Source organism: Clostridium formicaceticum, from assembly GCF_001854185.1.
In the GTDB taxonomy this organism is placed as follows: domain Bacteria; phylum Bacillota; class Clostridia; order Peptostreptococcales; family Natronincolaceae; genus Andreesenella; species Andreesenella formicacetica.
Genome location: NZ_CP017603.1, coordinates 4,494,973 through 4,586,755 on the forward strand (window position 1 = coordinate 4,494,973; position 91,783 = coordinate 4,586,755).

Sequence of the window (91,783 nt, forward strand, 5' to 3'; positions counted from 1 at the left end):
TAATACTAAGAGCCCGCACATAGCAACCAATGCTGGTATTACCTTTTTAAAAGCATTTTTAGCATGCCCGGCAAATTCAGGAATTTTGACTCCTAAAACCAATGCGCCTAAAAAGGCAGAGATAAAGATAACAGTCCCTACCCAAACAGTGTAACCGTATCGTGCTAACACACTTAAATCAAAGGAATAACGGACGGCTGGTAACAAAATCATTAAAATCAAGTAAGGTGCAAAGGCTTTATGGGCCGGCATATTGCTTTTATTGGTCTTCTCTGGTTTGTACAAAAACTCAGAAGGTGTTTTTATCTTAAATATTTTTAGATAGACTAACGTTGCAATAATCGCTAATAATCCAGTACACATGCTGGTAACTTCAGGTCCTATTATATTTGAAAAAACAAAAAGGGTCGCTGCCATAAAGCTACCGGCAAAAACTAGAAAACCTCCTAGGTTTTTCATTCCCTTTTTTCCAAATATCGTTAGCGTAACTAAAAAAGGCATAATAAAAGCCCCTAGCATATGTATTCTTCCTGTCATGGAAGAGGCTTCCATGATACTCATATATTCCCTCACTGCTTGGGATCCCATGATGGTTGTCACACCTGCTCCTCCCCAACTTCCAGGAATACCATTGGCAATCAATGCTGCTGTAGCAGCTGATATAGGATTAAAACCTAGTCCTACCAAAAAAGGCGCAGCAACTGCTGCTGGTGCCCCTGCCCCTGCAACACCTTCTAAAAAAATACCAAACATAACAGCAATAATTAAAACTTGAATTCTTCGATCATCGGTAATATCTGCGATAACCTCCTTCATTTTGTCCATAGCACCTGTCTCAATTGTCATAACCAGCATGGAAAAAGCAGCGAAGATCAAATAAACAATTCTTATACCATCTCCAACCCCCTTATGAAAAGATTGCAGCATCCCACTAGCACTTCCATTAAAAAACAACCAACCTAAAATAACCGTATAAATCATAACGATAGGAGCTACCTTCATTGCAGATTTCTTTAATCCAATAACGCCTATCAATACAGCCACAATTGGACTAACAGCCAATGCAACATTTAACATGCAAAACCCTCCTTTTTATCCAGTCTTTAAATTTTAAAATAAAAAACACTCATTCCTCTAAAATGGAATGAATGTATCATTCATGAGGTACTATCTTCTTCTATTCTATATAAAATAACAAACCAGAAAATTTCCTTGTCGAAATCACAGATCTTGACTAGCAAAGTTTAAACTTAAGAGCATATCTATATACATCCTCTAGTTTGTGAAAAAGCCTTCATAGGCTTGTTAGCTAGTTTATATTGATGTTTAGCTTTTTTTATTCTGTCACAATCATTTATCCTTATTATAGACTTTAACTTTTTAAATTTTTCAAATTTATACATAATTATATAGATGATTTCAAGTTTATACAATGACTAAAAAACGTTTTTTTCTACATGAATTAACATTTTTCTTCAATTTTTTTATTATTTCTTTATTTTCCATAAAATTCAATATTTTTTTAAAAAATTAATTTTAAATTAAATATGAAATCTTTTTTATTTCTCATAAAAGATATTGACAGACTTCTCCCAAACAACTAACATATATTGTATACTAAATATAAATATTCTGTATTTTTTTATAATAAAGGGAGGAGTAATTATGCAGACTTTTAGCATGAAGTATGGTAAGAGCATGGTAGACTTTTCTTTGCCAGAAAAAAACCTACTTGATATCATAAAAAATAATGAAAAAGATTTTTCAAAAAGTGAAGAAGAGGTTATTTTAGATGCTTTAAACAACCCTATAGGCACAGGTACTTTAAAAGAGATTGTAAAACCTGGAGAGAAAATATGTATCGTTATTTCTGACATCACTCGAGCTTGGCAAAAAATGAGCACCTATCTTCCTTATGTGGTAGATACATTAACAGAGATTGGTATTGAGGATAAAGATATTCTTTTTATTGCTTCCACAGGTTCCCATAGAAAACATACAAAAGAAGAACATAGAACCTTGTTGGGGGAAAAATTAGCAGATCGATTTGAAGTAATCGATCATGACTGTTGGGACAAAGAAAATTTGACTTATGTAGGAACTACTAGTTTTGGTACACCCGTTCATATCAATAAGATGGCATTTGACTGTGATCATATCCTTTTAACAGGAGCTATTGTATTTCACCTTTTAGCTGGGTGGGGAGGAGGAAAAAAATCTGTTCTTCCTGGTATCTGCAGTTATGAAACCATTATGAAAAACCATGCTTTATCCTTGAACCCAACTTTAGGGGAAGGTAGTAATCCCTCTGTTCGAAGTGGAAATATTATCAATAATCCTCTTTACGAAGATATGTTAGAAGCAGCAAAACTTGTTAAACCTTCTTTTCTATTCAATGTGATTATGAATGCAGATGGTAAAATTGCTGCTGCCGTGGCTGGAGATTTTATTGAAGCCCACGAAGCTGGTTGTAAAATCGTACAAGAATTGGATGGCGTTTCTATTAAAGAAAAAGCAGATGTAGTTATAGCAACTGCTGGTGGATTCCCAAAGGATATTAACTTATATCAGACCGTCAAAACCCTTATTAATGCTAGAGAAGCTGTAAAAGAAGGCGGTACGATTATTATTTTAAGTGAGTGCTCAGAGGGATTTGGTAATGCTGATGTACAGGAAATTATTCAAGATTACGATACAATGTTAGAGAGGGAAAAAGCCTTAAGAGAAAACTTCTCTATTGCCAAATATATCGGATATTTTGTCAGTGAAGCAGCAGTAAACTTTACCCTTATCTTGGTTTCCAATATCGATGGGGAGCTGGTAGAAAGAGCTAACATTAAAGTTGTTAAAACGATACAAGAGGCATTGGCCATTGCTTATCAGAAACAAGGGGAGGATCTTAAAGCCTACTTGATGCCCTACGGAGCAAACACCCTGCCCCAATTGGTCTAGAAGTATGTAGGGACAAAGGATAAAAACAGCGAAAACCAGCTGCTTTCTATCCTTTGTCCCTTAATTTTTTGCTTATTTATCATGAAGATCACTTAATATCCTTTGTTGATATCTACCTGATTAATCAAAGGCTGCTGTTCTTTGAATTTTTTCATATTCTCATAAATAATCCTAAACCTTCTCTCATTTCTCATTTCAGAAATCCAGCAATTGTGGGGGGTTACAAGGACATTATCCATTTCCCATAAAGGGCTCTCCTGAGGTAAAGGCTCCTTCTCAAAGACATCCAGGGCTACGCCTAAAAAATTCCCCTTTTGCAAGTGCTCAATAAGTGCTTCTTCATCAACAATGTTTCCTCTGGAGATATTGATAAAAACAGCCTCTTTCTTCATCATTGCTAATCTTGTTTTGTTGATTAAATGATGGCTTTCTTTTGTATGAGGTACAGTAAGAACGATGACATCACAGCTCCTTAATACTTCCTCTAATTGATCGATAGGATAGCAGCTATCAAAATATTTTACTTTTGTTCCCTTGGTATTTACCCCTATTGTATGAACCTCAAAGCCTTGAAGGCGTTTAGCAGCCTCTGCAGCTATACTGCCGGTTCCAATAAAGCCAATACGTTTTCTGTAGAGTTCTAAAAGACTAGTATCCATTTCCCATCGTCTTTGCTGCTGTTGTTGATATAACTTAGAAGATTTTTTATAGACTTCTAATATCTTTAATACGATCCACTCTCCTATAGGAATACTGTATCCGCCTTTGTTGTTGGTAATAAGAATTTTGTTTTTTCTAGCAATCTCCTTAGGTACTTGATCTATACCAATGCTGGAAAGTTGTATCCATCTTAACTTCTTCATTTTAGCAATATCCAAAGTAGCAAAAGGATGATAGCATATCAATGCCTCTACATCCTGTATTTCTTCCGTATATACAATCCCTTTTTCACTTCGTAAAATTATATCATAACCTAACTTTTTTATAGATTCCATTTTTTCTTTTCCATAATCGTAAGTAAATAACACCTTCATCTTATCATCACTCCCTTCGAACTTTTCTACCTTCTACTATACTACAAAAATAATACAAATCCAGCGGAAGTTTTTATGGATAAACTTCTCTATTTATTAAGTCTATACGATAACACTAAAATTTATTATTTTAATTTCTCGACTTTTATCGTAAACTATTGTATAGACATACCCTTCTAAATTTCCATATACTAAGGGCTATATAGACAAAAACCTCTAGATTTGAATTTCAATAGACTAAGGAGAAAAATAAGATGCTCTATAGAATAAAACAGTTTTTTCAAGGTGTAACCGCTAAAATTTATGATGAAGATATCGTCTTTATAAAAAGTCACTTAAGTGAAAAAGAACAAAACTTATTTTTTCAATTAAGAAAAAGTGAGCAAAGACATTGTTTGAATGTCGCCTATGGATGTCATCAAGAAGCACCCCAGAACCCAGACCTTGTGAAAGCTGCTCTTTTACACGACATTGGTAAAATCGGTAGCAATTTAACGCTAGTAAATAAATCCTTTGTTGTAATCATACAAAAACTCAAGCTCAAGGGAAAGATGTTACCTCCCTTCCTTCAAAAAGCTTTGCATTATAAAAATAATCATGCTGAGTTAGGCTATCAACTGCTTCTTAAACTGCAACTAAATGATAGAATCTTGTTTTTAGTGAGGAATCATCATACAGATCATATAAAAGACTCAAAAGAAAGAGAAATGGAAATCCTACAGCGCTTTGATAATTTATATTAATCTTAAGATAAGAAATACAGAAAAAAAGTCCAGCATACTTACGTCTATTTATACACGCAAGTATGCTGAACTTATAAGTACACAAACCCTTCTGCCACAATCTTCACTGAACCTTTAAGCAGAATATTCGTAACCTTGTTTTCCGAAGATGTTACCATGACTTGTAGACTGCCTCCAGGCTGATGAATCTCCATGTCTACTGACTGCTGTTTTTGATGTGAGAGGGCTACCCCAACAGCCGCTGTGCCAGAACCACATCCTCTTTCCCAAAACAGACTATCCGTAGCCTTTACATAAACCAATGGTTCCATATAGGAAGCAGCTTCATCGTAAAACATCACCCCAAGAGCCTCCCATTCCATAGGATGTAACTTCCTTTTCACCTCCTGAAAAAAGGCTTCTTTATCGCTTATTCCTTGATCCTTGATGACCAGGTGCAAAATTCCTGGAAACTCCACTAAAGTTCCCTCCAAGATTTTTTTTTCAAATTCAATAGAAAAGCTATGTAATCCTTTATGCAATGGAATAGATGCAGTAGAAATAAATCTATTTATTTCCCCGGTAATTTCTACTTCACAATGGATTAAATCCTCACTGCCTGAAACTTCTAAAGGTACAATAAAATTTTCTCCCGACTGTTTCATTTCAGGATGCTGCCTATATACCAAAAGAGCCGCCAGTGCTCTTGTAGCATTGGCACAAAACTCGTCTCCCATCATATGCAGTCTCATACAGGCTGCTTGATTTTCTGAAGAAGGCTTTTCTATAAAACCCACCTGTTCTGCACAAAGGTTATTATACTTCATTATGTTTTTTGCTATATCTTTATATAGATGTCGCGGAAGCGTATCTGTAATAAAAATTGTCATATTTTCTGTAGGATTTACCTTGATAAAATTTAATTTAATTCTTCTCTCCCCCTTGCCCTCTCTCCTATAGACTTATGCATTTTCATATACTAAGGACCGCATTTGCAGTCCTTAGTTAGTTTTTTCAATCGAGGGTAAATCCTCGACAATAGCCGATGAAATTCAAGCATAAAAACATATACCTACAAAATCAATGCACCAATAATACCAAATAGAACAAGTGGTATGTTATAGTGAATAAAGGTAGGCACACAAGTATCCCATATGTGGTCATGCTGCCCGTCTATATTTAACCCTGCTGTTGGTCCTAATGTACTGTCAGAAGCTGGAGAGCCTGCATCTCCTAAGGCAGCAGCAGTACCGATTAATAGTACAGTAGCCATCGGACTAAAGCCCATAGCAGCCGCTAGCGGTACGTAAATTGCTGCAATAATTGGAATCGTTCCAAAGGAAGTACCTATACCCATGGTGATAATAAGACCAAGCAGAGTCATGGCTGTAGCTGCAATAAACTTACTACCCCCCATGATGCCAGAAATAGCTGCCACCAGTGTTTCTACCCCGCCAGTTTCTCGGATAACAGCACCATAACCTGCCGCCACCAGCATAACAAAGGCGATAAAGCCCATCATGCCTATACCGCTATGAATAATTTCATCTATATCCTTCCATCCAATAGCACCGCTTACCACCATAATAGCAAGTCCAACAATAGCCCCAAGGTGTAATGATCCTAGAGGACTTAGCTGTACCACCAAAGCTGAAACAGCCCCTATTAAAGCTGCCCAGTGCTTTCCTGTCATTTTAACTTTTTCTTCAACTGCTGCAGCAGCCTCCGCATGAGCTTCATCTGAGCTTTCATATTCTCTAGTCTTTCTGTAGGTAATGAAAATAGCAATGAAAAGTCCTATAACCATAGCCACCCCTGGTATCCACATTACCTTCCAAACATCTCCTTGTGCTATCGCCATGCCATTATCCGTCATTTGATCACTGATAATACCATGAAAAACCCACCCATAGCCCACTGGTAGAGCTACATAAGGTGCCTTCAAACCAAAGGTTAAGGCAGAGGCAACAGCTCTTCGATCAATTTTCAATTGATTCATTACAGCTACCAATGGAGGAATCATTATTGGAATAAATGCAATATGGACAGGAAACAAATTTTGAGAAAGACTACTTACAATAGCAATAATTACAATCAAAATAATTCCTTTTCCTTTAACCCACTGTACAATCTTTTTCGCAAGTATTTCTGCAACACCTGTTTTATGCACAGCAGCAGCTAAAGCTCCTAACAAAATATAGCTTAAAGCGGTACTGGAGTTGCCACCCATACCTCCAATTAATATCCCCATTACGTCTCCAATAGGAATACCTGCCAGCGCACCACCAACCAATGCTGCAATGATTAAAGATAAAATAACATTTAATTTAAAAAGACATAATACAATCATTACTAAAACCGATAATACCACTGGATTTCCCAACATAAATTGTCCCTCCTATTAAAATCATTATAGTTTTTCATTCATAATTTCCTATTTTTCTCCTCCCTTCTGCTAGGTTCCATAGATATAAGCCTATGCAAAGGCACATATCTATTAATCCCGTAATAAAAATTACTGTTTTTTTTGAATTTTCATTTACTAACAAATTCATTATATCATAGGATAATAGAATTTGGTATTTCTATTAAATTTTTTTAAATATTCTAAATTATTCAAAACAAAACACCCCTGTCTTTAACAAGGTCAATGAAAAAGTGTTCTTGTTTTCAACAGAGATGTTTCTTATAAGTTTTCTATTTAATTTTTCGTAGAAATACTCTTTAACACAACACCTTTATTTCGTTCTTCTACCTTTTGAATAGACCACTCATTCTCAAATAAAACCACCGGCTTTTCTTCCTTATCTTCTGCAAGCAAACTGTCCATAGTAAGACTGAATCTATCATAATCAAAGTTTTCCTGCTGAATCCAACGGATATATTTATAAGGCAAGGATTGCATTTTTATTTCTACACCATATTCTTTTTCTAATCTATACTCCAGCACTTCAAATTGCAGTATCCCTACTACACCAATAATCAATTCCTCAACACCTACATGAGGTCTTTTAAAAACCTGAATAGCTCCTTCCTCTGATATCTGCTCTACCCCTTTAATAAATTGTTTTCTTTTCATAGAATCTTTGGCATATACCCTGGCAAAATGTTCAGGAGCAAATACAGGAATTCCTTCGTACTCTATTTTAGCGTTGTTTCCACATAGGGTATCCCCTATATTAAATATTCCTGGGTCATGTACGCCAATAATATCTCCCGGATAAGCCTCCTCTACCACTGCACGATCTTGTGCTAAAAACTGTTGAGGTTGTGCTAACTTGATAGACTTTTTGGCACGAACATGATTCACCGACATTCCTTTTTGAAACTTTCCAGAACAAATGCGGATAAAAGCAATTCGATCTCTATGTGCTGGATTCATGTTGGCTTGAATTTTAAAAATAAATCCAGTAAAATTATCACTTTCTGGGTCTATTTCTCCTTCATTGCTCATCCTAGCTACAGGTGGGGTAGTCATTTCTAAAAATCCCTCTAAAAAAGGCCGAACCCCAAAATTTGTCATGGCACTTCCAAAAAATACTGGTGTTAATTGACCCTTTAAGACTTTGTTTAAATCAAAATTATCTCCAGCAACATCTAATAATTCTATTTCTTCCATAAGTTGCTGATGAAGCCCCTCCCCTAGCAAATCTTTAAAAACATCGTCTCCAACATCCCCAACAACAGATTCAACGACAGTTTGGCCGTGTTTACCATCATTAAAGACCTCTATTTGAGACTTTCTTCGATTGTAGACCCCTTTAAAGTTTCCATCGGTACCAATAGGCCAGTTCATAGGATAGGACTGTATTCCTAAGACATTTTCTATTTCTTCCATGAGTTCAAAGGGATCTTTCCCAGCTCTATCTAATTTATTTACAAAAGTAAAAATCGGAATACCTCTCATCTTACAAACTTCAAATAGCTTCTTCGTTTGTGCCTCTACACCCTTAGCACAGTCAATTACCATGACAGCGCTGTCTGCCGCCATAAGGGTTCTATAGGTATCCTCACTAAAGTCTTGGTGACCTGGCGTATCTAATATATTAATACAGTATCCATCATAGTCAAACTGTAACACACTGGAGGTAACCGAAATTCCTCTTTGTTTTTCAATTTCCATCCAATCTGATACAGCATGTTTTTGTGCTCTTCTAGATTTTACAGAACCGGCTAGACGAATAGCACCTCCATAGAGCAATAACTTTTCTGTCAAAGTTGTTTTACCAGCATCGGGGTGAGATATAATGGCAAAAGTTCTTCTTCTTCTTACTTGCTGCAAAAACTGATCCTGCATTTTTCTTCCTCTTTCCATATATTTTTAGTTAAATAGTACACTTGATTTTAACTTTTTTGTCTTCCTACTGTCAATTGTTTAAAAAAACAACTTATACTGACGCAACTCCTGTATCTCTAGCAGCCTTAATTACTGCAGCGGCTACTCTGTCTACTACCTTCTTATCAAAAACTGGTGGGATAACATAATCAGGTTTTAGTTGATCCTCTTCTATAATACTGGCGATAGCATAGGCTGCAGCTAACTTCATTTCCTCATTGATTTCTTTTGCTCTCACATCTAATGCCCCTCTAAAAATCCCAGGAAAAGCAAGAAGATTATTTACTTGATTAGGAAAGTCTGAACGGCCAGAACCCACTACCTTTGCCCCTGCTTTAAGCGCTAAATCCGGCATAATTTCTGGTATAGGATTTGCCATGGCAAAAATAATAGCATCCTTCTTCATACTCTTTACCATATCCTCTGTTACAACTTCAGGTGCAGATACCCCAATAAATATATCTGCCTCCACCATAGCATCTTTAAGCGTACCTTTTTTCTTATCTTTATTGGTAATTTCAGCAGCTTCTTCTTTATATTCATTATTAGTAGGATTTCCAGCATATACAATTCCCTTACTGTCGCATAATAAAATATCCTTTGGCGCCATACGTTTCAACATTTTTGCAATAGCTACCCCAGCTGCCCCAGCACCATTGATAACGATAGAAACATCTTCTATTTTTTTATTTACTACTTTTAAAGCATTGATGATACCTGCAACTGTAACAATTGCTGTACCGTGTTGGTCATCATGAAATACTGGAATATCTAATTCCTTTTTCAATCTTTCTTCAATTTCAAAACATCGGGGAGCACTAATATCCTCTAAATTTATTCCCCCAAAGGTTGGAGAAATCATTTTTACAGTTTTTACAATTTCATCTACATCCTTTGTATCTAAACAGATAGGAAAAGCATCTACATTTGCAAATTCCTTAAACAGGATGGCTTTTCCCTCCATAACAGGCATTGCGGCTTCAGGCCCTATATCTCCTAAACCTAAAACAGCCGTTCCATCACTAACCACTGCAACTAAATTTCCTTTGGCGGTGTATTTATACACATCCTCTTTATTTTGATTAATCTTCCTGCAGGGCTCTGCTACACCAGGGGTATAGGCTAAACTCAAGTCCTCTCTATTCTCAACTGCCACCTTAGAAGCTACTTGAATTTTTCCAACCTTTTCTTCGTGTAAAATTAAGCTTTTTTCATTAAGATCCATTTTATTACCACCTTTTCTATCGTAAATGTATTTTAAAACATAGCCACTGTCTATAGATGCGCGCTTCTAAAGTTAAATTTTAATACACACGGTCTACGGCTTCGCCCTAAAACCGTGGACTGCAAATGTAGCCCTTAGTATATTAAAATTTAAGGGCACACATCTATATAGCTATACCTCTATAAAGTTTAAAGACGTATAGCTATATTATACCATACTTGCCTTCTTTTCATTTTATCCAAGCTTTTTCCTGTAAAAAAACATATACTTAATATATACTTATCTGTAATTTTTGACAAGTATTTCATCAAAATATCTTCTAAATCAGCGATAAATTTCAAACTTAGCAATACCCCGAAGGATAAAAATGCAACTGTTGCGAAGGGCAACAGTTGCATTTTTATTCATATCTTTTATTTTCAGACAACAATTTTTCAAAGTCTTCAGGGTTGATGGGTTTGCTAAAGAGATAACCTTGTGCCTTATGACAGCTTTCGCCTTTAATAAAAGCCAACTGCTCTTTTGTTTCAACCCCCTCTGCAATATTCTCTATGCCTAAGGCCCTTCCCATGGAAATAATAGTGGCTACGATTGTTTGGGATTGTCGAGAGTTTGTAATATTTTGTATAAAGGAACGATCAATCTTAAGACTATCTATTGGAAATCTAGCAAAATAACTCAAGGATGAAAATCCCGTACCAAAATCATCAATAGAAATTTTCACGCCCAATTCCTTTAATTGACGAAGCTTCACAATATTCTCTTCTATATTTTCCATAGCAATTCCTTCTGTTATTTCCAATGCTACATATTGAGGTGCCAACCCCACTTCTTTTAAGGTGGCCTTTACTACTTCTATAAAATCTTCTCTGGCAAACTGCAGCGCAGATATGTTTATTGACATTGTGATAGGTTTATAACCTTTATCCTGCCAAACTTTATTTTGTCTGCAGGCTTCCCATAAAACCCAATTTCCAATAGGAATAATTAGTCCTGTTTTTTCAGCTAAAGGAATAAATTGAGAAGGAGGAATAAAACCTTTCTCAGGGTGGTACCATCTTATCAGTGCCTCTGTTTCTACGATTTCCCCTGTTTTCATATCTACGAAAGGTTGGTATTCTAAGGCAAAGGCTTCATTTGCCGTAGCATCATAAAGGTATTTCTCTATGACCATTTCTTCTGATAATTGCCTGCTTATGCTTTTATTATATACTTGATAATAACCGCTTCCCTTTGCCTTTGCTCGTAGCTTAGCTGCGCTTACATTTTTCAACAGCATATCCACATCTCTACCATCTTCAGGATAAAACACGATACCAGCGCTAGCATAAATATGTAAGCTATGGGCTTTTATCATAAAAGGTTTACTGATATCCTCCAATAAATCCTCTGTTTTCTTTACAATCTTACTTTTGGTCCCCATCTCATAAAACAGTACAATAAAATCATCTCCTGTCATACGGACCACTTTATTATTAGCGCCTACCTTTTTCTTAATTCTATTGGCTACTTTTCTTAATACTTCATCTCCTATTTCAAAACCGTACATATCATTGATTGTTTTAAATTTACTTAGTGTAAATAATACCATACTAAGTTTTTTCTTCCTGGACTTCTTGTGTCTAAGCTTCATAGTCAATTCTTCTACCAAGTAATTTCTATTGGGAAGGCCAGTAACGGCATCATAGTAGGTGAGAGAACTAATTTTTTCCATCATCTGGTTAAAACTTTTACCTGCTTCCCCTAATTCGTCAAGATATTTCGTTTCAGCGCGAACGGTTAAATCTCCTTTAGCTGCCCTGTCAAAAGCCTCTTTTAAGTCAATAATGGGCTTTGTGTTTTTATTCGTAAAAAGCAAGCTTCCAATCACCCCCAAAATCACTACCATAATGCCTGTAATGATTAGCAAGGTATGTAATGTCACCATAGGATGCATTGTACTATAGGCTGGGATCTTTGAAACAATCTTCCAACCATTTGTATTAGGGATTCTATGAAAATACGCATGGCTTTTAATCTGGTTGTAAGTATAGATAACTTGACCTTTTTCTTGTGTCAAAATTTTTTCAGCAGCCTCTACAATTTCTTCAGTACCCCAAGCAGATGGCATGCTTATATTTCCTTGCAAAATATATTCCTTATTTGGGTGGGTAATAATCTGTCCTGTTTTATCAACAATATAAGAATAGCTTTCTACCTTTCCCCTATTTTCTATTTTTAAAACCTCTATAAGCTCATATAATTTTGTTAAGTCTAGGGCGCCTCCCATCAGTCCTATGATCTCCCCTTCATAGTTTTTAATAGGTATTGCGATAACTGATACATATTTACCAGTAGCAAGGGAAACCAACGCATCTGAAAAAACTTTTTTACCCTCCATGACTTCTGAAAAATAATACCGATCTGCTAAATTTCCTGCATGAATAAGGTCATTGGTATGATAAGTCCCGTTTGTCTCTGCTATAAATAACACATCATATATATGAGACTTTTTTTCCATTTCCCTTTGCAAATAGGGTTGAATTTTTTCTAGATCCATTGTTTTAATCACTGTATTTTCAGCGTATAATTCTATTTCATTAATACGTTCTTGTAACCAGTACCCAACAATATTTGCATAGGCCTCAGTACAACTTAAGTTATTTTCGTATAGCATGTTAACCACTACGTTTTTTGTAAACATGCTATAAAAGGTGATAAAAATAAAAGTTAACGTAATAACACCTATAATGATCATCATAGAAAATTTTTGTTTAATACCCCTAAATTTCAAAATATTCACAGTAGTCACCAGCTTTTAGTTAGTAAATGGTAATAATATTACATTTTACTACATTTTACTACATATTTCTACAAATATTATACTTATCCCTTCTAATCTTTCCCAACATTAAAAATATTTTTATTATTATAAATATATGCAGACAAAGAGATTTCATTTAACATACTACCTCTTTATTGTATCAAATCTAATTTCGTAGGGAATTTTTTGCTTTTCGAAATAATTCGTTCCCCATACCCCTAACAAAATCATAAAAGCTCCAACCCCATGAAACCAATAGAAGGGTTCACCTCTAAAAACTACGCCTGCGATAATAGAAATGACTGTAATTAGATTGGTGAAAACTGCTGCCTTAGAAGCCTCCACTTTGGATAACATAAAATTTAGCATAAAGAAAGCTCCAACAGAAGACAGCCCCCCTAAGTATATAATAGATAGCAATATTTTTGCATTTTTTAATGGTTCAAGATAACTTATTAAATTTCCTTGACGAATATGTTGAAGGATAGCTATACTGTTAAAAACGATTACCCCTACCCACATCATTACATAAGTAATTTCTACTGGTTTAAAATGCAAAGAAGATTTGCGAGATAGTACATTAAATATCCCAGCTGCCAAAACAGCCCCTAATAAAATAAACATGCCAGCAAAGCTGCTACCTACACGGAGGTTTCCTGTCATCACAACAATAAAAATCACACCAATTACTGATAAACAAATAAAAATCAACTGCATTTTAGTAGGTTTTTCCTCTAAAAAGATAGCTGCTAATACTGTAACAACAATAGGTATCAATGCAATCATCATCCCTGCTTCCGAAGCCGAGGTCATGCCCACACCTAATGTTTCACATACAAAATATAATATAGGTTGAAACAAAGCCAGAAATAATAGTATCTGCACTCTTTTTCCTATAAGATTGATCTTAATCACCTGCATAATCTGTAATAATAATAACGTGATTGTAGCGAAGGCAAATCTAAAACCTAAGAGGTGAAAAGGATTAAGTGTATCTAAAGCTTCCTTTGTAAATAAAAAAGAAAAACCAAATATTATTGCTACAAATATACCTGCAATGATAGGTAAATACCGATTTTCTTGATCCAAGTCCTTACACATCCTTTGATAGAATTTATATAGCCTGCATAATACCCTTTGTCCAGTCTACTACCTTTCTAATATTTTCCTCTCTGTTATTTTTTAAAGGATCAAAAAATTCTATTTGACCTACGACGTCATTTTTATATAGCTCTTTTTTCATATTTTCAAAGGTTTTTCCATTTTGTCCACGATTACAACTAAATAAAGCGACTTTTTTATTAGCAATTTCCGTGGTTTGAAAAAATGTATATAGGGGAGGTGCAAAACTCCATGCCCAAACCGGTGTCCCTATAAATAACACATCATAATCCTGTGGGTTTTTATCTAAAGGATATAATTCAGGCTTTTTTTTCATCATAACCTGTCTTCCACCCCAAAAGTATTTCATAAACCCCTTAGACTGTATTTCTTTTTTCGGTACTAATTGTAATAAATCCCCCTGCACCGTATCTGCTATTGTTTGTGCAATCAATTTTGTATTGCCTTCAAAAGAATAATAAATCACCAGTTTTTTTAAATCTAATGTTCCATGGTTCATTTTCATTGCTCCTTTAATTTTATTTTATATCTTAAATATTCGATAGGAATTATTCTAAACCTGCTAAAAAAGTAGGAAATAAAAATTTTTTATCCGCCCACCATATATATAGTTATTTTCGCATAAAAAAATTCCCTTGTATATAAATAACAAGGGTTAGAAAGGATTTAATAAATAGCTGGTGCAATATTCGTCAATCCTTTAACTGTTTGGTTTGTTGGATTATAAAACCTGTGTCCTATATTTTCTTTGATGTATATACTATCCCCGGCCTGTAGATGGTATCTCTTTTCTTCTAAATAGATTTCTAACTCTCCATCAATGACAAAGATACATTCATCTGCTTCATGGGTAATATTTTCTTCGCTTGTCCAAGATTTAGGCGCCAATTGAAAATGGATAATTTCCATCTTCGGTTGTACCTTTTGATCAGCCACCATTGGTGTAACAAATTCATAAATAATGCTGCTTTCCGGTAATGCAAGTTTTCGTCTTTCTGAAGCTCTTACCACAATAGGATCTACTGTATCGTCATGTAAGAAAGTAAATAACGGTACCCCTAGGGCAACAGCGATTTTTCTCAAAGATGATAAAGATGGCTCTATAATATCTCTTTCAACCTGCGAGATATAACTGGCAGTAACATCTATCTCAGAAGCTAACTCATTTAGCGTCATACCTTTTTTATGCCGTATCTCTCTAATTCGATAACCTAACAAAACAATTGCTCCCTCCTCTAACGATAAGTTTTTAATAAAATTTTTTAAGTTATACTTTAATTATTATCATATTATCATGTATATATTAAAATCACAAGTTACACTTTAAAAAATTTTTAAATTCAACTACATTCAAAGGCCGGTGCCCGTAAAACCTAAAAATCACCCTGCATAACCATCGTATTTTATGTAAGGTGATTTTTTTTCACATCCGCTACTTTCAGTTGTAAAAAGATCTATTTTATGCCAATTTATCTGGCTCTGGATAGTCTTCACCGAAGGTTTCAACGGTAACTTCCTTCATCCGCTGATCCTCAAGAGGTTTATCACTATGATTTCTTTTTACTGATACAATTTTATCAGCAGTTTCTATGCCTTCTATTACCTTGCCAAATGCAGCATATTGTCCATCTAAATGGGGAGCATCTTCCACCATCACGAAAAACTGAGAACCAGCTGAATTAGGGTCCATCGCTCTAGCCATAGAAAGTACGCCCTTGGTATGTTTCAAGTCATTTTTAAAGCCATTTCCAGAAAACTCTCCTTGAATAGAATATCCTGGTCCACCAATACCCATGCCTTGAGGATCTCCTCCTTGAATCATGAAGCCCGGAATAACGCGGTGAAAAATTACACCATTATAAAATCCTTTTTTAACTAAAGAAATAAAATTATTTACAGTATTAGGAGCAATTTCGGGGTAAAGCTCCGCCTTCATTTGACTACCGTCTTCCATAGTAAAAGTAACGATTGGATTCTTCATATGTATTTTCCTCTCCCTTATAGATTATTTTATGGTGATATTTACCTTCTTATCCATATTACTATAGTATTGCCAGTATTGCTAGTTTTTCATTCCAATATCAAAAAAGTATTCTATTTCAGTCTGTTTCCGGTGCTTTTAGCAGACCTTGCTTCCTTTTTTAGATATTTTATCAGCGATTCCAGTAGATGTATAGGAATCCGGCTTCACACAGCATTTAAACCCTGAACCTATGACCCACCCTACAATCTCCTTAATAAGATATTTTGTATCCCCATGGGTACCAATGTCTACATGTACTTCTAATGAAGCCTTGATATGATTTTGATTAATAAAATCCATGATATTCGACGCTAATTCAATGCTGTACTGTGTTTCTTTTAAAATTTTTTGTCTTAAATTCTTAATTTTTTTTACCTTTTTTATATCATAGAAAAAAATGCCACCTTTTCTTTTACGAACTAACGCAATAACAGAAACCATCTTTGTATAGCCATCTACATTTTGAGAATCCGTACCTACAGAAATAACATACTCTAGCGCCAAGTCCTCACTTGTATATTCCTTAATCTTTTCACAAACTTTGTCAAAGCTGATCTCTCCATAAGTAATACTCTTCATAGGAACACCTCCAGGTTATTTCCGTCTTTCTACTGTTATTTTATTCTATACTTTTATTTTATGTTATTCTTTTGTATTTATTTTAAATCCCCTATAAATCTCCGTTAAATTCTTGTAATCATCACCAATTTTTTTCTTTACAAAATCTTTATATTTTCTTTAACTTTCTTAGGAGTTTATTTATTGTTTCCTTAAATCAAGATGTTATAATAAATTAAATCTTGTTACTAAAACTTGTGAACAATCTGCTCTAGATTAACAGCGACATACTTCTTAATATATATGGTAAGCATTGTATTTCCATACAATACTTTTAAATTTCTGTGAATGTTATGTTAACCTTAAAAATACCAACTTTTTCACAGCCTCTGCCATATACAAGAAGTTATCTAATCTAAGGGCAGTTTTTTTTCACTTATGTACTTAAAACATAAGCTTGTATGCTTCCAATTCTCTCAACGCATCGAGTTCTTCATCATTTTTCATATATTCTACTAAATCAGCATCTAACTCCGTTGCTCGAATAAGATCTCGCATAGCCTTTTCTAGTTGATTCATGAGGGCATACAGACATGCTCTATTATAATATAATACTGCCACCTCTTTGTTGGTATAAATTGCTTTATTTAATATCTCTATCCCTTCATGATATTTCTTCTGTTCTTTATAAATAATTGCTAGATTGAAATAACTGTAAGGGAATTTGGAATTTTGTTGAATAGACAACTTATAATATGCAATAGCTTCTTCAATCCTTCCCAATTTTTTTAAAATTACTCCCATATTGAATAATGCTTTATAGTTTTCCCCTTCAATCTCTAAGGCTTTCTTCATCATCTCTAAAGCCAATTGATTCTCATGGATTTCTTCATAAATAGAACCTAAATTAACATATGCCCAAAAATCCTCTTCATCCAGTTCAATCACCTTTTTATAATACTGAATCGCCTTATCTTTTTGTCCAATTTCATCATAAGCATTTGCTAGAAAAAAGTAGGCTCTATCATAATAAGGATCTAACTCTATGGCCAACTTATAAAATTTAATTGCCTTCATATAATTTTTTTCATTATCATATGCGATGGCTAAGCTATAGTAACCTCTGGCTTCTTTAGGGTTTATGTTAAGAACTTCTTTATACTTTTTCTTTGCCTCTTCATAGTCCTGCATTTCATCATAAATAAGGCCCATTTGTAGTAGTAACTCGATATCTTCATTACCACCTCTACATTCATAGGCCTTATTATAAAAATGCAGCGCTTTTTCTAATTGATTTTCATCCTTAAACTTATTTCCTATAATTCTATAGTTATCCAACATATATTGATTATCCTTCATGATATTTTTCCCTTCCCTCTCAAATAACTACATTTATCTTTTGTATTTTTTTAACTACTTATTAGTTTATTTTATTCTTGCATCCTATTTCAAGTAGGACAGGTAAAAAGACCTATATATAGTTAAAAAGCACCTACAAACCCCATTGCTTAGTAGATGCTTTTTTTTTTAACTTGTTGCAGAACTTATGCTGACTCTTTTATTTTCATCACATGAAATTGTTTTTGGGGTTTTGCTAATCGTGGTCATCAATTGAACTTTGCCACCCCAAAGACTTGTAATATACTTTAAAGTTTCATAGGCATAAGATAGTTCTAGTTCTCTACCATCATAATCATGCTTTAGTATAAGTATATGATCTTTTTGAGATACTTCTACCACTTTGATGCAGGGGATTGCCTCCATACCTACTGTGTTAGCAATGGTATTTCTAATCTTTTTCCATCCTGTTTCATCTGCAACTTCTTCAATGATATAATCTTTTTCTTTTTTATTGTACTGAAAGAGGTGCATTTCTTTGCACAGCCCTTCTGTCAAATACCTTCGAATAAAGGATTGATCTCTTTCAATCTTCCGCACTTCAAATATCTTTTCCTTACCATAACTTTTTTCGATTTCGGTAAAAATTTTGAATCCCATATAGTATGGATTGATACTTCCTAAAAATGGTCTGACTACTTGATTATGCCTACTCAAAAACTCCATATGCAGGTTTTGGGGAAGCTCCAATTGATTCAATATCTTATAATGCCAATAGCTAGCCCATCCTTCGTTCATAATTTTTGTTTCAATTTGAGGTATAAAATATTTTGTCTCTTCTAAAACAATTCGCATGATATCCCTTTCCCACTCTTCCAACTTACCATAGGTTATAATAAACTCCATAATCTCTTCAGTAGGTTCTAGCGGGATTTTATTTAAATTAGGATAAGGCACCTCTTTTTTTCCTTCTAATACACTAGTGATCTTTGTTTCCTCGTAATACTTCGTAAGAAGTTTTTCTTTCTTCTCTTTATCGGATATTTTTTTATCTCCGGTTACTCTCGAAGTCTGAAATTTAATACCATGGGCTGCATCTAAAATACGTTCAACCTTTTCATAGCCAATACTGGGATCATGAATGTAGCTTCTGACCCTATCGGCATGCTTTTTAAACATCTGTACTACATCCTCAGCCCTCGTTCCCTCCACAAACAAACGATTATTTTTAAAGAAGTCATTATGGCCATATACATGTGCAATGGTAAGAATTTGCAAAAGCAAAGTGTTATCCCGCATAAGGTAAGCAATACAAGGATTTGAGTTGATAACCATTTCATAGGGCAGACCTTTTAAGTTATAGGAATAAAGCGTCTTACTCTTTTCATAAGCCTTTCCATAACTCCAATGGGGATAATGGGCTGGCATCCCAACATAAGCCTCATAACAAAGCATATCATCATAGCTACAAACTTCAAATTCCTGAGGATAATAATCTAAACCTTCCTTTATTGCAATTTCTTCTATTTTTTTATTCCACTTTTCTAATTCTTTTATTGTATACTCTCTCATAGGCAAAATAATCACTCCACAGCGTCTCTTTCCTTATCTAGCAGGTCTTTAAGGGCTGGAATGATATCCTCCTTTCTAGAGATTGTTACCGCTGAAAAATTTTTGTGCTTCAATTTTGAAAACTCATTGAAAATTTTACTGTTTCTATTATAATATCCCTGTAATATCTCTCCATAACCAAAAAGATTACATACTTCGCATAATTTTCCTGCTAACTGTATTGCTTTTTCGTTGTCATTGGACCAGTTGTCTCCATCACTGCAATGAAAAGCATATACATTCCATACAGCAGGATTGTATCTTTTTTCAATAATCTCTAGAGCCTTTTCATAGCCACTGCTGATATAAGTTCCTCCAGTTTCTACTTTGTGGAAAAACTCATCTTCATTAACTTCCTTAGCAGTAGTGGAGTGTGCTATAAACACAATATCAATATTAATATACTTCAATTTAACAAATTGATATAAAAGAAAATAAAAGCTTCTAGCTAAATACTTTTTTGCTATATACATAGACCCTGAGGTGTCCATAATACATATAACAACCGCATTGCTTTCTCGCTTTATATCTTCCCTCAGTCGAAAGTATCTTAGATCGTCTTCTTTAAAAGGAAACCTTTCTTTTTCCTGTTGCTGAAAAATTTCTGGATTTTCTCTTTTTCCTCGCTGATAAGCTTTCTCCCTTTTAATCCTTTCTATCATAGACCTTTTCTTAGCAAGACGTGGTGGAATACCTTTTCTTTGATAGCCCAAACGTTTAAAATTCTTTTTACTTTCTAATTCATTGAACTTTTTTTTATCAAGAAAGGGCAAATTTAAGTCTTCAAATAAGTAGTTCATTAATTCTTCGATTGTCACCTCAGTTTCATAAATATCTTCACCTTCTTGATTTCCAGCTTCACCCTCTTGCCCCTTACCCTTCTCCATCTCATCGCTGCCTATTTTATCCCCTCTTTTTTCACTTCCATCACCAGAACCAGTTCCTGGTTTGTTTTTTCCATAGATAAATTGATATTCTTTAATACCTCTTATTGGAATCTTTATTTTTTTATCTTTGCTTTTTCCAATAATACTTTCCTCGGCAATAATATCTCCTATATTTTTCTTAATAGATTCCTCTACCAATTGTCGATGTCTTCTTCGGTCTTCTGCTGAACGATCTCTCCCTCTACTGTCAAACTCTCTAAATATCGTCATAGCTTCACCCCCATTATCCTCTAGTCCTTCCAAAGATTGTTGGCAGCATATTTGAGAATGACATTGCAGCAGTGATCACAATAACCATTACGTTTCATTTCTTCTACCATAGCATTATACTTTTCCTTTTGCTCTTTATCTCTTACCTTAGTGCGGGTGACTACTCTGCTTAGTTCCCTTACAGAGGAAGTTAACTTTTTCTCAATAGCCTCTCTTAATGGCTCATAACTGGTATAATCAATTTTTCCTCCTTTTCTTATCACATAAAACATATAGGCTGTAACATCTTGGCGGAAACCCTTGGCTGCACTTTGTGTAATATCAATCTGTTCTTCAATAGATCGCAAAAACTTTTCATCTGCCTCCAACTCTTCTCCCGTATTCCTATCTTTGATTTTTGTATTATTGACATAGGCTTCAGCATGATCTAAATAGTTGTTAAATAAATCCTCCGCCTGCTCCTTATACCCATGAATAAAGGCTTTCGTCACTTCTTTCTCTAAAATCTTATGATATTCCTTTTTTATCGTATCCTGTAAAAAGTTTAGATATCTCTTTTTTTCATCCTCCCCTAGCGTTAATTCCTTCACCGCTTTAATAAGGGTTTCTAAAATCGTAATAGGATTGATACAATCATACTCCGATTGCGCAATAGCTGTATCAAGGGCCTTGATAATAAATCTGGTAGATATTCCTGTCATACCTTCTCGCTGCGCTTCTTCTCTAAGCTCTAAAATATCCAATTTCTTAGCACTACCCTTTTCTATAATCTCTTCTCCATTGTATATTTTCAATTTTGTGATAGGATCTACCTTTGAAGAAGGTGCTAATCTTGTCAATATGGCAAACATTGATGCCAATTCCATGGTGTGGGGCGCAATATGACTACTGAATTTGCTATTTTTTAATATTTTTTTATATATTTTTATCTCTTCTCTTAACTCCAGACAATAAGGTACCTCTATTTTTACAATCCTATCTAATATAGCTTCATTTGTATGATCTGCCTTAAACTTATTCCATTCTGCCTCGTTGGAATGGGCTAAAATTATGCCATCAAAGTAAATCATAGAGCCCTTGCCCGGGGATGGAATACTTTTTTCCTGCGTGGCAGTAATCATCGTATGCAAATATTCTACTTCATTTTTAAATACTTCTATAAATTCAACAATCCCTCGATTCCCTACATTAAAGGCACCGTTTAAAGACAAAACTCTTGGATCATCCTCAGAATATAAGTCAAGCTTTGAAATATCTACTGAACCTATTAATACAGAGGTATCTTGATTGTTTGGATCAACTGGTGGTACCACACCAACACCTTTTCTAGATCGAATACTAAAATTTACAGTTTCTACAGGAAACTTTTCAAACTCTCCATTATATTCCTCTACTAATTTATAGCGGCAAACTGGACATAAATCCCCTTCAATTTTTACACCCAATAATTCTTCAAATGCTCCTCTTAAATGCTTGGGAATAAGATGTAGGGGTTCCTCCCGCATAGGACAATCTTTAATAGCATAGATAGGAGGACTCATCTCCAGGGCTTTTTTTAAGGTCTCCATAATAGAGGACTTACCTGCCCCTACTGGCCCCACTAAATAGAGAACTTGACGAGATTCTTCTCCCCTCATAGCTGCAGCCCTTAAATAATTGACAATTTTCATCAGTGTTTTATCAATGCCAAAAAAATCGTCTTTAAAGAAATTGTATTGTTTGATGATATCATTGCCATATATTCTCCTCAGCCTTGGGTGTTCTTCCGTATTAATTACTTCTACGCCCTTTTCTACAATCAGTTGATACATTCTATGGTGAGCTAATTCGCATAGAGATGGATTTTCTTTTAATATACTGAGATAATCTAAAAGTGTACCTTGAAAATGATGTTTCTTATTTTCATTTCTATCCTTCTTTATTAAATCCTCAAATTGTGTCATGATTTTTTGAAACCTCCTCTTTTTTTCGAACTTTCATGATTATATTTTGACGCTTTCTTCCTATATCCTATAAATCTATAGATTGTATATAATTAATATGTATGTTGCTTCTTTTATTTTTAAAACTTCTTTATTCTCTAAAAAATTCAAGCGCTAAGCAGCCACTTCTTCCAGCTAAAGCTTTAAATCAAGGAATCAGATAGGGGCGTTGATAAAGCATTTATTAAAATTATCACGGAGTAATTTCTATAGATGCGCACTTCTAAAGTTAAATTTTAAAGGAGTTTTAAGATTTTCATAGAATATTACATGAATCGACATTTTCTATAGCCGTTACAATTTTTTTATAGTACTACCATTTGTAGAAGTTTATGATAACTTTTATTGGCCATAGTGGCTGTTATCATTTTCCATGATGACATCAGCTTTAAATTTAAAAATTTAATGATTCTTTATTAAAAGGGGGCTAATTTATGAAAAGCAGTATAGTGAGGGAAAACATCGATCTAGAAAGTATCGACTTGAGGGACATTATTGACATTGATTTTCTCCAAAAATTTCAGGATGATTTCGCAACAGCCATAGGATTAGCTAGTGTCACTGTTGATGAAAAAGGAAATCCAATTACAAATCCTAGTAGGTATACAAGATTTTGTATGGACTTTACCCATTCAACAGAAGCTGGGGACCGTAGGTGTGCAGAGTCTCATAAAAAAGGAGGAGAAGAAGCTGCCAGAACGGGTAAGCCTGTGGTCTATGAATGTCATGCAGGTCTAATAGATTTTGCAGCCCCTATTATGTTGGAGGGAAGACTCATTGGAACCATTTTAGGTGGACAAGTTCTAACAGCTTCTCCTGAAGAAGAAAAATACAAAAAAATAGCTGGAGAAATTGGTGTAGATGCTGAAGGCTATGTAAACGCTGTCAGAGAAGTTACTACTTTATCTAAAGAAGAGATTCAAGCAGCAGCAAATGTATTGTATATCGTAGCCAATAACATGTCGAAAACTTGGTACCATCAATATAAATTAAAAAGTGCAGCAACCATTCTTAACGACAGTCTTACACAGATATCTGCTACTATGGAGGAAATGGCAGCCTCTGCTATAGATGTCAGTAGCAATCAAGCGCAACTAAATCAAGAAATCAGAAATGTGGATAAGATGTCAGAACAGATTAGTGAAGTACTAGACTTTATCAAGGAAATTGCTGATGAGACAAGACTATTAGGTTTAAATGCTGCTATCGAAGCAGCTAGAGCTGGGGAAGCTGGACTAGGCTTTGGCGTAGTAGCACAGGAAATACGAAAATTATCCAGTGATTCTAAGCAAACTGTATTTAAAATTAAAGACTTTATTGATCGTATACAGGAGTCTGTAAGAAACACAGTTAGAATGGGGAACGACACTACAACCGTAACAGAACAACAAGCGGCAGCTGTACAGGAGGTTACCGCTAGTATTGAAGAAATTACTAGTTTAGCTGAACAGCTAAATGATTTAGCTTTAGAGAAGTAGTAAAATATTATCGGAACCAGGAAATTTGCAAATAGGAGTGAAAAATATGCCCAATATGCAACTCGTTGTGTTTCAAATTGGAAACCAGTATTATGCTGTAGAAATTGACTATGTTAATGGCATTAATAAAGTAAAGGATTTTAACATCATGAAGGTCCCTAATTCTCCAAATTTTGTTGAATGCTTAATCAATTTAAGGGGAAAGGTACTTCCTTTATATAATTTAAGAAAAAGATTTTTTGATGAAGACTTCTTATCTAAGGATAACGAGATCCTTGTAGTGCATATCAACAACATTATGGTAGGTCTTATTGTGGATGAGGTTTTTGATATTATAAACTTGGAAGAAAAAGATGTTGAACCCTCCACAAATTTATTTTTAGGCTTAGATAGTAGGTTCATAAGCTATATTGGAAAAACTGAAGATAATATGATTATTATCTTAGATGTTTCAAATATTTTGTCAGTTTCAGAACAACAGGAAATCACCCCCATGTTTTCTAATGGAAACCCCCTGTAACTTACTGACGAACTAAATCCCATATCTTTTCTTATACATTATAAAAAGAGGAATTCACATTAGTGAATTCCTCTTAGTTTTTTAATATTTAAATTTAGAAATACTTTTGTGCATTTCTTCAGCCATTTTTGCCAATGTCTCACTAACACTGGCAATTTCCTCCATAGAGGCTGTTTGCTCTTCTGTTGATGCCGCAATTTGTTGGGCCCCAGCTGCATTTTCTTCTGCATTTGCCGATAAACTCTGTACAATATCAATAATCTCATCTTTTTTCCTGCTCATAGCATGCTGAGACTCGTTTACAGTTTCTAAAAATCTTTTTGATTTATTTGCAGTCAAAGAAATATTGTCAAATTTTTTATTGGTAGTATCTACACTAACTGTTTGTTCCTTTACTATATTGGATATTTCTTGTATTGTGATTACCGCCTCTGCTGTTTCAGTGATAAGCTCCTGTATAACGGTTTTTATCTCTAGTGTAAACGCATCTGTTTGCTCCGCCAACTTACGAACTTCTTCAGCTACTACAGCAAATCCTTTGCCAGCTTCCCCTGCTCTTGCTGCCTCAATCGCTGCATTTAATGCTAGTAGATTTACTTGCTCTGCAATTTTAGAAATCATAGAGCTTGCGCCTTCTATTTTTTTAGCACTTTGATTTGCATGTACAATCACTGTACCTATTTTTTCTGTTACTTCGTTTACTTCCTCGGTTTTTTCATTAAGTTCCTTCAAGGTTTCAAGGCCTTCATCCTTTAGTTTTATAACAGCATTGGTGGTTGAATTTAATGTCTTTAAACATTTCTCATTGTTTTCAATTAACTCCCCCAGTTCACTTACTTTAATGGCTCCCAGTTCCGTATCCTTTGCCTGGTCCGCTGCGCCTTTTGCCATCTCTTCAATGGTGTTTGCTACCTCTTCTGCTGCAGTAGCAGATTGCTGCGTAGTAGCAGTTAACTGCTGTGAAGAAAAAGTCACCTGTTCAGAGGTTCCATCAATATTCTTTATGAAGTCTCTAAGATTATCTATAATACTTTGAAAAGATTCTGCTAATTCCCCAACCTCATCTTGACGCTGAAGAAATTCTTCAGGAATATCTTCACGAATATCTAAATCTGCAATTTTTTTCACATGACGCATTGCTAGCATAGTTGGTTTTATAATACGAGCCGTTAAAAGATTAACCACAAATACCGTAGCCAGCAAAGCAATCATTATTACAAAAAATATAATGCTTTTACCCATGATTATCTCTTTTGCAAAAGCATAGGAAAGTGCCGATGTAATTACCATTAAAAATAAAATAAAAGATAATAGCATCCCCATCATTTTCATTTTTAGACTTTTCATTTTTTTCCCCCCAACATCTAAAATTTTTGGTGTAGCTACCTTCTTTTTACTTGCATAATATGAATCCTTTATTCAGTTCCTATTATGCTTGTCCTTATCCCCCTTTGTATATGTTTTTGCTGCCGTACTCAAAGTTAGCATTGTTTTTATAAAAATATTTCTCCTAAAGAGAATTATTTTCAGAATACTATAATTATTTTCATTATACTAACAAAGTTCTGTAAAATCAACCAAATCGGTAAATATTCCATAATACGATAAAAGACGACAATTATTTATCTATCGATTATTTTAATACCTTTTTCATCCTGATGAATACTTCCTTCTTTTAGTAGTCTCCCAATAGCTCTTTTGAAGGCACGCTTACTCATATTTAACTCTTTTTTGATTTTGTTTGGGTCACTATTATCATTAAGTAGCAAAAAGCCGTCCTTAAGCTTTAGCTTATCAAGAATAACTTTTACATCTTCATCCATCTGTTTATGTGCCTTTTCCCTTAGACTTAAATCTAACTTACCGTCTTCTTTCACCTTAGCGACTCTTGCCTCTACTTCATCACCATATTCATACTCTCCATACAATTCGTTTTTAGGTATCAAAGCTTGATACTTATTATCAACAGCTACAAAAGCACCTATATCCTTGTTGATACCATAAATCCTACCCCGTACTCTATCATCTTTTTTATAAGGGGATTCACTGCTGAGGAGTTTGTGAATATCCATCGTTGCACATAGCCTATCGCTTTTATCTATATATAGACCTACTAAATATTCCCTACCTTTTTGCATTTTGCCTTTTTGTTCTTTAAAAGGTAAAAACAAATCCTTTTCCAAACCCCAATCCAAAAAAGCACCTATCTTGGTTACTTCAACTACACTTAAAAAGGCTAATTCCCCCAGCTTTATTTTAGGCTTTTTTGTTGTAGCTATCAAACGATCTTCAGAATCTCTATAGATAAATACTTCTATCTCATCTCCTATTTTTAATCCTTCAGGAACTTGCTTTTTGGGCAATAAAACACTGTTATGCTTATCCTTTTTAGCGCTTAAATATGTACCAACTTCATTGAATTTAACGACTTCTAGTTTTTGAACTTCACCTAATTCTATCATGCTTCACCTTCCTCATTTGTTCTATCTACTTTCATTATAACTTGTCTTTTAGTGTACCACTATTTTCCCACTGAAACAACCTCTATATACCCTCTATATGTAGCTGTATCGTCTTGACAAAGTTCGTTATCTATTATAGAATGTCTTAATTTACATGACAAAAAAATTTCTCTTTCAACAAAGAAGTACACCAATATTCTTCTAAAGTATATTGGTGTACTTCTTTTTAATGCTCAATAACCTTTTTCTTTTCTCCTTTTAGTTTATTTTTAATACCCGCTGAGAAGTCGTCTACTAGGGTATACACCGTTGGTATTAATACCAAGGTTAAAACTGTAGATAATAGTAATCCTGCAATAACTACGATTCCCATAGGTGCTTGCATCTCGGAGCCTTCTCCGATCCCTATTGCCAGAGGCAATAAACCTAAGACAGTTGTTAAAGTTGTCATTAAAATAGGTCTCAACCTTACAGGACCAGCTGTAATAATCGCTTCATTTCGGTCTTTACCAGATTCTCTTAGGGTGTTGATATAATCGATCAGCACAATACCATTATTAACAACAATCCCTGATAACATAATGACACCAATCAAGGCTGTTATACCTAGTGCCTTTCCTGTAATGAATAGTCCTAATAGTGCTCCTGCCAATGCTACGGGCACGGATAACATAATCGTAAAAGGATGTAGTAATGACTCAAATTGCGCTGCCATTACCATGTAAATCAATACAATTGCCAGTACTAACGCCAAAAGTAAATCAGCAAAGGCATCATTCATTTGTTGATTTTGTCCTCCCATGTCATAGCTATAACCTTCCGGTAAATCATAGTTTTTTAACGCTGCATCAATATCCTGCGTAACACTCCTTAAGTCTCTATTACCAATCTGCCCACTAATTGTTACTACTCTTTGCTGATCTTCTCGATTGATTTGCACAGGACCCTGCTCAACAGATACATTGGCCACTTGACTTAAAGGAATACTCCCGCCAGCAGCAGTTTGGATGCCCATTTGTTCTAGATTAGCCAAGCTCTCTGTTACATGCTCTTCCCCTTTAAGAATGACATCAATCTCATCTCCATCTAGTTTATACCTTGTAGCCGTTAACCCAGAGGTAGTACTTCTTATGCTATTGGCAATTTGTGCAGTTGTCAGCCCATAAGTTGCAGCACGATATTTATCGACAGCAATTTGAACCTCCGGTATGCCTTCACTAAAACTAGTGGTGATTTCCCTTGTATCTTCTACAGATGCAATCATCCCCTTAAAATCCTCTGAAATTTCTTCTAAAACCTCTAAGTCATCTCCCTTTAAGCTGATACTAATAGGATCGCCTGCCATCCCACCCATAGCGTTAGCAGATTCCGAAATACTGATTTCTGCTCCAGGGATATCCTTAAGAAGTCCTCTTATTGCATCAGCTACCTCCTTAGAACTTCTATCTCTTTCTTTCATTTTAGAGAGCCTAACAGTAACGCTACCTCGACTTGTACCTCCTCCGCCAAAGCCCATTTGGCCTCCACCGCCGACAGAAGAAAAGACAGTATCTATTTCTTCTATAGAAGCAAGGCTCTCTTCAATTTCAAAAAGCACTTGATTTACCTCATGTAGTTCAGAACCTACAGGTAAAGATATATTTATGTTTATCTGTCCTTCATCTGAAGCGGGGAAAAGTTCTACTCCTATAAAAAACACAGAGGATAAACTTCCTAAAAAGATGATTATTGCCATGAAAATCGTAGTTTTTCTGTGGCTTAAACTCCAGCTTAATAACTTTTTATAGCGATTTTCTATACCGCTAAAAATTTTATCAAAGGCATCATAAAGAAACTTGAATCTTTTCCTTGCTCCTTTTGCTTTGTTGTTATTCTCAGTAGTTACCCTCAATAGCTTAGAAGATAACATAGGTATCAAGGTCAAAGATACTAGTAAGGAAGCTACCAAGGAGAAAGTAACTGCCAACGCTAGTTCTGTGAAAAGACTAGAAATCATTCCTTCAACAAAAACAATCGGTAAAAATACTGCTATTGTTGTAAGTGTAGAAGCGGTAACCGACATAGCTACCTCGGAGGCGCCTAAACTAGCTGCCTCTTTCTTAGAATATCCTTCTGTTCTGAATCGATAGATATTTTCTAATACAACAATGGCGTTATCCACCAACATACCTACCCCTAGAGCCAAACCTCCTAGCGTCATTAGGTTTAAAGTAATATTTCCAAAGTATAATAGAGCAAAAGTTCCAATAACAGCAATAGGAATAGAACTTCCAATAATTAAGGTAGATCCAATGTTTCTTAAAAATAGATAAAGGATCATGATGGCAAAAATTGCCCCCATTATAACACTCTGAAGTACATTATTAATTGCATCTGTAATATACGTAGATTCATCGGATACAAGAGTGAGTTCCACATGACCATATTCTCTTTGTAATCTTTCTATTTCTGCATGGACCAAGGATGCTACCTGTACGGTATTGCTGTCCGACTGTTTCTGTACAGAGATGTTAATACTACTCTTACCATTGGTTCGAGATATAGTTGCTATATCTCGATGGGTTAACTCCACCTCCGCAATATCCTTTAGTAAAATGATACTTCCACTAGGTAATATTATGGGAATTTCTTCAATTTCGTCTATGCTTTTAAATTCTCCCATCGTTCTAATGGCAAGTTCCCTTTCACCATTTTTTACTGTTCCTCCTGGTAAATTCATATTGGAGGCTCCTATTGTTTGAGATAGCTGACCTAAAGTGATACCATAACTATCCAAAAGCTGTTGGTTTGTCCTAATTTGTATCTCATTGGTATAACCACCTGTTACATCTACAGAAGCTACGCCTTCAATTCTCTCCAGTCTAGGTTTTATTGTCTCTTCCGCCAATGTTTGTAGTGAAACTAAGTCTTCACCACCCACTAAAGATATTTGAATAATAGGGAAGGCATTTGGATCTATGGTTAGAACCATTGGATCAGATGCCCCCTCCGGCAAAAGGCCTTTGATCAAGTCAACCTTCTCCCGCATATCCAAGGTAGCAAAGTTCATATCTGTACCAAAGTTAAATTGAGCAATAACGATGGAACTACCTTGTGAAGACCTAGAGGTAACACTTTCTATATTGCTTGCAGTAGCTATAGCTTCTTCTATAGGTCTTGTAATTAAATTTTCTATTTCATGAGGCCCTACCCCTGAATAAGAGGTACTGACAATAGCAACAGGTATTTCCATGGCTGGATAAAGATCTATCGGTAATCTAGTAAAGGAGATGGTACCCAATAGGATGATAATGAGCATAATCATCGCAATCATGACAGGTCTTTTTACTGCTAATTTCGATAAACCCATATCTACTCACCCCTTACTACTTTCACCCTCTGGCCATCTACTACATAATGCTGACCTTTGATAATAACGATATCTCCTTCTTCAAGTCCCTCTGTCACTTCAATATATAAACCTGTATCTAAGCCCAAAGTTATCTTTTGTTCCACCGCTTCCTCATCCTTTACCAAGTAAACCACTGTTTCTTCCTCTTTATCCATGATAGCACCACTTCTTACCACCAGTACATTTTGCCGCTCTTCAAGACTTAAACCTACAGAGCCACTCATGCCAGGTCTGATCTTACGATCCTTGTTATTGATATATACCTTTACCGTATAAAGCTGCGTTCTATCATCAGCAGTAGGGCTAATATAATCAATTTTTCCTGTTATTTCCTCATCTAATGCAGAGGCTATTGTCACAGCTACTTCTTGTTCTTTGCGCAATCTGTTTACCATGTTTTCTGCTACATCTATCTGTAGGTAAACCGTATCCATATCTACAATTGTTGCTGCCGCCTGAGCATTACTAGCTAATTGGCCTTCCACAACCGTTAGATTTGTAATCATACCATTAATTGGTGCTTTTACCAATGTGTTATCAAGATTACTTCTTGCTTGTTCATAACCACTTTCTGCCTGACTTAATTGATTTAAAGCCTGTTGGTACCCTATTTCTGCTTGATATACTTGTGCTTCTGCTGTCTCTAAAGGTTTTGTAGAAGCTGCTAGCTCTGCCTGTTCCAGCTGAGTTTTAGGAACAGCTCCTGCTTCATAAAGAGCTTTTATCCGTTCTAGGTTCACCAGGGCATCTTCCAATCTTTCCTTGGTTGATTCGTATTGAATTTTAGCTGACCGTATACCATTCTCAGCTTGCTCTACTCCTCGTTTTGCCAGTTCTACGCTATGTTCTGCCTGTTCAATACTTCTTTGTATATCTTTTTGATCCATAACCATTAAAACCTGGTCTTTCGCAACATAATCGCCAAGTTTCATGTTCACCCTCGTTACCGTTCCAGGCATTTGAGGCATCACCATAACTTCCTCATTGGCTCTTACTCTGCCGTTTAGCAAGACTTTACTTGCTATTGTTTCTTTTTTTACTGTTTCAATTTCTACCGGCACGTAACTCTCCTCAACAATAGCTACCTCTTCTACTGCCCTTCTACTGCATCCTGTGACTAAAATAATAACAATCAATAGTATAAGTAATAGCATAGATATTGACTTTTTTTTCATTTTGTTTCCTCCTGTATTTTAAATTGTGTGAGGTTTTTAAAAATCCGTCTGACCAGTCAGTCAGAAACAAAAACAAACTATCTCTTAACCTATTTATCTATTATAACAACCAATTCTAAATTGTTGGTAAAGAAATTATTAAATATTTCTTAAGCTTCTTCCGTAGATCTACCGGTTGCCCATCATAAGAACCAGTGTCTGACACATCTGGTTGCACTGGTTCTATCTCCTTTGCTATTATAACACTACGATAAAATTTACGCTTCATTACCATGACTACTAGTAAACTGGCTGTTATAAAGTTCTGCATAAAATCCTTTCTTCTCTAATAGCTGCTGATGGGTGCCTTGCTCGATGATATCTCCATGATTCATCACAAGGATTAAATCTGCTCCTCGTATCGTTGATAGTCTATGGGCAATCACAAAATTTGTTCTACCCTCCATCAATCTAGTCATCGCTTTTTGTATAAGCACCTCTGTCCTTGTATCAACGCTGCTGGTGGCTTCATCAAGAATCAATATCACAGGGTTAGCAAGTATTGCTCTAGCAATTGTTAAAAGTTGCTTTTGCCCTTGAGATAGATTAGAAGCTTCTTCGTCCAGCACAGTATCATATCCTTCTGGTAACCTTCTTATGAAATAGTCTGCATGAGCTGCTTTAGAAGCCGCTATGATTTCTTCTTCACTGGCATCCTGTCTTCCGTAAGCTATATTCTCCCTAATGGTACCATGAAATAACCATGTATCTTGCAATACCATACCAAACATACTTCGGAGATTCCCACGCTTTAAATCTCTGATATCAATACCATCTATCGTAATGCTGCCACCCTTTATTTCATAAAATCGCATCAGTAAATTAACAAGTGTAGTTTTTCCAGCCCCCGTCGGTCCGACGATTGCTATTGTTTCCCCCTTCTTTACTTCTATGTTCATATCCTTTATTAAAAGATCATCTTCTTTGTAACCAAACTGAACATGTTTAAAACCCACTTCCCCTTTTGGCATTTTGATGACTTTTGCATCCTTTTGATCCTGAACTTCTTCCGTCTCGTCTAATAGTTTAAAGACCCGCTCTGCTGATGCAACGGTGGACTGTATAATGTTGGTTATATTTGCCGTCTGCACAATTGGATGTGTAAACTGCCTTGCATATTGAATAAAAGCCTGGATATCACCAATTTGAATTCTCTGCATTACAACAAAAACACCACCAACCACACAAATCAACACATAGCCTATATTATTTACAAAATTCAATAAAGGCATAATAATACCAGAAATAAATTCTGCCCGCCATCCTGCATCATAAAGTCTTTCATTGATCTCATCAAAAACGCTAATAGACTTTTTCTCATGTCCAAAAACCTTGACTTCTTTATGTCCAGCATACATTTCTTCTGCATGTCCATTCAACTCTCCTAAAACCGCCTGTCTTGCCACAAATAATCTTTGTGACTTCTTAGCTATTGTTATTGTTACCACACCTGAAAGTGGTAAAGTTATGATGGCAATCAATGTGAGTACTGGACTGATGGTTAACATCATAATAGCAACACCAGCTAAAGTGACAATAGCAGTAATCAACTGGGTTAGACTCTGCTGTAGTGTATTCCCTACATTATCTAAGTCATTGGTAATACGACTTAATATCTCTCCATGGGTATGGGCATCAAAATACCTCAAAGGTAACCGAGCTAATTTATCATTAGCCTCCCTCCTCATTTTATAAACAGTTTTTTGTGCTATCCCTGCCATAATGTATCCAGTAGCAAAGCTGAAAAGTGCACTTAAAATATATAGGCCAATGAGTATTAAAATAATTTGCCAAATATAATTAAAATCTATGCTGGGGACAGGCTGTGCCCTCAACTGGCTTATAAATTCAATATCTGCTCCTCTTTCAATGGCAGCTTCTATATTGTTAAAATAATTCATTCTCTTCATTAAATCTTCAGCTATTTTGTTGGTAGCAGCTCCCATTAACTTAGGACTAAGAATATTAAACACGGTGCTTAAGATTGCTAGAAAAAATACCATAACTAGCTTTACTCTATGGGGCTTTAAATAGCCTATGAGTCTTTTCAATGAATTTTTAAAGTTCGTAGCCTTTTCAACTGGCCTTGCCATAGCAAAACCTCCACCAGGCCCACGTCCTCCTCCAAAACCCCGGCCCTCTCCAGTACCGTGGTTACTAGGTTTTCCTTCTTTCTTCATGCTAATTCCTCCTCAGTAAACTGGGAAGCTACAATTTCTCTATAGACGCTGCAGGTCTTTAATAAATTCTTATGTTTGCCTATTCCTGCAATCTCACCTTGATCCAGTACAATAATTCTGTCCGCCTCCATAATCGTGCTTACCCTTTGTGCAACCATGATTACTGTGGCATCTCCTGTTTCTTTTTTAAGCGCTGATCTTAACCTAGCATCTGTTTTAAAATCTAGTGCTGAAAAACTATCATCAAAAATATATATCTCCGCTCTTCTAATCAGCGCTCTAGCTATGGAAAGCCTTTGTTTTTGGCCTCCCGAAACATTGGCGCCTCCCTGTGCAATTTCTGAATCAAATCCCTTTTCCATGCTGGAAATAAATTCAGATGCCTGTGCTATCTCAGCTGCATGTTGTACCTCTTCCTCTATCGCATCTTCTTTTCCAAACTTTATATTTTCCGCAACACTACCGCTAAAAAGCAATACTCTTTGTGGAACAAATCCAATTTTTCCCCTCAAAGTTTCTTGGGGTATTTCCCTTACATCAACACCATCTATAAGCACCGCTCCCCTATCAACATCATAAAAACGTGGTATAAGATTAATTAGTGTGGATTTACCTGAACCAGTGCCCCCAATAATCGCTGTTACTTCTCCTGGGTTTGCTTTAAAGCTGATATTTTTAATGGCTGGTTTCTCTGCACCGGGATAGCTAAAACAAACATTCTTAAACTCTAAATATCCTTTTTCTTTTCCCAATTTTTTAGGCTTTACAGGATCATTAATCTCCGGTTCCATGTGAAGCACCTCATTAATTCTAACAGCAGAGGCCTCTCCCCTCGGAATTAGTACAAACATCATTGAAAACATCAGCAAAGCCATCATGATTTGCGTTGCATACTGAAGAAATGCCATCATATCTCCTATCTGCAAATCTCCTAGATCGATCCTCCTACTTCCAAACCAAATAATTGCTACACTGGTGAGATTCATAATTAGTGTAATAATAGGCATCATACCTGCCATAATTTTGTTGGCTTTTATTGTGGTATTGGTTAAATCAAGATTTGCTTTATCAAAACGTCTCCTTTCATCATCAATGCGGTTAAAAGCACGTATTACCCGTATACCTGTAAGGTTTTCACGAGAAACCAAATTCAACTTGTCCAACTTATTTTGTATGACTTTAAATAAAGGAATCACTGTTTTTCCGACGATCCCGATAAAAACTATTAGAATCGGTAGAGCAATGGCAAGTAGGGTAGTTAGCCTCCGATTCATAGATATCGCCATGATCACGCCACCAATCCCCATCATAGGAGCACTAACCATCATTCTAAGCATCATGATGAGTACTGTTTGGACTTGCGTAATATCATTGGTGGTTCTAGTAATAAGAGATGCTGTTCCTATCTTATCAAATTCGTTTAAGGAATAACTTTGCACCCTAGAAAAAACCCTACTGCGAAGGTTTCTGCTAAAACCCATGGCAACTTTGGAAGATAGAAAACTGCTTACGATAGCAGCGATAGCTCCCCCTCCAGCTACCACCAGCATAACTCCTCCTACCCTCCAAATATAACTTATATCTCCAGGAATCATCCCTTTGTTTACGATATCAGCCATTAATGTTGGTAAATATAAATCAGCAATAGACTGAATAAAAACAAGGGCAAAAATTCCAAAAATCGAAATTCCAAATGGCTTTAAATGCCTAAATAACTTAATCATTCCTCATCCTATCTCCTATCACTTTAAGTTATGATCTTTACAACTTTTATAAAATGAGGCTTAATCCAGTGGGCATTTTTATGCCCACTGAATTATAACCGAATTTACTTCAAGGCAGGCGTGTTTGATCCTACACTTCAAACCTATACCCTACTCCCCAGATTGTTTCAATGTATTGAGGATTTGAAGGATCTACTTCTATTTTTTCTCTTATTTTTCTGATATGAACCGTAACAGTTGAAATATCTCCTTGCGAATCCAATCCCCATAGTTTCTCAAATAGTTCTTCTTTTTTAAATACGCGATTCGGGTTCGATGCTAAAAACATCAATAAGTCAAATTCCTTGGTTGTTAAAGTAACCTCTTTACCATTTATATACACTCTTCTAGATTTTTTATCAATCGTAAGTCCTCTTATCTCAATCTCATCCTTTGTTACCTTGCTATCTCCTGTCAATCTTTCATACCTCGAAATATGTGCTTTCACCCTTGCCACTAATTCACCTGGACTAAAGGGCTTTGTCATATAGTCATCTGCCCCTAGGCCCAATCCCCTTATTTTATCAATATCTTCTTTTTTAGCTGAAACCATAAGGATCGGTGTGTTTTTCTCATTTCTAATCTGCCGACATATCTCAAAACCATCTACTTTTGGTAGCATTAGGTCTAATATAATTAGATCATAATTCTGATTGACTGCCCTAAACATACCTTGATCGCCACTATTTTCAATTTCTACTTGAAAACCATTTATCTCAAGATAATCCCTTTCAAGTTCAGCAATACTGATATCATCTTCTATAATTAAAATTTTTTTCATTCTATATCACCACTTCTATGTTTTTTTAGGGTAAAAAATATGCTGGTTCCTATACCTTCAGCACTTTCAGCCCACATTGTTCCCCCATGTTCTTCAATGATTTTTTTCGCTATAGAAAGGCCTAAACCACTGCCACCCGTTAAAGCATTTCTAGAAGGATCAGCTCTATAAAACCTATCAAATATGAAGGGTAAAGCTTCCTTTGAAATACCTTGTCCAGTATCTTTAATTTCTATCTGTACTTGATCTTTATTTTCTTCAAGCATAATATCGATTATGCCCTCTGGCTTGTCTGTATACTTTACTGCATTTTCAATAATATTTACAATAACCCTCTTAATCTGCATTACATCTACTATGACAAATACAGGTGCATCAATTTTATAATGATATTTTATCGTCATCTTTTCTTTTTCTAGGTCAAACTGCAATTCCTCAACTAAGTCTAAAAAATATTTTGTCACATCAATACTACTTAAATGCAGGGGAAACTTATTTAAATCCAGTTTAGAGAATAAAAACAAATCATCGATTAATCGATCTATATCCACCGCCTTCGTATAGATTCTATGAATATACTTTTCCATTTTTTCTGGTGTATCTGCAACACCATCCCTAATGCCTTCAACATATCCCTTAATGGTTGTAATCGGGGTTTTTAAATCATGGGATATGTTTGAAAAAAGTTCTTTTCGATTTTCTTCGTATTGCAGCTGTTTATCCAGTGAATACTTTAACCTTTTTCTCATTTCTTCAAAGGCTCGAGACAGTTCCCCTATTTCGTCTCTTGTGTTGCTAATCACTTCAAAATCTAAGTCTCCTTCTTTAATCCTATTGGCAGAATCCTTTAGCTTATTTAAAGGTTTAACAATACTCCCCGCTACGAGATAGGTTAAAGTACCGTTGGTGATTATAAGAATAACAACAATAGTTATCGTAAGGATACTGACTATCTCTTGAAAGGCTTTTTTCATGGGTTCAATATTCGTTATTAAAAACACACTACCTTCAGTTTTATCTGAAAAATAAAAATCCTGCTGACTCAACCTTAATTCATCAGATGAGCCCTTCTCCAAGAAAATAGCTCTATCATAAGCATATTCACCAAACTGTGGAAGAACTACTTTTTTCACCTCTTGTTGCAATATCTTGCTACTATAAATAATTTCATGATTTTTTCTTACTATAAGTCCAGTGTTAAAGCCAATCAGTTGTTGCTCTATTTTCTTTAAAAATCTCTCATCTTCCAAATCATCAGGAGAACGCAAAGAAATTTTTTTAATATGTGAGAAAAATCTTTCTCTCTCTATCATTCCCTGTCTAAGGGTGTGTATCTTACCAACACCAGGATAGTCTTTATAAAAGTCCTCCATATAATAAAATCCCGCAAATATACCTACGATAACTGTTAAAAGCGTTGGTACTAAAAGCAGAGCTATATAAGATAATAACAGTCTAAATTTTATGGACATAAATCTCCTCCAGAAGTCTTCTTCTATCTATATACATAATTCCTTTACTAATTTAATTATATACAATCATTATAAACTGTCCATAAAGTATTTCTTAAATTTTTCTAAAGAGAAGAGAGATGCCGCTATTTTATAAATATTTAAGATGTTGGAAATGTAGACAAAAGTATATTGATGGTGAAAAATAACATATTTTTAGCTCTTTTCTGACTTGGACCTTTTTAAATCTTTGTCAGAAAAGAGCTTTTATCTTTATTACTTTGCAGATAATCAATCCATACATGTCTTTTTATACACAAGGATATGATAATCTCCGTTTTCTTTTTTATCAATATTTGCCTTTAAATTAAGCTTCTGAAATTCTCCTTCAAACCATTTAGGTATATGGGCGCAAATAACCTTTAATTCATAAAAGCTTTGGTTTCTAAGAAAAAAAAGCAATGCCTGTTTAGAGGTAATTCCTGTACTACTTTGTTGTAGTGTTTTAAGGTCTATAAAATAATATCCTTTTTTGTCTGTCTCTACAGGTCCTAAAATTTCCTCTTCTCCGCTGCCTTCTGCAACATCTTCTTCTTTTTCCAATATAGTATCTAGGAACATCTCTGGTTCGCCATCTAGCTCCCACAAGCTAAATCCTTCTGTATCCAATACAGTATATATCAAACCAGTAATTTCTTTTGCAACAAAAATTTTACAGCTGTCTCCTAAAGTTCTTACCAGTTCTGCAAGGCTTCTTCTTACACCTGCCATGCCTTTTGTACTATCAAGACTGAAAGAAAACGTCTTGACGACGCGCCATTCTCCCCCAACCTTTTTATAAACGTTGACCCATCCTGATTCGAAAAGAACAGAAGTATGCTTACTATCATCTAAAAAAACTGCAATTTCCCTACTCATATTCCTCTCCTCCTTTTTTAAAAGTTAAAATTTAGTGAATAAAAAAAAACACAGTGGAAGGATTTCCACTGCACACCTTTATGCATATTTAAATATGATTTTATTATGATAAACAAAATATAGGATAAATCATTATAACATGTTTGTGTTGTTTTTTCAATTCTGAATTTTCGTACTAATCCACGTAACAATTATAGAAGCCATTGAATTTCTATTCTAACGCAGGATTTTTTGTAAAAGCTTTCTCTATCACTTCTCTTGCTATGTAGTATAATCTTGCAATCTCATGTACACCTAACTTACTTTCTTCTACAATGTTTTTTTTCAACAATATATCTAATTCATGTGCCTTATCATAAACACCTTTAACAAATAAATTGATTGATATTCCCTTTATATTATGTACCACACTTTGAAGGGCTTGATAGTTTTCAACTTCTACAAGCTCTTTCATAAGGAGAATATTCTCCTCCATCTCTTTAAAATACTCTTCATACAAAATCACTAAATCTTCAGCTCCTATGCCCATTTCCTCTATTACTGTTTTCATGTGAAAGTCATTCATTTTTTAACCTCCCCAGTACTGAAAGCTCAGATGATTTATCCTACATGTTATAAATTATTATAATATCATTCATATGCCTTCTTAATTCTTATGATTTGCGGCAATATTTTCATAAATATCTCCAATAGTTTAGGTTCAAAATGACTACCCTTCAATTTCAACATTTCATTAACGGCAACATCAATACTCCAAGCATCTTTATAAGGCCTTGGGGTAGTTACAGCATCAAAGAAATCACATATCGCTACAATTCTACCCTCAATAGGAATTTCTTCTCCTTTTAGGCCCTTAGGATAACCACTGCCATCATATTTCTCATGGTGGGTATAAGCGATTGTTTCTGCCATTCTAATAAGCTGAGATCTGCCTCCTGAAAGTATCCTGCCACCTATATCAGCGTGGCTTTTCATGATCTCCCACTCCTCTTCTGTTAGTTTTCCTGGTTTTAAAAGTATACTATCAGGTATTGCTACCTTACCTATATCATGGAGGGGGGCTGCATGAAGCAGTATCTGCGTACAGGCCCCATCCATCCCTAAAATTCTTGCCACTATTTCTGAATATTTGCCCACCCTTATAATATGATTCCCTGTATCATTGTCTCTAAACTCACCAACGATAGCAAGACGCCTGGCTATTTCTAGTTCAGACTTTTTAAGTTCTTTCGTTCTTTGTGCTATTTTTCTCTCTAAATCTTCATTTTGTACTTCTATTTTCTTTTGCAACAATTTGACTTCTAAAATATTATGTATTCTATTTAGTACTTCCCTTTTATTGAAGGGCTTGCCCAAAAAATCTCTAGCTCCCTCCTGCAAAGCTTTATTCCTACTCCCCATATCATCCTTGGCAGTAAGAACTAATATCGGTAAATAACTTTTTCTTTCTATTGACTTTAGTTCTTTTATCACTTCAAAACCGTCCATATGGGGCATGTTTAAATCTAACAACACAATATCTGGATGAATAACAGAATACATTTCAACTGCTTCCTTAGGATCTGTAGTGGTATAAATATTTCTATAGCCTTCCTTCTGTAAAATCTTTTCCATGAGCATTACATTGGTACGCATGTCATCTATAATTAGTATTTTTGCACTTAAAATATTATGTTTTTCTATCATACAAAGACACTCTGGATTGTATATCCTTTTATTGCATAAGACCTCTTCACTTATGCAGCTTGAGCCAAAGCCATGTCTCACTCCTTCATTAAATCAGATAACTAATTTTCTACGATGAAAATGGAGAGTAGCTATCTAATTTTTTTCTATTTCTATAGATTTATTTACTCAATATATTTTTCTACGATTTCCTGCAGTTCTTTCTTCCTTATAGGTTTGGACATATAATCATCCATACCTGCCGCTATACACTTTTTTCCATCCCCCTCCATTGCGTTGGCAGTAATAGCTATAATGTATATATGTTCTCCTGTATTTTTTTCTATACTTCTAATATGCTCTGTGGTTTCATAGCCATTCATCTCTGGCATTTGTACATCCATCAAAATCAAACCTATCTTTTGTTTTTTACTTTTTAATATTTGTAAAGCTTCTTTCCCATTATACGCATGGATTACTTTGTAACCTAAATTTTTTAAAATCAAACTAGCAAGTTTTTTATTGATTTCATTATCTTCTACTAAAAGTATTGTAGCTTTTATTTTAGAAGCATTCACCGCTGGAATTTTGTCCTCTTGAGAAGTCACCTTCAATGTTTTGTCATAATTTTCCGAACCTTCCCAGCTATATCTTCTACAATGAGTAATTTTGCTTAATAATTGGAAAGGTTTAATAGGTTTAACGATACAATCAATCTTTTTATCCTTAAAAACTTTTCTTATTTTTTTTTCTTCTGCTATCGTATTAATCAGGATAATGTCAGAAGTTCTTCCTAGATAGCCTTCCTTTAATAAAGCTTTATACAAATGAACGCCCTCTATTGTTATTATGACTGCATCAAACATATGATTTAAGAGAATATTTTCCCTGTGTTTTATACTACTTCTTTTATCGATAACCTTAATCTGCAACTGCCAACTGCTTAGTATAGCACCCAAACATTCATAATCCTTATTACCTTCACAAATGACTAGTACATGCATGCCTTGTATGTATGAAAATTGATTGTCTCTCAATTTTATGGCATTTTCCTGAAGCTGCAGGTTTACAGTAAAGAAAAATTCACTTCCCCTTCCCATACAACTTCTAACATCTATCCTTCCCCCCATCAACTCTACTAATTGTTTTGATATAGCCAGCCCTAGGCCTGTCCCTTCATATTTTCTGTTTGCTGAAGCATCAATTTGACTAAAACTTTTGAAAAGTTTCCCCTTTTTTTCCTTAGGTATGCCTATACCAGTATCGATAATAGAAAACTTTATAAGTGCTGTGTCTCCCTTCAAGTTTTCTAATTTTATATCAACACAAACTTTTCCTTTTTCTGTAAACTTAATGGCATTTGATATAAGATTGATGAGTACTTGCCTTAACCTTACAGGGTCACCAATAACAGCATAGGGTATCTTTTTATCTATACTTAATATAAAACCTAAACCTTTTCCATAGGCTTTAATAGATAAAAAGTCCACTACTTTTTCCACCGTATCAATAAGATCAAAATTCATTTCACTTAATTCTAACCTTCCGGCTTCGATCTTAGAAAAGTCTAAAACATCGTTTATCATGGTAAGAAGAGCCTCAGAAGAAGTTTTTATAATCTCCACATACTTCTTTTGCTCTTTATCGAGATTTGAAGTCAATAACATCTCCGTCATACCTATAATACCATTCATAGGCGTTCTTATTTCATGACTCATGTTGGCTAGAAACTGACTTTTCGTTTCATTGGCACTTTCGGCTATCTCTTTAGCCTTTTTTAAATCTTTTTCTGTCTTTTTTCTAGCGTCCACTTCTTTTAAAAGTTTCTTATGTACCATACATGCCTTTAAGGAAGTAGCAAACTTTTTCACTACGTCTCTTAGTTGATTTAACTCTTTTGTATTAAAGGCTTCTTTTCTCTTGCTGCAGTACAGTTTTAATACGCCTATATCGTCTAACCTGTAGATAATGTAAACACCTTCAGTAACATCCTTTTCCAGTATAAGCTGAGGGAATATTTCACTCGTATATGCCACCGAATAGTAATCTTCTGAACCAAACAATGCAAAAAGCATATTATTATTCTGCATGCGATCTATGTCTATTCTAAATTTAGGCTTACCATAAACAAGTCTATATTCCTCTTCCTTTTCTTCTTCAACCTTTAACCATACTGAAGCAAAATCTAGATTTTTTCTACTTAAAAGTACTTGTATAAAAGACTGGCATTCTTCTTCTATATCCAAAGATTTCCCTATATTCAAAGAAAGTTCATATAGCAATGCTATCTCTTTCATAATATCACAAAAATTATTCATATAGCACACCTGCAACAATTGTTTTATTAAAAAACTCAAGAATCCCCTGTCCATGGGAAGATATCTCTCCTAAAGTCAGTATACCTTCTAAGATAAGGTTACTGTCGATAGACACTAAACTGCTTTTTATACTATGCAGCTCCTTTTCGAAGTTATCTTCTAAAAATAATGCTCGTGAAGTACAATCAACGACTAAAGACTCTACATTTTGATAACTATGGTTTAGCTTGCAATCATCTACAGCCTGACTGGCAGCCTTTATAAGGCCTTCTGGCACTCCTTTTAAAATATATAATAATGAATGATCTGGTATTTCTCCAACACATATTAAGTCCCCTTGATGATTTGTTAAAATAGGATCCCTAACGATGTCTTCACTATCTTCTTTATGTATGCCAAAGGGATAGTTTTTTGCGACGTCAAAGAAATTTTTCATAGATATTTTCACATTGGTATCGCCTTCTACAACTGCTCGATAAACATGGAAGGCTTTATCCCAGTTTAGTTCATGGATGATGCTGTTGTTAACCTTTGAAGCTACTATAGGGCCCATAATCCTTTTCCAACCATGCCTTACCCCTAAATTGCTCTTTTTATCTATAAAAGCTATAACAGCTGCATTTTGATGATACCCCTTATTTGTAAAAACGCATCTCTTTGGTTGGAAAGTAAGAGAGCCTGCTCCACCACCTATATAATTGACGGAATTCCCTAATGTGCAGAAAAGTTCTGACAAAAACACTGAAATATTCGGCATCAGGCCATCCACCAATAGGATAGCAGTGGACTTATAAGGATGGTTTCTCAATCTTTCAAGAATTTTTTCATTAAGCAAAACATCTTTTAGATCCTTAATGAGCACTGGGCTTACTAATACAGGAAGAATTTTAATAATGATTCCATCTTCATACTTTTTTTCTCCATAAATTACTGCAGGAAAAATTCCACCACAAAATTTTGTATTATATTTATTGAGTGCTTTAATGAATTGAGGAATATCAATCAAATACTTTTCCCCAATAAGTATGAGAAGCATTTCATTTCTTTTCACTTTTAAGTTAGCTATTTCCTGGACAATTTGCTTAAGCTCTAATCCTTTAATGAACAAGATCGTCCCCCCTTTTTAGTTAACTCAAAATCTATGAAACTTTGCCTATGTATTTTGGCATGCCGGAATCACCCTTACTAAACCAGTTTAATCTTCCATATATATTATTTTGACATCACAGCATAAAACTCCTTTTTATTTAATTAAATAAAACTTGATTTCCTTCGCAAGTACTACTTTTATATTTTTTGACCGCTTTTACACCTTCTATATCCAAAAATTGTACCATTTCTATACTAGAACAACCATGCTACAGATAACTTCTTGCCTAATGCAAAAAACCAGCTTCTCATGATAGAAACTGGTTTTTAACACCTCATAAACTTCTTGATAAAGGGATTTTAAATTTTACGCAGAGGTTATTACATTTAACCTTTTATGATCATTCACTACTTTAATAAAATTAACTTCAGGGTCATCTGTCCCTTGAACATACAATCCAGCATCTTTAAGGGCCTTTACATATTCTACAATTTCATCGGTGATAATCTCACCGGGGCAAAGCACCGGAATTCCTGGAGGATAAGTTAATAGAAATTCTGCACTAATCTCTCCAACACTGTCCTCTAATTCAATAGAAATCGTATTGCCATTAAAGGCATCCCTGGGTGAGAGCATCCGTAAAGGAATCTTTGGAATACTCATGATATCTATTTTATTTTTTCCACTGTTGCTACAGTTTTTACTTATTTCTCTTAAAGCTACTAGCAAGGCATCTACTTTTTCTTGTGTATCCCCTATTGAAAATACACAAAGTATATTATATAAATCAGACATTTCAGGCTGGATAAAGTACTTTTCAGCAAGGATTCTTTCAAGCTCATGACCTGAGATACCAAGATTTTTACAAGTAATGGTTATTTTTGTTGGGTCAAAATCATAAGCACCCTCCATGCCTACTACCTCTTCACCAAAACAAAATAAACCTTCTATGTTATTAATTTCAGCTCTAACATATTTGGCTAGTTCAATCGTTTTATCTAAAAGCGCTTTTCCTTCTGTTACCATCTGCATTCTTGCAACATCTAAAGAGGCCAGAAGAATATAAGATGGACTTGTGGTTTGAAGAAGGCTCATGACAGTCTTTACTCTATTTACGTCTATTAGCCCTCTTCTTACCTGAAGCATCGAGCTTTGTGTAAGTGAGCCAATAATCTTATGCGTACTTTGGGCACACATATCGGCACCAGCATCCATAGCGGATATAGGCAGTTTGTCGCTAAAATGTAAGTGTGGTCCATGGGCTTCATCAACAATCAAAGGAATATCGTAGCTATGAACAATATCAGCAATCTCTTCAATATCTGTTGAAACACCATAATAAGTTGGATTGATAATTAAAACTGCCTTGGCATCTCTGTTTTGTTCTAGTGTTGTTTTAACAGTTTCAGGCGTGACATTCAATGCAACACCTACATTACTGTCAATCTCTGGTTGCATATACACTGGCATAGCACCACTCAATATAATACCAGCAGTAACTGACTTATGAACATTTCTAGGAACAAGAATTTTATCTCCCTCTCCTACAACACTCATAATCATGGCCTGAATTGCTCCAGAGGTACCATGAACACAAAAAAACGTATCATCTGCATTATTTGCATCAGCAGCAAGCTCTTGAGCTTCTTTTATAGCTCCAGTTGGTTTATGAAGGCTATCTACCTGTTTAAATACAGTAACATCAATAGCCATTACATTTGTTCCGATAAAGTCCTTAAATTTGTTTACCATTCCTTGCCCCTTTTTGTGACCTGGCACATGGAAGGGTATAGTGTCATTATTTACATAATCCAATAGGGCATCAAATAATGGAGTTTTTGTTTGGTCATATTTGTACATTTATCAACACCAGCCTTTCCTTGTTTTGTTTCAAGAAAAAAAAGCCCCTACTTCGTTGCATTAGTTTTGGGCTTTTGCAGAGCGCGCTATAGGCTTTTTATATTTAAATTTCTTAGACAATTATAAAATAAATTGATTAAAAATACAATATTTTTTAGATAATTTTACTTTATAACTTTGATTTTTTTTATTTGTTTATGCTATAGATATGCAGCTCTGCATTCTAATATGCTAGAAATTCTATTTAAAGCATGATTTCTACCCTATTCTTCCCGCCTTCCTTTGCCTTATATAATGCTTTGTCCGCCATCATATATATTTCCTCTATTGATTCGGTAGTTTTAGCAGCTTGAGCAACACCTGAACTAATAGTAAAGTATATTTCTTTGTTTTCTTCAATTTTCACTGGTTTTTTACTTATATTTACTCTTATCTTCTCAGCTACCTTTACTGCATTGTGTAAAGCTGTATTAGGCAGTATTAAGGAAAATTCTTCTCCACCATATCGTCCAAAGATATCTGTTGATCTTAATACCTCTTTACACCTGGAAACCAGTTCAATAATCACATGATCTCCTACAGCGTGCCCATACTTATCATTGATTTTTTTAAAATTATCAATATCCAGCATAACAATAGAAAAGACTTTGTTTTCTTCTCGATACTGATTGAAAATCAATTCAGCCAGCTCAGACATACGTCTTCTATTGAAAATACCTGTTAGTGGGTCTATCGCTGATTGTTTTATTGCATTTTTCATCGTGATTAGTGTTTTTATCCTTGCTAAAAGCTCCTGTTTTTCGAAGGGCTTTACGATATAATCATTGGCACCGCATTCAAAACCCATGCATATCTTACTTAGCTGACTGTTGGCAGTCAACATTAAAACAGGCAGTTCTATAAGGGAGTACTTTTCTCTAATTTTTTCACATACTTGATAACCTGACATTCCTGGCATCATCACATCAAGAATCACTAAGTCTAAATCTATCTCATCAATAAGCTTTAGTGCCTCTTCTCCACTTAGCGCTGTTACTATATAGTAGTTATTTAAAGTCAATTGATTCACCAGTACCTGTATATTGATTGTTTCATCATCTACAACAAGAATTTTGGCTTTATCTTTATCCTCCTGCTTTTCTAAACTCACCGCCGTTTGTTCCAATAGGAACTGTCGTTTCAACACTGACTTTGTTTCTTTATCCTTTTCTAAAATATGAGAACTTATCGGTAAGGTAAAAATAAATTTTGATCCCTTGCCTTCAATAGACTCACATGTAATCTCACCACCATGAAGCTCAACAAGCTTTTTGGTGATACTTAAGCCTAAACCTGTTCCACTATGCTGTCTTGATGTGGAGGTGTCTATTTGTTCAAAGGATTCAAAGATTTTTTCTGTTTTATCGTGAGGAATGCCAATACCCGTATCCTTTACGATTACTTGTACGAAATTTCTTTTCACCTCTGCGTCTACAGAGATTTCTCCTTGTTTCGTAAACTTCACAGCATTACCTAATAAGTTATACATAATCTGTTGCAGGCGATCTTCATCTGCATAAACATTAGGTATATCTTTTGAAATTTGGTTTTTTATTAAAACACAGTCTCTTTTCTGCGTCATTTTAAAGACCGTCAGTATTGTCTCTATAAGCTCATACAAATTGATTGTCCCAAGGGATAGCTTAATGTCACTATGCTTTAGCTTTGAGTAATCCAGTATATCATTTACAAGATTACTCAATCTCCTGGCACTTGCAGAAATAATAAAAAGATTTTTCTTCACTGCATCCGTTACCTCTCCTGCTGCCCCTTCAACAAGGGATTCTGTAATGCCTATAATCCCGTTTAGAGGTGTTCTCAGTTCATGGGAGGTATTGGCCAAAAACTCATCCTTTAATTCATTGAGAGATAAAAGCTTCTTAGAAAGGCCCTCTACCGACACAAAGGCATTAGCAAATATTTTTGATAGTATTAGTGCTAAGATAAAGGCTAAGGATACGATAGAAAATGTACTCAAACCATAAAATGTCATCAAGGAAGGCATTTTATTTACATACAATATATCGTTAATTAATGCGATAGTGGCAAAAAACATCCCTATCAGCATAATCTTCGCGCCTTCTCTTCTTTTTATCGCAGCTCGTATTAATACAAATGTACAGTAAAGTGAACTCATTAGGATTAAAGCGTTGGTTAAATTTTTTAAATAATTAAATTGATAATAAGGAATAGCTATGAATATCATAAGTTTTAGCAAACTGTAACCTTTAATGGATTTCAACACTTTGTTTGAAAATTCATTTGGAAAAAGAGAATGTATAAAGTTGCACAAATAAATTACACCGAAAATTCCTCCTACATAGTTAACATAATGAAATAAACAAAAGCCTATATCTATGAAGTTAGTTATTACAACAGAGTAGCTTGTAACAAATGTTCTTACTGCCATAACAATACATAGCATACCAAAAAACATTGCATATTTTTTTTTGGGTAAAAATAGATATAGCACGGTATGATATAAACCTAAAACAATCATTGCACTAAAAAGAAACATATCGCGCAAAAGATTATTCGTATGCTTTGCTAGTATACGAGAATATTCTCCTAAATAAATAGGATCATTTACTACATGATCTCCTTCATTCAGAACATTTAAAATAATTTCAAATTCTTCAGGCATAGAACCGATGTGAAAAATCTTATTTTTAATTCCTTCAGCTCTTTCATTTTTTGAATTAAAACCTGCTGTTTCACTGATGACTTTTTTATTGATAATGAGCCTATAGGAGGTTAAGCTATAGGGAAGAAAAATACCTAAGTCAAGATGCTGCATATTTTGTGACTTAATTCTTAATCGATAAGTACTATAACCTGCTCCTCTAATAGTTTCTCCTGGAAGGTTGATATAATCAGATATTTCAAGCTCGTCCCTTCTTTTTGCAAAATCTGCATCATCTAGCAATTGGTTATGATACAGCTCCCACTCACCCTTTAGCTCAATAAAACCCTGCTGTTCATAATCCAAATTACTTATATCAAGCATCCCTTTTTGGGCAGGCGGTATATTTGCATCAGCACTGATATATTGCATTTTGGTAAACATCATAAAAAGGCCAGCAAAACAACTAATCAATACCAAATAAGCTATGTACTTATCATACAAGTCATAAAATTGATCCCACCTATCCTGTATTTTCAACATCCTCACCTTCTAAGTTAAAGTATCAAAGCTGTAATCTCCCTAATTTTTCTAGATCAGGAGATTTTTCAATATCCTTTGGCGTTACACAGGCTGAAACTGGATCTAAAGGGAGTGCGTGCATCGTATTTTCTTCCTGCTTTACTTTACGCCATACTTCCATAAATTTTTGCTTTGCCTGTATCAGTTCTTTATCTAGTTCCTCTACCACTTCATTGGTGCTTTCTATCTTCAAAGCTTCTTTATCTAATATTCCCTTGAAATCCTCTAGGGTTAAGGCTTCAATAGTTAGCTGGTATTTTTTTTCTGAATCAGCTTCATCAAAGCATCTGTATACCAATTCAGAGCACACCATAGGTGTAGTACCCTTGTCCAATAGCTTAAAAAGGTAGGCTGTAGCATTATCTAAGATACTTCTCATGATTTTTTTGCTGGTGATGTCCAATGGGATTTCTCTAGTAATTCCTAAAATAGCTAAAAAAATAAGATGATCAAAAGCATACTTTGTTTTTTCATCTACATAGTGCTGACCTACACTAATTATCGGTTGATAGGGGTATTCTTTTTCCCCTAACTTATGATTCTTTTTATTAAATCTAAAAACGTCTATAAAAATTTCACAACTTAGTATATCTGGTGCTGTTTTTAATATTCCTTTTTGTGTTGCTTGAATAACATAATGATTATCGCCTTCCTTTCCTGCATATAACGCTGCATGACTATAGGTTCCTCCATCAAAAAGAAGAATCAGGTCAGATAACCATCCTTCACCTCTGCACAAAAGCACATCTCCAGGATATAAGTCATCAAACTTTATATTTTTCATAAGTTTTCCCCCTTTATCAAATTCATAAGCTATTTACCCTTATAGCATCACCTATGGTTGTATTTTAGAAAAAGCTTAATCCTACATAATAATATTAGTATCATGATATCATTTTTTGAGATAAAAGTACATAATCTTCCAATTTTTTATAATGTTCCCACAAGAATATACTTATAATAAAAAATTCAAAAAAATCATCAACGTCCACGGGAAAATTTTATTCCTACAGACGTTGATATGGCTTGATTATACACCATCTATCCTTTTTGCTTTGAAGTTAAAGTGGTTGAATACTTATCCCTTCCTTTAATTTTTCATCTGGAGAGATGATGATTTCCTCTCCTTCCTGCAATCCACTAATCACTTCTACCAACCTTTGACTCTCCATCCCTTTTTGGATCTCCCTTAAAACAGCTGTATTGTTTTCATTCACAAAGACATAGGTTTTTCTATCCTTTTGAAACACTGCATTTTCAGGTATCAATAAAACATTTTCTTTGCTATCGGTGATGACTTTTATATCTAAGTCATAGCCAGGTCTAAGATTCTCTATGCTATCCTCCACCTGAATCTCTATCTTTACTCTTTTTTGTTCAATCCCTAAGTCAGATATTTTGCTAAAGGCTTGGGGATGGATTTTTCTTACACTGCCTTTTATTCCTTCTATTCCTAAATCTTTATTGGTGATCTCTACAGGTGTTTCTATCTCTATCTTCCCTATCTCCCCCACTAGTATATCACTTTCTAGATATAACTGACCTTTATCCCCTAGTTCCATGATATGTGCTCCTGGCTGTAGATAGCTCCCCACATCTACTTCCTTCATCATCACAGTACCACGCATGGGGGCATAAACAACAAAATCTTTGGCCTGTCTTGCAAGCTCTTGTATTTGAAGATCAAATTGTCGTAATTGTGCCTCATACCGAGGGGCGATATTGGGTGATATGGGTTCTTTTATGAGTTCTAAGTCCAATTTTATTTTTTCAAGACTGTTCATTTCTGTATCTAGAAGCAATACAGCGCTTTGATACTCTTCATTGCTGATGGCACCTGCTTCATAAAGTTTTTTGCTATTCTCTAGCTTTCTTTGCGCCTCTGCTACATTTCTTTCCTGCGCTGTCAGAAGCAGTTCTAGCTTTTCTATTTCTTTCTCATTGACAGGCTTTATGGCCTCATGATATTGTGCCATTATCGCAGCTTTTTGAGCCTCCAATAACATTTTTTGCTCTGAAAGCTGTTGTGCATCTATTCGTACCAATACATCTCCTTTTTCCACTTGGTCTCCTAGCTTTACCTGTACTGCTGTCACTTTGCCAGCCGTAGGGGCATAAACACTTTCCTGATTTTCCATCATCAAAGTTGCTAGCTCCTCCACATATTCACTGATGTTCCCCTTTTCTACTGTTGCTACCGTCACCTCGATTGCTTTATTTCTATTCATCATAAAAAATCCAATTACAACCATCACACTCAAGACACCTATTATTCCTATCATCTTCTTTTTCACTTTACTCACATCCCTTACGTAAAATATAGGCTAAGAAACTCTATTTTTTAAAGCATCCATGAAGTTTAAACGATAAATTTTTCGCATCGTAGCCAGTTGTGCAATAATAACAAAAAGAATCGTAGCTATGGTTGTAAAGATATAACTGCTTGGAGCAATAACCAAGGGAATACTAAATAAATCCGTTGAAAGAGCAGAAACAATGCCAGCACACATGCCATAACCTAAAGGTATTCCTAAAAGAATCCCTAAAAAAGTCATCAAACCATTTTCCCTCGTGATCATTTTATAGATTTCCTTTTTATCGAAACCCATCACTCTTAAGGAAGAAAACTCCATAAGCCTTTCACTAATACTGATAATGGTGATATTATAGACAATGGCAAATCCCAAAATTCCTCCAAATAGCATCAATACTCCAACAGAATAAATCATCATATCCATAAATTCTAAAAAGCTGTTTTTCATATCCTCCACTGATTGTATTTGTTGGATATTTTTTACGTTTTGTAGCTTCAACACTACCTCATCTCTTGAATCCATCAACGCTCCAGTAATCGCACCTTTTTCACCTAGCAAACGATTGATTGCTTCAATATCCATATAGGCATTGGTTCCTAAATATTGTTCAACAATCCCTTTTACTTCAACAAACTTATCCTCTTGATCCGGCATAAAGTTTTTGATTAAAATTTCATCCCCTATGCCAACACCTAAAATGTCAGCTAATCTCTCCGCCAAAATAATACCATTGCTAGGCAAGGTTACTGGATACCCCTCAGGACTTTCAAAATGATAAAATTCCGTATCCCTTGGAAGACCAATGACACTGACTGCTTTTTTTCTCCACCCATTTCTTAATTCAAAAGGAATCTCCGTCTTAGGTTCTATACGATCTATCTCAATCACTTGAGATAATTCCCTCAACACACTGTTGTTCATAGGCTGGGCAAAGTCGATGTTATAGTCCATCGTTTGAAATTCCCCATATTGCAACATAAATATATTTGTCCATACAGAGGACATAAAAATCGGCACCATGGTAATTGCATAGGTTAAAGCAATCCCTACCACTAGAAATACAGCCCTTTTTTTATTTCTTAATAGATTTCTAATCACCATTTTCCAACTAAAAGAGATATTATTCCAAATAAATTTTACTTTTTCTAACCAAATTCTCCCGCCTGTTTTAGGGGCCTCCGGTCGCATAGAATCTGCCGGTAAAATTTTCAAAACACTTCTAGCTCCCATCAATCCGGATAACACACAAAATCCACTGGTTAAGAGAATACCATAGACAAAATAAATAAAATAAACCTCCATCTGAAACATAGGGATGTTCATATACAATATATATAAGTTAGTAAAGGCCTGAGAAAGGGGTAAACTTAAGAGTATGCCAATAACAGATCCTACGAAACCCATGATTAAGGAAAATTTCGTATAATGTCCCAGTATACTAAAATTGCTATAGCCTAAGGCCTTCATTACCCCGATAGACATCCTATCGTTTTTTACAATTCTAGAGAGGATAATGTTAATGATCACTGCTGCCACGATTAAAAATAATAGCGTAATAGCAGTAGCCATGGTTTCTAGCTGTTCTACCTCCTCCATCATCATGCGGTGACTTAGCTGATCCTCTCTTTTTATGGTGCGCTTCACCCCATAGCGATCTAATTGATCCTCTATCTCATCAAGGATACGATCTATACGATGGCTATGCTGTTGATCTATTTTAATCATGATCTCATTATAGCTGCCTTGATAGCCTAAAACCGATTGCGCAAAGTCCTCTGTTACATAAATCACCCCGAACTTTTCCGGTGCTGGCAACAAGGTTTGTTCATTTTCCATCAAATAAATATATTCAGGACTTCCTACGATGCCTATTACATCCAGTGGATACTCTTTTCCTGCAATATAAGGTACAATCTTATCTCCCAGCATAATTTCTCTAGCATCAGAGAATTGTTGTAACACCACTGTGGCCTTGGACGCCTCCTGCAGATCTTTTCCCTCTATGATATATAGGTCATTCATCGGCTGAGGTTCTTGTGGAAGAGAGACAATTCTTACCCTTACTTTTTCTTTTGGATCCTCTACCCTTAAAGGAACATCACTACTGACCCTCCCCTGTGCCACCTCTACCCCTTCTATGGTGTGGAGTTGATCTATTGCAGACTTTGGCACTCTTACTACTTCTATGAAAACATCGCCAAAGTTTGTAACTTCATAATAGTGAAATATAGTGTTATATAAGTTATCTGCCACCATACTAAAAGACACATAGATGGTTAATGCTAAAACAATCATGACTGCAGTAGAAATAAACTGCCCTTTAGCATTCTTGATTAATCTAAGTAGCCTTATATCTAATTTTTTCATCACCACTCAATCCCTTCAGGGTGAATTGGATGCTCATTTACCTTTGTCTCAATAATTTCTCCACTCCGCATCTTAATCACACGATCTGCCATTGCCCCAATAGGTACGTTGTGGGTAATAATGACAATGGTTTTATTATATTTTTGATTGATTTCTCTTAATAGTGTTAAAATCTTTATTCCCGTCTGGAAGTCAAGGGCACCTGTAGGTTCATCGCATAATAACAAAGCAGGATTTTTTGCTACTGCCCTGGCAATAGCCACCCGTTGTTGTTCACCACCACTCATTTGGGCTGGAAAATGCTCTCTTCGATCCCCTAGACCCACCGCCTCCAGCACCTCATCAACATTTAAAGCATTTTTGCAGATTTCTGTAGCCAATTCTACATTTTCCCTGGCAGTTAAATTCGCCATGAGATTATAAAATTGAAAGACAAAACCTATTTTTTCTCTACGATAAGCGGTCAATTTTTTGTCATTATATTTAGTAATTTCCTCTCCCTCCATAAAAACCTTACCTTCAGTAGGTACATCCATGCCTCCTAGGATATTTAAGAGGGTACTTTTACCGGAACCGCTGGCCCCCAATATAACAACAAATTCTCCTTCATATAATTCAAGAGATACCCCCTTCGTAGCAGCTACCGTCACCTCTCCCATTTGATAAAGCTTGCTTATATTCTCCACCTTCATTAAAACACTATTTTTCATACTGTTTTCCATAGCGTTTTCACCTCTTCCCCCCTAAAAGTCCGTACTTTAGAAAGTCATAAAAAGCTGATGTGATTCCTTCGATTTCCTCCTTCGTGTTTATTTTGTTAAAATATTTTTCTCCAAAAGTTTCCACCATCATAATCAGCATATCTACTATAAAAGATACATTGACCTCTCTGATTTCTCCCTTTTCTACACCCTCCTTGATAATTCTTTCAAACATGATTCTACTGATTCGATACTTTTCTTCCAGCAGTTTTTCTGTAACATAAGGAATTGACATCACATCCTTATAAAAAGCCAGGGAATAGTTCTTAGAGGCTTCCATATTATAGCTCATTAAAAAATCTATTTTCTCTAAAGTTCCTGGTATTTTTCCCATTTCTTCTTCTATCAGTGCCGTACCTTTTTGCATCATGCTTAGCACAACCTCCATAAAAAGTGCTTCCTTTGAAGAAAAGTGTTTATAAATGGTCATCTTGCTGATTCCTGCAGCTTCAGCAATCTCATCCATGGAAACCGCCTTATAGCCCAACTTTGCAAACAATTCTTCTGCCTTTTCCATAAGTCGATTGTATTTTATTTCACTTTGGGTTGTCATTTTTTCCCTCCTGTATCAATGAATAATAACAAATTGTACTTTTATACCTTTGTAGTATAGTTTTATTATAATCTTTTGTCTCGTAAGTAGCAATAGAAATTTAGTGTTTTAAAAATTTTTAAAATTTTCTATTGACAATAAGATAAAATCATATTATTCTATTAATTAATAAATTCTTATAATTGATGATGACGAAGATAGAGACATATATTTATGTGAAGCAGTCTCAGAGAGTCGGTGGTTGCTGCAAACCGATACTGTTTATAAATATAAATCACTCTTGAGTTATATCCTTGAAAGCACCCTTTGAAGTGAGTAAAGGATATCGACTAGCCCCGTTAAAGGCTTAGGTTTGTTAGAACTGAAGGAGAGGTATCTATTTTTATAAATAGATACAATTAAGGTGGTACCGCGGATAATATCCGTCCTTAAAAGAAAAGAAATTTCTTTTAAGGACGGATTTTTTAATTTCTCATAATTTATGTATTTATTGTCTATTTCCACACAAAAGCTTGTTGGAAAGTTTTCTATATGTATTGCAATACTTAACAGCTTAAGACCTAAAGGAGGATGTATACCCATGAATCAAGAATCTTACTTAAATCACTTATCCTTTGAAAACGCCAGAGACCGTCTAAAAAATATTTTACAAAAAACTGACTTAATCCATAGCGTCATTTTTAGTAAAGAATCAGAAAACCAAGTTTATATCAAACCAGAAAACCTACAAACCACTGGTTCTTTTAAAATCCGTGGTGCTTACAATAAAATTGCTAAATTGTCCTTAGAGGAAAGAAAAAAAGGTCTTATTGCCTCCTCCGCAGGGAATCATGCGCAAGGCGTTGCTTATGCCGCTGAAATGCTTGGGGTAAAAGCCACCATCGTTATGCCCAAAACAACTCCTCTGATTAAGGTGGAAGCAACCAAAAGCTACGGGGCTGATGTAAGACTTTTTGGAAATTGCTATGATGAAGCCTATAAAGAAGCCCTGAGACTACAAAAGGAACTTGGTGCTATTTTTATTCACCCTTTTGATGATTTAGATGTCATTGAAGGTCAGGGAACCATTAGCTTAGAAATTATCGAAGAATTACAGGATGTAGACTGCCTATTGGTACCCATAGGTGGTGGAGGTATTGCCAGTGGTATTGCCCTGGCTGCAAAAATGTTAAAACCCAGTATCAAAATCATTGGGGTAGAACCAGAGGGTGCTAATGCCATGAAAATCTCTGTTGAAAGCAACAAAATCACCCATCTTGATACCGTCAGTACCATTGCCGATGGTGCAGCAGTGAAAAAACCAGGAGAACTTACCTTTTCTATCATCAAGGATTATGTGGATGAAATTGTTACAGTTTCTGACTTTGAAATCATGGAGGCCTTTTTGTTGCTTTTAGAAAAACATAAATTAACTGGAGAAAATGCAGGGGTTTTATCTCTGGCTGGACTGAAAAAAATCAAAGAAAAAAATAAAAAAGTAGTGTGTATAGTAAGTGGGGGTAATATTGATGTGGTATCTATTTCCTCTATGATTAATCGCGGACTTCTTTCACGGGGTCGGATCTTTTGCTTTTCAGTAAATCTACCTGATGTGCCTGGCGAACTTTTAAGGGTTTCCAGTATCTTAACGGAGTTAAACGCAAATGTCGTGAAGCTGGACCATAATCAATTTCAAACCTTTGATCGTCTGATGGATGTACAGCTTCAAGTAACGGTTGAAACCAATGGTCATAAGCATATTGAGGAAATTATTACAAAATTCAAAAGCTTAGGTTATAATATTACAAAGGTATATTAAATATCATAGGCGTTAACTTAATCTAATTATTTTCAAAAACTCTCCCAATTTATCATCCTGAGCATAGCAAAGGATGATAAATTATGGATTAAGTTAACGCTACACTTTTTCAGTGGCCTCTTTAATATGTTTCCTTGACCTTTTTATCCATGTAGGTTTTTGATCTGCTGTTGTATATCCTTTAAATCATAAGAAGTGAAATCCCTTTTTCCATTAACAATAACCGCTTGATCATCCACCCTATTCTTGATCAACATGTATTTTTTCTCTTCCTCTTCATTTACATCATTGCTGCAGCTATCATACCTTATATATTTCCACTGTCTTCCCTCTTGGTAAATAATAAAGTTTACTATACCAGCTTCTAGATCAGCCTGTAATTCCTTCGCTAATTCCTGTAATCGCATTAAAAGTCCTCCTTATAATTAAAATAGAATGCTTTTTTATATGAATGCACGCTTGAATTTTAACATACTAAGAACTATATTTGCAATCCATAGCTATATTTTTTAGCCAAGGATTCATCTTAAGCTTTGGCTAACTCCTTCTACCTTATTTTCTATGAAGAAAACTATCTAAAATTCGTTATATCTGTACTTCCTTCCACTTGAACCGTCACGTCTAATTCTAAGTCAGTGATTTCAACAACATTGGGTATATCAACTGTTGGATACTTGGCGTTAAAGACGTCTTGAACATCGAATAGATCAATACCTTTTTCTTTATAGGCATCAAACAAATCTCTACATTGATTTTTCAATAATAAAGCTGCTTCTTCTTCGAGTTTTTCAGCGGTAGCCTGGTCTAAAATAATGCTTTCCTGAGTTTCCCCAAAGGTAGTTTTTATATTGATGGATTTTCTTAAAATGACTTTATTATTTTTCAGTTCAATAGCAGTACTTGTATTCCCCCTCAATACTTCCAGTACTACTTTTTTATCCTGGTAAACGGGATGCGGTAAAAGCAGCAAACCTATGTGTGATATATCCATTAGTAAGTGATAGTTTCTTACTTCTTCAGCACTTAGGGTGCTTACTAATTTATCATCCTGCATAACAGCCGCACCGGATAATTTGATCTTGTCCTCGTCCATATTTATAGCATGGCTACAGGTGCTTAATACGTCTACCCTTTTTCCTTTTAAACGATTGTTAAGATATGTATTCAATAGTTCCTTAGCTCTTTTTCCTGATACAGCAGGATTTTCCTGAGTTTCATATAGATATAGCCCTAGGTACTCATTCTCCTTTAGCTTTACCTGCATCAAGGTTTTTGGATCATCTCCCATAAAAACTAAAACTAAAGTTCTTATTAAGAGTTCCTGATCTCGATGCAAAAAATCAAGAAATTCCTTCAAACCATGTCTTGCCGCCCTTTCAGTAAAGATGATGGCCCTGTTTTGTGTGTAATTAATTTTGTAGCTGGAGAAAAGATTCAGTTTGCGTACCGCTTCAAAAATAGTTTCTCCTTTACTTTCATAAAAAACTCTATTTCCTCTTTCTGTATTGCTTTCATTACTGCGGAAGGAATGAAAGGCTTCCACCATAAGAATGGGATTTCCCTCTTCATCCACATCAATTATTATAGCAGTAACAAAAATTACACGATTAATATCTATATAGTTAAAACAACTGGTTAAAAAAATACTGCATAATAGCATTACAATGATCACTTTTGCCTTCATTATTTTTCATCCTTATAAAAAATGTTTTTAGAAATATCATTAAGATCATCTCTCAAAATTAAATCCTGGAAATTAAAGGACCTAAAGGTCCCTAAAGGATATAAGTAAGGATAACCACAGGTAGTTAAATCAGATATATGGGAGCAAAACAAAATAAATCCTATATAAAAACCTGGTAATCCTAGAACAGCTGCCATCAACAAGATCGTATTGGACCACAAAAGAATACCCGCATACATTTTCGGTACCAAAAACAATGAAATAGAAGACAAAGCAATAATAAGCACGGTAATCTCAGAAGCTAATCCGGCACCAATAGCAGCATCACCTAGAATTAATGCCCCTACAATACTAAGGGCAGAGCCTATTGGTTGAGGTAACCGAATTCCAGCTTCCCGCAGTATCTGAAAAAATAACATCATAATCATAATTTCTACAATGGCAGGAAAAGGAACCCCTGACCTGGTGATTGCCATACGAAAAGCAAAAATATAGGGTACTAATTTAAAATGATAAGCAATCAAAGACAAATAGAGCCCCGGCAACAGCAGAGCAATAAAGAAGGCAATCCAACGAACCAGCCTAAAATAACTTTGTCCATAGCTATTTAAATAATAATCTTCACCCACACTAAAGTATTCCACAAAAAAGTGAGGAGCAGTCACAACAAAGGGGGTATTCTCCTGGAGGATAGCCACTCTTCCTTCTATTAGGCTTCCAACGACCTTATCTGGTTTTTCGGTATAACCTAAGGTATCAAAGATACTTTTCTTGGTTTGAAGAGCTTCATCCAGCGCCTTTGATTCCAGCAAAAATTTTATTTTTGCATTTTGCAGTCGATCTCTAACAAACGCCACCAGCTCTGTGGGGGCCTGGTCCTCTATATACACCAGCATCACAGGTGTATCACTTTGTTTGCCTATTAACATTTTTTCAAATTTTAATTTTGGGTTACGAATACGTCGCCTAATTAAAGAAATATTCGTGGATAGGTCTTCAGTAAAACCTTCTCGAGGACCTTTGATGACAGTCTCCGTAGGGGGCTCTTGAATATCTCTAAAACTATACTCCTCTGCATCACAATAAATAAATTGATCTGCAAAACTAAAAAGCAGTACTACATTCGCAAATAAAATCTGTTTTACTGCTTCATCCAAGTCTGTTCCTAAGGCTGTATCATCTGCAAAAATATGGTCGTTTTTAATTTTTTCTATATCCTCTGGAAAATCTTTGCATGCTACTAAGGGCTTTATAATAGCATGGCTAATGAAATTTTGGCTACAAATGTTGCTGATATAGATGGCAGTAATGGGACCTTTTTCTGTATCAATCCTTCGGTATATCACATCATCATTGTTTTTTAATTGTTCTTTTATTGCCTTAAGGTTATCTTCATACTTCTTAAAATAAATTTTCTTTTTACTCACCTATATCATCCTTCATCTTCTTTTACTGTATAAGCTTATCTTAATTGGAAATAATGATTGAATATTACCTTCATTTTACAAAAGAAAGGTTGTCTTTATGGATAAATTTAATGCGAAACATTTTGCTTTTCTTATACTTGCAGTCACTGTCGTATCTCAGAAAACCTATCCTAAAGTATTTATTTTAAATGGGGGTTATGACAGCTGGGTTGCAGTCATTATCTCCTCCGTCATCATATTGCTGTATTTGATTTTTTTCTTGAAGGTCTGCGAAAAAAACAATAACTATGACTTTATTGCTATCTACAGAACGGCTGCTGGACAAAAACTTGGAAAACTGCTGCTATGTTTATTTGCTATGACACTTTTTTTAACATTAGTGGAATCTGCCGCTGTAGAAGCCAATTCTATGCATACAAATATGTTATTGGAAACACCTGTATGGTTTTTTATTTTATTTTTTGTCATTCCTGCTGCCTATTCAGCGGGAAGAGATTTAGTATCTATTGTCACCATAACACTGATAGGTATTACCTTAATTAACCTTGCAGGTATGAATCTAGGGATGTTAACAGCTCCTTATAAGGATACCAAACTGCTTTTTCCTATTTTTGCTGATGGTATTACTAAGGGTTTCATCTTATCCATTTTACAGATCTTAGGACTTTATGGAAGCTTAACCATAGTATTTCCCTACTTAACAGAAATTAAAGATAAAAGAAAATTATTTTTATATTCAATACTTGGTATGGTGTTTGTGATACAGATGTTGATTGTATCTATCACAGGAGCTTTTATGACTTTTGAAATCACCAGACTTAAGTCTATCCCCTACCCTAAGCTGCTGCAAACCCAAATGGTCAGCCATTTTAGGTTTATCGAAGCGGGAGAGCTTTATGTTATGCTTCAAATTGTTGGCGGTTGGTATATTCGCTATGTTGTCACCTTTTATACCTTAATGAAAATCCTTTCAGCCCTTAATTTACGACATAAATATACGATTGTCATCATCAGTTTTGCTACAGGCATTGCTGCTTGGTTTGTAGGAAATAACTTATTTGTATTATTTAGGTTCTTAAGCTACTACACTTATATTTCTTTAGTAAATTTTTTCCTTATCCCCTTCATTCTCTTTGCTATCTATGCCTATAAAAAATAAATCAAAGCCAAGACTGAGGAAAATCTTCTCCTTAGCTCTTGGCAATTACTTAGCTTTTTTACTTGAGCTGCCTGTTCTTAATGATAGCTGTCGTAGCCGTCTTTTCTGTTCTTTTACAATATGTTGATCTAATTCTTTGCTTAGTTTAATTACTTCATCTTTTATAAAATCATTTGCTTTTAATAAATCATTTAAAGATTCCTTTAATGCACTTATTTTATCCATCTTTTTTTCCTCCTGTACCGATGATCGCTTTTAAAAAAACAATACTAGTTTAATTATAGTCCCAATAAGAAACATTGTCGATACTTTTTTGATAAAATATTTGCTTTTCGGGACACTAATTCCCAAATGATTTATTTCAAAAGCATTATCAAGTAAAATATATCAAGTAGGGGGTGCTTTTATGAACTTTTCCCATAGATTAAAACAACTTAGAAAAGAAAAAAAATTAACACAAGAAGACTTAGCAATTCAACTCAATAAAACTCGCTCTACTGTTGCTGGATATGAAACGGAAAGAAAAGAACCAGATTATGATACACTAAAAAAAATAGCAGAATTTTTTGATGTATCTATAGATTACCTTCTTGGACATTCTGACACACCTCATTCCTATTCTTCTAAAAATTGCATTACTGAAACGAAGGCTCGCTACGGTTTAGATAATAAAGACCTTCCTGATGAAGCGATTAAGCAGATTGAGGACTATATCGAGTTTATCAAGCAAAAATATCATAGCAGCGAAAATAACAAAAAAAAATCTTAGACTTCTAGTGGGTTTTAAAAGGGTACTATAGCGCTTATTGCTATAATACCCTTTTATCTATCTTCTAGTAGTTTTTTCATTGCACATCGGTTAAATGCTATTTAGCCCTTTAGATAAGCAACGACTGTCTTGCTCCTTCTGTGTTTCATCAAATATTCTCTCTCAAAAACATCTGCAGCTACAGGCCGGCCGTATATATAGCCTTGAATCTCATCACAACAAAGCTCTTTTAATATGCTTAATTGTTCTTTTTCCTCCACACCTTCAGCGATCGTCTTTAGACCTAGTCCATTGGCCATCATGATGATGGCTTTAACAATAAGCAAAGTGTTTTTATCGTTTGCTATATTATCTATAAGTTCCTTTGCTATCTTAAGCCTATCTATGTCAAATCTTTTTATGTAGCTTAGGGATGAATAACCTGTCCCAAAGTCGTCTATAGAGATATTAATGTCAATTTCTGCAAGAGCTGTAAACAGTTCCTCCATAGAAGTTTCTGAATTCATGGTACTGTTTTCAGTTATTTCCAAATCAATCCACGCTGGCTTAACACTACTTGCAGTAATTTTTTGCTTCAACCAATTAACAAAATCCTCCTGATCAATTTGTTTCGGAGATATATTAATGCCCATTTTAAGATCCAAACCATATTCTTCATTCCACACTTTAATTTGTTTCAATGCCTCATCAATAACCCATTCGCCTATTTTTATAATCATAGAAGTTTCTTCCGCTATGGGAATAAATTCCCCCGGCAGTATCCATCCTTTATTAGGGTTATTCCATCGAATCAATGCCTCCATCCCTACTAAAGCATTATCCACTATTCTATATTGCGGTTGATAGTAGAGCTGAAACTCTTGTCTAAAGTCAATATGTCGAAGCAAAAGTTCAATCTCATGTTTTCGTTGAATTTCTTCACTAAGCCAACTATCAAAAAAAACAAAACGTTTAGCAAGATAATTCTTTTTTGCCTGATACATGGCCATATCAGCATATTTTATCAATGTATTCCTTTCATCAGCATCTCTTGGAAATAGAGCTATACCAATACTCACCCCCAACTGAAAACTATAGGGAGGTATAGATATCGTTGTTTCACATAGTTTTATGATCTCTTTGGCATACTGACAAAGCGTCTCTTCTGAAATATTTTCATTCACCACCATAGCAAATTCATCCCCACCGACCCTTGAAAGAATACCATTGGAAGGACACCAAATTTCCAGCCTTTGGGCAATTTTTTTTAAAATTTCATCACCCATTTCATGTCCGTGGGCATCGTTAATCGCTTTAAATCTATCAAGGTCCATATAGAAAACAGAAAAAATTTTTTCTTCAGAGGAATCTATTAGAGAATCAATATACTGAATAAAGTACCTACGGTTAAAAAGACCTGTTAAAGCATCCCTTTTAGATAAACTCTCCAAAGTTTTATTTACTTGAACAAGCTCCTTCGTACGTTCTTGAACAGTTTGGTCTAATATATCATTGAGCTGTTTTTCTCTTCTTAAAAGATATTCGTTTTTTATGGCTGTTTGCACATATCCTCTAATTAATTGGTAAATTATGATTACACCTATCATATGGATAAAGACAAGATTACTCATGATACCAGCAAAATAAAAAACCAACGGCACAAGGAATAACCATGTTACAATATTAGGCCTACCATAGTTTTCAGGAAGCTCCATCTTGCATACTTCAGTTTCTCTACTAGGATTCTCTGCTTCCTCCATAGCGGCAAAAGCCAATAATACTATAGTAAACATATAAAAACCGTCAATGAGTGTATTAGCATTATATTTATCCATAAAAGTAAGGTAAATATAATAAAGATCGCAAAGGGTAAAAATAATTATGCTTGTCACAATCAGATGCATAGTTTTGCTAACATTTTTTACTTTTGAAGAATTATACATGATAAGAATAATACTTATGGATAAGAAATCAAAAAATAAATACAGAAAAGTACTTAAAAAATCGCCATTCAAAAAAGAACTTATATCCATTTTAGAAAACATAATCGCCCATATGGATACAATGATGGTGGTTCCAACAGCAATTACATCTAAAAGCAGTTGTACTGTATGCCATTTTTTTATATTATAGTAAAAATATAACCCACAGGAAATAAACAGCATTATATTGCATATTAAATAGAGATACATAAATATAGTGAGGGTTCGAGGATCTGTTAAAAATACATTTTCCGTGATAAACCATAAAATATCTACAATTCCCCAGCTTAAAGCAACGAAAAATAACGCCCTCCAACTCCATTTGTATGTACAAATTTTTTTTTGATTCTAGCCATATAATGGTGGCTGATGTAAACGCTACCACTGGAGATAAAATATTGCCCCACTTATCATTATTAAATAACAGAGCAATCATATAGATAAAAAATACGGTTATTAAGCTATATATCTTTATATGCTTTTTAAGATCAAACAACAAGCCCACCCCCCAATGAAGTCACATCCTATCAAAGCCCCTGCTTTCTACCCTGTTTTAATTTTATTATAATAAGCATTAATTTAGGGAAATTGCTTTCAAAAATCTTATTTGTCCTTAGGTCAGACTGAGAAAGATTGCTAAGTGACAAATTATGGTTAAAATTTATATTGATGATTTTATTATAGTATATAGTAGATTAAAGGACAACGGTATACAGTGATTATAATTATTAAAAACGAAAATTTTTTAATAAGAAAAACTTTAGGCATTTAGGTGGACTTGCTTCGAATATGATGAATTCCATACAAGAAAACATGAAAACAGGCAAATACTCAGTTTCATAGAAACTAAATATCTGCCTGTTAACAATTTAAATCTATGCTTGAAAATATCTTTTTCTTTTAAACTATGAAATCTTTTTGCGTAGGTAATAACTCAGAGTATCTATTGCTATAATCATTATAGCAATACCCAAAATAAGCAGGCCAACCCTCTCCCAATTTCTCCAAGTGATATTCATCGTTAAAATCGTTCCTATGCCCCCTGCTCCTATGATTCCCAGTATTGTTGATGTTCTGATGTTTGATTCTAATCTATATAGAATTAAACTGATAAAGGTAGGCAGGGTCTGTGGTAAAATCCCATGTCTAAAACTACTGAAGCTGGTGCAGCCAGTAACTAATACACTATTTTTAATATTTTCATGGAGGTTTTCAATTACTTCACTATATAACTTTGTAAGCACCCCTGTTGTATAAATGCTAAGTGCCATACCTCCCGCTAAAGGACCAGGTCCTACCCCACGAAAAAGTATAATCGCAGTTATGATAGGTGGAAATGTTCTTAAAATATTTGTTATACCTTTGGAGACTAAAGCCATGGCTCTAAAAGGCGATGTATTATTTGCAGCAAAAAAGGATAAAAACAGAGCACCTATAGCACCTGTTATTGTTGCAAAGATAGCAATAAAAAAACTTTCACGAATTCCTTCAAGAAGTTTAGGTAAATAGGATAATTCTATTCTCATCATACTGCTGATCATAAAATGGCCTTGTTCCAATCCAACTTTTAATCTCCCATGCTGGATATCTATCGTGTTTACTATCCAAAGCAGGATAAATAGTCCTATAAATATTGTCATAACAATCCTTACTTTGCAAAACTTTTTATGGGCTTCAAGAGACGAAAAAACGATAAAGGATTTTTTTATAGAACTTCTGACGACGAAACTTAGAGCATCTATTGAAATAACTGTAAAAAATAAGATTAAAATCAGTGTAGCTAAATTATCATATCTTAAATGGTTTAAATCCCTCCACATAATCTGACCTATGCCACCTGCTCCAACAAGGCCGAGGACAGTAGCACTTCTTATATTGATCTCCAGCACTATAAAAAAAATTGAAACAGAAAGCTCTAAAATAGTAGGTAATACACAATACCTAAGCACCTGAATCTGATTTGCACCTACTGATTTTGTTGCGTTTAGGAGGTTTTCATTAATGGTCTCTATATTTTCTCTAAAAAGTTTTAAAGCGATTAAAAAGGCTGTCATTGTTAGTGCTAAAATGCCTGAAAATTGTCCTATACTAAAAACACTTACTAAAAGGGCAGCCCAAATAAGATTTGGAATGGTTCGTAAAAAAGAAAAAAAGATATTGAATAGAATGGACAAATATTTATTTGGGGCAATATTCCTAGCAGTTAATAGTGCAAAGGGAATCGCTAATACAACTCCTGTCAAGGAAGAAACAATTGCAATTTCTATTGTTTCCAGAAGCTTAGAAAACACTTCCTGTACATAGGAGAAGTTGGGAGATATCATTCTTTCCAATAAATTATACATACCAGGTAGGCCTTGATAAATTCTAATAAAACTAAAATCTATCATAAAACCTAAAAAAATCAGCTGTACAGCCACAATACCTAAAAAAAGATAGGTTTTTTTATTGTTTTTATTGATATAGCTCTTGTAACTGGTCATCATCTATATCACCTACTTTTTTATCAAAAAAAATCTTACCATGTTTTAGAGCAATAATTCTTGAGCAGTATTTTTTTGCTAAACTTACGTCATGAAGATTGATCATAATGGTTATCTGGCTTTTTTCATTAATTTTTTTAAAATAATCCATAACCGTTTGCGCTGATGATACATCTAGGCTAGATACCGGTTCGTCTGCCAAAATGATTTTAGGTTTTTGGCATAGCGTTTTAGCAATAGCAACTCTTTGTTTCTGTCCGCCACTTAATTCATCGGCCCTAGAAAACACCTTTTCCTTCAGCCCAACCTGTTCCAGTGCATTTACTGCTACTTTATAGTCTTCATCATCAAATAATCCGAAGAAGGATTTTAAGGAAGACTTGTAACCAAGTCTTCCTACCAAAACATTTTCTAATACAGATGATCGATCTACAAGATTATAATCTTGAAAGATAAAGCCTATTTTTCTTCTTATATTTCTAAGTTTCTTATCCTTTAATAGACCTATATTTGTACCTTCGACATAGATCCTTCCATTAGATGGCTTCACCAGTAGATTCACTGTTTTCAGTAAGCTTGACTTTCCGCTTCCACTTAAGCCTATGATACCAACAAACTCTCCCTTGTCAATATTTAAGCTGATATTATCCACCGCTAAAACTTTTTTATTATATAAAACAGAGACATCCTCCAGCTTAATCATTTTTTTCAACTCCTAATTGCTCTCTTTTAAGTCAACATTCATTGATTTTGCTGTTTCTCTAATAATATCATAATCTTCATCTGTTGCTTCAGAAAAGCCATAGATATTAAATAGTTCTTTTAGTAGCTTAGCACCTTCCTCGGTTTCTGCTATGTTTAATAAAGCACTTTTAATTTTTTCTTGTGTAGCAGCATCCATATCACCTCTTAAGGTAACACTTATGTTAGGAATATCCTTGGTATATCCTAGTATCTCTGTTTCATTCATAGCATTAGGAAAGTCTTTTTCATATCTCTGTCTTGCATCAACAAAAGTAGTAGCAACATCAACATCACCATTTAGAAGGAGTTGTAAAGCTTTATCGTGTCCGCCACTATAAAAGTACGCAATGTCTTTTTCTATATCAATTCCTTCTCCTATGAGGTGAGCACCTGGGAATAAATAGCCTGATGTAGACGAAGGATCTACAAAGGCCACCTTTTTATTCTTGATATCTTGAAAACTATTGATGTTCGCATCCTTTCTCACTAAAAATTGTGAGCGATAACTACTTTCCCCACTGCTATTTAAAGCTGTCAATATAACCTCGGCATTACTTTCACTATTGGCCAAAACATAAGCAAATGGAGGCATAAATCCAAAATCTACCTGACCTGAACCCAATCCTTCTACTACGCCAACATAATTTGTAGCTGTAAAAGCTTCAACCTTTATACCAATCTCCTCTGACAACATTTCAGCTAATGGCTCAACAGATTCAATTAACTTATCCCCATCCCGCATGGGCACAAAACCCATTCTTATCATTTCTTCTTTTTCTTCCCTGCATCCACCCAAAATACTCGCTAAAAGGATGATTAAAATAACGATAAATTGTTTTTTCATTGATCAAAGTCCCCCCCATAAATTCATGTCTTTAATAAAGATTACACCAATTTCGATATTTTTGCAATACACTTAAGACACAATATTCATTATTGTATCGCAATAAACTTGCTTTTTTAAAAAATGTATCTATAAACCATGATAAATTAGCTAATCTGCAGTATACCTACAAAAGAAAACATCTGTAAAGTAATATCTAAACCACAAATGAGACAAGTCTAAGAAAAACAAGACTTGTCTCATTTGTATATATAATCAAATTAAATGCTATTGTTTTTTTTATAAAGATTTCTTTCTTCTTGTATAGAATAATATAATGACACATTTTCTTTTTTAGGCACCATAAGATAACTAGGTTATTGACAAAACACAATGGAAGAATTCAATATATTTTTGCGCATTTTATCTCATCTATCGAAAAGTATAATTATTAATATTTTTCTAATACTATGGAAATATTTCTCAGTATCATGTTATAATAAATTATACTTAAATTTTAAATTCGATTATATTTTAAATAAGATCATTATGATTTTGTAATAAGTCTTTATAGCACAATAATTGCTCATATCTTTTATATTTCCTTTTTAAAGTATTAATTTTCATGTTAGGGGGCTAGATATGTTAACTAATTATAGTTCTTCCAATAACAAGGTCAAGTTATGGACAAGACAACATAAACAAGTATTAAAGGAATTAGAGGAAAATGGTATCTATCATGCAAAAAAGGAATACATCACTGAAAAGATGGATGATATTTCTGAGTACTATTTAAAGCTATATGATTGGTATGTGAAGGAAGCTGAAAAAATTGTTCCAAGACCTGATGAGATAATAAAGTATCCAATCTGGCTATCAACCTCATCAGAAACTATGCTTCAACCTACAGAGGATACTATCGTGCTAGAACTGGAGGTCCCTAGAGAGTATGTTGTTATTACAGATTTTGAGAGATGGGGCTATGTAGTTAATTATTGGTATGTTCCTTTAGATAAGGAGGATGAAAAAAAGCATAACGAAGAACTAAAAAGGTATGGTATTAGAGATGAATCGGCTCTATACATGAGTCATAAAGGAAACTTCTATCCACTATTAAGAAATAAAATTATAAAAAGCTGGAATAGGATTTTTGATAGCAATCTACCTACCAGTGGCATTACACAGGCTACCCTGTGGGAAATCAAAAAGGAATGGATTGTGAATATCCTCTAGCAATAGTTCAAGTAAAAATTTTATCTGAGAGGCGTGTATATTATGTCAGAGAATATAGAAGTTTGTGATGAAAAAATTACTCTGTGGACTTCTCAAAACAGCATTGTTATTGATACGATCAATACAACTGGAGTATACCATGTTAAAAAGGAATTCATTACAAAAAAATATGGTGAAGTCTCTAATGTTTTTTTAGAACCCTATAACTGGTTTATAAAAAAGGCAGAAAAAATAGTGCCTAAACCTCCAGGGGCTGAGTATCCTATCTGGTTATTCACAGATCTAAAGTATGTAGATCATCATCCTGGCTGTTATATTCTAGAAATAAAAGTAAGTAAAAAAGAATCTATTCTATTTGATCGTGAAAAGTGGAATCGCATTCTTAATCTTTCTTACATACCTGAAAATGAACGGGATAGAAAAAACCATGAGAATCTCTTGGAGAAGCAAGGAATTCATGATGAAACAAATATATATATGACTAACTATTATCCCCATTTGAAAAGTAAAGTAAAAAAAAGCTGGGATAGATTATTTGAAAATAGAATTGGTTCTTCACCATATAAGCAAGCTGCCCTTTGGGAGATTCGTAAAGAATCTATTGTTAGTCTTATATAGAGCTAAGTGAACTACCACCACCTATAGAGGTGGATGGCTTCCTGCTTCCACGACTTCGTAACCTCAGTCTCCACAGGCGTAACTTCGGGCAGTACCTGCCCTAGATGCCGATAATATCGGTTTCTCCATGCAACCCTATATATCCAGTTATCAAAGAACTATCATATTTATAGTGCAGCACAAAATCAAAATCTTGCCAATTCATCTCACCACTTACAAAAGTGGGAGATCAAGCACTACATCCTCGAAGTAGATTCGGCTACAATTCAGTGGGAGTAAAAACTCCCACTAGATAAACAAACTAAGTGACTGCCAAAAAATTAAAGTGCAAACTTTTGGCCATCTACTTATGAATGAAGTTTCATTTTATCTTCAAGTTTCTGAAACGGTTTAATGCACCAGCAATTTCATATCTTCGTGGAAGGGCCATGTTCCCTGGATGACCTCTAAAGGGGGATACCTCGTCTAATCCCTTCGTCATTATATCTTTATATACCTTTTCCACCACTTCTGGAAGGGCTGTTTGATCCTTTACAGGTTTTTCCATAATATATTGTAGTATAAAGCAGATGCTATTGGTTTGATTGAAGTCAACTAGCTGTTCTAGATCTCGAAGGTCAATCTCTGTTTTATTGTAGGTAATGTAATGGATCCCTCTTGGTTTTATTTTGATACCTCTTTTCTCCATGGGAAATGTAGCCTTTAGCAGAGTTCTAGGGGGACTTTCCTGCAAACAAGAGGTTTCCTCTATCTTTCTAGGGTTTTGAAGTCCCTTTATAATCTCTTTTGCCTTTAGGGTTACCTCTTTGGGTCTATATTCGTCCATCATAATCACATGGTCGGCGACTTCAAAATAATCTCCTGATCCTCCGATTACCAGTATGGTAGAAATCCCTTTTTCTTCATAAAAGCTCCGTACCCTATCAATAAACGGCGTAATGGGTTCCTTTTCTTTTTGAACCAGCTGCTGCATTCTTCCATCTCGGATCATAAAGTTGGTAGCGCTGGTATCTTCATCGATCAATAGCAGGTCTGTTCCTATTTCCAATGCCTCCATAATATTTGCTGCTTGTGAAGTACTGCCGCTGGCATTTTCCGTGGAAAATCTTACGGTGTCCTGCCCCATAGGAAGATTGTTAATAAAAGGTGAGATGTTGACCTTTTCTACCCTCCTTCCATTTTCTGCCTTTATTTTTACAGCATTTTCCCTAGCCACAAGATATTCTCTGCCGTCCCCCTCAATATGATCATAGATACCAAGCTCCAGCGCTTGAAGCAAAGTAGATTTGCCATGAAAACCCCCTCCTACGATGAGGGTGACGCCCTCAGGAATCCCCATGCCCTTGATATATCCATAATTTGGAAGATGTAACTCTATTTCATATTCCTTTGGACTTTGAAAAGCTACTGCTCCCCTTGCCATAGGTTTTTGGGATACGCCACTTTCTCGAGGAAGTATACTTCCATTAGCAACAAAAGCCACTAGCTTGTATCTTTCCATCTCCTGACGTAAAAAGTACTGATCTTCCACCAAGTTTACCTGCCTAAAAAGACCCTCCTTTGAAATGGCTTTAAAAAATAGAGAGGCTTCTACAATTTTAGGAATAGCTTCAAGGAAAATTTCCTTTGCCTCTCTCCCCAGAATTTTTCTCCCTGCTGCAGGTAAGCCTACCTCAAGTCGTGCTTCAACTCGGTTTTGGTCAATCACAATATAGTTTCTCTCTAAAATCTCCTGCCCGCAATGGCCAATGGAAAGAAGTCCACTTTTTCCAGATCCTCCTACATGGTCATAAATCCTGTATATATTCTTAGCAACGACTCTACTCAAAAAATCTATCACTGCCCTTCGCTTGTGGGGAGTATCATATAATTCTGTGGGAAACCCTCCTTTTTCTCCAGGTACAGTTACTCGGATTCTAGATGGGGAAGCAAAAGGGTCCCCCTGTACATAGTCAATGGATAGGGTAAAATCTCGCCATTGATATTGACCCTGCAAATCCTTATATGCCTTGTACCCTCTCCCATCAAGTTGCGTTAGTATTTTTTCAAGTTCTTGAAATGATTTCAACAGATTCCCTCCTTTAAATATTTCTCCTTTTATTGTATCCATTATTACCGAATTTTTCAAAGATCATAAGCAAATAGCTACAGGATTATACTTCTGTAAGTGTGCTTACTACCTTTTTTACTTTCTCCATGGATCCTTTGAATCATTATAAAAAACAATCGTGTATTTAACTACTAGTGTCAAATTAAATACTCGTTTAATATACTACAGTATAAAAGGATTAATTTAATAAGAAGGGAGGAAAACATATGGCTACAACATTATTTAAGCTTGTTATGGATGCTGTTACAGAAACAGAAACTTCTACCAATCCTGAAGTAGAAAAGTATTTTTACAATTTTGATGATAATGATCTAACTGGCGACACCTTGACAATCCCATCTACCTCATTTTTTGATGATGCTGGTGATGCAGTAACTTCAAACCTTGTGACTACAGCAGATGACAATGGTTATTATTTATTATTTGTCAATGGTGCATTACAACAATCTAGTCTATTTACAGTTGCTGCAACTGGTTCTTCTGTTGCTATCACACAAGCATCTACTATTCCAGTTAGTGCACCTATCACCTTAGTTGTAAACAACTTTGCACCAACTTCTACTTCTACAACTACAGTAACAACCTAGTTGTCCAATGAAAGGATGTGCAAAGCTACAGCACATCCTTTTTTTATAATATAAAATCAACGCTGGGTTTTAACATAGCTTATATCTGTGAATAAATTTCGATAACTATATAAGTTGTAGTAAATATGTTACATCCGCTACGCCACGGGAACAGTTCCTCAGGCACATAAAAACCATACGTGCCAGATGAACCGTCCCCATGACTCCGCTATCTCACACTAAGTTGTAAAAGTTTTATTGCAACTTATATAGTTACTATTATCTAGTCTTTGCTTTTCCAACAGAATTAGCTGACTATAGGGATATTGCTGATGTCCCTCATTTAATGTATCTAAAGCATAACTTTTACAAATATGAGAAAAGAGTGAAAGCACTCCAACGCTTTTACTTACTTTCTTTAACCAGCCTTCTGCTTCTGTTTCTTTTCCCATAAGCCATAGACTACTGATGATATAAGCAAGGGCTATAGGATAACTTGTTTCCTTTTTCTCTATCTTAAGAAATGAGGTCACTGTCTCTTCAAACTGGCGATTTTTAAAATGAATGAGCCCTTGCATATAACAAATAAACGTCTTTTTATGTTGAAACCAATCACCTTCCAAAAACCAGGCTTCTCTCTTTAAAAAAACATCAAATTCATTAGGATTGTGGTGAAATATACGCATTACTTTTTCCTGTACCAAATCATCTATGGGGTTCCATTGCAATGCTCTAAGATATGCCGAAAGCGCCTCCTGCTTTCTCTCTATTTTTTCATAAAAGCACCCTATTTCTCTATGGACTTTAGCACATGTTACCTCTGTAAGAGGATCTTCACTTCTCTTCCCATTGCTTTTTATGAGATGATGATAGAAGGCTATTAAAGCTTTGCTTGGTTTCGTAGGTACTTGAAATAATGAGGTTTCCGTCGTAACAAGGCTCATATTCCATTGATGTATCTGCGCCTCTAGCTTTTTTGTAAAGCTTTTTGACCACATCACGTATTCTAACAGCCCTAATGGTTGCAGTTCCCCTAGTTTCATAAATTTCTCAGCTGCTTCTATTTCTTCGCTGCGCAGCAGCTGTTCAATAATTTTTTGTTTTAACACCAGCTGTTTTTGCTTATTTTTCATGCTTAAAAAAATTTTTTCAATAGCCTCCTGCTGACTTCCTTCTATCCAAGCTTCGGCTAATTTCATATATTGATCCTCTTTACCTTCCAGCTCTCCTGTTATATTTCGTAAGTTTTCTAACACTTCAGTAGCACCTAATTTTTTCGCCAGTTCCCCTATTTTATGTAAAAGTTTTTGATTGGCCTTATTTAATTGATAGGCCTGCTGATAACAAGTCAATGCTTCCTGATCATTCAATACCTCCTCATGGGCCTCTCCTAGCATTTGTAAAATCGTAGAAGCGTTGATTTCAGGTCTGGGCACTATAGCATTAGATTTTTCTTTTAGTTTTAAACTTCTCTCCAGGTCCTGGATTGCTTCTGTATACTGTTGGAACTTTCTTCTTAATTCTCCACGTAACACGAGAAGGTCTGTATAAAAAGGAAAAGTCTTTATTCCCTCCTCCAATACTTCTAATGCCTCCTTATCTCTTTTTAGAAGGATTAGCCCCCAACTTAAACATTTATAAAGATGAGGGGCAAATAGGTAATCAAGATTTACATTTTTACGTGCTTTTTGCAAATACCCTATACTCTCTTGATACCTTTGTTGGTTTAAAAGTTCTATGCCATAGATATATTGCAGGTAGCTATCCTCTGGATGGTTTTCAAGTTCTTCCTCCAGTAAAAAAAGTATAGTGTCAGAAGAAATGGTATTGGCTTGTTGAAAAATTCGGATACCTGCATCTTTTATATTGCTTAAGACTTCGTCTGGAATTCGTTCAAATATTTGATGTTGATACCGATATTCTTTACGATTTCGAAGAAGACGCAAAGACGCCACGGGGGAAGAAATCCGATGTTTTTGTAAAGGGTGATCCACATACAATAAATATCCCTCTACATTAGGATTATCTAGAAGTAAACGCATCTTTTTTCCTTGTTCTACAGGAATTACTTCATTTGCCTGAAGAAATAATATCCACCTTCCTTTGGCTCGATCTAAGCAGAAATTTTTAGCCTCACGATAACTGCTTTTTTCTTGCATTTTATAAACAGTAACATCTGTTTTAAGTTCTACCTTCATCATTAAATCCCTTGAACCTATGTTAATAATCATTATTTCATCTGCAACCGCTTCCATATTCTCTAGGCAACGGGTAAGGTGCTTTTCATCATCCTTCGTTATTATACATAAACTTAAACCCTTTGCTTTCGTCATGAATCATAGATTCTCCTCTCTATACTTTTGCAGCGCTTCATACATCTTTCCTGCTGATTCATATTCCCCTAGATGATAATAACAGTCCCCTAATTTCTGTATCATTTCTATATCATTTTCATTAAGGGCTAAATAGGCTTTATAAATAGGAATAGCTTGTTGAAATTCTCCCTGTTGGTATAAAAGGGAAGCATAATTATATAGGACATCTTCATTTAGTGGATTTAATTGATATGCTCTTTGAAAATACATTGCTGCAGCCTGTAAGTCTTTCATTTGATAAAGTAGAACACCAATATGGTTAAAGGTTTGAGGGTGATCCGGCTCCTTCATCAGTTGATCTAGTTTTCTTTCTAAAGCTTCTACAAAACTCAAAGCTTTACCCCCTTTCTTCTATAGTTTCCACAGCTTCTAATAATTCTTCTAATGGTCCTATAGCCTCTTCTAAATAGATAGATACGCTTTGACAAATAATATTCAAATGATGAAAAAAACTATGCTGTATTTCAAAAACCTCAGTAATCTTTTCTGGCGTATCAATTACCCCTAAACGATTTATCAGATAAAAGTATACGAAGATCACTTGTTGTGAAAAACAACGGTGCAAGTCATCTGCTATAAAAAGTTGATAGGTATTCATATGCTTATGATAAGCTTTTTCTAAAATATTTTGATGGCCTTTACTATCTTTATCCTGAGATAAACGAATCATTTCTCTACAGGTCAACTTCCCTCTAGCAGCTTCTCGACTTAAGTCTCGAAAGGAGGCAATATATTCTTCTACGCTTTTTATGAATTTCCGCAATCCTTCTTTTCTTTCTTGCATAGAAATTTTTGTTTTCTCATCATTAATCAATTTATAAACAGGATAAGCTATAGATTTCCTGCAATACCCTTGAATCACATCAGCTAACTGCTGACATTTTGTCCCTTTGATCTTTGCTCCCCCTTCTGTGGCATTGATGAAGGTTTTATGAGCATGGGTAGCAATTTTTTTTTCTAGACCTTCCTTGAAATCCACCCATAGCTGATTGGAAGGGATCATCCTTCCTTCGTTGCTCTCAACATAGACAATTGGTTTTGACTTTAAAAGGTCTCTGGCACGTTTCCCCTTCTCTTGCAAATAAACAGCATCTTTACTATGGGTGACCCCCTCCGGTCCATAAGCATAATCCTGTCCTACAAAAACGATGGGATTCGCCCCTAGATATACAGCTAATTCTAGAGCAAGATGTGAAACGTTGGCCCCTGCATCAAGGGCGCTTCCATCACCAACATGTTTATTTATCCATTGATTAATTGCCTCTTGATTACGAAATATAGGAATTTTTGCTCCAGGAAAAGAAGGGTATACTTGTTGATCTATTAATCCTAAAGAAAGGAGAGCCATATCTTTAGGGTAGAGGATATTTTCAAAGTGGTAGGTATAGGTATATTTTGTACGTTCAATAATGGTTAAGATATCTGGCGGAATATGGTTTTTCATTAAGGGGATAATGGCTGACTCTGTGGACAAAATCAATCCTTTGTCCTGAATTTTCCTTAATTGTTGAATATTTTTATCCAGTGAGGGGCCATTGGCTATGATAAAAGCTGGAACATTCTTATATTTGTCTTTCAAACAAGAAATATAGGGGTTTAACACAATTTCCTTCATATTGGCCAACAAATTATGTAGTCCGATTAGATTGTCTAAGTGGTCATTTCCAATATAGAAAACAAATAATCCTAATTGAGAAAAGATATATTGATGTATTTTCATGTATTGAACCTTAAAATTTCGCTGTGCCATAAGGGTAAAAGCCAGGACAGGAGAAGTACAGTTGGCAAAAGCGATACTAAAAAACAAACGATCAAATGCTTTAGCAAAGTGCTGAATATCCCCTATAAGAAAAACAATTTTTTGCGTTCTGATGATAGGTTCTAAATCAAAATAATGAAGCATGGCTGTAAACAAATAAATATTTTCTTCGAAAACAATCACTAAGGTATGCGTTTGTTTCTGCGCAAATATTTCAAATAAAGCATAACCAAAACCACAGCCATACATAAAAATAGCCCCTGCCCCCTGAGTAGCAATCCCCCCACACCACTTCTTTGCTTCTTGGAGGGGATCTATGCTAGTAACTTGAAGACTTCTCTCTCCTTCATCATATCTACAGATGGGGTAACCTTCATTATTATAGCTGACTTTTACCCTCTTCCATAGTGCTCTTTCATCTACTTGTAGTACAGATTCCCTTAGCCAAGGGTTTAAAAACTGTAGGTTCCTATGGAACATTTCTTTTGTTTCGTTTTCCTTAGCTACAATCATTTCTCATCACACTCCTTCTCCCACCCTTCTATTAGAGGATAAAGTGTAAACGCCAATATATCTGTCATCGCAATGACATCTTGACTTTTTACAGCCTCGTATAAGGTTTGCAGCACTGGCAAAAGTTTCTCCATTTTTTTGTTTAGCGTCTCAATACATTGGTGATTCTCTAGTAGCTTCTCTAAATCATCCATACTATCTAAAAAGCTATCTAAAGCCACATGATCATCGCCTTTTCTAAAGCTCTCAATCCCAAATAACAAAGCATTTTTAAGCCTATCACTTCTTTGTTTAGTACTACTTAACGCCATCATTTTTCTTTTCTCCTTCATCAACCAATTCCTTCCAACGATATTGCTGATAGCCTTCTAGGTTTTTTAAGGTGTAATATACAGTGGCCTGCATTCTTGCATCAAAAAAGTTGATGATCTGCCTTCTGTCCTTCACCTCTTCTTCTCTCCAAAAAAGCCCTCTTAAAGCAAGAGATTCCTTTTTAATTTTCTCCAGCAATGCTTTTATTTCTGTGACTTCAAAAGCATACTGAAATACTTTTCTTACCTCCTCCTGTAATATAAGAGAGTAGCATGTACAGTCATGCTGAGGATTTTCTTTGATTCGCATAGACTTCCTCCTTACCCTTACCAAGCGCTTAGTCCTCCATCTACAACAATGTTTTGGCCTGTAACATAACTTGAGGCTTCCGAGGCTAAGAAAATCAAGGCTGCTACCATTTCTTCCGGCTGACCCATTCTGCCTAAGGGGACCCTTGCAGCATATTTTTTCTGAAAAGTATTATTTTGGCCACTTTCATTGCCCCCTAGGGTTAAAGTATTTACACGAATTTTCTTCTCTGCCCAATAGGTTGCTAAATATTTACTTAATCCCATCACTGCTGCTTTAGAAGCAGTATAAACTGCGGGGGTATTAATTTTTCTATCTAAGTAAAGGGAACCCTCATATATTCCATGATTTGGCGCTAACATCCCATAGATGGAGGAGGTTTGAATAATACTTCCACCCTTACCCTGTCGAACCATTTGAGCACCAACAGCCTGAGCCACTAAAAACATACCATCTAGGTTTACAGACATGATATTACGCCATTCATCTAGGGAGTATTCTTCGAAAGGAGCAAAAAAAGCCTTTAAATCCTTTGATTTGCTGGCAGCATTATTATGCAGGATATGAATTTCTCCAAAGCAGGCTATTACTTTAGCAACCATGGCTTTTACATCCTTGGGAGAAGAAACATCGCAGACAATGCCCAAAGCTTTTCTTTGGTAATTTTTCATTAATGCCTCAGCAAAAGTTGTTGTTTCTTTTTCATCTAAATCCACAACCACCACATTGGCTCCAAATTCTGCTAATCCTGCACAAAAACGCCTTCCCAATATCCCTAAGCCACCTGTAACCACAGCGGTTTTATTCTCTAAGTTAAATAAGCCTTTATAGGAGATCTTCATTACGCTTTTCCCTCCTCTTATCCATTAGAAATTCTACAAATTGAAAATCTAATTCTGAGTCAATATCAATTGAACGTTCCTCTGGCATGATATATAAGCGTGTATCTTGATTAAAAATTGTTGGATGTTTTAACAAAGCTTCCCTCTGCCAAGCATAAATAGAGGCATTCAGATCATAGGATTTTGGCGCATCTTGTCTGCAAAAAACTGGTTTTGGCAAAGGTTTCGATAGCTGAACAATTCCTTCATGGTTCACTTCTACGAGGTTAAAATAAGGAGAACGTCGAGCAGGCGTGCCTGTAATTACATTGGATACTTGCTTTGTTTCAAGCAGACTCACCACATCCTTTATATCAGATGCATAACGCAAGGGGGAGGTCACATCTAAATCTACAATCACATCAAAATGTTGTTGGAATGAAGTTTCTACTGTATGTAGTACGTGCTGTATCACTGGGATTTTAGGAGCATGATCTGTGGCAAGATGAGGGGGGCGCTGAATCAAATAATCTGCCCCCCACGCATTTGCTATATTTAAAATTTCTGCACTATCACTACTTACTGCGATGGTTTGGAACAGCTTAGATATCTTGGCTTGTAGGATACTGTAAGCCAAAAGCGGCTTCCCTGCAAGTTGGCGAAGGTTTTTATTCATAACACCTTTTGAACCAGACCGTGCACAAATCGTACATAACCTTTTCATTTATTTATCCATTTCCTTTCTTTTGCTGATGTTTCAGCAGCATTAATCATCTCTAATACCTTCAAGCCCTCTGTAAATCTACATAAATTAGGACTTCCTCCACTGATGATAGCCTTATGCTGCATAAAATAGGTAGTATCTCGGTCAAGATTATATTTTATTAATTCTTCGTTAATCTGTAGGGTTTGCTGTACTAAGTCTGCTTTGATGGTATAATTATCGGTAATAACCATCATCTCCCTTCTATGCATACGATCAAGATAATTTACATGAACTTGTACTATCGGACACCTTTTCATCACAAGCATGAGATTATACAAATCTTCGCTATCTATTTGTAAAGAACTATATTTTCCTCCCATCGCCACCATACTATGCCAGTCATCAAAAAACCATCGAAGATAGTCTAGTTCATGACTGAGATCAAGCAAGACCCCTCCTCCTTCATTTTTTTTAGCTGAATAACTTCTTCGATAATCTCGCTTTGGTCTCCAATTAGGTAAATACTGTCCTACATAAATTTGTGCATATAATGGTGCTTCTTCTTTGATGACTTTAAATAACTTCTGGAGTATTGGATGAAATCTTAGGTTATAGCCTACATATCCTTGTTGAAAGTTATTCCTGGGAATTTCTTGGGGAATGTGGAAAAGCGGCTTTTCTACTAGAACAATACCTTTAAAATCATAGGTAGCTATTTCAGTTAAGGTAGCATAATGTTTACTGGTTTCATTGGCAACAACAATATATGCTGGTTTTTCTTGTACAAGGGCCTTGGATAAACTGGAATAGTTGGGAGAAAAATCAATCTCTCTTTGACTCAAAACCGCTACGCGGCAACCTAATTCCTTTAAAATTTTTGTATGTCTTTGCCCAATTGAACCATAACCTATCACAAGACAATTCATTGAAACACCTCGTAAAAATCCAGCTTGGCTCGATGAAAATCCTCCATTGCTCCAATGTCCATCCAATATTCTCGGATAGGAAAAACCACTATTTGTTTGCCATTCTTCAGCATCCTTTCCAATAGTTGATTCATATCAAAGTAGGCGTTTTTTGGAATCTCATCTAATACCCGCGGATTTAATACATAAATACCTGCATTAATAAAGCTTGAGTAAATAGGTTTTTCTTCAAAGCCTATTAATCTATCTTTGTTTACCTTCACCACCCCGTAGGGAATTTGAAAATCGTAGTTTCGTACAGCCACAGTAGCTTCACACCAATGCTCCAGATGAAAATCGATTAATTGTTTAAAATTAACTTTTGTCAAAATATCCCCATTCATGACAATGATCGGCTTTTCTGTTTTCATAGAGAATAAACTCAGTGAACCAGCCGTTCCCATTTTTTTTTCTTCATGAAGATAGTGGATTTCTACCCCCCATTTACTGCCATCTCCAAAATAGCTCTTAATCTGCTCTCCCCTATAGTTAATAGAAAAACAAAATTGGTAAAATCCCTGTTCTATAAAATGATTTAATATAATCTCTAAAAGTGGCTTTCCTCCAATGGAAAGCATTGGTTTGGGACAATCATCCGTCAAAGGCTTCAGTCTGATGCCTAAGCCCCCTGCCATTAAAATAACCCAATTTTCATTTTTAGCAGAATCAAGTAAATCCTCTAGTCTTTCAATCCCTATGACGCAGCCTTCATTATCTACTACAGGAAGGTGCCGAATTTTATTATCCTTTAGAATTTTTAATGTACTCTTTTTATCTTTCATTTCAGTGATGGTAATGGGATGTTTATTCATAATTCTCTCAACAGGATCATCTAAAGATAAGCCATTTAGCAGTCCCCGCCGGATATCCCCATCAGTAACAGTACCTAATAATTTATTATTCTGGCTGATCACCATGGCAATTTGTAAGGAAGATAAATCAATCATCCTAATGGCTTCTTGGATCTTGGTGTTAGGTGATATTAATGCCTTCTCCCATTTCTTCATGCTGCATCTATTCCTTCCCATACAAGCTCTCTTTTACTTAGCCGGAATCCCTTTTACTATTGTATGATCTGGAACATTTTTTGTGACAACAGCTCCTGCACCAACGGTTGCGTTTTTACCAACGATTATTTTTTCAGTGATTGATTTTCCTTGGAGGATGCAAGCATTGGCCCCAATATAGACGCCCATAGACAGTCTTACATTTCCCGAAATATTGGCACCTGAAGAAATGGTGACAAAATCCTCAATGATGCAATCATGAGCAACAGTACAATTAAGATAGTAGATACCAAAATTACCTACCTCGATATTATTGGTCATTCTGGCACCAGCACAAATAATATTTCCCACCTTCTTTTCTAGTTTTATGAATTGCTCATAACCGAAGGTTGCAGTAGGATGAATAAGATTAATATACGGAAGACTAGCATACCTATCCCTTATTTCCTTACGGATTTTCGTATCACCAATACCGATCGTAAATTGATAGCCAGCCTCAGCGAGGGCACACACCTCCTTTTCCGTCACGATAGAAAAATCTCCTAAATTTCCTGCTTTGCTCTTATCGATAAAGATGATTTCTTTATAGCCTAAAACAAAGGCAATATCCCTGACTTCCCTAGCAAATCCAGAGGCACCAAAAATGGCAATTTTCATGGAATCACCTCATTTTTTTGATAAGACTTCGGTGCGGTTTTCCCTAATATATCCCAAAACCCTAAAGGGGATAATCCTTCTGCTGGTCGCTTTATTGTCAAATTTTCTTCTGTAAAAAGTTCCCCCTTCTGAATATTGCCAGCTGTAACAATACTTTTACGAACGACTTTTTGATTTTCTAATTCAGAAGAAGTAGGCTTTTTTTGTGAACTCCCAAGAGCTTTTTCTATCTGGCGTATCCCCTGCACCATCTGATAAAAGACTTTAGGCTCTAGAGAAGCTTTATGATCTGGACCTGGCAAATTTCGATTTAAAGTAATATGTTTTTCTATAACTACAGCTCCTAAAGCCACTGCTGCTAGAGCCACAGCGATACCTAATGTATGATCAGAGTAACCAACAGGTAGCCGGAAACACTGATACAAAGTCTTTAGTGCCCGTAAGTTGCTTTCTTCAAATGCGGCAGGATACGCTGTAGTACAGTGAAGCAAGCTCACATTTTTATATAAAAGTTTTTGCCCTGCTTCAGAATAATAAGCTTTTTTAAAAGCCTCTCTTGAAGGAACAGCATGATTTACACCTATTTCAGCAATAACATAAACCCTCCGATTCATATTTCACCTACTTTATAGAAACTTTTCTTTAATAAGCCTTTATAATCTTTAATGGATTTAATGATATGCAGAATTTTTATAGAAGCATTTCCATCTCCATAGGGGTTAACAGTGTTGGAGCAATCTTTCATGAAGGCTTCTCTTATGGCCTTTTTAATTTCTGTTTTTTCAGCAGCACAGGAGATTACCGATGAAGCTAATCGTCTTCCTTTTTGCCGACCTCCAATATTCACCGTAGGCTTCTTAAAAGAAGGAACTTCGTAAATACCGCTAGAGGAGTTACCCACCACTGCATCCACTTGAGCAATAAGACTAAAGTAGTGTAATTGCCCTAGAGAAGTTTGGACAATAGCATTAGAATGTCTTGCAACAAAATCATCGATTCGACGAATCATCTCTCTTCCTTCTGGATCTGCATTGGGTTTCGTAAAAATTAGACCAACTTCAGAGCCAAGATCGTGTAATGCTTCTAACAATTCCTGAAATTGTTGGCTGGAGGCCTGGTGCTCTAATGTAACAGGATGAAAAGTTATCAGTAAATTTTTCTTTAAAAGGCTAAATCCAAGTAAGGCTTCCAGTTCAATACGATTCAGTAATTTTAAACCCGTAATACGCTCTATTGCAGTGCTTCCTACAAGATAGATATTGCTAGGATTTTCCCCTAATTGTCTCACGATTTTGAAAGCATCTTCATTGGTTACAAAATGAAGATGAGACATTTTTGTTATGCTATGCCTTATGGCTTCATCAAAGGCACCTTCTGTTATATCTCCTCCAGCAATATGGGCGATAGGGACCTTAGCTATCAAGGCGGCAACTGCTGCAGCTAAGATTTCATAGCGATCCCCTAGCAGCACCAAAAAATCTGGTTGTAATTGCCCTAAAACCTCTCCAAAGCTAATCATCCCTAAGCCAATAGACTTAGTAGCACCTGTAGGCGTATCACTGGACAAAAGCATTTCTATCTTACTGTCAATGATGAACCCATCCGCTTCTATTTCCTGATAGGTTAGCCCAAATTCAGGAGATAAGTGCATACCTGTGACAATCACTTGCAATTGCAAGTCCTGATCCTTTTCTATTTCTTTCATCAGTGTATAAAGCAATCCATACTCCGCCCGGGTACCAGTAACCACACAAATTTTACGTTTCATCATTATTTTTCTCCCAGCCCCACACTGCTGGGAATGTTTATTATCCGCTGTTCGAGGTCTTGTGCTGCTGATAAATCCATTCGAGGACATTCTTTAAACATTGCTAGTTTATGCATTAAGCTCCATGAGGGACGTGTCAATATTCCTTCTTCATGGGTTGCTAAAAGAAGAGGGTCTCTTAGCCCTACATATTCTTCATCAAGAAGCAATAGATTTAGCCAGTAATTACTTCGTGCATAGGCTGCCTCTGTGAAAAAGGTAATTCCCTGCACTTCCTTAAAAACTTGACGATACTTCTGGGCTAAGGTTCGTTTTTCCTGAATAAATTCATCAATTACCTCTATTTGACCGCAGCCTAAGGCTGCATTAATATTAGGCAGACGATAATTATACCCTACCTCATCATGCACAAAAGCCCAAGGGTGGGGAACTTTAGCTGTTGTGGTTAGATGTTTCGCTGTTTTTGCTAGGATTAAATCATTTGTAAGAATTGCTCCACCTCCACCAGTAGTAATGATTTTATTGCCATTAAAACTAAAGGCAGAAAGTTTTCCCCAGTTTCCCGTATGTTTATCTTTGTAATAAGACCCCAATGCTTCTGCTGCATCTTCAATTAACACCAATTTGTATTTTTCGCATATTGCCAAAATTGGATCAAGATCCACAGGATGGCCAAAGGTGTGTACTGCAACAACAGCCTTGATAGGCCGCATTGTCTGTTTATTATAACAACAACCCTGTCTTATAAGTGTTATATCCTTCAGATAATCTTGAAGCTTCTTAGGGTCAATACCAAGACTTTTCCAATCGCTATCAACAAAATGTGGTATACCGCCACAATAACGTACTGCATTGGCTGTAGCAACAAATGTGAGTGCAGGAAGAAGCACCTCATCTCCTTCTTCAACACCAGCCAGCTTTAGACAAATATGCATAGCAGCAGTACCATTCACTACCGCAATAGCATGTTCTACACCTGTATACTCAGCTAGTTTCTTTTCAAATGCACCTACATATTTCCCTACTGAGGACACCCAGCCGGTATCTAAACAATCCTTTACATATGCCCATTCCTTTCCTCTAAATGTAGGCTGGTGCAAAGGAATCAAACCATCTTTTTTCTTCAAAACATTTTTTAATAGAGAAACAATGTGGCCAACATCTAAATTCCTGTTCATAGATTATACCGATCTCCTTTATACATTTTGAGGTGCTGAGGGTGTCTGAACCACGACACTGTTTCTTGCAATCCTTGTTTAAATCCATTTCTACCACCATAAATAGGCTTCCAGTCGAATAATCTCCTAGCCTTAGAGATATCTGCCCAAAGCCGATTTACTTCACTTTTTTCAGGCCGAATCCGCTTAGTATCAGTTTCAATCTCAACTTCTACCTCCATCACTTCCGCAATAGTTTTCACCGTTTCTTCTATAGAAACTTCAAAATCACTTCCTATATTTATCACTTCGCCAATGGTTGCATCGGATTTAGCAACCTCAATGAAGCCCCGCACTGTATCTCGAATATAATTGAAGTCTCTCGTAGGTTTTAGAGAACCTAGTTGAATTTTCCGTTTCCCTTCAGCAATTTGTGTAATAATCGTTGGAATAACTGCTCTGGCTGACTGTCTTGGACCATAGGTATTAAAGGGACGGATGATGGAAACAGGTGTAGAGAAGGTGTTGTAAAAAGAAAGTGCCAACTGATCTGCACCAATCTTAGATGCAGCATAAGGAGATTGCCCCTGTAAAGGATGCTCCTCTGAAATGGGAACATACTGCGCTGTTCCGTAAACCTCACTGGTGGATGTATGTATTACCTTTTTTACACTTAACGCTTCTGCTGCCTGCAGAATGTTTAGCGTCCCTGTTATATTGGTATCAATATAACTATTGGGAGAATGATAGGAATAGGGAATGGAAATTAAGGCAGCTAAATGAAAGACAACATCACACCCTTTCATCGCCTCCTTTACGCCATAGGAGTCTCTAATGTCTCCTGAAAATATTTCTATATCTTTTTTTATTTCTTTAGGAGCATGCTCCAGCCATCCCCATGAATTAAATGAGTTATAATAGATAAAGGCACGAACATCATACCCTTTTTCAATCAGTTCCTCCGTTAAATGGGATCCAATAAAACCATCTGCACCAGTAACAAGCAACTTTTTTCCTTTCAAATTCATCTCATCCCTCCAAACCCTATATAGATCTGCAACTGCAGAACTAAGTAAAAATCCATGTTCATGTGATTTCCCAAATGTATTCTCTTGGTCTTTTTATCTAAGTTTATGAGAATATCTCTACATGAAGTACTTTCTAGTATAATTTATTTGTTATTTTTACAAATAGAACACGAAAGTTTAGCTATCTACCTTTCGAAGAAGGTATTTTTTTCTTTAGCGAACATATCCTTTACTACACACATAAAATAGTGACAGGAGCAGTGATGTATAATTTTTTCGGAGTGATTCGTTATGTGTAAAGGTAAGCCTTCTACAGTTGTTTCCCCTTTAACAAATAAAATGAGACCTCTTAAAGCAGAGGTTTATCAATATAATGCTTTGGCCGGCTGTGGACAAAGAATTTATACTAATCAGGATGAATTAACACAGTATGGCAATAAGGGTATTCTTCATCCACATAAGGTTTCCTATTATAACCTCTTCATTAATGGGGTATTGCAACCAAAAACCAACTATATTCTTAAAGAAGGATTACTTTTGCTCATCACCAAGGATCTTCCTCTAAAAGGATCTCCGATTACTATTGTTTTTGTTACTTTTAAAGAAGAAGAAGTAACTAAGCTTAATACAGCCATTGTAGAGGGCAGTGTACCCTCTGGACCTATCTTTGCTGGGCCAGTAGTGGATAGAGACATCTCCCTTCATGGAATTACACAGCCAATTGTCTCCCAATTAAAACTGGAAAAAGTTATGATCTCTGGCCCTACATTTATTCCCACAGGTCATATTGCTACTTGGAAATTTACCTTGATCGTAACCAATACAGCACCTACACCTATTCGTAATATTGTTGTAGCAGATACAATTCTTCTAGACACTATTTTAAGCGTCACAGATTTCCCTTTATCCAAAGGTACTATCATGATAAGTAATCCTATCATTACCTGGAATGTAGGTATGTTGGATGTAGGAGAGTCCGCCGCTGCAAGCTTTGAAGTAAAGGGATATTTCAAAGCTGACGGTACTCGCTTCATCAATTATGCTCTAGCAACCGGCGATCGTACCTCTGGACCTGTAAAATCTGCTATTGTTTCTAGTGAGACGCTACAGGTTGTTAAAGGCTTAGATATTACAAAAACCATTACATCAGGGCCGTTGGAAGTACATGTTGGAAAACCTAATACCTGGCGAGTAGAGATAAAGGTAGCTAATTTCAATGATGCTACTGTCTCGAGCCTTCTCATGACAGATACCCTATTTATTGAAAATATTGAGCATGTTAAAATTGTAAGTATTTCTCAAGGCAGTACTGCTTTGGCAGGCAACAAAATTCTTTGGAACATTACTGCCTTAGAGATGTTAGAAACCGCTGTTCTCGTAGTGGATATCGTTGGTGCCTTCACGATGGATGGTTATAGAAACTTAGATAGCGCTACAGTGGTGGGCAATATAGCAAGTGACGAAGTTTTCGCGGGGCCTTCCAAGGATATGGAAATCGTCGTTTCCCCAATTGAAAAATTACTAGAAACGCAATTGTTATTAGAAAAATTTGTTGCAGATGAGCCGCTTGTTGCCTTTTTAGGCAAGCCTAGAAGGTGGTATTTTGTTCTGAAAATTTCCAATTTAACAAAGGATGTTTTAGAAAATATCCTTATTACAGATTATATTTTACTGGATAAATTTGATGAGATCCGTACCTTATTTGTATCCTCAGGGGACACTGTGGTATCCCATAACGCTATTTTGTGGAATATTGAAGAGCTTTCTTCTGGCGAAACCTTAACAGCTGTTTTTGAAACCAAAGGGCTTTTCAATGCTACAGGTTTACGTTCTCTTAATCGAGCCATTGCCTCTGCTTTTAACAGGAATTCAGCTACTTGTACAATGTCTCCTATCGTTTCCGGTCCATCTATTCAGGTCCTAGATTTTATCCATGATTTAAAAAGCACCTGTATCCTTGCCGATAAGGTATACGCTCAATGTCAGCAGAGGAACTGTTTTGAAAATATTACCATGGATATAGGTGACAATAGCTTTAAAAACATTGTATTTCACTCAGGATTTATTGTAGAAAACACCTTAAACATCACCAACCTAAAGGATAGACCAAACTTTAAACGCATTCAGTTCCTTATAAGAATTCCTTTTGAAATCACTACTAGGAATGGAAATAGTATTGAAGGTCATTTACCAGATACCTCTAAGGATATTATCCTCTTTATGCCAGAGGCAAGAGATGAATTTTCTTTTAATATTACCATAGAAACCAATACGCAGCTTTTAACAGAGGCTTTGGTGGTAAACAATCAATTAACCTTTACAGCAGGGACATTTATGCTTATTAAAGCAGTAGGACGGGTACAATTGTTTATACCCACTTTTGAATACTGTCCAGAACCTCTCCCCTGCGAAGAATTTAATAAAAACCTGATTTGTGATATTTTCCAGATGAAGGATTTTCCTGATTTTTTCCCACAGCAAAACAAGTCAGACCTTTATAAAAAAGCAACAAAAACTTATATAAACAAACAATGTCCTCCTATATTTGGTAATTTAGTTATTAACAAGTACATTGTATCAGGGCCCCTACAGGTCAATGCCAATCTCCCCAGTACATGGTGCGTAGAAATTCGAGTGAGCAATGATGGATATGGGCCAGTTAGTCATGTTATTATGATAGATACTTTACTTTTAGATCATATCGTTGCTATAAACATTCTCAGTCTTACTGGAGGTAGTTTGTCCCAGGAAAAAAATCGTATTGTTTGGGATATAGGTACCTTAAACTCCGATGCTACAGCTGTGCTTGTAGCAGAAATCACCGGTTTCTTTGATGACAAAAACCAGAAGATGGTCAATGTAAAAAATTATCAATATAATACGCTTTCCAATGGCGTAAAAAGAGGCTTTACAAACAATGATGCCTTGAAAGCGTATGGTGGTAAAGGTATCCCTGACCCGAAAGAAGTCTCTTATTTAAATCTTTTTATTAATGGCGTATTACAGCCACCAACCAATTATATTGTGAAAAAAGGTCTTTTACTATTGACCACTGTAGACATTCCTTTGAAAGGGGTCCCAATTATTCTCCAGACCTTCATCATTAAAAACATGGCACATCAGCTTTTAAAAGCAAAAACTTATCAATATAACGCACTTGCCAGCGGAAAAAAAGTCTATACCAATCAAGACGAGCTGACCATGTATGGTAATCAAGGAATTTTCGCTCCCCAATGGGCTTCCTATCAAAATCTTTTTATTAATGGAGTCATTCAACCAAAGAACAACTATATCGTGGAAAAGGATCTGCTTACATTAACAACAAAAGATTTACCTTTAGATAGATCTCCGATTTCCCTGCAGTCTATCACACTGTTTTTGTAAAAAATTTATATTACTAAAAAAACCTTCAGGATCTCCGCTTTTATCAATAGCGTTCCTGAAGGTTTTTTTAGTATATCTAAACGGCAACAGAAGATAGCTGCCCTGTAACCAACTGATGATAATAACCTCTTTTCTGAAGTAAAGAAACATGATTTCCAATCTCTACGATCTTACCCTGCTGAAGTACTACTAAACCGTCTGCTTTCCGGAAAGTAGAAAGACGGTGGGCTACAATCAATGTCGTTCTACCCTTCATTAAATTATTCAGGGACTGCTGTACCAGTCGTTCATTTTCCGTATCTAAGCTGGATAGGGCTTCGTCTAAAATAAGAATAGGAGAATTTTTTAAGAAGGCTCTGGCGATGGCCAAACGCTGTCTTTGCCCTCCCGACATCTTCAAGCCTCTTTCCCCAGCATTGGTATCGTAGCCCTCTGGAAGACTCATAATAAAGTCATGAATATAAGCCGCTTTAGCAGCTTCCTCTACCTCTCCGTCAGTAGCAGTGGGATTGCTTAAGCGAATATTATCTTTGATGGACATATTAAATAGATAAATTTCCTGAGGTACAACAGTGATCAGAGAGCGTAGGGCATCCATGGATAAGTCTCGCACATCCACACCATTGATGGTAATCTGCCCTTCATTAACATCCCAAAATCGCTGCAAAAGATTAATAGAGGTAGTTTTTCCAACTCCCGACTCTCCTACCAAAGCGATGGTTTCCCCAGGACTAACTTGGAAGGAAGCCTTCTTCAAAACAGGAGGAATATCCTTTTCATAGGAGAAAGAGACATTATGAAAAGCAATTTTCAGTTCCTCAGTCTTATCAATTTCTTTCTTGCCCAGATCCTCCACGATTGCCTTTTCTTCCAATATACTGCCTACTCTTTGGCCTGCAGCCAGTATGATGCTAAAGTTTCTTCCCATAGTAGCTACTTCTAAAATAGGGCTAAATATACTGGCTGCCATAATGATCACCACAGGAAACCATTGATGATCCATTTGTCCTTGTAGAATTAAATTTGCAGAAACACCTAAAATACAAACCATTCCTAAGGAACTGACGGCGTTAAGATAAGCTCCCTCTACCCCCATCCTTTTTCCGTAGGATAACTGACTTTGATAGAGGTCATCAGAAAATTTTCTAAGCCGATTGCGATAACCCGCTTTAAAGTTAAAAGAGATAATTTCACGCAAGCCCTGTATCCCATCAATAGCTTCGCCATGAACCGCTGCTAGCCGGCTTCGTGTTTCAGACCCCTGCTGATCTGCCTCCTTCTTAAACCAAAAAGGAATACTAAAGAGAAGAAAGATAAAAGGCAGAAGCACTAGAGGCAACATCCAGTGGATTTGAGAGAGCATCCCTAGAATGATCACCGGTACTGCAACAGCCACTAAAAAAGCCCCTGCGGTATGGGCAAAAAACCACTCCAATACCTCCACATCTGCCATCAAGGTAGCTGCCAGTTCTCCTGAACGCTGCTTTAACAAATAAGCAGGTGCGATTCTTTCAATGGCGTGATAAAGCTTTACACGAAAATCCACTAAAATTCGGAAAGCTACCTCATGGGCAAACCACATATCTGAATAGTACATCAGTACCCTACCCAAAACTAAAAGCCCCAGGACAGGTAAATAAGGACGAATTTCAGATCTCGTTCCTCCAGTCACAGCTATCCCCACTAAATAAGCACCTAGAGCAGGTCCCAAAATGCCTAGAAGATGATGAAGAATACCACTAACAATGGAAAAAGTCATCCCCCTCCAATAGGGTGTCAAGCACTTCAAAAGCTCATGAAAACCGTCTAATTTGAGTTTTTTAAAAATTCCACTTCCTTTTTCTTGCATTCCCTTTCCTCCTCTACTCATGTTGTGCCTCAATCAACTGGGCATAAAAACCTTTTTTGAAGAGCAACTCACGATGGTTTCCTTCTTCCTTTAGTTCTTGATCATCCATGACAAAAATTCTATCTGCATTTTGGATGGTTGATAGACGGTGGGCAATCAGTATCGTGGTTTTATTTTTCATTAGATGCTCTAGTGCGTGCTGGATTTTTTCTTCACTAAGGGCATCCACATTGGAGGTAGCTTCATCCAAAATCAATAGAGGCGCATCTTTTAAGAAGGCTCTTGCAATAGAAAGTCTCTGTTTTTGTCCCCCTGAAAGACGTATCCCCCTTTCCCCAATGACTGTATCATAACCCTGAGGTAAATCTACAATAAACTCATGGGCTCCAGCAAGCTTTGCCGCTCTTTCCAGTTCTTCTAATGTGGCATTAGGTTTGGCAACGCTTAGGTTCTCTGAAACAGTACCATAAAAAAGATAAGTATCCTGAAAAACAACAGCAATTTGATTTCGCAAATCCTCAAGGGAATATTCACGAATATCCAGTCCATTCATCAAAATACTGCCAGCTTGTGGATCAAAGAACCTCATAATTAATTGAACCAG

Annotated in this window: 73 protein-coding genes and 1 other annotated feature (1 of these 74 cut by a window edge); of the genes, 11 read left to right on the forward strand and 62 right to left on the reverse strand. The window is 35.6% G+C overall.

Annotated elements, in window-relative coordinates; translation table 11 throughout:
• On the reverse strand, window positions 1-1,077 hold the 5' portion of the coding sequence (locus tag BJL90_RS20895; RefSeq protein ID WP_070972714.1) for an L-lactate permease. Its footprint begins 414 nt before the window's first position; the window shows 1,077 of its 1,491 coding nt (coding positions 1-1,077); its start codon is at window positions 1,075-1,077; its stop codon lies beyond the left edge, outside the window.
• A gap of 588 nt (window positions 1,078-1,665) precedes the next feature.
• On the opposite strand from BJL90_RS20895, the gene BJL90_RS20900 reads away from it, so the two are divergent.
• On the forward strand, window positions 1,666-2,952 hold the full coding sequence (locus BJL90_RS20900; protein ID WP_070972716.1) for a lactate racemase domain-containing protein: 1,287 nt from the start codon (window positions 1,666-1,668) through the stop codon (window positions 2,950-2,952).
• Window positions 2,953-3,044: 92 nt separating this feature from the next.
• On the opposite strand, the gene BJL90_RS20905 is transcribed toward BJL90_RS20900, so the two are convergent.
• A complete protein-coding gene (locus BJL90_RS20905; RefSeq protein WP_070972718.1) occupies window positions 3,045-3,986 on the reverse strand; it encodes a phosphoglycerate dehydrogenase in 942 nt (313 codons plus the stop codon).
• A gap of 254 nt (window positions 3,987-4,240) precedes the next feature.
• Here BJL90_RS20905 and BJL90_RS20910 point away from each other — a divergent pair, with 254 nt between their 5' ends.
• Window positions 4,241-4,729 carry an HD domain-containing protein gene (locus BJL90_RS20910; protein WP_070972720.1) on the forward strand — a complete coding sequence of 163 codons (489 nt, stop codon included), beginning with the start codon at window positions 4,241-4,243 and terminating at the stop codon, window positions 4,727-4,729.
• 71 nt (window positions 4,730-4,800) lie between these two features.
• Here the strand turns inward: BJL90_RS20910 and BJL90_RS20915 are convergent, their stop codons facing one another.
• From BJL90_RS20915 to BJL90_RS20985, 14 genes are all read right to left on the reverse strand, one after another.
• Window positions 4,801-5,637, reverse strand: coding sequence for a histidine racemase CntK family protein (locus tag BJL90_RS20915; protein ID WP_070972722.1), 837 nt, complete (start codon window positions 5,635-5,637; stop codon window positions 4,801-4,803).
• 143 nt (window positions 5,638-5,780) lie between these two features.
• Window positions 5,781-7,094 (reverse strand): Na+/H+ antiporter family protein, encoded by a 1,314-nt coding sequence (locus tag BJL90_RS20920; RefSeq protein WP_070972724.1) that lies wholly within the window; start codon window positions 7,092-7,094, stop codon window positions 5,781-5,783.
• A 315-nt stretch (window positions 7,095-7,409) separates the two neighbouring features.
• Window positions 7,410-9,005 carry a peptide chain release factor 3 gene (locus BJL90_RS20925; RefSeq protein WP_070972726.1) on the reverse strand — a complete coding sequence of 532 codons (1,596 nt, stop codon included), beginning with the start codon at window positions 9,003-9,005 and terminating at the stop codon, window positions 7,410-7,412.
• 91 nt (window positions 9,006-9,096) lie between these two features.
• Complete coding sequence (locus tag BJL90_RS20930; RefSeq protein ID WP_070972728.1) at window positions 9,097-10,269, reverse strand: NAD(P)-dependent malic enzyme; 1,173 nt, start codon at window positions 10,267-10,269, stop codon at window positions 9,097-9,099.
• A 400-nt stretch (window positions 10,270-10,669) separates the two neighbouring features.
• Entirely contained in the window at window positions 10,670-13,006 is a 2,337-nt protein-coding gene (locus tag BJL90_RS20940) for a bifunctional diguanylate cyclase/phosphodiesterase (protein ID WP_169824253.1), read from the reverse strand.
• Window positions 13,007-13,216: 210 nt separating this feature from the next.
• Window positions 13,217-14,173, reverse strand: coding sequence for a DMT family transporter (locus BJL90_RS20945; protein WP_205684257.1), 957 nt, complete (start codon window positions 14,171-14,173; stop codon window positions 13,217-13,219).
• A gap of 13 nt (window positions 14,174-14,186) precedes the next feature.
• Complete coding sequence (locus BJL90_RS20950) at window positions 14,187-14,693, reverse strand: flavodoxin family protein (RefSeq protein ID WP_070972736.1); 507 nt, start codon at window positions 14,691-14,693, stop codon at window positions 14,187-14,189.
• 167 nt (window positions 14,694-14,860) lie between these two features.
• Window positions 14,861-15,412 carry a helix-turn-helix domain-containing protein gene (locus BJL90_RS20955; protein WP_070972738.1) on the reverse strand — a complete coding sequence of 184 codons (552 nt, stop codon included), beginning with the start codon at window positions 15,410-15,412 and terminating at the stop codon, window positions 14,861-14,863.
• 241 nt (window positions 15,413-15,653) lie between these two features.
• On the reverse strand, window positions 15,654-16,175 hold the full coding sequence (locus tag BJL90_RS20960) for a peptidylprolyl isomerase (RefSeq protein WP_070972740.1): 522 nt from the start codon (window positions 16,173-16,175) through the stop codon (window positions 15,654-15,656).
• A 138-nt stretch (window positions 16,176-16,313) separates the two neighbouring features.
• Window positions 16,314-16,796, reverse strand: coding sequence for a ribonuclease H-like YkuK family protein (locus BJL90_RS20965; RefSeq protein WP_070972741.1), 483 nt, complete (start codon window positions 16,794-16,796; stop codon window positions 16,314-16,316).
• Window positions 16,797-17,219: 423 nt separating this feature from the next.
• A complete protein-coding gene (locus BJL90_RS20970) occupies window positions 17,220-18,134 on the reverse strand; it encodes a tetratricopeptide repeat protein (protein WP_070972743.1) in 915 nt (304 codons plus the stop codon).
• Window positions 18,135-18,302: 168 nt separating this feature from the next.
• Complete coding sequence (locus BJL90_RS20975; RefSeq protein WP_070973486.1) at window positions 18,303-19,685, reverse strand: SpoVR family protein; 1,383 nt, start codon at window positions 19,683-19,685, stop codon at window positions 18,303-18,305.
• Window positions 19,686-19,696: 11 nt separating this feature from the next.
• Window positions 19,697-20,881, reverse strand: a complete 1,185-nt coding sequence (gene yhbH / locus BJL90_RS20980) for a sporulation protein YhbH (protein ID WP_070972745.1) — start codon at window positions 20,879-20,881, stop codon at window positions 19,697-19,699.
• Between the two features lie 20 nt (window positions 20,882-20,901).
• Window positions 20,902-22,824, reverse strand: coding sequence for a PrkA family serine protein kinase (locus BJL90_RS20985; protein WP_070972747.1), 1,923 nt, complete (start codon window positions 22,822-22,824; stop codon window positions 20,902-20,904).
• A 473-nt stretch (window positions 22,825-23,297) separates the two neighbouring features.
• Here BJL90_RS20985 and BJL90_RS20990 point away from each other — a divergent pair, with 473 nt between their 5' ends.
• Together BJL90_RS20990 and BJL90_RS20995 are read left to right on the forward strand one after the other, a co-directional pair.
• Complete coding sequence (locus tag BJL90_RS20990) at window positions 23,298-24,341, forward strand: PocR ligand-binding domain-containing protein (protein ID WP_070972749.1); 1,044 nt, start codon at window positions 23,298-23,300, stop codon at window positions 24,339-24,341.
• A gap of 46 nt (window positions 24,342-24,387) precedes the next feature.
• The gene (locus tag BJL90_RS20995; RefSeq protein WP_070972751.1) at window positions 24,388-24,861 is read left to right on the forward strand and encodes a chemotaxis protein CheW; all 474 of its coding nucleotides are present in this window, start codon (window positions 24,388-24,390) and stop codon (window positions 24,859-24,861) included.
• An 81-nt stretch (window positions 24,862-24,942) separates the two neighbouring features.
• Here BJL90_RS20995 and BJL90_RS21000 read toward each other — a convergent pair whose 3' ends face one another.
• The 21 genes from BJL90_RS21000 to BJL90_RS21095 form a co-directional block, all read right to left on the reverse strand.
• The gene (locus tag BJL90_RS21000; protein ID WP_070972753.1) at window positions 24,943-26,208 is read right to left on the reverse strand and encodes a methyl-accepting chemotaxis protein; all 1,266 of its coding nucleotides are present in this window, start codon (window positions 26,206-26,208) and stop codon (window positions 24,943-24,945) included.
• A 275-nt stretch (window positions 26,209-26,483) separates the two neighbouring features.
• A complete protein-coding gene (locus BJL90_RS21005) occupies window positions 26,484-27,323 on the reverse strand; it encodes a CvfB family protein (RefSeq protein WP_070972755.1) in 840 nt (279 codons plus the stop codon).
• A gap of 226 nt (window positions 27,324-27,549) precedes the next feature.
• Complete coding sequence (locus BJL90_RS21010) at window positions 27,550-30,672, reverse strand: efflux RND transporter permease subunit (RefSeq protein ID WP_070972757.1); 3,123 nt, start codon at window positions 30,670-30,672, stop codon at window positions 27,550-27,552.
• Between the two features lie 2 nt (window positions 30,673-30,674).
• The gene (locus BJL90_RS21015; protein ID WP_070972759.1) at window positions 30,675-31,889 is read right to left on the reverse strand and encodes an efflux RND transporter periplasmic adaptor subunit; all 1,215 of its coding nucleotides are present in this window, start codon (window positions 31,887-31,889) and stop codon (window positions 30,675-30,677) included.
• Between the two features lie 115 nt (window positions 31,890-32,004).
• Window positions 32,005-32,157 (reverse strand): hypothetical protein, encoded by a 153-nt coding sequence (locus tag BJL90_RS22255; protein ID WP_156894501.1) that lies wholly within the window; start codon window positions 32,155-32,157, stop codon window positions 32,005-32,007.
• A complete protein-coding gene (locus BJL90_RS21020) occupies window positions 32,147-34,108 on the reverse strand; it encodes an ABC transporter ATP-binding protein (protein ID WP_070972761.1) in 1,962 nt (653 codons plus the stop codon). Before BJL90_RS21020 ends, BJL90_RS22255 begins: the two co-directional genes overlap by 11 nt.
• Complete coding sequence (locus tag BJL90_RS21025; RefSeq protein ID WP_070972765.1) at window positions 34,105-35,832, reverse strand: ABC transporter ATP-binding protein; 1,728 nt, start codon at window positions 35,830-35,832, stop codon at window positions 34,105-34,107. Before BJL90_RS21025 ends, BJL90_RS21020 begins: the two co-directional genes overlap by 4 nt.
• A gap of 130 nt (window positions 35,833-35,962) precedes the next feature.
• Window positions 35,963-36,652 carry a response regulator transcription factor gene (locus BJL90_RS21030; protein ID WP_070972767.1) on the reverse strand — a complete coding sequence of 230 codons (690 nt, stop codon included), beginning with the start codon at window positions 36,650-36,652 and terminating at the stop codon, window positions 35,963-35,965.
• Window positions 36,649-38,124 carry a HAMP domain-containing sensor histidine kinase gene (locus BJL90_RS21035; RefSeq protein WP_070972769.1) on the reverse strand — a complete coding sequence of 492 codons (1,476 nt, stop codon included), beginning with the start codon at window positions 38,122-38,124 and terminating at the stop codon, window positions 36,649-36,651. Before BJL90_RS21035 ends, BJL90_RS21030 begins: the two co-directional genes overlap by 4 nt.
• 270 nt (window positions 38,125-38,394) lie before the next feature.
• A complete protein-coding gene (anfO, locus tag BJL90_RS21040; protein WP_070972771.1) occupies window positions 38,395-39,021 on the reverse strand; it encodes a Fe-only nitrogenase accessory protein AnfO in 627 nt (208 codons plus the stop codon).
• 211 nt (window positions 39,022-39,232) lie between these two features.
• Complete coding sequence (locus BJL90_RS21045; protein ID WP_070972773.1) at window positions 39,233-39,586, reverse strand: Hpt domain-containing protein; 354 nt, start codon at window positions 39,584-39,586, stop codon at window positions 39,233-39,235.
• 65 nt (window positions 39,587-39,651) lie between these two features.
• Window positions 39,652-40,707: an HD domain-containing phosphohydrolase gene (locus BJL90_RS21050; RefSeq protein WP_070972775.1), complete on the reverse strand. Its 1,056-nt coding sequence runs from the start codon at window positions 40,705-40,707 to the stop codon at window positions 39,652-39,654.
• A 164-nt stretch (window positions 40,708-40,871) separates the two neighbouring features.
• Window positions 40,872-43,013, reverse strand: coding sequence for a response regulator (locus BJL90_RS21055; RefSeq protein WP_236905098.1), 2,142 nt, complete (start codon window positions 43,011-43,013; stop codon window positions 40,872-40,874).
• Entirely contained in the window at window positions 42,997-44,112 is a 1,116-nt protein-coding gene (locus BJL90_RS21060; RefSeq protein WP_070972778.1) for an FIST signal transduction protein, read from the reverse strand. Before BJL90_RS21060 ends, BJL90_RS21055 begins: the two co-directional genes overlap by 17 nt.
• A gap of 348 nt (window positions 44,113-44,460) precedes the next feature.
• Window positions 44,461-45,954: an aminotransferase class I/II-fold pyridoxal phosphate-dependent enzyme gene (locus tag BJL90_RS21065; protein WP_070972780.1), complete on the reverse strand. Its 1,494-nt coding sequence runs from the start codon at window positions 45,952-45,954 to the stop codon at window positions 44,461-44,463.
• Between the two features lie 244 nt (window positions 45,955-46,198).
• Complete coding sequence (locus tag BJL90_RS21070) at window positions 46,199-49,159, reverse strand: diguanylate cyclase (protein ID WP_070972782.1); 2,961 nt, start codon at window positions 49,157-49,159, stop codon at window positions 46,199-46,201.
• 22 nt (window positions 49,160-49,181) lie between these two features.
• A complete protein-coding gene (locus BJL90_RS21075) occupies window positions 49,182-49,982 on the reverse strand; it encodes a hypothetical protein (protein WP_070972784.1) in 801 nt (266 codons plus the stop codon).
• 277 nt (window positions 49,983-50,259) lie between these two features.
• The gene (locus tag BJL90_RS21080; RefSeq protein ID WP_070972786.1) at window positions 50,260-51,492 is read right to left on the reverse strand and encodes an efflux RND transporter periplasmic adaptor subunit; all 1,233 of its coding nucleotides are present in this window, start codon (window positions 51,490-51,492) and stop codon (window positions 50,260-50,262) included.
• A gap of 30 nt (window positions 51,493-51,522) precedes the next feature.
• Window positions 51,523-53,880: an ABC transporter permease gene (locus BJL90_RS21085; RefSeq protein WP_070972788.1), complete on the reverse strand. Its 2,358-nt coding sequence runs from the start codon at window positions 53,878-53,880 to the stop codon at window positions 51,523-51,525.
• Entirely contained in the window at window positions 53,880-54,590 is a 711-nt protein-coding gene (locus tag BJL90_RS21090) for an ABC transporter ATP-binding protein (protein ID WP_070973488.1), read from the reverse strand. The genes BJL90_RS21085 and BJL90_RS21090 overlap by 1 nt, the downstream gene beginning before the upstream one ends.
• Window positions 54,591-54,609: 19 nt before the next feature.
• The gene (locus tag BJL90_RS21095; RefSeq protein ID WP_070972790.1) at window positions 54,610-55,194 is read right to left on the reverse strand and encodes a TetR/AcrR family transcriptional regulator; all 585 of its coding nucleotides are present in this window, start codon (window positions 55,192-55,194) and stop codon (window positions 54,610-54,612) included.
• A 185-nt stretch (window positions 55,195-55,379) separates the two neighbouring features.
• Window positions 55,380-55,627 (forward strand) — a binding site (T-box leader).
• Window positions 55,628-55,774: 147 nt separating this feature from the next.
• Here BJL90_RS21095 and ilvA point away from each other — a divergent pair.
• Window positions 55,775-56,992: a threonine ammonia-lyase gene (ilvA, locus tag BJL90_RS21105; protein WP_070972793.1), complete on the forward strand. Its 1,218-nt coding sequence runs from the start codon at window positions 55,775-55,777 to the stop codon at window positions 56,990-56,992.
• Between the two features lie 143 nt (window positions 56,993-57,135).
• Here ilvA and BJL90_RS21110 read toward each other — a convergent pair whose 3' ends face one another.
• The 3 genes from BJL90_RS21110 to BJL90_RS21120 form a co-directional block, all read right to left on the reverse strand.
• On the reverse strand, window positions 57,136-57,399 hold the full coding sequence (locus BJL90_RS21110; protein WP_070972795.1) for a hypothetical protein: 264 nt from the start codon (window positions 57,397-57,399) through the stop codon (window positions 57,136-57,138).
• 164 nt (window positions 57,400-57,563) lie between these two features.
• Window positions 57,564-58,676: a Ger(x)C family spore germination protein gene (locus tag BJL90_RS21115; RefSeq protein WP_070972798.1), complete on the reverse strand. Its 1,113-nt coding sequence runs from the start codon at window positions 58,674-58,676 to the stop codon at window positions 57,564-57,566.
• Window positions 58,676-60,103 carry a spore germination protein gene (locus tag BJL90_RS21120; RefSeq protein WP_236904981.1) on the reverse strand — a complete coding sequence of 476 codons (1,428 nt, stop codon included), beginning with the start codon at window positions 60,101-60,103 and terminating at the stop codon, window positions 58,676-58,678. Before BJL90_RS21120 ends, BJL90_RS21115 begins: the two co-directional genes overlap by 1 nt.
• Before the next feature lie 97 nt (window positions 60,104-60,200).
• Here BJL90_RS21120 and BJL90_RS21125 point away from each other — a divergent pair, with 97 nt between their 5' ends.
• The gene (locus tag BJL90_RS21125) at window positions 60,201-61,262 is read left to right on the forward strand and encodes a GerAB/ArcD/ProY family transporter (RefSeq protein ID WP_070972800.1); all 1,062 of its coding nucleotides are present in this window, start codon (window positions 60,201-60,203) and stop codon (window positions 61,260-61,262) included.
• Window positions 61,263-61,307: 45 nt separating this feature from the next.
• Here the strand turns inward: BJL90_RS21125 and BJL90_RS21130 are convergent, their stop codons facing one another.
• Entirely contained in the window at window positions 61,308-61,487 is a 180-nt protein-coding gene (locus tag BJL90_RS21130; protein ID WP_070972801.1) for an aspartyl-phosphate phosphatase Spo0E family protein, read from the reverse strand.
• Window positions 61,488-61,668: 181 nt separating this feature from the next.
• Here BJL90_RS21130 and BJL90_RS21135 point away from each other — a divergent pair, with 181 nt between their 5' ends.
• Window positions 61,669-62,031 carry a helix-turn-helix domain-containing protein gene (locus BJL90_RS21135; RefSeq protein WP_070972803.1) on the forward strand — a complete coding sequence of 121 codons (363 nt, stop codon included), beginning with the start codon at window positions 61,669-61,671 and terminating at the stop codon, window positions 62,029-62,031.
• Window positions 62,032-62,132: 101 nt separating this feature from the next.
• Here BJL90_RS21135 and BJL90_RS21140 read toward each other — a convergent pair whose 3' ends face one another.
• The 4 genes from BJL90_RS21140 to BJL90_RS21155 all read right to left on the reverse strand — a co-directional run bounded on the left by BJL90_RS21140 (window position 62,133) and on the right by BJL90_RS21155 (window position 68,063).
• Window positions 62,133-63,845, reverse strand: a complete 1,713-nt coding sequence (locus BJL90_RS21140) for a putative bifunctional diguanylate cyclase/phosphodiesterase (protein WP_236904982.1) — start codon at window positions 63,843-63,845, stop codon at window positions 62,133-62,135.
• Window positions 63,846-64,897: 1,052 nt separating this feature from the next.
• Window positions 64,898-66,475: a phosphonate ABC transporter, permease protein PhnE gene (gene phnE, locus BJL90_RS21145; RefSeq protein ID WP_236904983.1), complete on the reverse strand. Its 1,578-nt coding sequence runs from the start codon at window positions 66,473-66,475 to the stop codon at window positions 64,898-64,900.
• Window positions 66,447-67,178 carry a phosphonate ABC transporter ATP-binding protein gene (gene phnC / locus BJL90_RS21150; protein ID WP_070972808.1) on the reverse strand — a complete coding sequence of 244 codons (732 nt, stop codon included), beginning with the start codon at window positions 67,176-67,178 and terminating at the stop codon, window positions 66,447-66,449. The genes phnE and phnC overlap by 29 nt, the downstream gene beginning before the upstream one ends.
• Window positions 67,179-67,190: 12 nt before the next feature.
• Window positions 67,191-68,063 (reverse strand): phosphate/phosphite/phosphonate ABC transporter substrate-binding protein, encoded by an 873-nt coding sequence (locus BJL90_RS21155; RefSeq protein WP_070972810.1) that lies wholly within the window; start codon window positions 68,061-68,063, stop codon window positions 67,191-67,193.
• Window positions 68,064-68,684: 621 nt separating this feature from the next.
• Here BJL90_RS21155 and BJL90_RS21160 point away from each other — a divergent pair.
• Both BJL90_RS21160 and BJL90_RS21165 read left to right on the forward strand, forming a co-directional pair.
• Complete coding sequence (locus BJL90_RS21160; protein ID WP_070972812.1) at window positions 68,685-69,275, forward strand: DUF3841 domain-containing protein; 591 nt, start codon at window positions 68,685-68,687, stop codon at window positions 69,273-69,275.
• Between the two features lie 42 nt (window positions 69,276-69,317).
• Complete coding sequence (locus tag BJL90_RS21165) at window positions 69,318-69,893, forward strand: DUF3841 domain-containing protein (protein WP_070972814.1); 576 nt, start codon at window positions 69,318-69,320, stop codon at window positions 69,891-69,893.
• A 361-nt stretch (window positions 69,894-70,254) separates the two neighbouring features.
• Here the strand turns inward: BJL90_RS21165 and BJL90_RS21170 are convergent, their stop codons facing one another.
• Window positions 70,255-71,961: an ABC-ATPase domain-containing protein gene (locus tag BJL90_RS21170; RefSeq protein WP_070972816.1), complete on the reverse strand. Its 1,707-nt coding sequence runs from the start codon at window positions 71,959-71,961 to the stop codon at window positions 70,255-70,257.
• A 248-nt stretch (window positions 71,962-72,209) separates the two neighbouring features.
• Here BJL90_RS21170 and BJL90_RS21175 point away from each other — a divergent pair, with 248 nt between their 5' ends.
• Entirely contained in the window at window positions 72,210-72,590 is a 381-nt protein-coding gene (locus BJL90_RS21175; RefSeq protein WP_070972818.1) for a DUF4183 domain-containing protein, read from the forward strand.
• 218 nt (window positions 72,591-72,808) lie between these two features.
• Here the strand turns inward: BJL90_RS21175 and BJL90_RS21180 are convergent, their stop codons facing one another.
• From BJL90_RS21180 to BJL90_RS21245, 14 genes are read right to left on the reverse strand one after another with little or no spacing between them, the layout of a single operon-like run.
• A complete protein-coding gene (locus tag BJL90_RS21180) occupies window positions 72,809-74,902 on the reverse strand; it encodes a glycosyltransferase (RefSeq protein WP_070972820.1) in 2,094 nt (697 codons plus the stop codon).
• Between the two features lie 3 nt (window positions 74,903-74,905).
• Window positions 74,906-75,277 carry a tetratricopeptide repeat protein gene (locus BJL90_RS21185; RefSeq protein ID WP_070972822.1) on the reverse strand — a complete coding sequence of 124 codons (372 nt, stop codon included), beginning with the start codon at window positions 75,275-75,277 and terminating at the stop codon, window positions 74,906-74,908.
• 4 nt (window positions 75,278-75,281) lie between these two features.
• Window positions 75,282-77,216: a motility associated factor glycosyltransferase family protein gene (locus BJL90_RS21190; RefSeq protein WP_070972824.1), complete on the reverse strand. Its 1,935-nt coding sequence runs from the start codon at window positions 77,214-77,216 to the stop codon at window positions 75,282-75,284.
• Window positions 77,213-77,527: a hypothetical protein gene (locus tag BJL90_RS21195; protein WP_205684260.1), complete on the reverse strand. Its 315-nt coding sequence runs from the start codon at window positions 77,525-77,527 to the stop codon at window positions 77,213-77,215. Before BJL90_RS21195 ends, BJL90_RS21190 begins: the two co-directional genes overlap by 4 nt.
• Window positions 77,514-77,837 (reverse strand): hypothetical protein, encoded by a 324-nt coding sequence (locus tag BJL90_RS21200; protein WP_070972827.1) that lies wholly within the window; start codon window positions 77,835-77,837, stop codon window positions 77,514-77,516. Before BJL90_RS21200 ends, BJL90_RS21195 begins: the two co-directional genes overlap by 14 nt.
• Before the next feature lie 17 nt (window positions 77,838-77,854).
• Entirely contained in the window at window positions 77,855-78,679 is an 825-nt protein-coding gene (locus BJL90_RS21205) for an SDR family oxidoreductase (RefSeq protein WP_070972829.1), read from the reverse strand.
• Window positions 78,663-79,382: an acylneuraminate cytidylyltransferase family protein gene (locus tag BJL90_RS21210; protein WP_070972831.1), complete on the reverse strand. Its 720-nt coding sequence runs from the start codon at window positions 79,380-79,382 to the stop codon at window positions 78,663-78,665. Before BJL90_RS21210 ends, BJL90_RS21205 begins: the two co-directional genes overlap by 17 nt.
• On the reverse strand, window positions 79,379-80,290 hold the full coding sequence (locus BJL90_RS21215; protein WP_070972832.1) for a Gfo/Idh/MocA family protein: 912 nt from the start codon (window positions 80,288-80,290) through the stop codon (window positions 79,379-79,381). The genes BJL90_RS21210 and BJL90_RS21215 overlap by 4 nt, the downstream gene beginning before the upstream one ends.
• Window positions 80,287-81,357: a nucleotidyltransferase family protein gene (locus BJL90_RS21220; RefSeq protein WP_205684261.1), complete on the reverse strand. Its 1,071-nt coding sequence runs from the start codon at window positions 81,355-81,357 to the stop codon at window positions 80,287-80,289. The genes BJL90_RS21215 and BJL90_RS21220 overlap by 4 nt, the downstream gene beginning before the upstream one ends.
• Window positions 81,358-81,369: 12 nt before the next feature.
• Window positions 81,370-81,993: a PglD-related sugar-binding protein gene (locus BJL90_RS21225; RefSeq protein ID WP_070972834.1), complete on the reverse strand. Its 624-nt coding sequence runs from the start codon at window positions 81,991-81,993 to the stop codon at window positions 81,370-81,372.
• A complete protein-coding gene (locus BJL90_RS21230) occupies window positions 81,990-82,607 on the reverse strand; it encodes an N-acetylneuraminate synthase family protein (protein ID WP_070972836.1) in 618 nt (205 codons plus the stop codon). Before BJL90_RS21230 ends, BJL90_RS21225 begins: the two co-directional genes overlap by 4 nt.
• Window positions 82,604-83,764 (reverse strand): UDP-N-acetylglucosamine 2-epimerase, encoded by a 1,161-nt coding sequence (gene neuC / locus BJL90_RS21235; RefSeq protein WP_236904984.1) that lies wholly within the window; start codon window positions 83,762-83,764, stop codon window positions 82,604-82,606. The genes BJL90_RS21230 and neuC overlap by 4 nt, the downstream gene beginning before the upstream one ends.
• Entirely contained in the window at window positions 83,764-84,939 is a 1,176-nt protein-coding gene (locus BJL90_RS21240) for a LegC family aminotransferase (protein WP_070972838.1), read from the reverse strand. Before BJL90_RS21240 ends, neuC begins: the two co-directional genes overlap by 1 nt.
• Window positions 84,936-85,946 (reverse strand): NAD-dependent 4,6-dehydratase LegB, encoded by a 1,011-nt coding sequence (locus BJL90_RS21245; RefSeq protein ID WP_070972839.1) that lies wholly within the window; start codon window positions 85,944-85,946, stop codon window positions 84,936-84,938. The genes BJL90_RS21240 and BJL90_RS21245 overlap by 4 nt, the downstream gene beginning before the upstream one ends.
• 291 nt (window positions 85,947-86,237) lie before the next feature.
• Here BJL90_RS21245 and BJL90_RS21250 point away from each other — a divergent pair, with 291 nt between their 5' ends.
• Window positions 86,238-89,330 carry a DUF4183 domain-containing protein gene (locus BJL90_RS21250; protein ID WP_070972842.1) on the forward strand — a complete coding sequence of 1,031 codons (3,093 nt, stop codon included), beginning with the start codon at window positions 86,238-86,240 and terminating at the stop codon, window positions 89,328-89,330.
• Window positions 89,331-89,406: 76 nt separating this feature from the next.
• Here BJL90_RS21250 and BJL90_RS21255 read toward each other — a convergent pair whose 3' ends face one another.
• Together BJL90_RS21255 and BJL90_RS21690 are read right to left on the reverse strand one after the other, a co-directional pair.
• Window positions 89,407-91,179, reverse strand: a complete 1,773-nt coding sequence (locus BJL90_RS21255) for an ABC transporter ATP-binding protein (RefSeq protein WP_070972844.1) — start codon at window positions 91,177-91,179, stop codon at window positions 89,407-89,409.
• A 13-nt stretch (window positions 91,180-91,192) separates the two neighbouring features.
• The gene (locus tag BJL90_RS21690; protein WP_083329694.1) at window positions 91,193-91,768 is read right to left on the reverse strand and encodes an ABC transporter ATP-binding protein; all 576 of its coding nucleotides are present in this window, start codon (window positions 91,766-91,768) and stop codon (window positions 91,193-91,195) included.
• Window positions 91,769-91,783 lie beyond the last annotated feature (15 nt).

Coding starts and splice junctions, on each gene's coding strand:
- BJL90_RS21205 (WP_070972829.1), bottom strand. CDS start 78,679: ATGAAGATCTCCTATAAAGGCTTATTTAACTTAGAGAATAAAACCGCT.
- BJL90_RS21160 (WP_070972812.1), top strand. CDS start 68,685: ATGTTAACTAATTATAGTTCTTCCAATAACAAGGTCAAGTTATGGACA.
- BJL90_RS21690 (WP_083329694.1), bottom strand. CDS start 91,768: ATGAGGTTCTTTGATCCACAAGCTGGCAGTATTTTGATGAATGGACTG.
- yhbH (WP_070972745.1), bottom strand. CDS start 20,881: ATGACGATATTTAGAGAGTTTGACAGTAGAGGGAGAGATCGTTCAGCA.
- BJL90_RS21180 (WP_070972820.1), bottom strand. CDS start 74,902: ATGACGAAAGCAAAGGGTTTAAGTTTATGTATAATAACGAAGGATGAT.
- BJL90_RS21005 (WP_070972755.1), bottom strand. CDS start 27,323: ATGATAGAATTAGGTGAAGTTCAAAAACTAGAAGTCGTTAAATTCAAT.
- BJL90_RS21130 (WP_070972801.1), bottom strand. CDS start 61,487: ATGGATAAAATAAGTGCATTAAAGGAATCTTTAAATGATTTATTAAAA.
- BJL90_RS21020 (WP_070972761.1), bottom strand. CDS start 34,108: ATGAAGAAAGAAGGAAAACCTAGTAACCACGGTACTGGAGAGGGCCGG.
- BJL90_RS21210 (WP_070972831.1), bottom strand. CDS start 79,382: ATGAAAAGGTTATGTACGATTTGTGCACGGTCTGGTTCAAAAGGTGTT.
- BJL90_RS21240 (WP_070972838.1), bottom strand. CDS start 84,939: ATGAACAGGAATTTAGATGTTGGCCACATTGTTTCTCTATTAAAAAAT.
- BJL90_RS21085 (WP_070972788.1), bottom strand. CDS start 53,880: ATGAAAAAATTAGATATAAGGCTACTTAGATTAATCAAGAATGCTAAA.
- BJL90_RS21215 (WP_070972832.1), bottom strand. CDS start 80,290: ATGAATTGTCTTGTGATAGGTTATGGTTCAATTGGGCAAAGACATACA.
- BJL90_RS21195 (WP_205684260.1), bottom strand. CDS start 77,527: ATGGCGTTAAGTAGTACTAAACAAAGAAGTGATAGGCTTAAAAATGCT.
- BJL90_RS21015 (WP_070972759.1), bottom strand. CDS start 31,889: ATGAAAAAAAAGTCAATATCTATGCTATTACTTATACTATTGATTGTT.
- BJL90_RS21110 (WP_070972795.1), bottom strand. CDS start 57,399: ATGCGATTACAGGAATTAGCGAAGGAATTACAGGCTGATCTAGAAGCT.
- BJL90_RS20945 (WP_205684257.1), bottom strand. CDS start 14,173: ATGTGTAAGGACTTGGATCAAGAAAATCGGTATTTACCTATCATTGCA.
- anfO (WP_070972771.1), bottom strand. CDS start 39,021: ATGAGTAGGGAAATTGCAGTTTTTTTAGATGATAGTAAGCATACTTCT.
- BJL90_RS21155 (WP_070972810.1), bottom strand. CDS start 68,063: ATGAAAAAACAATTTATCGTTATTTTAATCATCCTTTTAGCGAGTATT.
- BJL90_RS21135 (WP_070972803.1), top strand. CDS start 61,669: ATGAACTTTTCCCATAGATTAAAACAACTTAGAAAAGAAAAAAAATTA.
- BJL90_RS21010 (WP_070972757.1), bottom strand. CDS start 30,672: ATGGGTTTATCGAAATTAGCAGTAAAAAGACCTGTCATGATTGCGATG.
- BJL90_RS20900 (WP_070972716.1), top strand. CDS start 1,666: ATGCAGACTTTTAGCATGAAGTATGGTAAGAGCATGGTAGACTTTTCT.
- BJL90_RS21165 (WP_070972814.1), top strand. CDS start 69,318: ATGTCAGAGAATATAGAAGTTTGTGATGAAAAAATTACTCTGTGGACT.
- BJL90_RS21200 (WP_070972827.1), bottom strand. CDS start 77,837: ATGCGAATCAAAGAAAATCCTCAGCATGACTGTACATGCTACTCTCTT.
- BJL90_RS21090 (WP_070973488.1), bottom strand. CDS start 54,590: ATGAAAAATAGTGTTTTAATGAAGGTGGAGAATATAAGCAAGCTTTAT.
- BJL90_RS21255 (WP_070972844.1), bottom strand. CDS start 91,179: ATGCAAGAAAAAGGAAGTGGAATTTTTAAAAAACTCAAATTAGACGGT.
- BJL90_RS21225 (WP_070972834.1), bottom strand. CDS start 81,993: ATGAAAATTGCCATTTTTGGTGCCTCTGGATTTGCTAGGGAAGTCAGG.
- BJL90_RS21140 (WP_236904982.1), bottom strand. CDS start 63,845: ATGGATAAATATAATGCTAATACACTCATTGACGGTTTTTATATGTTT.
- BJL90_RS21230 (WP_070972836.1), bottom strand. CDS start 82,607: ATGAATCGGAGGGTTTATGTTATTGCTGAAATAGGTGTAAATCATGCT.
- BJL90_RS21000 (WP_070972753.1), bottom strand. CDS start 26,208: ATGAAAAGTCTAAAAATGAAAATGATGGGGATGCTATTATCTTTTATT.
- BJL90_RS21070 (WP_070972782.1), bottom strand. CDS start 49,159: ATGTTGAAAATACAGGATAGGTGGGATCAATTTTATGACTTGTATGAT.
- BJL90_RS21030 (WP_070972767.1), bottom strand. CDS start 36,652: ATGAAAAAAATTTTAATTATAGAAGATGATATCAGTATTGCTGAACTT.
- BJL90_RS21065 (WP_070972780.1), bottom strand. CDS start 45,954: ATGTACAAATATGACCAAACAAAAACTCCATTATTTGATGCCCTATTG.
- BJL90_RS21035 (WP_070972769.1), bottom strand. CDS start 38,124: ATGTCCATAAAATTTAGACTGTTATTATCTTATATAGCTCTGCTTTTA.
- neuC (WP_236904984.1), bottom strand. CDS start 83,764: ATGATGAAACGTAAAATTTGTGTGGTTACTGGTACCCGGGCGGAGTAT.
- BJL90_RS21125 (WP_070972800.1), top strand. CDS start 60,201: ATGGATAAATTTAATGCGAAACATTTTGCTTTTCTTATACTTGCAGTC.
- BJL90_RS20965 (WP_070972741.1), bottom strand. CDS start 16,796: ATGAAGAGTATTACTTATGGAGAGATCAGCTTTGACAAAGTTTGTGAA.
- BJL90_RS21220 (WP_205684261.1), bottom strand. CDS start 81,357: ATGGGAAGGAATAGATGCAGCATGAAGAAATGGGAGAAGGCATTAATA.
- BJL90_RS20940 (WP_169824253.1), bottom strand. CDS start 13,006: ATGATCATTATAGGTGTTATTACGTTAACTTTTATTTTTATCACCTTT.
- BJL90_RS20910 (WP_070972720.1), top strand. CDS start 4,241: ATGCTCTATAGAATAAAACAGTTTTTTCAAGGTGTAACCGCTAAAATT.
- BJL90_RS20975 (WP_070973486.1), bottom strand. CDS start 19,685: ATGAGAGAGTATACAATAAAAGAATTAGAAAAGTGGAATAAAAAAATA.
- BJL90_RS20930 (WP_070972728.1), bottom strand. CDS start 10,269: ATGGATCTTAATGAAAAAAGCTTAATTTTACACGAAGAAAAGGTTGGA.
- BJL90_RS21025 (WP_070972765.1), bottom strand. CDS start 35,832: ATGATTAAGTTATTTAGGCATTTAAAGCCATTTGGAATTTCGATTTTT.
- BJL90_RS21045 (WP_070972773.1), bottom strand. CDS start 39,586: ATGAATGACTTTCACATGAAAACAGTAATAGAGGAAATGGGCATAGGA.
- BJL90_RS20925 (WP_070972726.1), bottom strand. CDS start 9,005: ATGCAGGATCAGTTTTTGCAGCAAGTAAGAAGAAGAAGAACTTTTGCC.
- phnC (WP_070972808.1), bottom strand. CDS start 67,178: ATGATTAAGCTGGAGGATGTCTCTGTTTTATATAATAAAAAAGTTTTA.
- BJL90_RS20990 (WP_070972749.1), top strand. CDS start 23,298: ATGAAAAGCAGTATAGTGAGGGAAAACATCGATCTAGAAAGTATCGAC.
- BJL90_RS20950 (WP_070972736.1), bottom strand. CDS start 14,693: ATGAACCATGGAACATTAGATTTAAAAAAACTGGTGATTTATTATTCT.
- BJL90_RS21190 (WP_070972824.1), bottom strand. CDS start 77,216: ATGATTGTAGCTAAGGAAAACGAAACAAAAGAAATGTTCCATAGGAAC.
- BJL90_RS21050 (WP_070972775.1), bottom strand. CDS start 40,707: ATGATAGAAAAACATAATATTTTAAGTGCAAAAATACTAATTATAGAT.
- BJL90_RS20985 (WP_070972747.1), bottom strand. CDS start 22,824: ATGACACAATTTGAGGATTTAATAAAGAAGGATAGAAATGAAAATAAG.
- BJL90_RS21250 (WP_070972842.1), top strand. CDS start 86,238: ATGTGTAAAGGTAAGCCTTCTACAGTTGTTTCCCCTTTAACAAATAAA.
- BJL90_RS21095 (WP_070972790.1), bottom strand. CDS start 55,194: ATGACAACCCAAAGTGAAATAAAATACAATCGACTTATGGAAAAGGCA.
- BJL90_RS20960 (WP_070972740.1), bottom strand. CDS start 16,175: ATGAAGAATCCAATCGTTACTTTTACTATGGAAGACGGTAGTCAAATG.
- BJL90_RS22255 (WP_156894501.1), bottom strand. CDS start 32,157: ATGAAGCGTAAATTTTATCGTAGTGTTATAATAGCAAAGGAGATAGAA.
- BJL90_RS20995 (WP_070972751.1), top strand. CDS start 24,388: ATGCCCAATATGCAACTCGTTGTGTTTCAAATTGGAAACCAGTATTAT.
- BJL90_RS21245 (WP_070972839.1), bottom strand. CDS start 85,946: ATGAATTTGAAAGGAAAAAAGTTGCTTGTTACTGGTGCAGATGGTTTT.
- BJL90_RS21175 (WP_070972818.1), top strand. CDS start 72,210: ATGGCTACAACATTATTTAAGCTTGTTATGGATGCTGTTACAGAAACA.
- BJL90_RS20970 (WP_070972743.1), bottom strand. CDS start 18,134: ATGAAGGATAATCAATATATGTTGGATAACTATAGAATTATAGGAAAT.
- phnE (WP_236904983.1), bottom strand. CDS start 66,475: ATGACCAGTTACAAGAGCTATATCAATAAAAACAATAAAAAAACCTAT.
- ilvA (WP_070972793.1), top strand. CDS start 55,775: ATGAATCAAGAATCTTACTTAAATCACTTATCCTTTGAAAACGCCAGA.
- BJL90_RS20920 (WP_070972724.1), bottom strand. CDS start 7,094: ATGTTGGGAAATCCAGTGGTATTATCGGTTTTAGTAATGATTGTATTA.
- BJL90_RS21075 (WP_070972784.1), bottom strand. CDS start 49,982: ATGAAAAATATAAAGTTTGATGACTTATATCCTGGAGATGTGCTTTTG.
- BJL90_RS20905 (WP_070972718.1), bottom strand. CDS start 3,986: ATGAAGGTGTTATTTACTTACGATTATGGAAAAGAAAAAATGGAATCT.
- BJL90_RS21115 (WP_070972798.1), bottom strand. CDS start 58,676: ATGAAGGCAAAAGTGATCATTGTAATGCTATTATGCAGTATTTTTTTA.